General features: G+C 47.4%; 101 protein-coding genes and 3 tRNA genes (2 of these 104 cut by a window edge). 67 read left to right on the forward strand and 37 right to left on the reverse strand.

All coding sequences use genetic code 11. The annotated features are described in order from the left end of the window. From FMS18_RS09130 to FMS18_RS09175, 10 genes are all read left to right on the forward strand, one after another. Positions 1-734, forward strand: partial view of a LysR family transcriptional regulator gene (locus FMS18_RS09130; protein ID WP_163293698.1) — the 3' portion only. Its footprint begins 154 nt before the window's first position; the window shows 734 of its 888 coding nt (coding positions 155-888); its start codon lies off the left edge, out of view; the stop codon is at positions 732-734. 96 nt (positions 735-830) lie between these two features. Next, positions 831-1,355, forward strand: a complete 525-nt coding sequence (locus tag FMS18_RS09135; RefSeq protein ID WP_163293700.1) for an HD domain-containing protein — start codon at positions 831-833, stop codon at positions 1,353-1,355. A 209-nt stretch (positions 1,356-1,564) separates the two neighbouring features. Then, entirely contained in the window at positions 1,565-2,122 is a 558-nt protein-coding gene (locus FMS18_RS09140) for a GAK system XXXCH domain-containing protein (RefSeq protein ID WP_163293702.1), read from the forward strand. 9 nt (positions 2,123-2,131) lie between these two features. Beyond that, the gene (locus tag FMS18_RS09145) at positions 2,132-3,274 is read left to right on the forward strand and encodes a hypothetical protein (protein ID WP_163293704.1); all 1,143 of its coding nucleotides are present in this window, start codon (positions 2,132-2,134) and stop codon (positions 3,272-3,274) included. 40 nt (positions 3,275-3,314) lie between these two features. Next, positions 3,315-4,967 (forward strand): PhoU domain-containing protein, encoded by a 1,653-nt coding sequence (locus tag FMS18_RS09150; RefSeq protein WP_163293706.1) that lies wholly within the window; start codon positions 3,315-3,317, stop codon positions 4,965-4,967. A gap of 21 nt (positions 4,968-4,988) precedes the next feature. Continuing rightward, a complete protein-coding gene (locus tag FMS18_RS09155; protein WP_163293709.1) occupies positions 4,989-5,864 on the forward strand; it encodes a GAK system ATP-grasp enzyme in 876 nt (291 codons plus the stop codon). After that, positions 5,864-6,952 carry an HprK-related kinase B gene (locus FMS18_RS09160; protein WP_163293711.1) on the forward strand — a complete coding sequence of 363 codons (1,089 nt, stop codon included), beginning with the start codon at positions 5,864-5,866 and terminating at the stop codon, positions 6,950-6,952. Before FMS18_RS09155 ends, FMS18_RS09160 begins: the two co-directional genes overlap by 1 nt. A 20-nt stretch (positions 6,953-6,972) precedes the next feature. Then, entirely contained in the window at positions 6,973-8,160 is a 1,188-nt protein-coding gene (locus tag FMS18_RS09165) for a GAK system CofD-like protein (RefSeq protein WP_163293713.1), read from the forward strand. A 104-nt stretch (positions 8,161-8,264) separates the two neighbouring features. Then, a complete protein-coding gene (locus tag FMS18_RS09170) occupies positions 8,265-8,801 on the forward strand; it encodes a hypothetical protein (RefSeq protein ID WP_163293715.1) in 537 nt (178 codons plus the stop codon). Positions 8,802-8,913: 112 nt separating this feature from the next. Continuing rightward, positions 8,914-9,777: a nitroreductase family protein gene (locus tag FMS18_RS09175; RefSeq protein WP_163293717.1), complete on the forward strand. Its 864-nt coding sequence runs from the start codon at positions 8,914-8,916 to the stop codon at positions 9,775-9,777. A 38-nt stretch (positions 9,778-9,815) separates the two neighbouring features. Here FMS18_RS09175 and FMS18_RS09180 read toward each other — a convergent pair whose 3' ends face one another. Together FMS18_RS09180 and FMS18_RS09185 are read right to left on the reverse strand one after the other, a co-directional pair. Next, positions 9,816-10,316 carry a hypothetical protein gene (locus FMS18_RS09180; protein ID WP_163293719.1) on the reverse strand — a complete coding sequence of 167 codons (501 nt, stop codon included), beginning with the start codon at positions 10,314-10,316 and terminating at the stop codon, positions 9,816-9,818. A 173-nt stretch (positions 10,317-10,489) separates the two neighbouring features. After that, positions 10,490-13,606: an ATP-binding protein gene (locus FMS18_RS09185; RefSeq protein ID WP_163293721.1), complete on the reverse strand. Its 3,117-nt coding sequence runs from the start codon at positions 13,604-13,606 to the stop codon at positions 10,490-10,492. 247 nt (positions 13,607-13,853) lie between these two features. Here FMS18_RS09185 and FMS18_RS09190 point away from each other — a divergent pair, with 247 nt between their 5' ends. Next, complete coding sequence (locus FMS18_RS09190) at positions 13,854-14,129, forward strand: DUF2325 domain-containing protein (protein WP_163293723.1); 276 nt, start codon at positions 13,854-13,856, stop codon at positions 14,127-14,129. A gap of 89 nt (positions 14,130-14,218) precedes the next feature. Here FMS18_RS09190 and FMS18_RS09195 read toward each other — a convergent pair whose 3' ends face one another. Both FMS18_RS09195 and FMS18_RS09200 read right to left on the reverse strand, forming a co-directional pair. Next, entirely contained in the window at positions 14,219-15,070 is an 852-nt protein-coding gene (locus FMS18_RS09195) for a deoxyribonuclease IV (RefSeq protein WP_163293725.1), read from the reverse strand. 30 nt (positions 15,071-15,100) lie between these two features. Continuing rightward, positions 15,101-16,237 (reverse strand): GAK system CofD-like protein, encoded by a 1,137-nt coding sequence (locus tag FMS18_RS09200; protein ID WP_163293728.1) that lies wholly within the window; start codon positions 16,235-16,237, stop codon positions 15,101-15,103. Positions 16,238-16,340: 103 nt separating this feature from the next. On the opposite strand from FMS18_RS09200, the gene FMS18_RS09205 reads away from it, so the two are divergent. Continuing rightward, positions 16,341-16,946 carry a YqiA/YcfP family alpha/beta fold hydrolase gene (locus FMS18_RS09205; RefSeq protein ID WP_163293730.1) on the forward strand — a complete coding sequence of 202 codons (606 nt, stop codon included), beginning with the start codon at positions 16,341-16,343 and terminating at the stop codon, positions 16,944-16,946. Here FMS18_RS09205 and FMS18_RS09210 read toward each other — a convergent pair. Beyond that, complete coding sequence (locus FMS18_RS09210) at positions 16,943-18,121, reverse strand: GNAT family N-acetyltransferase (protein WP_163293732.1); 1,179 nt, start codon at positions 18,119-18,121, stop codon at positions 16,943-16,945. The genes FMS18_RS09205 and FMS18_RS09210 overlap by 4 nt on opposite strands. Positions 18,122-18,137: 16 nt before the next feature. Further along, positions 18,138-19,055, reverse strand: coding sequence for a LysR family transcriptional regulator (locus FMS18_RS09215; protein ID WP_163293734.1), 918 nt, complete (start codon positions 19,053-19,055; stop codon positions 18,138-18,140). Between the two features lie 182 nt (positions 19,056-19,237). Between FMS18_RS09215 and FMS18_RS09220 the strand changes: the two genes are divergently transcribed. Further along, positions 19,238-19,663 (forward strand): iron-sulfur cluster assembly scaffold protein, encoded by a 426-nt coding sequence (locus FMS18_RS09220; protein ID WP_163293736.1) that lies wholly within the window; start codon positions 19,238-19,240, stop codon positions 19,661-19,663. A gap of 10 nt (positions 19,664-19,673) precedes the next feature. Here FMS18_RS09220 and FMS18_RS09225 read toward each other — a convergent pair whose 3' ends face one another. The 3 genes from FMS18_RS09225 to FMS18_RS09235 all read right to left on the reverse strand — a co-directional run bounded on the left by FMS18_RS09225 (position 19,674) and on the right by FMS18_RS09235 (position 24,956). Further along, the gene (locus FMS18_RS09225) at positions 19,674-22,694 is read right to left on the reverse strand and encodes a response regulator (protein WP_163293738.1); all 3,021 of its coding nucleotides are present in this window, start codon (positions 22,692-22,694) and stop codon (positions 19,674-19,676) included. Between the two features lie 20 nt (positions 22,695-22,714). Continuing rightward, the gene (locus FMS18_RS09230; protein WP_163293740.1) at positions 22,715-23,776 is read right to left on the reverse strand and encodes an ABC transporter substrate-binding protein; all 1,062 of its coding nucleotides are present in this window, start codon (positions 23,774-23,776) and stop codon (positions 22,715-22,717) included. A gap of 130 nt (positions 23,777-23,906) precedes the next feature. Next, positions 23,907-24,956: an endonuclease/exonuclease/phosphatase family protein gene (locus FMS18_RS09235; RefSeq protein WP_203544584.1), complete on the reverse strand. Its 1,050-nt coding sequence runs from the start codon at positions 24,954-24,956 to the stop codon at positions 23,907-23,909. A 49-nt stretch (positions 24,957-25,005) separates the two neighbouring features. On the opposite strand from FMS18_RS09235, the gene FMS18_RS09240 reads away from it, so the two are divergent. After that, positions 25,006-25,764, forward strand: a complete 759-nt coding sequence (locus FMS18_RS09240; protein WP_163293742.1) for an ABC transporter substrate-binding protein — start codon at positions 25,006-25,008, stop codon at positions 25,762-25,764. 13 nt (positions 25,765-25,777) lie between these two features. On the opposite strand, the gene FMS18_RS20460 is transcribed toward FMS18_RS09240, so the two are convergent. Both FMS18_RS20460 and FMS18_RS09245 read right to left on the reverse strand, forming a co-directional pair. After that, positions 25,778-25,951: a hypothetical protein gene (locus tag FMS18_RS20460; RefSeq protein ID WP_203544585.1), complete on the reverse strand. Its 174-nt coding sequence runs from the start codon at positions 25,949-25,951 to the stop codon at positions 25,778-25,780. 80 nt (positions 25,952-26,031) lie between these two features. Then, positions 26,032-26,493, reverse strand: coding sequence for a hypothetical protein (locus FMS18_RS09245; protein ID WP_163293744.1), 462 nt, complete (start codon positions 26,491-26,493; stop codon positions 26,032-26,034). An 80-nt stretch (positions 26,494-26,573) separates the two neighbouring features. Here FMS18_RS09245 and FMS18_RS09250 point away from each other — a divergent pair, with 80 nt between their 5' ends. Beyond that, a complete protein-coding gene (locus tag FMS18_RS09250) occupies positions 26,574-27,143 on the forward strand; it encodes a hypothetical protein (protein ID WP_163293746.1) in 570 nt (189 codons plus the stop codon). 111 nt (positions 27,144-27,254) lie between these two features. Further along, complete coding sequence (locus FMS18_RS09255) at positions 27,255-27,593, forward strand: hypothetical protein (RefSeq protein WP_163293748.1); 339 nt, start codon at positions 27,255-27,257, stop codon at positions 27,591-27,593. Between the two features lie 75 nt (positions 27,594-27,668). Here FMS18_RS09255 and FMS18_RS09260 read toward each other — a convergent pair whose 3' ends face one another. The 3 genes from FMS18_RS09260 to FMS18_RS09270 all read right to left on the reverse strand — a co-directional run bounded on the left by FMS18_RS09260 (position 27,669) and on the right by FMS18_RS09270 (position 29,773). Then, positions 27,669-28,379, reverse strand: a complete 711-nt coding sequence (locus FMS18_RS09260; protein ID WP_163293750.1) for a UPF0489 family protein — start codon at positions 28,377-28,379, stop codon at positions 27,669-27,671. A gap of 341 nt (positions 28,380-28,720) precedes the next feature. After that, positions 28,721-28,975, reverse strand: a complete 255-nt coding sequence (locus FMS18_RS09265; RefSeq protein WP_163293599.1) for a hypothetical protein — start codon at positions 28,973-28,975, stop codon at positions 28,721-28,723. A 141-nt stretch (positions 28,976-29,116) separates the two neighbouring features. After that, a complete protein-coding gene (locus FMS18_RS09270; protein ID WP_163293752.1) occupies positions 29,117-29,773 on the reverse strand; it encodes a helix-turn-helix transcriptional regulator in 657 nt (218 codons plus the stop codon). A 166-nt stretch (positions 29,774-29,939) separates the two neighbouring features. On the opposite strand from FMS18_RS09270, the gene FMS18_RS09275 reads away from it, so the two are divergent. Continuing rightward, positions 29,940-30,239: a hypothetical protein gene (locus tag FMS18_RS09275; protein WP_163293754.1), complete on the forward strand. Its 300-nt coding sequence runs from the start codon at positions 29,940-29,942 to the stop codon at positions 30,237-30,239. Positions 30,240-30,302: 63 nt separating this feature from the next. On the opposite strand, the gene rnr is transcribed toward FMS18_RS09275, so the two are convergent. From rnr to FMS18_RS09295, 4 genes are all read right to left on the reverse strand, one after another. Beyond that, positions 30,303-32,558: a ribonuclease R gene (rnr, locus tag FMS18_RS09280; RefSeq protein ID WP_163293757.1), complete on the reverse strand. Its 2,256-nt coding sequence runs from the start codon at positions 32,556-32,558 to the stop codon at positions 30,303-30,305. A gap of 188 nt (positions 32,559-32,746) precedes the next feature. After that, positions 32,747-33,826, reverse strand: coding sequence for a tetraacyldisaccharide 4'-kinase (gene lpxK, locus FMS18_RS09285; RefSeq protein ID WP_163293759.1), 1,080 nt, complete (start codon positions 33,824-33,826; stop codon positions 32,747-32,749). 199 nt (positions 33,827-34,025) lie between these two features. Next, positions 34,026-34,757, reverse strand: a complete 732-nt coding sequence (locus tag FMS18_RS09290) for a Bax inhibitor-1/YccA family protein (protein ID WP_163293761.1) — start codon at positions 34,755-34,757, stop codon at positions 34,026-34,028. Between the two features lie 220 nt (positions 34,758-34,977). After that, on the reverse strand, positions 34,978-36,426 hold the full coding sequence (locus tag FMS18_RS09295) for an oligopeptide:H+ symporter (RefSeq protein ID WP_163293763.1): 1,449 nt from the start codon (positions 36,424-36,426) through the stop codon (positions 34,978-34,980). A gap of 224 nt (positions 36,427-36,650) precedes the next feature. Between FMS18_RS09295 and FMS18_RS09300 the strand changes: the two genes are divergently transcribed. Further along, positions 36,651-37,739, forward strand: a complete 1,089-nt coding sequence (locus FMS18_RS09300) for a DUF6765 family protein (RefSeq protein ID WP_163293765.1) — start codon at positions 36,651-36,653, stop codon at positions 37,737-37,739. 65 nt (positions 37,740-37,804) lie between these two features. On the opposite strand, the gene FMS18_RS09305 is transcribed toward FMS18_RS09300, so the two are convergent. Then, on the reverse strand, positions 37,805-38,752 hold the full coding sequence (locus FMS18_RS09305) for a calcium/sodium antiporter (protein WP_163293767.1): 948 nt from the start codon (positions 38,750-38,752) through the stop codon (positions 37,805-37,807). A gap of 80 nt (positions 38,753-38,832) precedes the next feature. Then, positions 38,833-39,885, reverse strand: coding sequence for a tRNA(5-methylaminomethyl-2-thiouridylate) methyltransferase (locus FMS18_RS09310; protein WP_163293769.1), 1,053 nt, complete (start codon positions 39,883-39,885; stop codon positions 38,833-38,835). Between the two features lie 320 nt (positions 39,886-40,205). Between FMS18_RS09310 and recA the strand changes: the two genes are divergently transcribed. From recA to FMS18_RS09365, 11 genes are all read left to right on the forward strand, one after another. Next, positions 40,206-41,273, forward strand: coding sequence for a recombinase RecA (recA, locus tag FMS18_RS09315; protein WP_163293771.1), 1,068 nt, complete (start codon positions 40,206-40,208; stop codon positions 41,271-41,273). Positions 41,274-41,385: 112 nt separating this feature from the next. Continuing rightward, positions 41,386-44,028 (forward strand): alanine--tRNA ligase, encoded by a 2,643-nt coding sequence (gene alaS / locus FMS18_RS09320; protein WP_163293773.1) that lies wholly within the window; start codon positions 41,386-41,388, stop codon positions 44,026-44,028. 89 nt (positions 44,029-44,117) lie between these two features. After that, positions 44,118-44,546, forward strand: a complete 429-nt coding sequence (rplM, locus tag FMS18_RS09325) for a 50S ribosomal protein L13 (protein ID WP_163293775.1) — start codon at positions 44,118-44,120, stop codon at positions 44,544-44,546. A gap of 19 nt (positions 44,547-44,565) precedes the next feature. Continuing rightward, on the forward strand, positions 44,566-44,958 hold the full coding sequence (gene rpsI / locus FMS18_RS09330) for a 30S ribosomal protein S9 (RefSeq protein WP_163293777.1): 393 nt from the start codon (positions 44,566-44,568) through the stop codon (positions 44,956-44,958). Between the two features lie 327 nt (positions 44,959-45,285). Next, positions 45,286-46,536, forward strand: coding sequence for an EAL and HDOD domain-containing protein (locus FMS18_RS09335; protein WP_163293779.1), 1,251 nt, complete (start codon positions 45,286-45,288; stop codon positions 46,534-46,536). A 41-nt stretch (positions 46,537-46,577) separates the two neighbouring features. After that, a complete protein-coding gene (locus FMS18_RS09340; RefSeq protein WP_163293781.1) occupies positions 46,578-47,993 on the forward strand; it encodes a sensor histidine kinase KdpD in 1,416 nt (471 codons plus the stop codon). Between the two features lie 14 nt (positions 47,994-48,007). Then, entirely contained in the window at positions 48,008-49,288 is a 1,281-nt protein-coding gene (locus FMS18_RS09345) for a radical SAM protein (protein ID WP_163293783.1), read from the forward strand. Positions 49,289-49,497: 209 nt separating this feature from the next. Beyond that, positions 49,498-51,600, forward strand: coding sequence for a hypothetical protein (locus tag FMS18_RS09350; protein ID WP_239060999.1), 2,103 nt, complete (start codon positions 49,498-49,500; stop codon positions 51,598-51,600). A gap of 17 nt (positions 51,601-51,617) precedes the next feature. Beyond that, positions 51,618-52,208, forward strand: coding sequence for a DUF1318 domain-containing protein (locus tag FMS18_RS09355; RefSeq protein WP_163293785.1), 591 nt, complete (start codon positions 51,618-51,620; stop codon positions 52,206-52,208). A 14-nt stretch (positions 52,209-52,222) separates the two neighbouring features. Beyond that, positions 52,223-53,677: a YdiU family protein gene (locus FMS18_RS09360; protein ID WP_163293787.1), complete on the forward strand. Its 1,455-nt coding sequence runs from the start codon at positions 52,223-52,225 to the stop codon at positions 53,675-53,677. A 20-nt stretch (positions 53,678-53,697) separates the two neighbouring features. Further along, complete coding sequence (locus FMS18_RS09365) at positions 53,698-54,951, forward strand: SEL1-like repeat protein (protein ID WP_163293789.1); 1,254 nt, start codon at positions 53,698-53,700, stop codon at positions 54,949-54,951. A 78-nt stretch (positions 54,952-55,029) separates the two neighbouring features. Here the strand turns inward: FMS18_RS09365 and purM are convergent, their stop codons facing one another. Beyond that, positions 55,030-56,076, reverse strand: a complete 1,047-nt coding sequence (gene purM / locus FMS18_RS09370; protein ID WP_163293792.1) for a phosphoribosylformylglycinamidine cyclo-ligase — start codon at positions 56,074-56,076, stop codon at positions 55,030-55,032. A gap of 160 nt (positions 56,077-56,236) precedes the next feature. Here purM and FMS18_RS09375 point away from each other — a divergent pair, with 160 nt between their 5' ends. From FMS18_RS09375 to FMS18_RS09385, 3 genes are all read left to right on the forward strand, one after another. After that, positions 56,237-56,506, forward strand: a complete 270-nt coding sequence (locus FMS18_RS09375; RefSeq protein ID WP_163293794.1) for a hypothetical protein — start codon at positions 56,237-56,239, stop codon at positions 56,504-56,506. 20 nt (positions 56,507-56,526) lie between these two features. After that, the gene (gene amrS / locus FMS18_RS09380; RefSeq protein ID WP_163293796.1) at positions 56,527-57,540 is read left to right on the forward strand and encodes an AmmeMemoRadiSam system radical SAM enzyme; all 1,014 of its coding nucleotides are present in this window, start codon (positions 56,527-56,529) and stop codon (positions 57,538-57,540) included. Between the two features lie 110 nt (positions 57,541-57,650). Further along, positions 57,651-57,727, forward strand: a tRNA-Pro gene (locus FMS18_RS09385). 114 nt (positions 57,728-57,841) lie between these two features. Here FMS18_RS09385 and FMS18_RS09390 read toward each other — a convergent pair. Further along, positions 57,842-58,396: a hypothetical protein gene (locus tag FMS18_RS09390; RefSeq protein ID WP_163293798.1), complete on the reverse strand. Its 555-nt coding sequence runs from the start codon at positions 58,394-58,396 to the stop codon at positions 57,842-57,844. A gap of 65 nt (positions 58,397-58,461) precedes the next feature. Next, positions 58,462-60,438, reverse strand: coding sequence for an RHS repeat domain-containing protein (locus tag FMS18_RS09395; protein ID WP_163293800.1), 1,977 nt, complete (start codon positions 60,436-60,438; stop codon positions 58,462-58,464). Positions 60,439-61,036: 598 nt separating this feature from the next. On the opposite strand from FMS18_RS09395, the gene FMS18_RS09400 reads away from it, so the two are divergent. The 6 genes from FMS18_RS09400 (at position 61,037) to FMS18_RS09425 (ending at position 68,291) form a co-directional block, all read left to right on the forward strand. Further along, complete coding sequence (locus tag FMS18_RS09400) at positions 61,037-62,092, forward strand: hypothetical protein (RefSeq protein WP_239061000.1); 1,056 nt, start codon at positions 61,037-61,039, stop codon at positions 62,090-62,092. A gap of 111 nt (positions 62,093-62,203) precedes the next feature. Then, positions 62,204-62,863, forward strand: coding sequence for a (Fe-S)-binding protein (locus FMS18_RS09405; RefSeq protein ID WP_163293802.1), 660 nt, complete (start codon positions 62,204-62,206; stop codon positions 62,861-62,863). Positions 62,864-63,277: 414 nt separating this feature from the next. Then, positions 63,278-65,590, forward strand: coding sequence for a methyl-accepting chemotaxis protein (locus FMS18_RS09410; protein ID WP_163293804.1), 2,313 nt, complete (start codon positions 63,278-63,280; stop codon positions 65,588-65,590). 69 nt (positions 65,591-65,659) lie between these two features. After that, entirely contained in the window at positions 65,660-67,078 is a 1,419-nt protein-coding gene (locus tag FMS18_RS09415) for an ATP-binding protein (RefSeq protein ID WP_163293806.1), read from the forward strand. 29 nt (positions 67,079-67,107) lie between these two features. After that, entirely contained in the window at positions 67,108-67,818 is a 711-nt protein-coding gene (locus tag FMS18_RS09420) for a response regulator (protein ID WP_163293808.1), read from the forward strand. A 215-nt stretch (positions 67,819-68,033) separates the two neighbouring features. Further along, the gene (locus tag FMS18_RS09425; RefSeq protein WP_163293810.1) at positions 68,034-68,291 is read left to right on the forward strand and encodes a hypothetical protein; all 258 of its coding nucleotides are present in this window, start codon (positions 68,034-68,036) and stop codon (positions 68,289-68,291) included. Positions 68,292-68,307: 16 nt separating this feature from the next. Here FMS18_RS09425 and FMS18_RS09430 read toward each other — a convergent pair whose 3' ends face one another. From FMS18_RS09430 to FMS18_RS09445, 4 genes are all read right to left on the reverse strand, one after another. Next, positions 68,308-68,592 carry a hypothetical protein gene (locus FMS18_RS09430; protein ID WP_163293812.1) on the reverse strand — a complete coding sequence of 95 codons (285 nt, stop codon included), beginning with the start codon at positions 68,590-68,592 and terminating at the stop codon, positions 68,308-68,310. Positions 68,593-69,001: 409 nt separating this feature from the next. Then, complete coding sequence (locus tag FMS18_RS09435; RefSeq protein ID WP_163293814.1) at positions 69,002-71,116, reverse strand: PAS domain-containing sensor histidine kinase; 2,115 nt, start codon at positions 71,114-71,116, stop codon at positions 69,002-69,004. Between the two features lie 68 nt (positions 71,117-71,184). Further along, on the reverse strand, positions 71,185-72,333 hold the full coding sequence (locus FMS18_RS09440) for an ABC transporter substrate-binding protein (protein ID WP_163293816.1): 1,149 nt from the start codon (positions 72,331-72,333) through the stop codon (positions 71,185-71,187). Positions 72,334-72,486: 153 nt separating this feature from the next. Beyond that, a complete protein-coding gene (locus tag FMS18_RS09445; protein WP_163293818.1) occupies positions 72,487-73,341 on the reverse strand; it encodes a hypothetical protein in 855 nt (284 codons plus the stop codon). Positions 73,342-73,478: 137 nt separating this feature from the next. Between FMS18_RS09445 and FMS18_RS09450 the strand changes: the two genes are divergently transcribed. Both FMS18_RS09450 and FMS18_RS09455 read left to right on the forward strand, forming a co-directional pair. After that, entirely contained in the window at positions 73,479-75,149 is a 1,671-nt protein-coding gene (locus FMS18_RS09450) for a DUF389 domain-containing protein (RefSeq protein WP_163293820.1), read from the forward strand. A gap of 132 nt (positions 75,150-75,281) precedes the next feature. Then, entirely contained in the window at positions 75,282-77,174 is a 1,893-nt protein-coding gene (locus tag FMS18_RS09455) for an ATP-binding protein (RefSeq protein ID WP_163293822.1), read from the forward strand. 91 nt (positions 77,175-77,265) lie between these two features. On the opposite strand, the gene glpK is transcribed toward FMS18_RS09455, so the two are convergent. The 3 genes from glpK to FMS18_RS09470 all read right to left on the reverse strand — a co-directional run bounded on the left by glpK (position 77,266) and on the right by FMS18_RS09470 (position 81,768). Beyond that, positions 77,266-78,753 carry a glycerol kinase GlpK gene (gene glpK, locus FMS18_RS09460; RefSeq protein WP_163293824.1) on the reverse strand — a complete coding sequence of 496 codons (1,488 nt, stop codon included), beginning with the start codon at positions 78,751-78,753 and terminating at the stop codon, positions 77,266-77,268. An 85-nt stretch (positions 78,754-78,838) separates the two neighbouring features. Further along, positions 78,839-79,546, reverse strand: a complete 708-nt coding sequence (locus tag FMS18_RS09465; protein WP_163293826.1) for an MIP/aquaporin family protein — start codon at positions 79,544-79,546, stop codon at positions 78,839-78,841. 659 nt (positions 79,547-80,205) lie between these two features. Continuing rightward, positions 80,206-81,768, reverse strand: a complete 1,563-nt coding sequence (locus FMS18_RS09470) for a glycerol-3-phosphate dehydrogenase/oxidase (protein WP_163293828.1) — start codon at positions 81,766-81,768, stop codon at positions 80,206-80,208. 614 nt (positions 81,769-82,382) lie between these two features. On the opposite strand from FMS18_RS09470, the gene FMS18_RS09475 reads away from it, so the two are divergent. Beyond that, a complete protein-coding gene (locus FMS18_RS09475) occupies positions 82,383-83,180 on the forward strand; it encodes a DeoR family transcriptional regulator (protein ID WP_203544599.1) in 798 nt (265 codons plus the stop codon). A gap of 59 nt (positions 83,181-83,239) precedes the next feature. On the opposite strand, the gene FMS18_RS09480 is transcribed toward FMS18_RS09475, so the two are convergent. Next, on the reverse strand, positions 83,240-84,589 hold the full coding sequence (locus FMS18_RS09480) for a radical SAM/SPASM family putative metalloenzyme maturase (RefSeq protein WP_163293830.1): 1,350 nt from the start codon (positions 84,587-84,589) through the stop codon (positions 83,240-83,242). 241 nt (positions 84,590-84,830) lie between these two features. On the opposite strand from FMS18_RS09480, the gene FMS18_RS09485 reads away from it, so the two are divergent. Continuing rightward, a complete protein-coding gene (locus FMS18_RS09485; RefSeq protein ID WP_239061001.1) occupies positions 84,831-85,142 on the forward strand; it encodes a TIGR03905 family TSCPD domain-containing protein in 312 nt (103 codons plus the stop codon). Positions 85,143-85,330: 188 nt separating this feature from the next. Here FMS18_RS09485 and FMS18_RS09490 read toward each other — a convergent pair whose 3' ends face one another. Beyond that, positions 85,331-85,489, reverse strand: coding sequence for a hypothetical protein (locus tag FMS18_RS09490; RefSeq protein WP_163293832.1), 159 nt, complete (start codon positions 85,487-85,489; stop codon positions 85,331-85,333). 320 nt (positions 85,490-85,809) lie between these two features. Between FMS18_RS09490 and FMS18_RS09495 the strand changes: the two genes are divergently transcribed. Further along, positions 85,810-86,964 carry an iron-containing alcohol dehydrogenase gene (locus tag FMS18_RS09495; RefSeq protein ID WP_163293834.1) on the forward strand — a complete coding sequence of 385 codons (1,155 nt, stop codon included), beginning with the start codon at positions 85,810-85,812 and terminating at the stop codon, positions 86,962-86,964. Between the two features lie 173 nt (positions 86,965-87,137). Here the strand turns inward: FMS18_RS09495 and FMS18_RS09500 are convergent, their stop codons facing one another. Next, positions 87,138-87,926: an EF-hand domain-containing protein gene (locus FMS18_RS09500; protein WP_163293836.1), complete on the reverse strand. Its 789-nt coding sequence runs from the start codon at positions 87,924-87,926 to the stop codon at positions 87,138-87,140. A 242-nt stretch (positions 87,927-88,168) separates the two neighbouring features. Here FMS18_RS09500 and FMS18_RS09505 point away from each other — a divergent pair, with 242 nt between their 5' ends. The 6 genes from FMS18_RS09505 to FMS18_RS09525 all read left to right on the forward strand — a co-directional run bounded on the left by FMS18_RS09505 (position 88,169) and on the right by FMS18_RS09525 (position 94,485). After that, the gene (locus FMS18_RS09505; RefSeq protein WP_163293838.1) at positions 88,169-89,362 is read left to right on the forward strand and encodes a hypothetical protein; all 1,194 of its coding nucleotides are present in this window, start codon (positions 88,169-88,171) and stop codon (positions 89,360-89,362) included. A 38-nt stretch (positions 89,363-89,400) separates the two neighbouring features. Beyond that, positions 89,401-89,559 (forward strand): hypothetical protein, encoded by a 159-nt coding sequence (locus tag FMS18_RS20465; RefSeq protein WP_203544586.1) that lies wholly within the window; start codon positions 89,401-89,403, stop codon positions 89,557-89,559. A gap of 106 nt (positions 89,560-89,665) precedes the next feature. Beyond that, on the forward strand, positions 89,666-90,976 hold the full coding sequence (locus FMS18_RS09510; RefSeq protein WP_163293840.1) for a BamA/TamA family outer membrane protein: 1,311 nt from the start codon (positions 89,666-89,668) through the stop codon (positions 90,974-90,976). Between the two features lie 205 nt (positions 90,977-91,181). Further along, positions 91,182-92,105 carry a tyrosine-type recombinase/integrase gene (locus tag FMS18_RS09515; protein WP_163293842.1) on the forward strand — a complete coding sequence of 308 codons (924 nt, stop codon included), beginning with the start codon at positions 91,182-91,184 and terminating at the stop codon, positions 92,103-92,105. 44 nt (positions 92,106-92,149) lie between these two features. Next, entirely contained in the window at positions 92,150-93,274 is a 1,125-nt protein-coding gene (locus FMS18_RS09520) for a radical SAM protein (protein ID WP_163293844.1), read from the forward strand. A 5-nt stretch (positions 93,275-93,279) separates the two neighbouring features. Next, positions 93,280-94,485, forward strand: coding sequence for a hypothetical protein (locus tag FMS18_RS09525; protein ID WP_163293846.1), 1,206 nt, complete (start codon positions 93,280-93,282; stop codon positions 94,483-94,485). On the opposite strand, the gene FMS18_RS09530 is transcribed toward FMS18_RS09525, so the two are convergent. Further along, the gene (locus tag FMS18_RS09530; RefSeq protein ID WP_163293848.1) at positions 94,482-96,200 is read right to left on the reverse strand and encodes a pentapeptide repeat-containing protein; all 1,719 of its coding nucleotides are present in this window, start codon (positions 96,198-96,200) and stop codon (positions 94,482-94,484) included. The two genes, FMS18_RS09525 and FMS18_RS09530, sit on opposite strands and share 4 nt — an antisense overlap. A gap of 224 nt (positions 96,201-96,424) precedes the next feature. Here FMS18_RS09530 and FMS18_RS09535 point away from each other — a divergent pair. Both FMS18_RS09535 and FMS18_RS09540 read left to right on the forward strand, forming a co-directional pair. After that, positions 96,425-96,501 (forward strand) — tRNA-Pro (locus FMS18_RS09535). Positions 96,502-96,663: 162 nt separating this feature from the next. After that, positions 96,664-96,739 (forward strand) — tRNA-Thr (locus tag FMS18_RS09540). Positions 96,740-96,807: 68 nt separating this feature from the next. Here FMS18_RS09540 and FMS18_RS09545 read toward each other — a convergent pair. Together FMS18_RS09545 and FMS18_RS09550 are read right to left on the reverse strand one after the other, a co-directional pair. Beyond that, a complete protein-coding gene (locus FMS18_RS09545) occupies positions 96,808-97,254 on the reverse strand; it encodes a nucleoside deaminase (protein ID WP_163293850.1) in 447 nt (148 codons plus the stop codon). A 70-nt stretch (positions 97,255-97,324) separates the two neighbouring features. Further along, on the reverse strand, positions 97,325-98,497 hold the full coding sequence (locus FMS18_RS09550; RefSeq protein WP_163293852.1) for an MFS transporter: 1,173 nt from the start codon (positions 98,495-98,497) through the stop codon (positions 97,325-97,327). Between the two features lie 126 nt (positions 98,498-98,623). Here FMS18_RS09550 and FMS18_RS09555 point away from each other — a divergent pair, with 126 nt between their 5' ends. Continuing rightward, the gene (locus tag FMS18_RS09555; RefSeq protein ID WP_163293854.1) at positions 98,624-99,238 is read left to right on the forward strand and encodes a LysE family translocator; all 615 of its coding nucleotides are present in this window, start codon (positions 98,624-98,626) and stop codon (positions 99,236-99,238) included. A 40-nt stretch (positions 99,239-99,278) separates the two neighbouring features. Here FMS18_RS09555 and FMS18_RS09560 read toward each other — a convergent pair whose 3' ends face one another. Continuing rightward, a complete protein-coding gene (locus FMS18_RS09560) occupies positions 99,279-99,971 on the reverse strand; it encodes an aspartate/glutamate racemase family protein (RefSeq protein ID WP_163293856.1) in 693 nt (230 codons plus the stop codon). Between the two features lie 617 nt (positions 99,972-100,588). Between FMS18_RS09560 and hmcA the strand changes: the two genes are divergently transcribed. From hmcA to FMS18_RS09635, 15 genes are all read left to right on the forward strand, one after another. Then, a complete protein-coding gene (hmcA, locus tag FMS18_RS09565; protein ID WP_163293858.1) occupies positions 100,589-102,226 on the forward strand; it encodes a sulfate respiration complex hexadecaheme cytochrome HmcA in 1,638 nt (545 codons plus the stop codon). A 29-nt stretch (positions 102,227-102,255) separates the two neighbouring features. Next, complete coding sequence (gene hmcB, locus FMS18_RS09570; protein WP_163293860.1) at positions 102,256-103,317, forward strand: sulfate respiration complex iron-sulfur protein HmcB; 1,062 nt, start codon at positions 102,256-102,258, stop codon at positions 103,315-103,317. Then, the gene (gene hmcC, locus FMS18_RS09575; RefSeq protein WP_163293862.1) at positions 103,318-104,490 is read left to right on the forward strand and encodes a sulfate respiration complex protein HmcC; all 1,173 of its coding nucleotides are present in this window, start codon (positions 103,318-103,320) and stop codon (positions 104,488-104,490) included. It begins immediately after the preceding gene. Between the two features lie 26 nt (positions 104,491-104,516). Further along, positions 104,517-104,678 carry a sulfate respiration complex protein HmcD gene (hmcD, locus tag FMS18_RS09580; protein ID WP_136673849.1) on the forward strand — a complete coding sequence of 54 codons (162 nt, stop codon included), beginning with the start codon at positions 104,517-104,519 and terminating at the stop codon, positions 104,676-104,678. A 22-nt stretch (positions 104,679-104,700) separates the two neighbouring features. Next, positions 104,701-105,378, forward strand: a complete 678-nt coding sequence (hmcE, locus tag FMS18_RS09585) for a sulfate respiration complex protein HmcE (protein ID WP_136673848.1) — start codon at positions 104,701-104,703, stop codon at positions 105,376-105,378. Between the two features lie 32 nt (positions 105,379-105,410). Continuing rightward, complete coding sequence (hmcF, locus tag FMS18_RS09590; protein ID WP_163293864.1) at positions 105,411-106,799, forward strand: sulfate respiration complex iron-sulfur protein HmcF; 1,389 nt, start codon at positions 105,411-105,413, stop codon at positions 106,797-106,799. Between the two features lie 57 nt (positions 106,800-106,856). Next, positions 106,857-107,750: a universal stress protein gene (locus tag FMS18_RS09595; protein ID WP_163293866.1), complete on the forward strand. Its 894-nt coding sequence runs from the start codon at positions 106,857-106,859 to the stop codon at positions 107,748-107,750. A gap of 100 nt (positions 107,751-107,850) precedes the next feature. Beyond that, positions 107,851-108,204 (forward strand): DVU0259 family response regulator domain-containing protein, encoded by a 354-nt coding sequence (divK, locus tag FMS18_RS09600; protein ID WP_163293868.1) that lies wholly within the window; start codon positions 107,851-107,853, stop codon positions 108,202-108,204. A gap of 139 nt (positions 108,205-108,343) precedes the next feature. Then, positions 108,344-108,715, forward strand: a complete 372-nt coding sequence (divK, locus tag FMS18_RS09605) for a DVU0259 family response regulator domain-containing protein (RefSeq protein WP_163293870.1) — start codon at positions 108,344-108,346, stop codon at positions 108,713-108,715. Between the two features lie 58 nt (positions 108,716-108,773). After that, a complete protein-coding gene (locus FMS18_RS09610; protein WP_163293872.1) occupies positions 108,774-110,723 on the forward strand; it encodes a response regulator in 1,950 nt (649 codons plus the stop codon). A gap of 102 nt (positions 110,724-110,825) precedes the next feature. Beyond that, on the forward strand, positions 110,826-111,257 hold the full coding sequence (locus FMS18_RS09615; protein WP_163293874.1) for an Rrf2 family transcriptional regulator: 432 nt from the start codon (positions 110,826-110,828) through the stop codon (positions 111,255-111,257). A 29-nt stretch (positions 111,258-111,286) separates the two neighbouring features. Then, positions 111,287-113,554, forward strand: coding sequence for a PAS domain S-box protein (locus FMS18_RS09620; RefSeq protein ID WP_163293876.1), 2,268 nt, complete (start codon positions 111,287-111,289; stop codon positions 113,552-113,554). 154 nt (positions 113,555-113,708) lie between these two features. Beyond that, the gene (gene pnuC, locus FMS18_RS09625) at positions 113,709-114,332 is read left to right on the forward strand and encodes a nicotinamide riboside transporter PnuC (protein ID WP_163293878.1); all 624 of its coding nucleotides are present in this window, start codon (positions 113,709-113,711) and stop codon (positions 114,330-114,332) included. Beyond that, positions 114,317-114,844: an AAA family ATPase gene (locus FMS18_RS09630; protein WP_163293880.1), complete on the forward strand. Its 528-nt coding sequence runs from the start codon at positions 114,317-114,319 to the stop codon at positions 114,842-114,844. Before pnuC ends, FMS18_RS09630 begins: the two co-directional genes overlap by 16 nt. A gap of 304 nt (positions 114,845-115,148) precedes the next feature. Then, on the forward strand, positions 115,149-115,343 hold the 5' end (the start) of the coding sequence (locus tag FMS18_RS09635) for an ABC transporter substrate-binding protein (RefSeq protein ID WP_163293882.1). It continues 1,377 nt past the right edge of the window; only the first 195 of its 1,572 coding nucleotides appear in the window; it begins with the start codon at positions 115,149-115,151; its stop codon lies off the right edge, out of view.

Here is a 115,343-nt window from a genome sequence, read left to right on the forward strand (position 1 = left end):
ACCGCAAGGTGGAACTCACCGAGGAAGGCAGCTACTTCCTTCAGGAAGCCAAGGAAATACTGGCGATCATGGACCGCTCCAAAACAACCCTGCAAGCCATGGGAGACGGCACAGCGGGGAAGCTCAAGATAAGCTTCATCTATCTGGCCTTGTCATCGGCGTTCCCGGAAATAATGAGGGATTTCATCAAGGACTACCCTGATGTGGATGTCAGCCTTCATGATGAGAACACCTACTTTCAGGTTAATGCTGTTAGGGAAGGAACGCGCCACGTGGGCTTCGTAACCATGAAACTGGTCGACTTGCAGGGCCTTGAAAGCATGATCGTGCACAGGTCCACCTCATGCGCGGCAATCCCCGCAAGCCACCCCCTAGCCCAAAAGGACGTTCTAAGCCTCAAAGACCTCGCTCAGCTGCCTTACATATGCAGCACGGACTCATACTGCCGAATGCGCGTAAAAGAGATGCAGAGGATATTTGGCGAGGCAGGACTGGAGCTTAAAATCGGCATGCAATACGAGCGCAAACACACCGGGAACGTATTCGTAGCCGCCGGGCTGGGCTGGACCGTAATCAACAGCGATTCAGCCGGAACCATCCCCGATGGCATCGCCCTCAAACCGCTTGAAATAGAACTGCACCCCTTTGAGATCGGCATGGTCTGGAATCCAGAACGCATGACCCCGCTGGTGCGGAATTTTATTGAGTTTTATAAGGGGCGGGTTGATGAATAGTTTATTCTAATCATATTTTGATTAGAATAAGGCATCGATTCAAATCACAACTTGTTATTTCAGCTAATTATAGAATTAAGAAGATGAGGACCAAGAATGAACATCCCAACCCCAGAACAATGCGAAAACCTCCTCGCTTCCAACAATACCCCGGAAGCGACTATTATCCACTCCCGAATGGTGCGCGATGTTGCACGCCGCATCGGACGCGATTTGAAATGGCTGCGTGACCGGGGGCCGAATCTGGCCCTGATTACCGCTGCTGCCCTGCTGCATGACATTGCCAAGGGTAAGCCGGACCATGCAGCAGCCGGAGCGGCAATTCTGCGCGAGAACGGTTATGATGAAGTTGCCCATATTGTGGCTGCTCATAATGAACTGGAATATTCCGGCAATCTTCCGGTTACGGAAAAAGAGATCGTCTTTATTGCTGATAAACTGGTCAAAGGAGACCAGATGGTCACCGTAATTTATATTTATGACCATAAGATCGAATCATGCTCCGATGAAAATCTGCTGGCAAAATTAAAACAGAGCAAAAAAAATGCCCTGCGCATCAAGACCGCCATCGAACAGGAAACAGGCAAGAACCTTGAAGAACTTGCCATTGCTGAAGAATAAATTTCAATAAATTCAACGAAAAAGACCCGCCGTTATATTCATAGCGGCGGGCCTTTTCTATTTTAGCTCCGCAACAAAATACAATTCAACCTAAAAGTTGCAAACTTTGCATAGTTTCGCGATACTTATTCAGAGAAATTTAAGTAGCTCCTTTAAATTCAACATTTAGCATATCCATTCTATATTTAGCTGCGGATCAGGAGATACGGATGTCCAAAAAAAGCAAAATTGAAAAATATATCCAGCCCGGAGAACTCCCGGCTTTCCTGCGCAAAATCGCGGACGCCCTTGAAGGTGAAGCTTCGGCAGATGATGCCTATCTTGTGATGATTGAAGGCTTCAAAAAACTGAAAATCAACATCCGCAATGAATACGGCCACACAGCCGTAAAAGTCACAGCCAAGCCCATGTCCGTGAGCATGACGGAAAAAGAATGCCCCGAGGCAGAGATAATCGCTCCCGAAGCACAGGACAGCAGTAAGCCAAAATTTAAAAGCCTCAAAAAAAATATGAAGGCGTCCTTTAAGATTATTTTTAAATCCGTGCACGCGGGCACCCTTCCGCCGCCGGAAGTGGTGGAAGAATTCATGGCGGACTCGAAACTTATGGTCAGTTTTGAAGGCTATGGCGATGAATATTACGACGAATACATGGCAGCATGCTACAAGTTCCAGCAGGCCTGCAATGATTCAGATGTAGAATCCGCCCACAAAGCCTGTGACGAAATCAACAGCATCACCGCCCATTGCCATTCTCGGTACAAATAAGAGGACAAAATGAATACAGCAGTTTCCTGCCCTGCGGCAGTAAAAGTTTCTCCTGAAATTTCTGATGAAGACCGTCAAATATTTCATGAAGTCATTTCCACCGACCTTGCCGACTGGCAGATTGAACAGGTGGAAACCCCTTCCAAGGTCCATGCCCGGCAGGAAAACCTGCTTGCCGTGCACTGGCACCCGGAATTCGTGCCCTTTGAGCATATTACCCGGCGTGTGGAAAAGATGTTCCCCAATGTGCATGATAAGCTGATGATCCCCACCCAGCACAATGTGCTCATGAGTTACGGAGATTACACCGGGGTGGAAGTGGACTGCTACGCCAGCGGCTTTAATCAGAAAGTTCAGCTGTTGCTCCACTTTGAAAATGAGAAGGTAAAAGAGGCCCATGTGCTAAAATCCATGCTGGCCCACACCTTCAAGTACCGCTCCTCACAGCTTTTCGAATACATGGACACCATTACCAAACCCATGAGAGAGCGTATTGAAAAGGCTGCAAAGTCCACCGGTGCAGACGAAGACCTAGTGGAAATGGTCCGGGTATACGTAACCAAGATCCAGACCTTGCTCGATGATGAATGGTCCAGCGTGCCCAAGGATTCCATTAAAAACAAATTGCTGAGCAACTACTTCGACGCCATGCGCCCCAAATACGGCGATACCCTGATCAACCGTATTCAGGCCTATCTCAAGGCGGTAAAAAAGCTGGTCAAGAGCGATTTTTCACTCAAATTCTTCTACCGGGCCACCGAGGTCATTGAGGAAGCGCGCTCTCTGGGCGGCTGCGTGGTTATTCCCCACCCGGAAGAGTTCTGGCCCATCCTGCTGGCAAAATACGATGTGGACGGTATTGAGGTCTGGAATCCGCAATCCCAGCGTTACACCGACTTCCTCATTTCCGTGGTCAATGAACAAAACGCATCCCGTCCCGCCGGGAACAATGAACTGCTCATCTTCATGGGCGATGACTGCCACATGAGTGAAAAAACCAAACCGCTGGACACTCAGGACCCGGGCAAGGCAGCCCGCGAAATCGGCCTGCAACCCGCATGGGACGACCTGAACATCAGGAAAAAATTAATCGTGGCCGGAATCGATCGCCACTCAGTAATCAAGGAATACAAAGCCCGCATGAAAGGCTAGCATCCTCTCCACATAAAACCATAACCACAGACACACAAACATGCTCACATTTGAAGGTTTGGACGAAAATTTCAAGTTCCTCATCCTTGAGGTATTGAATCAGCTTAAGGCTACCCGGGAATTCGTAAAGTCGCCTTCCCGTTCCCTATTCCGTAAAATAACTTCGCGCGACGACTACATCGATAACATGAAAACAGTTATCGAAAATAAATCCTATTCACGCATCAACAACTCCATTGATCTTGAGCCCAAACTATTGAACAAAATCAGGGCAATTCAGCTATCCTCGGTCAACCTGGAGCGCATCGGAGATCATTGCGTCAACATCGTCAACCAGATGGCCTACCTTGAGGACAAAGGCTACGTTAACCGCTACGAATGCGCCGAAGCCTTTGATATTATCGAAGGAAGCACCGCAAAAATAGCAGACGGTTTCAGCTCGGAAGATATGCCTCTGGCCCTTGAGATCTGCAAATCCGAAAACAGGCTGGATTCATTATACAAGGACAATTTCAACCGTATCATGGCTGAAATGGGCAGTGGTAAAAACATCCCCGATCTGGTGACCTGCCTTTTTATTTTCCGTTACCTTGAAAGAATCGGCGATTCCCTGCTCAACATCGGGGAGGCAATCATCTTTTCCATTCTCGGCGAACGCATCAAAATCGAACAGTTTGAATCCCTGCAACAAACCTTGAGCGTTTCCGGATATGACGGATCTTTCTCGGACATCGATTTTCAAGGCATCTGGGGCTCCCGTTCAGGCTGCCGTATCGGACATGTTCAATCCAAGGACAAGGATCAGGCTCCCCCGGTGGCACAGGGAAGTATTTATAAAGAAGGGAATCTCGACAAAATCAGACTTGAACGGACCAGCCTTGAACAATGGAATAAGCGTTTTCCGGGCATGGTCCCTGAAATCTTCGGGTTCCACGAAACCAAGGAAGAGAACAAAGGTTCCATGCTGGTTGAATTCCTGCCCGGCTGTACCCTTGATACCATGATCCTGACCTCGGATGATGCCGACCTTGAAAACGCACTGTTCACTCTTGAGCAGACCCTGCGCCATGTCTGGACCACCACCAAGAAAGATGCTCCGGTCCCGACCACCTTTATGGATCAGCTCAAATCCCGCCAGAACGGCGTATTGCAGGTCCATCCTGAATTCCATCGCAATGCCCGTCAGATGGGCGATACTGAAATAATCTCATCCGAAGAGTTGATCGAGGAATGCCTGACTATTGAGCAGTCGCTTCCGGCTCCGTTTACCGTATTCATCCACGGCGATTTCAACTGCAACAACGTGGTTTACAGCAATGATGACGAAAGGGTCAGGTTCATTGACCTGCACCGCTCCCGCGATTTCGACTACATACAGGATCTCTCGGTTTTCCTTGTTTCCGGCTTCCGCATGCCTGTTTTCGAACGGCCCATCAGGAACAAAATCAACGCGGTAATTTCCCGCATGTACAGCTTTACAGAAGAATTCGCCCAGGAAAACAACGATGAAACATGGCAGGCCCGTCTGGCACTGGCACTGGCCCGTTCTTTCTACACATCCACCCGTTTCGAATTCAATTACACCTTTGCCAAGGAAATGTTCAACCGATCCATGTTCCTGCTGGAAAAGGTTCACCGCTACAACGGAAATTGGGACCATTTCATCCTGCCGGAAGATATCCTCCATTACTAAAAAGCAATAAAGGTGCTGACTATGAAAATAGGCGTAATAGGACTCAAGGGCGCGTGGTCGTCCGAACAACTTGCCAGAGCAGTTGCCGAGAAAACAGGCCGGGAAACACAGATTTTTGAAATGCAGGATGTGCGGCTTGATCTGCCTTCCGGGCGGGCTACGGTGGAGGGATACGACCTCTCCACTTTTGATGCGCTGGTCATAAAAAAAATCGGCAAGCAGTACTCACCGGATCTTCTGGACCGTCTGGAAATGCTGCGCCTGCTTGAAGGGCGCGGGGTACAGATTTTCTCCTCCCCCTACTCCATCCTGCGCGTGCTGGACCGGCTCACCTGCACCATCTCCCTGCAACTGGGCGATATCCCCATGCCTCCCACCACCATTACCGAAGATGTGGACCATGCCCTCGCCGCAGTGGAAGAATACGGCGAAGCTGTTTTCAAGCCCCTGTACAGCACCAAGGCCCGAGGCATGTTTGTACTCAAACCCGGCCCGGACGCCCGTAAGACCATTGAGAATTACCATAAGGATTACAGCACCATGTACATCCAAAAGACCATAGACCTCAATGACAGCGACCTCGGCATTGTCTTTCTCGGCGGGAAGTATCTGACCACCTACGCCCGCTGCAAGACGACTGATTCATGGAACACCACCACAGTAAACGGCGGCAAATACGCCCCCATAGACCCCCCGCAGGAAATTATTGACCTCGCCCAGAAAGCGCAGGCCATCTTCAACCTCGATTTCACCTGTGTGGACGTGGCTATCACCCCTGAAGGACCCTATATTTTTGAAGTCTCTGCTTTCGGCGGCTTTCGCGGCCTGCTTGATGCGCGAGGTATTGATGCTGCTGCCCATTACGTAGACTATGTCATTAAGAAGGTGAAAGGATAATGGAGCAAAGCACTATCACCAGATCCGCAATTGTTGAAAAATTCCGCAATAAATTTTCTGCAAACGAGTCCCTGTTCATTAACTTCTGCGGCTGTGTAATTGAAACAAGAGTCAACAATTCCAAGCTACTGTCCAACCTGAAAAACTACTTCAAAGAATTTCTGGTAAACGCCCATAAAGGCGACATCCTGATTACCGCCCACGAGTGTCCCAAGGCGGACCTCGGCCTGAAATATACCGTAAAACAACCGGAACCGGGCAAGAGCAAAATCAAAGAAGAATTTCACAATCTTCCCGATGGTCGCGTGGTTTACAAAAGACTGACCGGAATGATCTTCGTTTTCGGCGGGAAAGATAATATTGCCATCGGCCCCTGCATTGAAAACTCCAATCAGCTCATCAACTTCATCAACAACCGATTCATCGAATACAAAATAAACAAGGGCTGTTTTCTCGGGCACGCCGCAGGTGTTATCCAGAATGGTCGGGGCATCGCTCTGGCTGGTTTTTCCGGCATGGGTAAATCCACCCTCGCCCTGCACCTGATGAGCCGGGGCACAACTTTTGTCAGCAATGACCGGATCATGGCTGAAGACAGCGATGGTTACCTGACGATGTACGGGGTGGCCAAACAGCCACGCATCAACCCCGGAACAGCACTGAACAACCCGGACCTATCCTGCATCGTGGCCCCGGAAGATAAGAAAAAATTCCTTGCCATGCCCAAGGAAGAACTCTGGGAACTTGAGCACAAGTACGATGCCCTCATTGACGAATGTTACGGTAAAAATAAATTTAAACTCAAAGCCTCCATGAACGCGCTGTTCATTCTCAACTGGACCCGCGATAATTCTGATATCGTCATCAAGAAAGTAGATCCCAAAGAGCGCAAGGACCTGCTTCCCGCATTTATGAAAGAGCCGGGGCTTTTTTATCTCCCGGATTCTCCAGAAAAAGAAAGGGCTCCAAGTGTTGACGCCTATGCTGATTTTCTGTCAAAGACAACTCTCGTTGAAATCAGCGGCGGCGTGGATTTTGATAAAGCCGCCGATGCCTGCCTCAAATTTATGAAAAAAGGCAGTATATAAATACAACTTTCAGGAAGATAATGCGCATCAAAATAGAACGTGAAGTCAGGGTACCGGACCCGATTAAACTGGAACGCTACAGAAGAACCCCGGACCTCGGCCCCCGCATACTCTTTTTCAGCGGCGGAACCGCGCTAAAGAAGACTTCCTCAGTGCTCACCCAGTACACTCACAACTCCATACACATCATCACCCCCTTTGATTCCGGGGGCAGTTCTGCGGTTATCCGCAACCAGTTCAAAATGCTGGCAGTGGGTGACATCCGTAACAGGCTCATGGCTCTTGCGGACCAGTCCGTGCTGGGCAACCCTGAGATATACAAACTTTTTGCCTACCGTTTGCCCGACGATGCAGATGAAGGTGAACTGCGCACTGAATTTGAAGAAATGATGGAATGTAAACATCCTCTGGTACGGGATATCCCGGCCCCCATGCGAAAAATAATCCGCAACCATTTCATCAAATTCGCAGACATCATGGATGATTTTAACCTGCGCGGAGCCAGTGTCGGTAATATCATCCTCACTGCCGGTTATATCAGCAACCGCCGCCACATTGACCCGGTACTCTATATTTTTTCCAAGCTGGTTGAGGTGCGTGGCATAGTGCGCCCCACCGTAAATATGGACATTCATCTGGCTGCGGAACTTGAGGACGGAACTTTCGTGGTCGGTCAACACCTGCTTACCGGCAAAGAAGCCTCGCCCATCGGATCAGGCATTAAAAAATTATGGCTGGCCGAAAAACTTGGCGACTCCACCCCATGTTCAGTACCTATCCGCAATAGAATGAAAAAACTGATCAAAAGTGCTGAACTTATTTGTTATCCGCTGGGAAGTTTTTATTCCAGTGTGGTAGCCAACCTGTTACCCGAAGGTATCGGAAATGCCATCAGCGACAGCAGATGCCCTAAAGTTTTCACTCCCAACACCGGAACCGATCCGGAACTGAAAGGACATTCACTGACCGACCAGATTAACAAACTCCTCTATTATCTGCGCAAGGATGACCCGGAAAACATATCCATAAAAGATGTCCTTAACTTTGTCCTTGTGGACTCGGTCAATGGAATCTATCCCGGCGGTGTTGATAAAAATGAGATAAACAAGCTCGGTATTCAGGTCATTGACTGCGAACTCGTCAGCAATGAAAGCACTCCCTATCTGGACCCGCACCTTCTCTCGCAAGCCTTGCTTTCACTGGCCTGATAAGTGGGACACATTGACTTTCGAACATTTCCCCTTACCTATTAAGTAGGAAGGTACGTGTTTTTACTAAGCCCAACTTAATTGCTCAGCCGCAGGAGGGTCAAATGAAGTTCACAACAATAAAGACTTTATTTGTCATTGTTCTGGCGGCTGCAATGCTTATTTTTGCAACCGTCGCCCACGGGTCCAGCTTCAGGTTTGTACTGGAAAATAATGGAGACACATGGAAACTCGGCAATAACAATTATCTAGGCTCAATCGGATTCAAAGATCTGCAAGCAACCGCGACCATCAGCATAGCCGACATTGACTCTCACATAGACGAAGGAACTACTGTACGCTTCTACGCGGGTAAAGGAATGCAGGGATTCAATGAATACACCCCGCTGACTGCTGACTCTGCCTTCGACTACGCCTCACTTGCCGGAAAGCAGACCATTGAAAATGCTTTCTACGTCGAATTCGAACCCAAGAAAATTCGTTTCGCTCACTTCGAATATGAAGGCCATAAGAACCTGCACGGCAATGGGAAAATGGGTTTCCTTGACTCTGTTCCTGCACCAGTACCCATTCCTGCCACATGGATGCTCATAGCAGCCGGACTGCTGCTCACTGCCGGAGCTAAGCGACTCTTCTCATGAGACAACCAAGCCCCGACTGAAAAGCCGGGGCTCTCTCATGCTCTGGTCAAAATACAAACAATGCTTACCTTTTCACGACAACCTGATTCATCCCCCAAACACAGGACACAAAATGTTACCAGTTATAATTGATGCCAAGCTCTGCAAAAAGGATGAGCTTTGTGTACACGAATGTCCCCTCTCAGTGCTGACCGTAGAAGAGAAAGGGCTGATTCCCACGGTCCATCCCAAGAAAACCAATTACTGTATAAACTGCGGTCATTGCATGGCCGTCTGCCCCACAGGGGCCATCACCCTGACCGCATTTGATGGACAACAGGCAACTCCCTTCAGCAAAGAAGAACTGCCTGATTCCGCCGCAGTTGAAACATTGATTAAAACCCGACGCTCTGTGCGTAAATTCAAAAAGAAAAATATCAGCGTGCAGGAAATCGGCGAACTGATCCACATATCAGCCTACTCCCCTTCAGGACACAATGCCCAGCCGGTTTCATGGACTGTTCTTGATACCCCGGAAAAGGTTTATGAGCTGGGCAAAGTTGTGGTCGAATGGATGGAAGAAATGGTGAAGCAGAAGAACCCGCTGGCGGAGAAACTGTTCCTCGCCGGATTGGTCAATGCCTGGAAAAAAGGGAATGATGCTATATGCCGCAACGCTCCTGCAATTGCAGTTGCTTGGGCACCCAAGCTGGGCATCACCCCGCAGGCAGATACGATAATTGCCACCAACACTCTTGAACTTGCAGCCCATGCCAAGGGTTACGGCACCTGCTGGGCCGGGTATGTAATTCTGGCTGCGGCATACAGCACAAAGGTACTGCGCCATCTAGATATCCCGGAAGAACACATGGCTCACGGAGCATTGTTCCTCGGACATCCGGCAGTTAGATACCGCAGCATTCCACCCCGGCATGAAGCTGTTGCAAAAGAGCAGGACGGGAAATTCATATTCCACGCCCGCCCGAATACACATTAAAAATTACCCCCATCTTTCATGAAAGATGGGGGTAATTTTTACTTTTCATCACTGACCCGCTTACCGGGTTTAAAGGCCGTGCGTAAAAACTTGGGAGTAAAAATCCGGAAAGGATTGCGGACCAGCATGTCCGGCATGACGTGGTACCAGCGGTAGCCCAGACGATGATATACCTTTTTAGCCAAGCACCCGTATCCGGCCTGCCGGGCGGCCCAAAGCGCAGCATCGCGCTGGCACCGTGAAGTTGCCACGGCTTTGAAAATTTTATCGCTGTACCCTTTATCAACCAGCATTTTGCGAATGCGCAGATATTCCCGGTAACGGCTGATAATATCCGCCACGGAAAAAAAAGCTCCGGTCACCCAGCTCATGGCAATAGCTGCCGAGGTAATGAACCCCCAGCTGTGCCCGTCTCGATAAAACTCCGCGGCAAGCCACGCAAGAGTCACGACCATACCGATGCAAAGTCCCAGAACAAAATGGGGTAAAGGGGCCACACGTATATAATTATATTTTTTCTGTGCAAGAGCCTTTAACATTACAACTCGCCTGCAAAGCGGATAACTATTTTTTCATACGCCACGACTAGGGAATTACCATTGTAATGAAAACCGTTCAAGAAATATCGGCTCCTTTGGCAACAGTCTCAACCAACTGAATAAATATACTTTTCTTAAATACAAAGGTGCACCCAGATATTTTTATTATCCGGCTAAGCAGTAACAACCCCGGCAAGCTCAGCCAGCAGATCATCCACATTGAAAGGCTTGGTGATCCGGGAATCCATACCGCTCTCAATACATTTTTCCATGAAATCATCACCCACATTAGCAGTAAGGGCCACAATCCTGACTGGGGAATGAGTTTTGCGAATTGCACGAGCGGCTTCAAAACCATCCAGAACCGGCATTTGTATGTCCATGAAAATTATATCAAAATCATCTGAATCAATGAAAGTATCCACAGCATCTTTGCCGTTTTCCACCATCACATAATTTTCAAGACCGTTCTTCTCGAAAACCTTACGAAGAAGGATGCGATTCATTTTACTGTCTTCAGCCACCAGCACTTTTATGCCGGAATAATCTACAGCAACAGACTTTTCTTCCGAACTGCCCTGAACTTCCTGCGCCTGACGATGCTCGGTGCAAACTCCCACAGGCAGAACAAAAGAAAACAAAGCACCGCCCTGCTCATTGTTACGCGCGGACAGTTCCCCGCCCAGATGCTTTACCAATTTATAACAAATAGCCAGACCAAGCCCTGTTCCACCATATTTTCTGGTAATAGTCGGATCAGCCTGCACAAAGGATTCAAAAAGAGATTCTATTGCTTCTTCCGGCAATCCTATTCCTGTATCGACAACTTCAAAAAGAAGATGAATTTTCTCGCTGCCGGAGGACTGGTGCTGCGGTCTGCACCGCAAGGTAACAGCACCTTCATCAGTGAATTTGACTCCGTTTCCCAGCAGGTTAACAAGCACCTGCCGTAACCTGAGACTGTCCACCTGTACACAGTCAGGCACATTCTCCGCCTCAAGCTCAACCTTAAGGGGCTTGTTCATGGCACCGATATCCACAACATCCCTCATTTCCCGCAGAAAAGCCGGAAGATCAATATTTTCTTCATTCAGCTCCATGTGCACGGAATCAAGCTTTGAATAATCAAGGATATCGTTAACAATAACCAGCAGACTATCCACAGAGGACTTGATCAACCGCAGATTCTCCTGCTGTTCCGTGGTCAATTCGGAACGCTGGAGCAATTGAACCATCCCCTTTACCGCATTCATGGGGGTTCTGAATTCGTGAGTCATGTTTGCCAGAAACCTGCCCTTGGCCTCATTGGCTTCCTGCGCTTCTTCCCTGCTGAACCTCAATTCTTTCTCAACCCTTTTCAGCTCGGAAATATCTTCAACCGCAACAAGAACCCGTTCCCAAGAATCCTCACATCCCGGCACAATGATCAGGTTAAGAATAAATGACTGTTCCTTACCATCAAGACGAAGAAAACTGAATTCACTACGATGTCTATCTGCCCCTTGAAGAAAATCGAGGAAAACCGTGCGGTACACCCGCCATGAATGGTGGGTAACATAAGGCAAAAATCCATCCCTGATCAGCTGCTCCCGGGAATCTGCCCCGAAAAATTCAATGGTGCGGTTATTAGTGTCAATTATCCTGATCAATTTGGCGCAACGGCATACAGATTTATAATCAGACAGCCGATCCTCACGGATAACCGGTATCATGTCAGGACCATAAGAGTCGAAAAGATTTTTAAGCGGGCTCATGTCCAGCTCCCAAAGAGCCACCGGGGAATTCTCAAAAAGAGAGCGGAACCGCCACTCACTTTTCTGCTGTTCTGCTTCTGCTTTTTTACGGCCGGTAATGTCTATGACAAATCCCTCCACGTAAGAGGACATCCCCAGCTCGGATTCAACATACCTCAGTTCCCTTGAGGTCCAGACCCTGCCGCCATCCTTACGATGACACTCAACTTCATATGAAGCCACCTGCCCGGAAAGACGCAGCATCTGAACCCCCCGCTCCCAGTCCTCGCTGCATACATAAATCTGGTCACCAATGCTGGAAACCTCTGAAATCAAATCATCTGCGCCCTCATAGCCGTACAACTCGGCCAGAGAGTTATTGGCAGTAATATACCTTCCCTCAGGAGTGGCTTGGAAAATTCCCATAGGGGCATTATCAAAAATATCGCGAAACTTTATCTCCGCTCTTCTGCGCAGGGCATCAGCAAGATGACGGTTTTTGACCTCCTGCTCCACCTTCTCCTTCTGCCTGTTTACTTCCTCTACCCGCCTGTCGGCCTCATACATCCGGGCTTCATAAATTTTACGGCCGAGCACTCCCCGGACCAACCAGAAACAACCGAATGATATCAAAAGGAAAATAAATACCGACAGCAGAAACTGCATTCTGATACTTAGGAAACCGAAGAGTTTTTGCTCTTCCACCAGACTGATTACACTGAGTGAAGTCCCCTGAACCGGGGATGATATTGCCAGATAGTCAACTTTCCGGCCTGACTTGCCTGCTTCAAGCACGGTCAGGCCGTCCCATTCATGAAGAACATCCATCAGCAGAAGCTCGCCGCTCTGATGCGCCGAGACATCCGAAACCGCAACAACAGTACTGCCCACACGCAGAAAATCTGTTCCCACAGAAGGGGATATCGTCATAAACCGCAAACTGCGGTACAAGCTGTCTATTTTTGTCCAGCCGACAACAGAACCCTTCACTCCCAATGAAGCATCCACGGGAACGCTAACAACAATGGACAACTCTCCGCCGTATTCTCCAGCAAAAAAAGCCGGAGAACCGTGCCTGACCCTGAACTGCGCAACCTCATGATTATCCTCAGCAAGAGTACATTCCGTGTCGGAATCCAGCAGCACGTCTCCCTCTTCATCAAGCACAGCAATTCTGGAAAAAACAAGCTCGTCACCAACAGTATGCTGGGCAAGATTACGGTGGAGCAGGGAGCACACATCCCCCACCAGTTCAGATGATTTTGCCACTGCATCAGGCCCGCGCAGCTCCAGTGCGCTGATCAACGAACGGACAGGCACGCTGGCAGCCACACTGCCCAGCTCGGAAACTCTTTTGGAAAAATAAAAACTGACCGCCATCGATCTTTTAGCGGATTCTCCCACGAACAATTCGCGCGCAGTATTCCTGACCTGCAATTGCGAAGTATACCCGGTCCACAAGGTAATACCTACGAATCCGGCAAATATGACAATGGCGCATATCAGCAGGAGACTATAGCCGTACCCAGAATTATGGCTGGTCTCGTGTTTTTTCATCAAATCAGACTTTCCATACGGACAATTAAAAAAGATCTAACCAATCCCAAATATAAACGCGGGCCAAAACATATGTAATGAGAATCAGATCCATGACCGCAACATATATTTAAACTAAAAATATTTTGACTACCTTAGCACGCTTAGCACCTTTTTCTCATAGTTTTATAAAAAAACAAACCCTCGCTTGACAGTGAGAATCAATTTCATTACAAAGAATTTAGCACTTAAAAAAATGGAGGCAATCATGTGTGCAGCTCTCATAGGCGGAATGGACAGACTTAAGCGGGATTATATTGTTTCAGCCAAGCAAAAAGGCGTTAAACTCAAAGTATTCACGGGAAAAGAAAACAAGGTATCCTCAAAACTTGGCAATGCTGATCATGTAATAATCTTTACAAACCAGATTTCTCATGCAGCAAAAAAAGACATCGTAAAATACACCAAATCAAAACAGATACCCCTGCATATGTTCCACTCCTGCGGTGTTTCCACTCTCAAAAATTGTCTTGAAAAACTCTAGAGCAATCCATCTGAAAACAATATCCCGGCGCGAAAGACGGTTTGGAGACAGTCTTCCGGCCAGCCGCAGATATCCGCCCCTCGCCCCTGCTAGCTGTGCAGGGAGCGCAAAAGTTCAATATTCATTTTATCAAATTTAAAATCCGGATCATCTTCTTTCGGAGTTTCAATTACCTTGGGAATAGTCGAGAACCGGGAATCATTAATAATATACCGAAACCCTTCAAGGCCGATATTTCCTTTCCCGATATGCTCGTGGCGGTCTTTATTGGACCCCAACTCCTGCTTGCTGTCATTGAGATGAAAAAAACGGATAAAATCAAGACCGATCAACTTGTCAAAACGCTCAAAAACCTCTGCGCATGATTCAGCGGTGCGCAAATCATATCCGGCTGCAAAAGCATGGCAGGTATCAAAGCAGACCCCCATGCGCGAAGTGTAACCGGAATCTTCCAGAATTGTAGCCAGCTCACCGAACCTGCTGCCGAGATTTGTTCCCTGTCCGGCAGTATTCTCGATAAGTACCTTCACTTCCTCTGTTTCCGAAAGGGCTATGGCCTGATCAAGATTTGCCACATACCGCTCAAGCCCCTCGAGCTTACCTGTTCCCAGATGAGAGCCGGGGTGGGTCACCAGATATTCAATGCCCAGAGCCTCGGTCCGGCGCAATTCCTGAGCAAAAGCCTTTACGGATTTAGCCACGCTCTCAGGTTTGGGAGAAGCAAGATTGATAAGATAAGAGTCATGGACACTGACCGGGTAATTGCCCCATTCTTCCCTCAACTTTTTAAAATTTTCCACCACCTTATCTTCAAGAGGCTTTACCTTCCACTGACGCTGGTTACGGGTAAAGATCTGGAGAGCGGTTCCCTTCACAGACATGATCCTCTCCACAGCCTTGTCCACCCCGCCGGTTATGGGCATATGGGCACCTATATACATAAAAATTCCTTTGCTTATTATTTCCGGATATTAATATTTTGCAGGCGCGAATTCCATGAGAACCGAAGCCAGCAATCGCGGATCAATCAGGCCTTCAGACTCGTCTGAAACCAGCCTGCGGTCAATTACTTTCAAAGGAAGTTTTTCCAAGGCCGCAAGATCAGGATCTTCCTGATAAACACCGTTTTCCGAATCAATAAGAACATAATTGAGCACTGCTTCAGATCCGATATAGGCTGCATTATCCAGACGCAGAACTTCAAGCAGCCTCTCCACCTGCAAATTAATATTGTGCCCGATCAATTCCGGATCAAAGCCCATATTGGGAATAAATATTTTCGGGCAGGGATTCAGGGAAACAGCCTGCCCCAACCCTTGCGGGGAAAGAGCAGCAAGCGTGCTGGAATAAAAGCTGCCCATGGGATAAACAATTAAATCCGCACCACGAACCAGATTTATTGCCAGAGATGAAGCATGTACCGGACGCGGCCATGGATCATCCACCCCGGAACAGATCCACATACCGTCAATGGGTGATGATATCGGATCAACTTCCTTGCCTGTAAAAAAATGCTGCCCGGCCAGAATTTCCCCGTTCAGCAACCGCACTGCCAGATGCCCGTTATCCACAGTTGAAGCACGGACAATTCCCCGCGCCCCGATAAGATGTGAAAGCTGTGAGATAGGCGGGGCCAATATACGTTGATGGGCCATAAACCCGGCTGCGAGCAGGATATTGCCGAGACTGGCGTTAACCGGATCAAAACGGTCCCCGGCCAGCTCTATGAACAGGGCAAAGCGGTCTGAAAGGATCTTGCGGACAATTTCAGAAAAACCGTCCATAAGGGAGTGAGAACCATTGGCAAGATGGGAAAGCTGTCCGTTAAGGGCTGTTCTGTCCGCATAGCGGGGAAGGCGTGTTCCAAGCAGTTCAACTATATTCGCTTTTTCCGGTTTTTCCATATCCGCGAGGGCGAGCAAACGATTGCGCACATCCCCCACCGCCGGCATATCAAAGACTTCACGCAAAGCTGCTGAACTGCCGCCGGAATCAAAAGTGGTTATAATATAAGCGCATTCCGGGTTTACTTTTGCAAGTTCGGAAGCCAACCCGTTAAGGGCCGTTCCCCCGCTGAAAAAAACAAATGCCGGATGCTCTTTCTCCACCTGCAACTCCTTTACCTGAACCGAACATTTGGTTAGTGAATATTATAGTATCGGCAGCCCATTTTATAACAATTAGCAGTCAACATACCTCAATCTTACTGATATGAAAAACATTTTCCTCAATATACACGGATTCGGATCTTCAGGCGCAAACTCAAAAGCAGCAGCACTTTCTGAGAACTTTCCAAAACATGAACTGATCAGCCCGGATCTTCCCCCGGACCCGCTGCAATCACTAGAAATAATAGACTCCATTGTTACAGAAAACAAAAACCGCCCCCTGATCCTACAAGGATCATCCATGGGCGGACTGTATTCGCTGATCATGCACTTCCGGCACTCTGTCCCGGCCCTGCTGATTAATCCGGCATTGACTCCGGCAACACTGGTCCGCAGCCGTCTGGGTGAAATCTATGAATTTTCCAACGGTGAGAGCATCCTCATTTCACAGGAACATGTGGATAGTTTTGCAATGGTGGAAAAAGAATTGGAAAAAGGAATCGCCGAAAAAGGGGTCTGCGCCGGACAGGTACTGGCTCTGATCGGTGAACAGGATGAGCTTCTTGATCAGCAGGTAATGAAGTCAATACTCAGAAAGGCCGGGGCCGAGATAATCTCCTACAATACCGACCACCATTTTGAAGGATTCGATCAGGTCGCCCGCCACGATATAAAAGTAAGGGACTTCCTGCTGACTATGCGGAATTAATCTTCGTCCATACGCCCCACAGGCATAAGTTCATTCATCTCGCTGATGTAACCATTTTCAAGATTGTTCACTTCCTGAATATAAGTCTTGAAGGTCAGATCCATGGACGGATCGGTAAATTTGTGCAGACTGTAAGAAGGAGTGGAAAAAAATCCGCGTCTGGCTTTATGCTCTCCGCCCATACCCGGATCATAGGTATTTATGCCGTTAGCCACCGCCCATTCAATAGGAGCGTAGTAACAAAGCTCAAAATGGAGAAAACGCACTTCCTCAAAACAACCCCAATATCTGCCCCAGAGCCGATCCCCGGAAAAGACAAACATTGAGAGGGCCAGCGGATCAGGATCATCACCCCGAAGGGCTACAGTAAACATCAGATTTTCCCGCATGTTCTGCTTCAGCCCCTCGAAAAAGTCAGGGGTAAGGTATTTGCAGCTCCAGACCCCGAATTTATCGTTGGTAGATTCGTAACAACGATACATAAGATCAAAATAGCGGTCCGGAATTTCATATCCAGTCAAAGTCTGCACCCTTACATCATCACGGCGCAAAGCCTTACGCTCACGACGGACGGTCTTACGCCTGTTGCTGTTCAGAGTACTCAGCCAGTGATCGAAATCCCGGTAATCATTGTTAAGCCAGACATATCCCTGATGTTTCCATGCGGCATAACCGTAGGCTTCCATTTCAATTCCCCAGTCAGGGTCCACAAAATTGAAAGCGCAACTGCCCAGTCCGTTGATAGAACAAAAACGGTCTAGGGTCTGGCAGATCACCCCGGTGACCTTTTTTGCAGAAATATCCGGGGCAACCATAAACCGATAACCGGATGCCGGGGTATAAGGACTCATGCCTACAATTTTAGGATAATAGGCCATGCCACCTTTCTGGGCCACTTCCGCCCAGACCCGATCAAAAATAAACTCCCCTTCGCTCTGGTCGCGCACAAACAATGGAGCTGCTCCCACCAACCGCCCCTCAGACCGGACAAGCAGATGAGCCGTAAGCCAGCCGCTTTCCGGGGTTGCGCTCCGGCTCTTTTCAATAAGGCGCAGCCAATCCCACTCAAGGAAAGGAAAATTCAATTCCCTGGCAAGCCGATCCCACTCATCCCGATCAACCTCGGTGATTGAAGGAATCCATGAAATTTCAAGTCCATCCAATATATCAGTCATTTACCAACCCTAAAAACTACTGACCGCTGACCATCCCGGCAAATGATCTTGATACCGAAAAATAATCCGCAACCCATTCCATAAAAACCCCAGCCGTATTGGAGTAATCCTCCCTGTTCCAGACCATATAGATGTCCATGCTGGGAAATTCGTCACTGACAGGAACCATAGCAATTCCTTTGCGTGAGACCCGGCTGTTCTCCGGGAGAAAAGTTACCCCCATGCCTGAAGAAATCAAGGCGGAAGCACCGGATAGACCGGAAATTTCCTGCTTTACCCTGGGCACCAGCCCCCGTGAGGTAAAGGCATCCATAATAGCATCATAAAGGTCCGGCTGCCCGCTGCGTGGAAACATGAGCAGATTCTCCCGCGCTATTTCAGTCAATGATACGCTTTTTTCAGCGGTAAAGATATGATCTTCCGGCACCGCCAGAACATGTTTTCTGGAAAAAAGCTTTACCGAAGACAACCCTTCCATGGCATGCAGGTAAACAGTTGAAAAGCCCACATCCATTTCACCGGAACTGATTTTCTGCAATTGAATGGAAGCCCCGAACTGACTGAGCCGCACTGACACACCGGGATACCTGTGACTGAACGAACGCACGGCTTCCGGCAAAAGGCTGTCCATGGCAATCTCCATGAAACCGACCTTTATATTGCCGTATTCGCCCTTGGCCATCCGCCCCACAGTAGCTGCGGCATCTTCAGCCTGAGCCACAATATCCATAGCCTGCTTATAAAAATAGCGACCTTCGTTTGTAAGTCGAACTTTACGGCTGTTGCGCTCCAGAAGACGAGCACCTAGTTCTTCCTCAAGCCCTTTAATCTGCTGCGAAAAAGGAGGCTGGGCAATATGCACCCTGCGGGCCGCACGACCGAAGTGCAACTCCTCGGCCACGGCAATAAAATATCTCAGCTGTCTTAATTCCATCAATAAAAATCCATTGCTAAAAAAACAGCGGGGCAAAATCCCCGACTTCTTTTTATTGAACAATAAATCCTGTATAATTACAATATTAATGTCTGAAGATAAAAATCAGCAAAAAGTTTGATTGCATTTTTTCCCGCCTTGAGCCAACCTCTGCTCGCTTTATCTCAACAAGGAGTTTTTATATGACAGATGATCTGGACAGCCTGCTTTCCGATATTCAGCAGCAATGCAATGACGCAGCCCACGATATGTTCGGGGAGGAAACCTCCCGCTGGCATAACCCTACCTACGCCGGAACCATGGAAAACCCGGACTGCATCGGGCAAATGAAGGGAACCTGCGGCGATATCATCAAAATATTTCTCAAGATAGAAAACAATACCATTAAGGAAGCATCGTTCTTTACCACTGGATGCGGACCCAGCATTGTGAGCAGCGACATGGCCTGCGAGCTCAGCATGGGAAAAAATATTGATCAGGCTTCTGAAATAGACGGGGAAGATATCCTCGAAAGACTCGGCGGATTACCCGAAGACAAAGTCCATTGTGCGCATCTGGCTTCTTCGGCACTTCAGGAAGCACTGGGCAACTGGTTGCAAAAAAAGTAACCCCTACAGCTTATATGCTGTGCTTGAGTATACCCTTAATCAAGGAGATCTTTTTGATCGGCTTGGTCAAGAAACCATTGCACCCGGCCTCAAGACAGTCTTTTCTGTCTTCCTCCCGGTCATTAGCCGTAAACGCAACCACCGGTGTGGCCGGGTATCCGTTCTCCCATTCATATGCCCTGATCTCGCGGGTAGCTTCCAGACCGTTCTTGACGGGCATCTGAATATCCATCAGCACCAGATCAAAATTATTTTCACGGTAAATGCGCACAGCTTCATCACCGTCAGTGGCAAAACGCAATCTGAAAGGAGTATCCTTCAGGAAGAATTCAAGCAGCATACGATTGTTTTCCGAGTCATCAACCACAAGAATTCGTAACGGATTAAGGTCAATACTTTCATCCCAGGCTTCTTTTCCAAAAGAAGAGTCGCCATAAATATTGAGCATCGCCTTCTGCAGCCCGCCTCTAGTCACAGGCCAGTGAACACTGCTCTTAACCCCGAAAATCTGGTTTACTTCCGGGCGGTTGCTGCTGACTCCCGGAGAAGAGGAAAGAGTGCACAGCACAGGATTATCATTATTCAAGCGGGCTTTTATGGCTTCGACTTCACTTAAGCCGTCTTCCTCGCCAAGCCGGTCAGAAACAATTACCAGTTCAGCATTGCTGCGGCATGATTCGCTTTGCACACAGGCGAAGTTCAAATCCCCGGCATGCAAACACTTAGCACCCCATTCGTTGAGGCATTTGCATATATACTTCCTGACCAGAATTCGCTCATCTATGACAAGAATTTCACGATCCTGCATTGCCGACCTGATCCTGCCTGTATCCACTTCCATTTCATCGACCCGCCCGAGCTGAATTTCAGCCCTGAATTCGGCTCCGCCCGATGAAACATTGCGTACACTGATCTGCCCGCTCATTAATTCAACAAGATTGCGGGTAATGGACAGTCCAAGTCCTGTGCCGCCGTATTTGCGGGTCGTGGAAGAATCAGCCTGCACAAAATTTTCAAAAATAATTTTGAGTTTCTCTTCTGAGATCCCTATGCCGCTGTCACGCACGGCCATATTCAGAACAACATTTCCTTCAGGGCCGGCAGAGCTTGAAATATCCAGAACCACCGAACCTGAATCAGTAAATTTAATCGCGTTACTAAGCAGGTTAACAAGAATCTGTTTTATTCTGGTCGGGTCGCCCTCGAATAAGGTCGGACAAAGCGGGTCCACATGGCATGCAAAAACCAGTTTTTTCTTCCAAGCACTAACAGACATGATGCCGGACACTTCATCCACAAGCTCATCAATATTAAACTTGGTTTTTTCAAGGGTGAGTTTGCCCGACTCAATCTTTGAAAGATCAAGAATATCATTAATGAGATTCATCAACGCCTTGCCGGAATCTCTGAAAATGGAGACATAACTCCTTTGCTCCATGGTCAGGCTGGTATCGGAAAGCATATCGGCCATGCCCAGAATCGAATTCATGGGAGTACGTATTTCATGGCTCATCTGGGCCAGAAACTCACCTTTAGTACGGTTGGCAACTTCCGCCTTAGCCATGGCTTCTTCAAGCTTCTTAAGAGTATCCGCCATATGGGCTGAATTGCGCTCTTCAACCTCTTTAGCCTTGAGCAGCTGAGCCGTGTAGTGCTGCAATTCTTCCTCGTCCCGCTTGCGGTCTGTCACATCACGGACAACACTGAGCAGCACCTCCTGCCCCTGATAAGTGATCCTGCGGGAGCGCACATCCGCGTAGACAACCTCACCAGATTTAGCCAGAGCAGGGCATTCAAACTGCCGGGAATCATCTCCAGCAAAAAGACTGTGCAAAAGACTGCGCAAGCTTTCCCGCTCATAAGGCGGAACAAGCTCAAAGACGGTTTTCTTTAAAAGCTCATTGCGCCCATATCCGAGAAAATCTGCCCCGCCGCCATTAACCTTCAGGAAACGACCATCCATATCGGTTATGCAGACAAGATCATCCACGTTATCAAAAAAGAATTGGTACTGTTCGAGCCCCCGGGTACGGCGCAAGTTTTCAAGCATTGAGGAGAGAGCACTGCTCAATGCGCTGATTTCAGTAATGAGGCTTTCCCGGCCCGGAATATCCTCTTCCATACCTCTGGAAATATCTTCAGCTGAAGCAGTGATGGTACGCAGCGGACGGGTTAATTTACTGCTCAAGTAAAGTGAAACAACAAGACAAAGACCTATGACTCCCCCGAACAGCGGCAAAAGCAGCCAGAATGTACGCTGCACTGATTCATTGAGCCTTGCATCAGAGACGAAATAGGCCAGTCCCGGCACCAGCGAACTGCGATATAAAACACCTTTTACATCAGCACCGATTCCAACTTCGACAAGCTCATCCCCACCCACAGACTCTCTCAGGGACAAAGAAAGAGACTCTCCTGTGACAAGATCGTACGCCTTGCCTTGTTCAAAAAGAACCATCCTGCTTCCGGAGGAATTCTTAAATGCGGAGACCAATTCCGATCTTGAAAAATCAACCAGACAGGCAGCACTGCCGACAACTTCGGACCTACTGCGGATGGGAAGTGAAAAAACTGTTATGAACCCATCCCTGCCAACCCTGCAAAAAGAGCAGCGGAACGGAGAATTCATAAGCGCATTTTGGACATAAGACTCATCGAACGGCCTTGCCGAAGAGCTGAAAATTCTGGGATCACCTTTACGCGTGACAAAAAAATCGATCCCCAGCGGGGCCTGATCATACTCGGACAATTTCTCGGTCAACGGGTAGTCCACCCCCATCATCATAGCGACCCGGATAGAGTTATCCTTACTCAATTCCCCAAGCCGGGCCATTGCACGATGCAAAAAGCTGTATAGCTCAAGGCTGGACTCCTGCCCTTCAGCCCGCACCCGATCATGAAATTCATTTTTAAGGGTACTGAAATAACTGTAAGAAAAGACACCGCCCATGGCGAGAGCGGTAACAATGGCCATCCCGCAAATTGCGGCAGCAACTAGAGTGGAAAGTCTGTAGGAAGATATTTTTTTCATTTCAGCAACATGAACTTCAGCTATTTGTATACGACATCAGCAGCCATCAAAATATCTGCGGGAATTTCCATTCCCAATTCCTTTGCCCGCGTAAGATTAAAAACCAGAGCATACCGCTCAGCATCTTCAACCGGAATATCTCCGGGAGGTGTCCCCTGTAAAATCATAGCGACCATTTTACCGGCCTGCCTGCCCATAGCGATAAAATCAACTCCGGCCCCGCCCAACATTCCCAGACGGGCATAAACATAGTTAATTGAAACTCCCGGTGTGCGGCAATTGGCAACGGTCCATTTTATAATATCTGAGGTGGAATGACTCTGTCCGCTTTTATCTTTGAGCAGTGTTGCCGCCGGATAAATGGAGCCTATTGATGGATCTGAACAAGCCTGACGGATAATTTTTGTATACTCTTCCCAAGATGTGGCAATACGGGTTTCAAATTCAATCCCCAGACTGTCGCCGGCCTCGACCATTTCCTTGCTGACCTGCTTGAATACAGCCTTACCTGTAGGTGATTCACCTAAAAGGACCAATATTTTTTCAAGTCCGGGGATCAACTGCTTCTGCACCCTGCAAGCATCGATAAAATGAAGTTTCTCGTACACACCGGTAATATTATGTCCCGGCTTCAAGCGGGAAACCATCCATTTCACCTTACGATCATAATCTTCAGGCTGTCCGTTCATCCCGCAGAAAACAATATTAATATCGCTATCCACAAGCTTAAGCCCCACAGCCCTGAAGGCGTTATCATCAAGCAGTACGAGAGCATCCGGCTGGACCTCGCTGATTCTTTCCAGAACCGCAGCAGCCTGCCCTTCAATAAGCTCCGGGGTATTGTTAACCTTCTTGGTTTTCATGGCATATTGATGAACTATCAAATTTGAACCATCAACGAACCCCGCTTTGGCCAGACTCTCCAGTATGCCCTGATGCTGCGGTTGTCCGCAGATATTGTCCAGACTGTAACTGTGAACAATCAATATCTTCTTCGCCTGTGTTTCCTCTGCAACAGCTGCGCAACACGAAAACAAAAAATACAAACAAGCCCAGAAAAACAAAGAAAGTCTTTTTTTCATCACTTCCCCACAGTCCAAAAGGTCCTCTTAGCATCACAAATAAACATACTGTGCCCAAGTTTATATCATTTTTTCTGCGACACAGACAGACAAACATACCCCCTTGCGATGATTCCTTAAATCAAAACAGCTATCTTACAAAAGTGAATTCCCCGAAAACCGGATAATGGTCCGATGCAGAAATAGTATCCACGATTTTTGCAGAATCAGGAAACAATCCTTTTGAATAAAAAAGAAAGTCGTAGCGGTGTTTACGCTCGGCAAAAGTAAAATTTTTATGCAACCTTACAGCTGAATCCCCCGGACTGCTGAGGATTTCACTTACTCCATCCAGATTATCGCGCAACTGATTAATAAAAGGAGGTTTGCTGAGATCGTCTTCAGGAATGGGAGTCCCCCTGATATATGCTTGAAAATTAAAATCACCGCCGATCAGAAAATCCACACCAGAGCTTTCCCTCTTTATCCAATCCGCAAGAAAACTTGCCTGCGCAACACGGGCCGCCCTGTTCCAGACGCAGAGATGGACATTATAAACATCAACCCGCTTACCATCCACGTCAACAGCCACCCGCTGCATGGAAGACTTCCAAAGCAAAGGATAGTAAAAGATATTCAGGAGATTGTTTTCAAAATTAGGTTTACAGGAAGTCTGGACAGACTCATTGGCAACAATGGGGAATTTGGAAATAACAACCGTTGCTTTGGTTATCTTGCGCTCTTTACGCAAGGGAAAAAACATATCCCAATCCACCACCGGAGCGGCATACCCCCAACCAAGCCTGTTCATTATATAATCCAGTTGATTCATATACCATGAACGTTTAGACTCAATATCCACTTCCTGTAGCAACACAATATTAGCATCTTCCGCCCTGACCAGATCAATAAAACTATCCAAATTGGCTGTGAAAAATGATTCGGGATGCTCATCTGCAAGGGTGTGCTGCACCGGACCGGCCGCAAACCCCAGATTGTAATTCAGGACTTTAAGTTTTTCGGCATCAACCGTTTCCGATTGAATTTCTTCGCTGAACTTGAGAACCTGTCCCTTTTCCAGCTCCCCTATCCGGTAAACCGGGTCAGTAAACCATTTAATCAAAAAATAACCGGCAAAAAGAACAAGTCCGAACAAAAAAACAGATGTAAACAACTTAAAAAAAGTATACACATAGCTCATCGGGACTCCTGAAATCACAATATATTTTATCCGTTTACAAATAAAAAAAATGCTAAAAATTTTCTTAAAAACCATCGTACCTATTGTTGTTGTACTATTAATTAGCACCTGGTGCCATGCATATCAGCCAAAGCAACAACAGATTAAAATCATTTGCGGCTACAAATTTCCTCCTTTCTACACTGTAACGAGCAAAAAGGACCCCTCCAAAAACCTGACCGGAACATTTATTGACCTAATGAATGTATTCCAGAAAAACTACCCGCAATACAATATTGAATACAAATGCATGCCCCGGGCAAGAGTAAGTAAACTCTTAATACGCGGAGAGGCCGATGGATATGCCCTGACCGATCCTATGTTTCTTCCGGAGCAAGCGAAATCCAAATACTTGCCTTCACTGCCCATGTGGACCATTTCAGACCACCTGCTCGTCCTGAAGGATTCTCCTATTATTAAGACTGATTTTGAAGACATGATCGGCAGAACCATTGCCGTTCTGCACGGAAATGACCACGGCCCCCTGAATCCTTATTTTGAAAACGAATTGATTAAGCAACACTCCGTATATTCGACTAAACAAATACTGGAACTTCTACTGAAAAAACGAGTAGATGCTGCAATTTGCAACAAAATAACCCTACCCGGATTAGTAAAAGAAACACCGTACTCCATGGCACAATTCAGAATCCTCGATAAAGCGCTCTACTCATTTAAACTTCATCTTGTTGTACACAGGAAGAACTCCGCGTTTCTAAATGATTTCAATGAATACTTAAAAAAATCCTCCCTTACTATGAATCAGTAAGGGAGGATTTTTTCTACTGTCCCTCCGGGTAATAAAGGGGGCAATTTTTACCTTCAATGCGTACAAGCCTGACCGGCAGCGGGTCCATAATTTTATCTGGAACAAAGCAACGGTAGACTTCAAATCCTGAATTCAAAAGCAACATGCCACTGAGCAGAACTAGGCCCAGCGCCAAGGTATTCCTCATACGCAAACCTCCAGCAGGAATAATTTTCACCTTTGTTTCTACAAGCAAAAATCGATCCTGCCGGAAAATACCCTGTTAAATTAAGGACAGCTCAGAACCATCACTTCTGTCTGGGATTTTTTTGCCCGTTTGAGCTTCTGCCCGCAGGTATACTCCACATACAAATATTTCCCCTTGCCCGGATATGGATCACCACAAAATTTATTACCCACGATGAGGCGGCATTTATTTTTACCATCGCATATTTTTACCAATGAATCCTTTGCATTACAGAAATACTGTTTATAACCCAACTCGCCCTCAAGCTCGAAACTGATATTTCCGTACTTTGCACTCATGATCCGGATAGCCTTTTCCGGAAAGACTTTTCCTTCTACACTTTGCTCACCACCATATTCAATTGATTTAACATCCCCTTCGGAAACAGGTACCTCAATGACTTTTCCATCTTTAAGGGTGATCTTCATTTCAGCCTGAAGATGAGGTACAAAAAGAAAGCTCCCTACCGCGAGCAGCGCAAAGACAAAAACAAACCGAAACATAGTATTGTCCTCCAGTTACTTTTTAATCACTTGCAAACATAGCTTAAAAATCCATTCAGCAAAACCTTGGAGCCAAGAATATGAAAATATTAATTACAATAATGACTATGATCTTCCTTTCTGCTCCCTTTGCTGCGGCGCAACAAATTGACAACCTCAGGGATTTGAAGCGCCCGCGCTACGAAGTAGCATTCCCTCCAAAAACAACAGAAATAAAAAAAGAGCAGCCGAGCGCAGCTCCAGAAATCAAAGAAGAAGACAATTCACGTTTTGCCGGGACCTTCAAAGGCAAAGTCACCGTGCATTACAAAGGAAAAATAGTAACAGCAGAAGCCACCTTGCATATTGCGGCAGGAAATCCAGACCGCAAGAGCCACTATGACAGCTACATTCTCCCCCAAAGAAGTGACTATCTTGAATCGACATGGAAACTGGACAAGGAGGATGTACGTAGAACTGTGACCATATCCGGTAAAACCGTTTACGTGACTGACATCATTGAATACAGCAAAGGCGGAAATTCCCAGATTAGGACACTCGTATTCTCGCCTGATTATTCGGCCCTGACTTTTTTAAAAACTGAATTTGATGATTCGTCGGTAAACCCTGCCACCGGGCAGATCATCGGCAGATTTTTGCGGGTTAAATAATTTTAGCATCAACATAATGTTTATTCCAAAGCCCCATGGATAATCTTGAAAAACTATTCTTTTTACTCCATAATCGAATCAACAATCGGAAACTGAAATACGGAGTTTAAAATGTATATTTTGAAAAAAGGTCAGGAGAATAAATTTCAGGACCTCATCCCACTTGGTGAAACCGACTGGCCCGATGAAGTAAAAAAAGAAATCTGCGATTTTTTCAAAACCGCCGGTGTAGATGACCCCATGACCCAGAAACTGGTAGAACCCGGTCTTCAGGGCTTCCGCTCCAAAAGCGGCAAGGATCAAATAGACTGGGATGATGTGGTAGCTTACTTCAAATACGAAGCATTAAGCGTACTGATCATGCATGATGATAAATTCAAAGAAAAAGCTGAGGAGCTTTATACAGACTTTTTTGCCAATCACAAATTCAAGGTCTGGAACAGAGATTAGATCAAGATTCGGACAGAAAACTAAAAGCCCCGGTATTCTATACAGAATTACCGGGGCTTATTTTTTCATAAAATTTTATTCAGGCAGAGCAAAATCCAACTTAAGTCCTTGATTTAAAATCATCAAAGCAGCTTCTGCCCCTTCCCATCCAGCTGCGCACTCAGGGCTCAAGCTGATAGTCAAAGTCTTGATCACGCCGCTATCAAGTGCCTTGCGAAGCTCAGCACCCCAGCCCCTGATATATTCATCAGTAAAAAGGCGGCCCATTTTCCCATCTGCCATACGCCCGAAAAAATAATCCAGATCAAGGTTAAAAATCCAGTTATCTTTTAATTCAGTAAGGGCGGCCGGAAACTCCCACGGTTCATAAGCGGCAAAACCGATTGATTGTGGGGCTGAACCTTTGCCATGGGTGGCAAAAGCCCAGTTTTCAATTCTGTCCCCATACTTTTCAATGAAAAGCCCAAGATAATTATCCCAGCGAAACAGCGGGGTCACCGCGAAAAAATCGTTATCATACCCGCATTCAAGATATTCGCTGATGCTGAAATTTTCAAACCCAGCATGCGGAAAATGAGCATAATCCTGAGCGGAAAACAAAGCGTCATAATGACGGTCCACATGGAAAAGATTCAGACTTTCACTTTTTTTCAAACTTTCCATCCAGCACCACAAGGCTGCGCGATGGTTATCCATGATAAAAATATTATCCTGTTTCCACAGAAAATTCAGTTTGATCGCTGTGGAGTGGTTACGCCCCTGAAAATCGACTATCCATTCACCCATTACTTACCTCCAAGCATTCATGCATAAAGCTGATAAACATGACGTGTGTATCAGGCTGCCGCACTCCGGTCCAGCCTGCACAGAGCTACTCAGCGCAGCATTCTCAAAGAAACTAATTGCTTTTGAGAATCACAATTTTCCGAAAATCTCACACAAAAGGGGCGGCAGACTGTCCCCGACGGACAGTCTGCCATGATGATGAGAGATGGATAAAGTGTGTATATGAGATGGTGCTTTCTTCCAGCAGGCAACAAGGGAGAAACCTGCGGAAATTCATGAAATATGTTCTATAATCCAGCACTAAAAACAATGCACGGAGAACAGTTCAAGGGTACTATGGATTAATTAAGTCTATTTATATCAAGAGGAGAACCGCAGTCAGGACAGACCCGGATGGTCTTGCCGAAGGTATTCCCCATAACCCAGAAACGGGTAAACCATGCTTCATCTTTTTTGCTGTGGTATTGGACCATGACCCTGTTACCGCATTTGCAAAATCTTTCCTGCATGACCGACTCCTGCTTCGTGAATTCATCTGGATTGAAATCCGCCTTTCCGGCGTACCCTTGCCATGTGACGACTTCAATTAACCACAACAAAACACCTGTGTCAATCTAAAATAAACATTCATTAACATAAAAACCAAAACTGTTTACTTGAACTCAATCTCAATAATTCAAAGTGCAAAAAAAAAGACCTCCCAAAAGGAGGCCTTGAAAATTAACTTACTGAAAAGCCTAATGATATTCACGGGAAACCCAGACCACCTGCCCCAGCACCCGCACGTTTTCAAGCTCGTCACCGCCCAGATGAATAGGAGCATAATCTTTATTGTCACTGTGCAGAACCACTTGGCCGGGCCGCTTCTCTACTCTTTTAACCATTACGGTGTCTTCCACACCAACTGCATAAATCCCCCCGGCAAGAATATCCTGACGGGACTGATCCAGCAGCACGATGTCACCTTCTTTTAATTCCGGCTCCATACTATTGCCGTAGACTTCCATTAAAACCATATCGGAGGGATTCCCTTTTCCGCCAATCCAATCCTTGCGAAAAGCGTAGAAACCTTCAATTTCACCACCGGTTTCAAAAGATCCGCCACCAGCGGACAATCGAGCTGCAACCTTGGGAATACGGGAAAATTCGTCAGCAAATTCAACGGCATTAACTTCCGGACGAGGCGACCCCAGACCGGATTCAAGCCACGTCGAATCAAGATTATGGCGAACGGACAGCTCAAGAATCCAGCGCGGGGGGACTGTACCCTTTTTCTTAACAAGGGAAACAGCAGCCCTGCCGACTCCCAACTCGCGCGCCAACTGGGCTTGTGTGGAAATATCGGTCTGGTCCTTCAATCTTTCAAAAAAGGAATCAAAATCTTTAGCTTGCATCGTCACCTCAAAATTAACAATTGTTTAACTCAAAAGTTCATCTATACTTAACACTCATGATTCGATACTGCAACCATTTTTATAAACAGAGAAAGCTTTCAAAAAAAATATGTTTGTAGTAAAGTACGCAAATAGTTAGGGGATATAGTCTTTGGAGTTATAGTAGATGAGTAATGACCTGATTGTTAAAAATCTGGCTACAGAATATGTGGAGCATTTTGAATTTGATTTCGGTGATGCCGGGGTTGAATTATCATTACTTGATGATGCGCCCGTGGAGCTCAAAACATTAATCACCGACCTTTGCGGACGGATCAATCCGGAAACATTGGTTAAAGTATATGAATCCCTTAACGCTATTGCCGAATCTGAAGACATCTACGCCTGTGAAATAGACGAAAAAGTATGTGAACTGACCCTTTTCTGCAAAATTGCCCGCAGGGTTGAAGAGATCGCCACCCGCTAAATTTAATAGCAGTACAAATTTTTAAAACCCGCTAATTCTAAAAAGAATTAACGGGCTTTCTTCTTAAACAAACTTCTTGTAATCTTCAGCACCAGAAACCAAAGCAAGGTTGGCTTCCAGTAATTCAAGGCTGACCGATTCCAACCGGACAGTGATCTTCTGTCCCAGCCGGAAAGCATGCCCGGTGCGTTCACCTACAATCATCTGACGATCCGACCAGAAGGTGTAGTAATCATCGCCAAGCGAGGATAAACGGACCATACCCTCTGCCATTACCTCTTGAAATTCCACCCAGAATCCGAATTCCGCAATGGATGAGATCACTCCGGTGAACTCCTCGCCCACCTTATCCTTAAGAAAGATAATGGTCAGACGTTTAAGGATTTCGCGCTCAGCTTCCATGGCTGTGCGTTCGGTTCCGCTGATGGAGCTACCGATACGCGAAAGCTGCTTCTGACCGGGAATAGCCTGATGACCGTCGCCCAGCGCAACCTTAAGGAGACGATGGACAACGAGGTCAGCATAACGCCTGATGGGTGAAGTAAAATGGCAATAGCATTCCGAAGCCAGCCCGAAATGCCCTTCATTATCCGGCTCGTACTTGGCCTGTTTCATGGAACGCAGCAAAAGCCTGCTGACAATATATTCCTGATCAGTTCCTTCTGAATCCTTAACAACCTTCTGTAGAGACTCCGGGGTTACCGGATCTGGAGCCTGTTTGCTGATACCGATTTTACGCAACACCTTAAACAGATTGGTCAGTTTTTCTTCATCCGGTCCGGGGTGCACGCGGTACAGACAGCCGATTTCCTTCTCGGTCAAAAATTCCGCCACAGCTTCGTTGGCGGCGATCATGAATTCCTCGATAATCTGATGTGCAAAATTTCGGCAACGCGGTCGAATATCCACGGTACGGCCTTGCAGATTAAAAAGTATTTCCGGTTCCGGCAGGTCAAATTCAAGACTACCCCGCCCTTTACGACGCTTATTGATCTTACGGGCCAACTCTTCAGACAATTTGAGCATGGGCAGCAGGTCACCAAAACTTTCCTGCTCCTCTTTCTCACCGAGAATAACTCCCTTGTAGACCTGCTCATAGGTCAGGCGGGCATGGCTCTTAATCACCGCCGGGGCAAAAGAAGACCTGACAGGCACACCCTCTTTATCAAACTCAATGGTCGCAGTCATGGCCAGACGGTTCACATCCGGGTTCAGACTGCACAGCCCGTTACTGAGTGCTTCCGGGAACATGGGTTCCACGGACTTTGGAAAATAGTAGGAATTGCCGCGCTTCAAAGCCTCACGGTCCATCGGGGATTCCATGGCTACATAATGGCTCACATCCGCAATTGCCACCCGCAAACGGTAACCGCTGCCAATCTTTTCAACAAACACGGCATCATCAAAATCTTTCGCAGTTGCGCCGTCGATGGTCACAAAGGGAACATCGCGCATGTCTTCGCGCTCGGCAAAATCCTCTTCGCCCGGTTCATCCGGCAGAGCATCAGCCACCGCCATCACTTTACCCGGAAAAGCCGTGGGGATACCGTGGTTGGCCTTGACTATTGCCTCCTGCACAAGAACATCATCTTCATCACCCAGCACTTTCAGGATGCGCCCTTCCCAGAGTGAAGGATTAATCTGTTCACCGGGAGCCACCAGCAGGATATCCCCCCTTGCAATCCGTGTGAAATCCACCTCAGCTTCAACAGATTCAGCCGGGTAGATTTCCTTACCGTTATCGTCCTCTACCTGTTCATCCGAAACAGCATTATTGGGAACAGCCTCATCTGGTTCGACCACGATTCCGAAATCCAGACGCGGATCAGTAGGATTACAAAGCAGTGCAGTGCCGCCCATGGGCCGGACAACCCTCACAGGAAAGACCTGTTTACCACGTTCAAGAACGCGAACCACGCGCCCTTCTTCACGTTTACCGCCCCAGTGTGAGCCGGTAATTGCCACAGTTACCCGGTCGCCATGCCAGGCGTCACTCAGATTTTTTGTATGTATGTAAATATCTTTGCGCTTTTTATCGTCCGGCAGCAGAAATGCCGCGCCGGAACGCTGGACCTGCAATTTTCCGGTAATCAGATTCATCTTATCGACAACGCCGTAAGCACTGCCGATCTTGATGATTTTCCCTTCGCGGACAAGGTCTTTCAGTATATTTTTAATAAATTTACGATGCCGCTTGGTCAGGCCGAGTCTTTTTTCCAGCTCGCCCACGGATAAAGGCTTGCGGCTTTTCTTGAAAACATTCATGGCCTCAAAAGGCTTGATCATACCGGGATTTTTCGATTTTCTTTTCTTTCCCATTTTAAATTCCTTCGCCGTGCCACTTAGGCCTCCGGCGGGTCTGAGACGCTTTGCCTCGATGCGCTATCGCGCTTTTTATTTTCAAGATTTCGCCTCCGGCGGCTTAAACCCTTTTTGTAAAAAGGGTTTAAGAATCCCAAAAACTTTTAATAGGCTTCGCTTAGTTTAATTCGAATAATTGTTCGTTTTTATTTATTAAATGCGTCTATTAATCTTTGTTTATTCCACCACTTATCGAAGGGAGCTTCTTCTGTATCGTCAAAAAATATGGCTTCTTTAAATTCCACTTCCAGATCAATTACATAAAAATCTTCGCAGCCAAGTTTGGTTAATTTAATTGCGTCTTTAGGAGTGCAAACAATTCGCTTTGCACCTGCTGCCGCCGCTTTTTTACGGATCATTTCCACATCCTGCGTAGTATATGCGTGGTGATCCTTGAAAATTATGAATTCTTCAGGCACACGGCCCATGTATTTCCCGGCGTCATTGCGTAGGATTTCCGGTTTACCGATCCCGGCAAAGAGTAGATATTTTTCGCTGCCGAAACCGAGACGCTCTCCCCCGCCGAGCAACTTAAGTCCCTTGGCGCGCAGCTCAAACTGAAACACGGGTTTCCCGAACTCTGACAACTTATCTCTTATCAGCCAGATCATCTGCTTGAAAGCATCCGGCCCGCTCTTCACAAAAAAAACATCCGCCCGTTGCAATGCCTGCACACTCTCCCGCCATGTCCCACGAGGAATGACCTTATCCCAACCTGTGCTGAAATCATCGGGTGTGAGCAACACAAAATCCAGATCCCGCTCCACCGCCATGTGCTGAAATCCGTCATCAAGGAGCATCAATGCGGGCTGAAATTCATCAGTTGCCCATGCCCCGGAACGTTTACGAACCGGATCGACCACTATCCTGGCCTCTGGATTACCGTTCGCCAGCATGAGCGGCTCGTCCCCGGCCTCATGAACAGGACTAAGCCTATTGACCAGATACGGCAGCTGCGCAGGCTTGGCCCCATAACCACGGGTCAGCAACACTGTCAACAAACCTTCACGCTCCGCCCACCTAAGCAGCCAATCTGCAATGGGAGTCTTACCGCTACCCCCGGAACCGATATTGCCCACAGAAATACACGGGCATTCAGGCCGAAACCGCTCACACTCTCCCCTTGCATACTTTTCTGCACGACGAGACATAACCGCGCCATATCCTTTAGATATGGGCGCGAGAATGGGGCTAAGGATATTTTGTATTTTGCTGAGCTTGGTCATACTAAAATGCGATTTTGTATGGCTAACAGGCGAAGCCTTACTAAAAAGTTTTGAGATTCTAAAACCCTTTTCCCAAAAGGGTTTTAGCCCCCGGAGGGACCGTCGGTAGACTCCCCGAAGGGCCGCCGGAGGCATTAAAAAAGGCACGCCCAAACCCTACGGGGTTTGAGCGTGCCTGTAAATAAACTACTTAGCTCAACTACTCGCGGTTACCCATGAGGCGGAGCAGGAAGATGAACATATTAATAAAGTCGAGATACAGGGTCAGCGCGCCGAGGATAGTGCCGCGTCTTACTGCGGTAGCATCGTCAGCCGGAATGTACTCGCCCATATCTTTGAGCTTCTGGGAATCGTAAGCGGTCAGGCCTGCGAAAATTAATACACCGAGAACGGAGATGGCAAATGTCATGGCAGAGCTCTGCATGAAGAAGTTCACCACCATGGCGATGAGAATACCGAACAGGCCCATCATCATGAATGATCCCATTCCGGTCAGGTCTTTGCGAGTGGTCAGACCATACAAGGACATCGCTCCGAACATTCCTGCGGTAACGAGGAAGGTCTGAAAAATGGACGCTGTGGTGTAAGCAACCAGAATGGTAGACAGAGTCAGACCGTTCAGCGCACTGTAAGCCATGAACAGCCCGGTGGCCGCACTGGCAGAAAGTTTGGAAATACGCATGCTCAGGTAAAAGACCAGACCGATTTCACCGATGGCCGCAACCCAAAAAAGCATAGTAGGAGCGATGGCCCCGGTTTCGGGATTCTGGGCCAGCACAAGGTTCATAACTGCCGGAGTGGAAAGGGTAACCCATGCCACGGCGGCGGTTGCCAAGAGGCCCGCGCTCATCCAGCTGTAAATGCCGCGCATAAATGCATTAAGGACTTCCGGTCTCGCGCTGACGGTACCGGCTGCACCGAATCTACTCATAATTAATCTCCTTGAATTCTTTTTTAATCATAATTCGGACGTTGAACATCCGATTTGTTTACATACTTCAAAAGTATAAATAAACAGCTTAAGCCCTACAGGCAAGGTTTTTCGGTCGATTTCCTACGGGGTAAAGTTTATCGGCTAATCCTCAGCACATCTAATTCATAAAATGAATTCAATCTTAAAATCATTTTTTACTATTTTTTAAAATATGTAACTAATCGCGAATATACTTCTTAAGAACAGGAACGAATCCGGTCATGACCAGACCGATAGCCCCGGTAGCGGTTCCGATTTTGAAGAAAAGATCATCATAAATGCGCAGAGATTCCACTGCGGTAACCCCGTGTTCCGGCACACTTGCCATAGTCGCGATCTCCCCGCCAAGCACCATTGCTACAGACTGGAACATGAACCACGCCCCCATCATAAAACCCATAGAACGCTCCGGGGTCAAACGGGCCACCATTGCCAGCCCCAGACCGCTGACCAGCAGTTCACCCAGACTCTGAAAACCGTAGCTGAGTACCAGCCAGTTACCGGAAACAAAACCGTTGGCATCGGCCTGATACTTGGCGACAAAAGCAAGAGTTAGAAAAGCTGCACAACACATCATCATACCCAGCGCAAATTTTCCGGGCAGGGAAAGATCCTTACCGGCTTTATCAAGCCGGGCATAAACAACCGCCAGCACCGGGCTGATAACCATTACCCAAAATGGATTAAGAGCCTGAAAAGAAGCCGCTTCCACCGGAATGCCAAAGATATGCGGATCAACATTGCGGGCTGCAAAAAGATTAAGTGAAGTAGGCATCTGCTGATAAAGGGCAAAGAAAACAATGGCCTCAGCCATGAGAATCAAACAGATGACCAGATTAGCCTTTTCATGATGCTCAGCACGCATGATCTCACGGACATAAAGAGCCGCCACAACGACAAGGGAAGCATAAAGAAGTTCATGAGCAAGAGTCAGATGAGTCAAAAGCAAAGCCGAAGTCCCGGCAATACCCGCTGTACCGATCAGGGTAAGCAGCAGTTTTTTTAGATTCAACGGTTCAAAATCAGCCTCGGAACCGATGGGATCAAGGACTGAACGGAAAATTATGAAGTTGGCAATGGCAATGAGCATGCCGATGAAACAAGTAAAAAAACCGGCATTCCAGCCGTAATGTTTCTGAATAATCGGGCAGAGCGACATAGCTGCAAAAGAACCGATATTAATCGCCATGTAGTAAAGGGTGAAAGCACCGTCCACGCGGGAATCACCCTTATCATAAAGCTTGGAGACCAATGCCGAGGGGTTGGCCTTGAACAGCCCGTTCCCGGCGATGATTATACCCAGTGCCGGATAAAGAAATTTCTCGCAGTCATAACCCAGCAACGCATACCCGGCAGCAAGAACAACCGCCCCCAGAAACATGGTCCGGCGGTTACCGAGAATCTTATCACCGATATACCCGCCCGCGCAGATAAAAGCGTAAACAAGGGCCGCAAAAGCACTGAAGGTCTGGTCCGCCAACTGATCTGAAAAACCCAGTTTTTTGACCATGAACAAAACCAGAAGGGCCTGCATTCCGTAGTAGCCGAACCGTTCCCACATCTCCACGGAGAAAAGCAGATAGAATGGTTTGGGATGACTGAAAGCACCGCTTGAACTCTGCGACATCATGAACTCCTTATGCTGGGCTAATTATCTGTATTTATTTTATCCATACGCCAGATAAAGAGAGAATGCGAGGAATTATAAGACGGTATGATGAACTGGAGGAGTAGGAAATTCATTACTGCGCCCACAAATAATCATCATACTATATTGCATGATTTTATTTTTAGGCATAATTATAGATTCACCTTTTCAAACACACCGCATAATTTACAGGAGAGTTTATTTTGCAAAAAGACATGCATTACTACGGAACCTATGTCATGGCCCGTGCCGCAGGAATCAAACAAGACAATGCCCAGGTCATCGCCAGTGCCGCCCAGTTTGTTGATGATAATGCAGCCAAGAAATCAGTTGAATTTAAAGATGGAGGCGCACTCCATTCCCGCCCTACAGCGCACCACGCCATTCACATCAAAAACATCGACAAAGAGGACCAGCGTCTGGTCTGGGTCCCTTTCCACTTCCTGCCCGGCAACGAAGGCGAAGGACTGACCGAACGACTTATCTGTCGTAAAAACAGTGCCATATCCATCGCCATGAAAAACAATCATTTAACACGGCATGAAGAAGAATTTTCCGATGAGCTTATGGGGATTGCCGCACACGTATATGCTGACACCTTCTCACACTACGGATTCAGCGGCATAAGCTCTCGCTGGAACAAAATAGACAACGACAGCTTTATATTTGATGAAAGCAAAAACTCAGCAGAAATCATCAAGTATGTGAAGAAACGGCAAAAAGAATTCAAAGCCAAGTACACCGAAGAATCTGGAATCATGGAAAATATCATTTCATGGTTTGCCGAGACATTTTCCGGGGCCTTGGGTCATGGTGCAGCCTGCACTTTTCCGGATCGCCCATATCTGATCTGGAAATTTGACTACGAGGAACCTGAACGGGATAGCGGTTGGCGCGACAATCCTGCAACTTTCATGGAAGCCTGCGAAGCACTGCACGATATGTTCTGTCAATATGCACAAGTAAAATCGGGCATTACTGACCGCGCAGCCACAGACTTCTCAGTCATCCGTGAAAAGGTTGATGAAATTCTGAAATACGAAGGAAGCGAAAAGGAACGTATCGCAAAGTGGGTTGGAGCCGTCAACGAAGAAAACATCCTCGGTCCCGGAGAAACACTTCCTGAATATCTAGGACCTAAATGGCTGGGAGAAAAAGCGGATATGGACGGTGATCCTAATTCTGTGAAGGCTAAAGACATGCCCATCTACCAGTTTTACCAAGCAGCCTCCTACCATCGCCATTACGTCCTGCGTAACCTGCTTCCCGACAACGAACTTGTCGTAGCCTAAAAACAAAAAGCCTCCCGCACACAAAATGCGGGAGGCCTATCAAATCCGTTTACGCAAAACCAAATCTAACCCATAAAATCAAAGGCCCAGCGGCCCATGCTCAGGCAAACCAGAATTGCCCCTTCAAGCCTGCTGACCTTCCAGCCTGTGCGGATAAAGAAAAGCACCAGCGCGACCATGCCGACCAGTACGGTCAGTCCGGGCAGAGCATCCGGGGATACTTCCAACGGACGCATCAGGCAGGTCAGACCGAGCACGCCTGCGAAGTTGAAAAAATCACTGCCGATCAGGTTACCGAGCAGCATTTCATTACGTCCTTTAAGGGATGCAGCAAGGCAGGTGACCAGCTCCGGCAGAGATGTCCCGGCAGCAACGATGGTCATACCGATCACCCAGTTGGAAACACCGAAATGGCGGGCGATGTCTGATGCAGCATCAACCATGAATTCACCCCCCAGCGCGATACCGATAAATCCAGCCAGCAGCTTAAGCCAATCTTTTGCTCTAATCTCGCTACCGCCCTCTTCTTCCACATCGGGTACGATTCCGGCCATGGCACTAGCTGCCCTTTTACTGTGCACCAGCAAATAGCCGATGTAACCACCAAGGATAGCGAGCAACATGACTCCGGCAGAACGGTCCAGCATATCAAAATATGCCAGCCCCAAAATAAGTGCGGTAGTCGCCAGCAAAAGCGGCGCATCGCGCATTGCCAGTGACCTGTTGGTCGGCAAAGGTTTAATCAGAGCCATCAAACCCAGAATAAAACCCAGATTAAAAATATTAGACCCGACCACGTTGGACAGGGAAATATCAGAAAGCCCCTTGAAAGCCGCTGTGGCGGTAACCAGAAATTCCGGCGCGGATGTACCGAAAGCCACAATGGTCAAACCGATAACAAGGTCAGATACTTTATATTTCTTCGCAATCTTCGAAGCAGACTCAACAATCCAGTCCGCACCGAACCATAATAGGAAGATACTCAGTACAAAGAAAAATATATTTGAAAGCATTTAGAACCCTTTAGTTTTGGTTTTTGAAACCTGATTAGAATAGCAGGTCACTATTAAATGCAAAAGTATTTCCGGGACTATTAACTATCTTTTGCTTCACCGCGTTCTTTCTTCCATTCTTTCAATCCATCAAGAGTAGGACGGACGAAAGATGTTTCGCGATTGGGCATGACTTTTACGATCATCTCACCTTCAGGGCCGATGATGGCTACGTGTATTTCTTCGCCGGACTTAACGGCCTTGGGCGAAAACGAGGCGGTCATAGCTGCTGCATCAAGCACTTCCTGCTGTGTCCATTCTTCGCCACAAAAACCGCGTCCGATGCTTAGGGGACCGGGAAAACCGCGTACTTCAAATAAATAATCTTCGGCTTCGTAAAGATCTTCGATGCGCTCATTATCATTTTGATTGCGCCCGACGACCAGCATTTTGTTCCCAAACCAGAATTGACGTCCGGTGGTTGCCAACTGAAAAGAATTCACATCCGGCTCGGTAAGACGTTGCAAAAGCGGGAAATAGCGGGCCGCATTCTCCTGTTCGGTGAGCTTGCAGCCACCAGCTGGAGTAGGGATTTCGGATAACCCGAAATCTTTTGCCATCTGAAGCTGGATCTTACGTCCGCGCCCGAAAATATTGGGCAGCTTCTCTCGATCAACCAGACCGGATTTCTCCACAGCGGTCTCAGGCTGCGACTGGGCGCAAAGGGGCCTAAGCAAGATATCGCCGGTTTCCGAGCTGTTGCGGATGGCGTTAAGAGTCGGCGGACGCTGGGACATAGGTCGCTGCCCGGTAACTTCACCGGAAATGATAAATTTGGCCCCGTACTCTTCCATGAGAGTTTTGGCGTGACTGATCATCATTATTTTGCAATCCACACAGGGATTAACCAGCTTGCCCATGCCGTGATCAGGCACATCGAGCATCATCTGAATATATTTTTCACTGATATCTACGGTCAGAATTTCCACCCCGTAAACTTCCTGCCAGTGATCTATCTTCTCGGGATTACCGAAAAAAGGAGTGACAAAATGCAGGCCGAGGACCTTGAGTCCCTGATCCTGAATTACCTTACAGGCTAATATACTATCGAGGCCCCCGGAAAACAGGGCCAAAGCGTCATATTGTTTGTTCATGGGGCGGCTGTACCTTCATTTTTTATAAACCGCAACAAAATCCGGTCACCCGACAAACGACTGGGAAAGGGCTGGATGCAAACCTTTTTGGTAGCGACATCACTGACAGCGCTCTATCAATCGCCTATTTTGTTCGTTGCTTTATGAATTGGTGTTTGATATGGAAAGCACTTGTCCGTTGTGCCGAAAATTCGGGCACACCGACAGCAGGACGAGAAAACGCATTCCGGCTTAGTGCTGCATAAAATTGCAGCCTCTTGCGCATGTGACAATAAACAAGAACAGGAAACGTTGAACGTCCAATTATTAATGGAGAAAAAATGAGCAAGAAAAACGCAAATCCCGAAGAACTCCGCAAGGCAGCCTTAACCACAGCCCTGACTACCATCGAACGCAAGTTCGGTAAGGGTTCCATAATGCGCCTTGATTCCGATGCCTCACACAATATTCCGGTGATTCCCACCGGGTCCATCAGCCTTGATATGGCTCTGGGTATCGGCGGTATCCCCAAGGGCAGAATCACTGAAGTATACGGCCCTGAATCTTCCGGTAAAACAACTCTGGCCTTGCATGTAATCGCAGAATGCCAGAAAGCGGGCGGAACAGCCGCATTCGTAGATGCTGAACACGCGCTCGACGTGAAATACGCTAAACGCCTCGGCGTAAACACCGACGAACTGCTCATTTCCCAGCCGGATTACGGCGAACAGGCCCTTGAAATTACCGACCTGCTGGTCCGCTCCGGCGCAGTTGATATTGTTATTATCGACTCCGTAGCAGCACTGACCCCGCAGGCCGAACTCGAAGGAAACATGGGTGAAACCCAGGTTGGCGGACAGGCAAGACTTATGTCCCATGCCCTGAGAAAGCTTACCGGTACTATCCATAAATCCAAAGCTGTAGTCCTGTTCATCAACCAGATCCGAATGAAGATCGGTATGACCGGATACGGCAGCCCCGAAACAACCTCCGGTGGTAATGCCCTGAAATTCTACTCTTCTGTGCGTCTCGATATCCGTAGGATTCAAACACTTAAAGATAAAGATGAAGTTTTCGGCTCCCGCACCAGAATCAAGGTCGTGAAAAACAAAGTGGCACCGCCCTTCCGCGAAGCACTTGTCGATATCCTTTATGGAACAGGCATGTCCCGCGAAGGCGAATTGCTTGACCTCGGAGTTGACCACAACATCGTGGACAAATCCGGCGCATGGTACGCATTTGGTTCCGAACGCCTTGGGCAGGGTAAAGAAAACGTACGTCAATTCCTTGCAGAAACCCCGGAACTGCGCCAGCAGATTGAAGAGAAACTACTCATCCACCTCGGCATCAAAGAGGACCCAGACGCGAACGTTGACGAGAAGGTTGACGAAGCAGGTCCGAAAGAGTAAAGCCTGTTGGCCCGGATAAGATATTAAGGAATCCCGCTTAGGCGGGGTTCCAAAGAATAAAACCGACAGGAAATACCTCTTTTCGGTGTTATAGCTATTACGGAGACAGCCCATGAAGGCCAGTGAAATCAGAGAAAGATTCCTCAAGTTTTTCGAAAAGAACGCTCACACAATCGTAGACAGCTCTTCCCTCGTTCCCAAGGACGACCCGACCCTGCTCTTTACCAACGCAGGTATGGTTCAGTTCAAGAACACTTTCCTCGGTCAGGAAAAACGGGATTATGTAAGAGCGACCACTTCTCAGAAGTGTCTGCGCGTCGGCGGCAAGCATAACGACCTTGAAAACGTAGGCCGTACCGCACGCCACCACACCTTCTTCGAAATGCTCGGAAACTTCTCCTTTGGCGACTACTTTAAAGAAGACGCCATTAAATTTTGCTGGAAATTCCTCACTGAGGAACTGGGACTGCCCAAAGAAAAACTTTACGTAACCATCTTCACTGATGACGATGAAGCAGACGAACTCTGGCAGAAAGTTGTAAACTTCCCGGCAGAGCGCATTTACCGCCTAGGCGAGAAGGAAAACTTCTGGTCCATGGGTGACACAGGTCCCTGCGGTCCCTGCTCTGAAGTCCACATTGATCAGGGCGAAGACATGAGCTGCGGCCCCAACTGCGGCATCGGCAAATGTGACTGCGACCGCTATCTTGAAATCTGGAACCTCGTTTTCATGCAGTATGATCAGGACGAGGAAGGCAACCGCGTGCCTCTGCCCCGCCCCTCAATTGATACCGGAATGGGCCTTGAGCGCATTACCGCAGTATGTCAGGGCGTGCAGTCCAACTTTGAGACTGATATTTTCCAGCCCATGATTCAGGCTGTAGCCAAGAAAGCCGGCGTTAAATATAAGGAAGACAAAGAGATCGACACTGCTTTGCAGGTTATCGCCGACCATTCCCGCTCCATTGCCTTCCTGATCACCGACCAGATCCTGCCTTCCAACGAAGGCCGTGGATACGTACTGCGCCGTCTTATCCGCCGCGCATTCCGTTTTGGTCGTCTGCTCGGCCTAACCGATCCTTTTCTCCACGAAACAACCGGAATGGTTGTAGAAGAAATGAGCGGACAGTTCCCCGAACTGCTCAGCAACAAAGATTTCATGGCCCGCATGGTCAAGGAAGAGGAAGAACGTTTCAGTCAGACTCTCGACAAGGGACTGATTATCCTTGAAGAGGAAATGGAAGAGCTGAAAGAAGACGGTAAAAATCTCATCTCCGGTGAGACCGCCTTCAAACTCTACGACACCTACGGCTTCCCGCTGGACATTATTAATGATGTTGCGGAAAAGCAGGGTTTCGAAGTTGATGAAATCGGCTTCAACGCAGCCATGAAAGAGCAGAAGGACCGCGCCAAGGCGGCATGGAAAGGTTCCGGTGAAAAGAACTCCGGTGCTATTTTCCGTCAGGTGCTGGAAGCAGGTCTCAAGAACAGCTTCACCGGATACTCCGAACTGACCACTGAATCCCGCATCGTCAATCTGCTTTCTGAAGAAGGCGAACATCTGAAGCGCATCACTCAGGGCAACGGCGGCTGGATAATCACTGCCGCGACTCCCTTTTACGGTGAATCCGGCGGACAGATGGGCGATACCGGTGCTGTAGGCACCATGACCGGTAACGCGGAAGTACTGGAAACAGTAAAAGCTTCCGCAGGTCTTACCGCATCTAAAATTTTCGTAAGCGAAGGCGAACTGCTCATCGATCAGGAAGCCAAGCTTGAAGTTGCACCGGAAACAAGGACAGCCACAGAGCGTAACCACACAGTTACGCACCTGCTGCACGCTGCTCTGAAAAATATTCTGGGCGACCATGTAAAGCAGTCCGGGTCACTGGTGGGGCCTGATCGTCTGCGCTTTGACTTCACCCACATTGCAGCCATGACTCCTGAAGAAATCAGTCAGGTTGAAAATGAGGTAAACCGTGCTATACTGGGCGACACTCCCGTAGTTGTGCAGGAGATGAGCAATGACGAAGCGGCTGAAAAAGGCGCGACAGCATTGTTCGGTGAAAAGTACGGCGATGTAGTCAGAGTTGTTGAAATTCCGGGCGAATCCATGGAACTTTGCGGTGGTACTCACCTCAAGGCGACCGGTGAAGCAGGAACATTTTTAATCCAGTCCGAGTCCGGTGTAGCTGCGGGTATCCGCCGCATCGAAGCCGCAACCGGATGGAATTCACTCAAATTTCTGCAAGAGCAGCGCGCTGAAGTCGTTACATCTTCCGCAATGCTCAAAGCAGCACCGGGACAGCTGGCCGATAAAATTGCGGCTATGCAGTCACAGGTGAAAGAACTGACCCGGGCCAATGACAAGCTTCAGTCGAAATTGGCATCCGGTGCAGGTGCGGACCTCATGAGTTCCGTGGAAGAGATTGGCGGTGTAAAAGTTATTGCTGCCAAGCTCGAAGTTACCAATGTCAAAGCCCTTCGTGATCAGGCCGATGACCTGAAATCCAAAATGGATTCCGGCATTTTCTGTCTGGTCGCACAGGTTGATGACAAAAAAGTTTCCCTGATTATTGCCGTTACCAAGGACTTGCACGATAGATTCCAGGCCGGCGCATTAATCAAACCCGTTGCGGCTGAGGTAGGCGGTGGTGGTGGCGGCAGGCCCGATATGGCGCAGGCCGGTGGAACCAACCCCGCTGGAATTGAAAAAGCATTCGCAACCCTTAAGAAACTGGTTGCAGATTCCTGATCTGAGAAAAAAGGGATTTTAAGCTTGACATCCAACAGTCAAAGTTTGTATACATCCCCTTCCCAGATTTTACGTAAGGAGCATTTCTAATGAAGACATATATCCCTAAAGAAGAAGACATCAGCCGCGAGTGGTTCGTAGTTGATGCTAAAGATATGGTTCTCGGTCGCCTTGCTACCCAGATCGCCAACAAACTGAGAGGCAAAGATAAAGCTATCTTTACTCCTCACATGGACACCGGCGATTTCGTTGTCGTGCTGAACGCAGACAAAATCAAAGTTACCGGTAACAAAATGGAAAAGAAGACCTACTACAAGCACACAAACCACCCCGGTGGTCTGAAAGAAAGAACTCTCAAGGTTATGCTTGAGAAGAAGCCTGAAGTAGTCATCGAAACCGCAGTCCGCGGCATGCTCCCCAAGAGCCGCCTCGGCAGACAGATGATCAAAAAGCTGAAAGTATACGCTGGTACCGATCATCCTCACACTGCACAGCAGCCCAAAGCGCTGGAATTCTAATTAAGGGTGGAGCAATAAAATGAGTAAAGATTTCAATTACGCTACTGGCAGAAGAAAAAACGCTGTTGCCCGTACCCGCCTTTATGAGGGAACTGGTGCAATCACCGTGAACGGCAAACCTTACGAAGATTACTTTCCTCGTAAAACTTTGCAGATGATCGTTCAGCAGCCCCTGAAACTCACCAAAAACCTCGGCAAGTATGACATCAAAGTCAACGCTGACGGTGGCGGAGTTGCAGGTCAGGCTCAGGCTGTAAGACACGGTATTTCCCGTGCTCTTATTGAGATCGATCCCGAACTTCGTGCTGTCCTCAAACGCGCAGGCCTCCTGACTCGTGACGCTCGTAAGAAAGAGCGTAAAAAATACGGTCAGCCCGGCGCACGTGCAAAATTCCAGTACTCCAAACGTTAAGAAGTACTGCGGATTTATTCGCCAGACCATTCAGGCGGGACTGCTTTTGCAGTTCCGCCTTTTCTTATATGCACAGAGAAGTTCAATCTCCACACTCCTGCCCTTCTGTATATCAAGACCGTTCACGTACTAAATCCTGCTGGGGCAAACTGGAAGCCCATAAGAATAATTGACACAAATTGAACTACAGACGATCATTAAAAGTTGCGAAAACGTGCAGCCTTCAAAAGGCTACAGTTATAAACATTCTCAAAATGCTGTAGTTCTGGATATTCAACTAAAAAAAATATATTCCTTAAGAAACAGTTAGCAGGAACCGTTTAACTTATGTCCCCTAAAAAACCGCTTTACGATAAAACTTTCTTCGCCCGGCAACCCATTCTCATGCCGGACCAGTCCCTTTGGGGATATGAGTTGCTATTCCGTAACAGCAGCGAAGCCACAAGTGCCAACATTTCAGACAGCTACAAGGCCACCTTGCGAGTTGCTGCAAACCTGTGCGCTTCCCCCGGTGAAAATCTGCCGGATAACGTAAAGCTGGTGGTTAATTTTTCACATAAAGCCATCATGGACAAAGTTCCTTACTCCCTGCCTGCGGGAAAAACAGTTGTCCAGATCCCGGAAACAACTCCGCCCACCCCAAATCTGATCAAGGCTTTGAAAGAACTTTCCCAAGACGGATTTTACATTGCCATTGATGATTTTGAGGCACGCCCCCAGGGAGAGTTTCTCATTGCCTATGCCGATGCCATCATTGTTGATTTTCTCTCTACAGATGAGAATAAACTAAAGCGCATCTGTGACATGTGCCGGGAGTATGAAACCAAACTTATAGCTAAACGGGTTGAAAACACTGACCAGTTCAACATGGCCCAGAAACTTGGGTTCAATTTTTTTCAGGGTTTTTATTTCAAACGCCCGGAAAATATCAAAGGCCGTAAACTGCGCTCAGGCGAAATTGTAAAACTCAAGCTGCTTAAGTTGATAGAAGATCCTGCCCCGGACTTTCAAGCTCTGGCCGAAGCCCTGCAAAATGACGTTTCCATCAGTTTTCGTTTGTTGACCCTGCTCAACTCACCGACTTTCGGCTTTACGCAGAAAATCACTTCCATCAAGCAGGCCCTTGTTCTGGCCGGATGGAAAATGCTGAAAAACTGGCTGCGGGTTATCCTGCTCACCGACCTGACTCCAAAAGAAAAGAGCCGCGAACTTCCGCAACTGGCCACCCAAAGGGCAAAATTTCTGCAATTGCTCGCCCAGAATTCTGATAAAGGGCTGCCTGTTGACTCTATGTTCCTGCTTGGACTATTTTCCCTGCTCGGTGCTATGTTCGACCTGCCCATGAAAGAACTGACCAGCTACCTGCCTCTTGATACTGAAATCAACAAGGCTCTGTGCGGAGAAGAAAATATTTACAGTAAGTATCTTGATCTCATCAACTTCTTCGAATCAGGAGACTGGGATAATCTTGATTTTCTGCTGGGTGAAATGAATCTTGACCCGGTTATGGTTTCCAAAAGCTATTATGATTCCACTCGCTGGGCCAACGGCTTTTTCCAGATTCCCGGTTCTTCCTGATACAAACTCTTTCAGCGCAAGCACCCTAAACAGGAGCCAACATGCCGCACTCATGCCATAGTGATGAAAATGCGAAGCTGAACATCCTGATTACCGGCAAAAGCCCGGTGATCCATACCCTCATGCCCATATTGCACGATTTTGGCCATGCGGTATCCATAACCCGCTCACCAAGGGAAACCCTTTTCACCTATGCCAGCCAGCAGCCGGATCTGGTTATCATGGCAGAGCAGGATGATACCTGTCAGACATTCACCAGCATTCGTGAGGTAAATGAGGAAGCAGAAGCACTTTTCATCATCGACACTGCAAAACCGGAATCTTTTGAACCGCTCTTTGACTTCAGCAATATTTCATTCCTCCCTTCCTCTGCCCCCAAAGAGAAACTGTTAACTTTCATTAAAAACTTTCAGGCTCAACATGTCCGCAAGAAGAAGCATGAGGATGATGCCAAGCTTTTCGGCCTTATCATGCAGAGCCTGCCTTTTCCCGCACTCTTAATCAGCACCAAGACCGAAAAAACTATTCTTGCCAACAAGGCTGCCCATGATCAGCTCCCGGCATTTGAATATGAACAGGCTCCGCCTTTCATGTCCGCACTTTCCGATGAAGTTCGCCAGAATCTTTTTTCAGACCTTGAATCATACCATCTCCACTACCTGAAATCCGTCAATGCCTATGAAAGGTTCTGGGATCTGACAATAGATCAGGTGGCCCCTTCCATTTTTATGCTGCTTGCTGTGGATGTCACCGAACAACGCCAGCAACTGCAATTACGTGAGGAAATGGAACGCATAGCGCGGCACGACCTGCGCTCCCCCACAGCAAATATTGTGGGCATGTCCCGCATTCTTGAAACCGAAGCAGGTCTCACAAAGGAATTTCAGCAACTGGCAGAAATAGTACGCAAAACCAGTGAACGCATGATCCGTCAGATCGACACTTCACTGACCCTGATCCGTCTGGAAACCGGATCACTCAAGGCAGACGCCCACCCCTTCAATCTCTACAATGCCATAACCGCTGCCATCGGCGATTTAAGCCAACTGGCCGAAGACAAACATTTAACGATAGTCAGCCAGCTTGACGGTGAGCCGCTTACCGAAGAATGCTCAATTGTCTGCTACGGCGAAGCTTCACTGATTATCACCATGTTTTCCAATCTACTGAAAAACGCGGCAGAAGCGGCCCCTGAAAATTCAACTATCACCATCAACATCACTGAAGACAGCCGCTTCATCACCACCAAGATACATAATTTCGGTGAAATTCCGGTCAGTATCCGGGATACATTTTTCGACCGCTACGCCACCTATGGCAAGAAAAAAGGCACCGGACTTGGAACCTACAGCGCAAGACTTATCGCCAGCGGTTCCGGTGGAGATATTTCATTCACAACTTCCGAAGAAAAGGGTACGACCCTGATCACAACAATCCCGAAACCACCAATTAAATAATACAGGATCAAATAATGGCCGCTAAAAAAAAACCACGTCCGCTGCTTGTCTTTGCAGATGAGGACGGACAGATATACGACCATCCCGAACTTGAAATGATGTGCCGCCGGGGCGATGAACTCTTCCAGCCCAAGCCCGAAGAATACATTCCCCTGCCCCCGGACAGTGAATTTTTCCTGCTACCGGGCAGATTCCCCATCGGCCTTGATCCGGAAACCGGAGAAGTGGTTGAAATCGAAGGGACTGCGGTCACCGCCTTTCCCTGTCCCGGTCACACACTCACCGGGCTCGCCGCCTATGGAAACACCGAAGATGCCCCGGTGCTGCCCATGTTCTCATACGGCGCGGTAGGCTACGCAAACGGCAGATTCTGGGTTACCGCAAAGCAGGTGGACGAAGACAAACGTCAGGTTTTCACCAAAATTCCCAACAAAAAAATCGACGCCGGCGCACACCGCATGATGAAAGAATTTCCTGAAAACAGGCTGGTCAGCCACCTGTGCGGATGCGCTCTCACCTACGGTTGTCCTGCGGCGAAAAACCTTGCTCTTGGACGTTTCGAGGCCCCCCTGCCCACTTCCCGGACCTGCAATGCCCGCTGCATCGGCTGTATTTCCGAACAGCCCGAAGATTCCGGTTTCCCATCCCCGCAGGAGCGTATCAAGTTCACCCCCACTGCTCAGGAAATAACCGAGGTCATGCACTACCACCTCAAGCGCGAACGCAAGCCGGTCTTTTCCTTCGGGCAGGGCTGTGAAGGCGAACCGCTCACCGAGCATGTGCTGCTCACCGAGGCCATCAAAAAATTTCGCGACGAAGGCGGCACCGGGACCGTAAACATAAACACCAACGGCTCCATAACCGAATCCATGGAACCGCTGGCTGAAGCGGGACTCAACTCCATCAGGGTCAGCCTGAACAGTCTGCGCGAGCCTGTTTACAATGCCTATTACCGTCCCAAGGGCTACCAATTCGATGATGTGGTCGCTACCATTAGTAAAGCCAAGGAACTGGGGCTGCATGTATCCCTTAACTACCTTTATTTTCCCGGTATCAGCGACACTGAATTTGAAGTTGGCGCACTCATTGAAGTTGCCAAGCAGACCAAGTTCGATTTCATCCAGTTGCGTAACCTGAACATCGACCCAGACCTGTACATGAAGCTTATGGAGCCATACGAATTCGGTCCGGGCATGGGTTTTGTGAATTTCCGCAAGCGCATTAAGACCGAATGTCCATGGGTTGGTTTCGGGTATTTCAACCCCTATCTAGGGGATGGAATAAAAAAGGATTAGATGCGCTTCGCGCTTTTAATTAAAAGATTTCGCCTCCGGCGGCTTAAACCCTTTTTGAAAAAAGGGTTCAAGAATCCCAAAAACTTTTAATTGTTTGACTCATTCATAATGCTTATCCAAAGGGAGATTTGATCAATTGGATCAGATCTCCCTTTTTCTTTTGAGTGTGCTAACTTCCCAGCCGCCTTTCCACCGTGTATAAGTAAGGAATGAACAGACGGTCCCTTTTCTTCAACACATGCATGATCCTGCTGCTGATCTTCAGCATCCCGCAATCCGTACCTGCAAAAAGCAGCTTCGGTCTGAACTGGCAGTTCTCAGTAGACCTGCCACAGGCGGGTATAGCGGGAATTATTAAGGGATATATCGAACATCTTCAGGGGACGAAATTCAAGTTCAGCGGCGAATACCTGAACCAAAAAGGACCACTCAAATCCGGCCCCATAAATATTGCGACCACTTTCGATCTTAATTCAGGCTTGCTGCAACTGCATGATTTCGCCCTAAAAATTGAACGGCTGGATGTAAATGTTCCACAGCTCGGCCTAAGCAATCCAGACCTGACTCTCACCGGAAACGGAATTATTGATCCTGCTTCCGGTGCGGCAGACCTCACAAATTTACACATCAAAGCCGGAAACCTGCCCGAACTCCATACCCGGCTAACCTACTCCCCAGAGAGTAACGGCAACTGCCTGCTGACAATTGATAACCCCATGCCCCTGCTTGGAAGAATTGTAGAACTGAATTTCCCGGAATTTAAAAAATGGGACAAAGAAGGACAGTTTAAGCTGAGCCTCGGGCTACATCAAATTAAAACCGCACCCGAAGCACATATGCGGCTGGAGTTCACAGCCCTATCTGCCACATCAGCTGACGGCATGGCACTTGTTGACAGCATGGCAGGAGAGATTACTGCCCACAGCCCGATAAATAATCCACACCCTATCCTGAAAATTAATTTGAATTCCGGGGAAGCTCTTTATGATACATTTTACGTGAATCTTACTGACCATCCGCTGCAAGCAAAAATTAAATCCACCCTGCCTGACAAAGCAGGTAATCTTGAGCTTAAGACCCTCGTGAACTGGCAAGGTATGGGAAATTTGAAAGCGGGAGCGCGGATGAAAGAAATTTTCCATTATCCGTCTTTTTCCGGCAAAGCGGAGTACAAAACTACCGAACTATCCGTTCCGTTCAGGACATTTGCCATTGATCCTTTTTCTCTGGAAGGACTGGATGGCAGCGGCAAATTCGGACTGCATTGCGCCTTTAACGGTACAAAGCAGAAAACCCACCTGCTTGGGGAAATGAGCTTTGAGAATTGCACAGTAAGCAAAGATGAAGCTGTATTCAGCGGAATCAAAGCAGATCTGCCCTTTGTGTTTTCACTTGGTAAAAATTTTATGCCTCAAGCAGACAAAACTTTACGCTATTCTCCGTCCGGCATGGTCAGCTTTAAGAATATTACCGCCGGAAATCTAAAGATAGAGGACTTCACATTTCCCATCAGCGTGTCCTCAAATTCAATTGAATTCGGAACACTTCCGAGCATTGCTATTGAAGGAGGAACGCTTCAATTCTCTGATTTGAAAATGCGCCATCCCTTTGATGATGACTTTGTGCTCAATGGGAAAATAGTAGCAGAAAACATCAACCTGCTAGCCCTTTCCCCGAAATCACTACCCATCGACGGACAACTCAGCGGGGATTTAAAATTCTGGCTGCTCAAAGAACATTTTTCCACCAGCGGCAAGCTTTTCGGCAATGTCTATGATGGAGAAATAGTTATAGATGAAATTTTCGCGGAGACCCCCTTCGAAGACTCCCGGCAGTACGGGGCGGATTTCAGGGTCAAACATCTCGATCTTGAACCACTCAGTCAGGCACTTGATATCGGGCGCATTACCGGGCGCATGGACCTCGACCTAAGTGGTCTGGTCATCGCCTACGATCAACCTGCGGCCTTCCATCTACTGGCCCGGACAACGCCCGGTTCCGATAAATCAGGGGACATCAGTCTCAAGGCAGTTAACACTCTCTCGGTAATTGGTACCGGGTCCGGCCTGACCGGAGCGGGCGTAGGCGTATTTTCCCAATTTTTCAAGGAATTCGGATATGCAGGACTGGGCCTTGAATGCACCCTTGATGACGATATCTTTACCATTCGAGGCTTGATCAGAGATGACGGAATCGAGTACATTATAAAAAGGCCGCCACTCTTCGGCATCAACGTAATCAACAGCAACCCCGAAAACCTGATCAGCTTTTCAGACATGCTCAAAAGGCTGAAACGGGTCATCGGCAACTAAAATAACAGGAGTTTACCATGTTCAAAAAAACCGCGCAGGTTTTAACCTTTCTCAGCCTTCTTTCCTTTGTTGCCTGTGTAACGGTGAACATATATTTTCCGGCAGCCAAAGTAGAGCGGGCCGCCGAAGATATTGTGGAAGACATTTACGGAACCGATGCCAAACAGCAGGAAAACAAAGACGACCAATCCGCCCTTGAAACCTTTCTCGTCCTGATCTCACCGCAGGCCGCGCAGGCCCAGGTAAGCAAAGCGGAAATAGACAAAAGCTCCAACTCCGCCATCCGGGGTTTAAAGAACACCATCGCCAATAATCACAAAAAGCTGATCCCCTACTACAATTCAGGCAACATCGGCATTAACAACGAAGGTTATGTGCAAATCATCAACAAAAAAGGTCTGAATATCAAACAGACCGCCGGGCTACGACGTCTTGTTTCACAGGATAACGATACCCGCGACCAGCTTTATACCGAAGTGGCCGCTTCCATGAATATTCCCGGCAGCGAGATCGGAAAAGTTAAGGCTATCTTTGCCGAAAAATGGCAGGAAGGCGCGCCCTCCGGCTGGTTTATTCAGACCCAAAGCGGAAAGTGGCAAAAGAAATAGAGGTATAGAACCCCATGCCCTTTGACAACAGCTACGGACGGCTGGATGAAAAATTCTACCAGCGCATAAATCCCACCCCGGTAAAGGCCCCCCGGCTCATACTAGTGAATCGGGAACTTGCCGGGAAAATGGAATTCCCCTTGCCAAAAACGGACCCTGAACTTGCACAGCTGTTCTCAGGAAACAAACCGCCGCAGGGTTCAGATCCGCTGGCCCAAGTTTATGCCGGACACCAATTCGGCAATTTCGTGCCCCGTTTGGGAGATGGTCGGGCGGTTCTCCTTGGTGAGTTTCTAAACAGTCACGGACAACGCTTCGACATCCAACTCAAAGGGGCCGGGCAAACCATGTATTCGCGTAATGGTGATGGTCGCTCACCCCTTGGCCCGGTTATCCGCGAATACATTGTCAGTGAAGCTATGTTTCGGCTGGGTATTCCAACCACCCGCGCCCTTGCCATGGTCAGCAGCGGGGAAGACGTTTTCCGTGAAGAGAAACTTCCCGGCGCGATCTTCACCCGTGTCGCCTCCAGTCACCTCAGAATCGGCAACTTTGAGTATTTTGCCGCCCGTAACGATCACGAAGGCGTAAAAACACTGGCCGATTACGCCATAGACCGCCATTACCCGGAACTAAAAGAAACGAGCAATCCCTATACGGCATTCCTCAGCAGGGTCTGCTCTGTTCAAGCACGGCTGGTAGCAAAATGGATGCGAGTCGGATTTATTCACGGGGTCATGAATACTGATAACACCACAATTTCCGGTGAGACCATTGATTACGGGCCCTGCGCTTTCATGGACGGTTATGATCCGGCAACAGTATTCAGTTCCATCGACCATTACGGCAGGTATGCTTACGCACGCCAACCGTCCATTGCCCAGTGGAATCTGGCCGGGCTGGGCGGATGTCTGCTCCCCCTGATCCATAAGGACCCGGAGACAGCCAGAACCCGTGCAGAGGAAATCGTGCAGGGATTCGGAGCGAAATTCAGAAACCACTACTTTTCTGAAATGTGCAACAAGATAGGTCTTTCCCCGGAAGAGCGCAGCCAAGAACTGCTTGATAATTTTTTGCAGATTATACAGGAGTCCAAAGCAGACTTTACCCTCAGCTTTCGGATGCTGAGCAAAGCAATTTTGGGTGAAACAAATCCGCTGCTTGAACTTTTTAGCGATCAAGCGAAGATCGCGAACTGGCTCGAAAAATGGAAAGAAGAGCTGGCACGGCAAAATATAAACACTGACGATGCGTCCCGAACTATGGACCGCAACAATCCGGCCTTTATACCCCGCAATCACCGCGTGGAGCAGGCTATCACTGCCGCTGTTAAAGAGGATGATTTCGAGCCGACCAAAAAACTGATCAAGATTCTGCATCATCCTTATAAGGAGCAAACGAAATACGCAGAATACATGAATCCTCCGGAATCTACAGAGCGGGTTTACCAAACATTTTGTGGCACTTAAGCAAAAAAACCGGAGTAGACATGAGAGTCCTCACACATATAATCTTTTGTGCAACCCTGTTATTTATGGGGATATCCGCAGCTTTAACCACCCCCTCATACGCTGACAGCTTTGAAGACGGCTTAGCAGCCTACCAGCAAGGGGACTACGAACTTGCTGGCAGAAAATTCCGCAAAGCTGCCGATCAAGGTCACGCTGAAGCCATGTATAATCTGGGAGTTATGTATACTCGCGGAATCGGCACTGAACAGGACTTTTATCAAGCGGCAATGTGGTTCAGCAAAGCAGCAGGTCAAGGCTCAACCGGAGCACAGTACAATCTGGCAATGATGTATGCCAAGGGCATGGGAGTTAAGCAGGATTTTGCCCGCGCCGTGCAATTGTACCGCCCTATTGCCGACCATGGATTAGCTGAAGCCCAGAACAACCTCGGTTCAATGTATGAAAACGGGCAAGGAGTTCCGCAGGATTATAAAATGGCCCTGTCATGGTATCGCAAAGCTGCGCAGCAGGGACTCGCCATGGCCCAATATAATCTGGCTATAATGTACGCCCACGGCGTGGGAACTCCACAGGACTTAAAGCAGGCAGCATCATGGTATCTTAAGGCTGCGGAACAAGGTAATGCTATGGCCCAGAACAACCTTGGACTTATGTACGACAGTGGAAATAGCGTTGAACAGAATTACTCCATTGCAGCCCAATGGTACCGCCGGGCCGCTGAACAAAATTTTGCAGGGGCGCAGCTCAATCTAGGTCGGCTTTACGAAAAAGGTCTGGGCGTGCCGCAGAATTACTCGCAGGCTGCTCAATTATATATGAAGGCAGCTGAGCAGGGATTGGTTAAAGCCCAACATGACATGGCCCTTATGTACGCAAAGGGATTGGGAGTACCACAGAACGACTCGCATGCGGTGCTCTGGTACTTAACCGCCGCAGAGCAGGGCTATGCTCTATCCCAGTACAATCTGGGGCTCATGTTTGACAACGGACAAGGAGTAAAGCAGGACCACGCCAGAGCAGCACACTGGTACTTAAAGGCTGCGAAGCAGGGAATTCCTGAAGCTCAGTACAACATCGGCGCAATGTATGAAAACGGTCAGGGAGTTCCACAGGATGACATTCAGGCATACATGTGGTTCACCCTGTCTGCTGCGCGAGGGATCAAACAGGCCATAAAAAGTCGCTCCAGACTCAAAAATAGAATGACCCAATCAGAAATAAATGAGGCATTGGAACTGGCTGATAAATGGCAACCACCCCGCGATCAATAATTATACGTTGAAAAAGATGAAATAAAAAAGCCCTCGAACCAAATGGTTCGAGGGCCTTAAACATATCAACAATAAAAACTAGAAATTAACTTTAACCTGCTCGGAATCTCCGTCACGGCGAGTAATTTCACCGATCTTCCATGAGTTGATCTTCATTCCGGCCAGTCTGTTAAGCACATCTTCTTCACGGTCTTTAGCTACAACGAGAATGTAACCGATACCGGTGTTAAAAATTTGCAGCATTTCAGGCCAGCTCAAATCACCCTGTTCCTTGAGCCAATTAAACACGGGAGAAACTTCCCATGAATTAAAGTTGATTTCAGCGGTAACCTGCTTAGGCAGGATGCGGGGTACGTTGTCGTAAAAACCGCCGCCGGTCACATGAACCATGCCCTTGATTTCAATATCACGGGAAAGGTTGTGAACCGCATCAACGTAAATTCTGGTGGGAGCCAGCAGGGCTTCGCCGATTTTACGATCAGTTCCGGGCAGCAGATCATCTGCTTTAAGACCGGACTCATCAAAAATCTTGCGCACCAGAGAATAACCGTTGGAATGGATACCGGAAGATTCCAGACCGATGATGGAATCCCCAATGGTGATGGAGGAACCGTCTACGATCTTGGTGTTATCCACCATACCCACACAGAAACCGGAAAGGTCATACTCGCCGTCAGCATAAAAGCCGGGCATTTCAGCGGTCTCACCGCCGAGCAGCGCACAGCCGGACTGCTTACAGCCTTCCACAACACCCGCGATAACTTCTTCAGCCACACCGGACTCAAGCTTACCTGTTGCGAAGTAGTCGAGGAAGAACAGGGGTTTTGCGCCCTGCACGAGAATGTCGTTTACGCTCATAGCCACAAGGTCGATACCGATGGTATCGTGCTTGTCCACGGCAAAAGCGAGTTTAAGCTTGGTTCCCACGCCGTCGGCACCTGCCACCAGCACGGGCTCTTCCATCTGAGTAAGGTCAAGCTTGAACAGCCCGCCGAACCCGCCAATATCAGTGACCACACCCTTGGTAAAGGTGGAACCCACCATACCTTTAATGCGACCGATAAAATCATTAGCCGCGTCGATATCAACACCGGCGGCTTTATATGCATCAGAACGACTTGCCATATTAATTTCTCCTAACAGTCTCTAAGAACGGACTGTATATGCTGAATCCCGCATAAGTTCAAGGAACAACATCACCCATTTCCCGCTGCCGGGAAAAGAAAAAGGTCCATTGTTTGCACAGGACCAAATAAGAGTTTATACTATGCCACGGAGAAATGCCATGTACAAGAAAACTTTGCTCACCGCTTTTATTATTTTAGGAGTATTCCTGTGCGGCAACGCCATAGCAGGAACCAAGTTCATCAACAAAGATACCGCCAAGGATCGCAAGCCTATCCGTATGGGAACCGGGAACGGTAACAAGAGCCAGATCACAATACAATCAGATAATGATTCCAGCACTATACGTGTGTCACCCAAAAAGAAAAACAAGGACAAGGAAGATCAGCAGGTCGGCCCCATTTTCGTGGTCCCCGAGATCAAACCCTGAGCCAAGCAACAAGGAAAAACATGCTTCATCCCGCCAGACTCTGGAAATCCCTCAAGGATGGCAAGGTCCAATGCCGTCTGTGCAGCCACTTTTGCATAATTGACGAAAACGAACACGGTAATTGCGGGGTCCGGCAAAATGTTGACGGCCAGCTCATGACCCGCACCTATGAACTGGTAGCTGCACTCAACGTGGACCCGGTGGAGAAAAAACCGCTCTACCATTTCCTGCCCGGCACCAGCACATTCTCACTGGGCACGCAGGGCTGTAATTTCGGCTGCACCTTCTGCCAGAATGCTTCCCTTTCCCAGCATCCCAAAACCGGACGGGAAATAACCGGACAAAAGGTAACCCCGGAAATTCTGGTAGAAGCGGCTATGGGGCACAAGTGTAATTCCATCTCCTACACCTATTCCGAACCGACAGTATTTTTCGAACTGATGCAGGATACCGCGCGAATCGCCCACGCCAAGGGCCTCAAGAACATAATGGTCTCCAACGGTTTCCAAAGCCCGGAGTGCATCGAAGAACTCACCGGGCTGATTGATGCCGCCAACATTGATCTTAAAGCCTTCAATGATGACTTCTACCGGGAAATCTGCTCAGGCCGCTTGAATCCGGTACTGGAAAATATCAAGCACATGAAAAAAAACGGCTGGTGGGTTGAGGTAACCACCCTGCTCATTCCCGGTAAAAACGATGCCCCGGACGAACTGAAGCAGCTGGCCGCTTTCATAGCCGATGAACTGGGCAAGGAAGTTCCATGGCATATTTCCCGTTTCCACCCGGATTACAAAATGCAGGATTGCCCGGTAACATCCATGGAAGCCCTGCAACTGGCGAGAAAAGCCGGAACCAACGCGGGCCTTGAGTACGTCTATATCGGCAATGTTCCGGGCAATGACAACTCATCCACCTTCTGCCCGGACTGCCACAAGGAGCTGCTCAAGCGTTACGGCTTTGAAATGACCAATGCAGGCCTTGCCGACGGCATGTGCAAGTATTGCGGCTGTGAAATTGACGGGGTATTTTAAGTAGTTAAAAAATAACGCGAAGCTGAAAATGAATATATTTAAAAAAAATACATTTAGTTCTTGCCAAGCATACCCAATCCACGTAAACACCTTTTCTGCACACAGCAAATCGGGGCATGGCGCAGTCTGGTAGCGCGCTTGCTTTGGGAGCAAGATGCCGGGTGTTCAAATCATCCTGCCCCGACCAGTAAATTCAAAGGCTTACAGCATTAATTGTTGTAAGCCTTTTTTCGTTGGGGAACCGGGTGGGGAACCTTGAAAAAGAAAAATCCAGACTCCGGGGAGGCTGGCCTTGAAATTGTTACTCTTCAACCAAAGTGGATATAATTTCATTAAGTCCGGGAGACAAATTTCTCCTGCGGATGAGACCTAGCCCCGAAGCCAACACATACGATTGCACATAATGAAGCCCATCAAAGTCATGCGTGTATTTGACATGCACAACTTTCCTCAGCTTTCCAAGAATCACTTCTTCTCCTTCCTTAACAATGGCGTAGTTTGTTTTCACTTTGCCCTCTGGAGATTTTGAAAACTGTGTCCACCTTCTATCTACAAAATCGGCAAGAATATTTTCTTCACCCCTAAAAGAAATGCTCTTAACGACTAGCTTGCCGCCTTTTGCCTGCAACTTATAATTATTAACTAAGTCAGCCTCTCCTTTAATAATTTTTACTATTTCAGGAGGAAAACCTTTGGGCGCAGTATCACTCTTGGGAAGCCTTGTCCTTTCTTCAATATAATATGTTCCAGACTCGGAAATAAAAGTGCACGTCCTCTTAGTTATTCCTCCCCCGCCTGAATGTTTTATTACTACCGTTTCGCCAAGGCTGGGACCAAGAAAAACATCCGCACTCATATTCTCCGCGTGCAATTCACCACATGAGAACAATAAAATAACAATCACGAACAATTGTCTGCTAATCACCGATTACCTCCCACTGATTCCCCTGTCCATGGGTTGGTTGCCCACCAGACATCTCCTGTCTCCACACCATATTCAGTATTTACTGTATATGCCCATCCGGCAGCCTCTTCGGTTTTCACATCGGTTCTTATCTCTGTCTTCTTATATAAAACTTCACGTTTTGACTCCATCTCCCTGTAATGAGTGACTAACCGACTTTCCTTTACTTTAATCCTTCTACTCCACCTAATCCTCACTTGCGTTGTTCCTTTAGGAAAAATTGGGGCTGTATGCCTAGATGGACCATTTGCCAGCCTTTTTACCTCTTCCCAGTCTGTATACTCGTCCCATACTACACATTTAATTTGTTGACATTTACAATTAGGATGTGGACGTTCCATTGTTGGAGTCTCAGAGACATCGTTATTCTTTGCTTTACAGACATCGCAAGCTCCTTCATTGGCCCTCCAGATATACCAGATTTGTTCATTATACCTACGAGGAGGACGTTCTATCGGTCCGATTCCACCTGTCATCAACCCCAAAGGATCATGAAAGTTAATCGGATCGTCCAGACAATACCCGTAAACATCCACATCACCGCCGCCATAGCCAAGCGGGTCTTGGACAGTGAATCGACCGATTTCAGGATCATATTCCCGAAAACTGAAATGAACCAACCCGGTATCTTTGTCAGTAAGCCCGGAAGCAAAGCCTAGCGGCAGATGAAATTGTTCATTTGTATCAACAAGCGCATTTCCAAACGAATCATAGATAATTCTCTTTAGCTCATTTCCCTGATCATCAGCAACCATAAAAATTGATCCAACTTGATCACTCGCCAGATAGAACTTCTTACCTTCAAAAACCGCAACGATCTTGCTAGATTCTTCATCACGTGTGAAGGTCCATTTATTCATACCCTTACTGTCAGTGATTGCTTCAAGGGTGCTGAAATCTTTCCACTTATATTTTTCGACGACCTTACCGTTTATTTTCTTAGCCGTGCGTACACCTCGCTTATCACATACGTATTCAATGATCAGGCCATCAGGCATAACAACTTTGCAAAGTTGACCATTGGACAAGTACTCGTATTTTGTAATCCGATTATTGACTTTTTTCTCGGCCAGACTTCCATAAGCATTGTAGGTGTAGGTTGTATCACCAGCTTTAAGAAGTCTGAGTTTATCGTCATACACATAATGACTCTTGCCGGAATGCAATGTCTCTGAAGTCAAACGCTCGCCCTGCTTGCCGTACTCATAGTACTCAATCAGACGGTCATCCTGCCAAACCCTGTTCAATCTACCTCCTTCATCGTATCGATATTGAAGATGGAGATCATCAGGCTCAAACGCGAGCAACCTTTCAACTATGCGGTATTTATCGTCACGTGCGATTGCCAGCATTGTGTATGGCTTATCAACACCGGGAACGTTAAAAATGACGGTGCGAACTTTTTCATCAGGATCGATTTCAATACCATCCTTGGCAAGTTCGTCATGGATGCTCTCTCCGGTTCCTGTTTGAGCATAGGGAGGTAGGGGCTGCTGTTTTTTTTGCATTTGATCACAATGCTCTACAAAATCGGCACGAACAGAATCTATTTCAGCGAGAACATCTCTGCCATAATTAGTCTTTGCCAAATCCTGCGCCAATGCTAAGTTGCAATTCTCCCGAATAAAACATGCATGGCACATGCGCTTGATAAGGTTATATTGCTCCTTGGCGGATTCATACTCACGCTGTTTTTGATCCCATCTGGCTTGAACTTCCGGTGAACGCATAGTCGGGTACATTATGTCACCAATTTCGAACTCTGATAAATCAGGTCTTGGTTCCGCTAGTTCTTCACCTGTTCTGCGATCAACAATTTTCCAAAGATTCTCGACCTGCATTTCTGCCGGTTCATTCTCACCATATAAAACTAATCCGGTTGTCAGCTCACTGCGGGGTCTACGCTCCATCCGGTAATCAGTGAAAGATTTCATTCTTTGCTCCAGTCTTTAAAACTTTAGGGAGAAGCCCTGAACCGGCATGACTCAAGGCACTTACCTACCCATATAATTTCAAATTAACTGGCAAGGCGGACCTGAAACAGGTAATTCAGGTCCGCCTTGATAAAAAAATACATCTTTTAAAAACAACAACCGGCGAGCCAAAGAAGCACCCCAAAATTTTCCTTCCCCAAATTCTAGCAAGGACTGGCAAAACCACGGGGAACCATTCACCCCCGACAATTCCTAAAAATCTCGAAAGCATGTTCCCAGCAGCAAAAATTATTCAATCAATTCAACGGCTGCCACATCCAAGAAAGACGTTGGGAGCAAGACTCCGGTTGTTCAAATCATCCTGCCCCCAGCCGCAAATTCAAGGACTTACATTAATATGACGTAAGTTTTTTTTCTTACACCTCCCGGTTATCCCCTTTTATCCTGATGCGTTTACTTGGGAAAACATTGTGTCAGTTTGGACATATATTACGCCAACTATACTTAGAATCGTTCTTCAACTTACCATTAGCGATAGCAATTAACTGGCGGAAACAAAGCAAGACAGATTTTTCCCACTTGGTATACGGAGTGAGAGATGGATATGACAATTGGCGATTTAGTAAGATTTAATGAATTCCTTGATTCGACAATAGATCAAAAAAATTTAGATGAGGAATTTATTACTTTAAGACAAGCCGAACTAGAGGGCATATCAAAAAACTCCGATGTTAAATATTTTCCTTTTGTTGCCTTAAGCTATGCTAAATTAATGGAATTGACCGTTTTATTAGCTGGAAAGTATGCTGACAATTGCCAGATCACGGATTTTGGTGATCTTGTGATAAATCCTAGGCACATCGATGTCTGCATCTTAAATGCTAGATCAATAAAAGAAGATTACGGCATTACAGGCAGCATTCCACTTTGGTTCAAGAAACAAGTGCAAGAATGCACTGGTAGCCAATACTCTGAAGATCTGGGAAAAATGGCTGTTGACCCAACTTTGTTATTTCATTTTGTTGAACAAGGCCTACTGCTGAGAATAGTAAAAAAAGAAAGGCATGGGAGATTAAGCGATCAGTTCCGAGATTGCATTCCATATGATGCTCAGTCAGCTTTTTCAAAAGAGATTGAGGAATTTAATCCAATCGCACACAATCCAGTAAAAGATCTTGGCTGCGGAGGCGGAAAGGTCGCATGTCTCGATGTTGCATCATGGCTTGCCAGCAACACAGTATTGAATGTTGTAAAAGGTAGCTTAAAAGCTGATCTGATAGATGTATTGCGAGATGTCATGTCAGATGATTATCTGAAATCAATTAATACAAAATTTGAGAAGGCACAGGATTCTCTAGCCTATATAAATATGGGAAGGAAAAATTTCGGCAATTTCCCATATAATGAGGAAGTGCCCATATCTGAGTGGGCTGAAATCAATCAGACCTTATGTCACTTCACGTTAGATGGTTATGGTATGATTCAGTCTGAATTAGATAAGAGTTTTTCCAATCCATGTTACAAAAGCCCTTTTCTGAACGGCTTACTTTACAACGCTCCTAAAACACAGGACACAAATGTGACGCTATGTCCAACTCCGGCAAGGATAAGTTTGCCCATAGCACCCCCTGTTTGTATGACATTCACCCAATAACTTTTACATCCTTTTTAGGCTCACACAAACCAGCATCCAATGTAAATTCCGAAAATCTCTATATACATGAATAAACAGGTCGTTTACATTCTACTTTAAAGGAAAAACAAAATGACCCCAAAAATATATTTCAATCCCGGATGCGCACTGAGTATTTATAAGCCTGAAATGGAAGTAGCTATTTTAGACTTCCTGAACCGTAATTATAAGCAAACTTTGTTACATAAAATATGTTGCCGCCATGAGCCGCAGCTTGATGGCGGCTCTGTCATAATCAATGTTTGCGCCGGATGCGATAAACGTTTCAGCAGCCTGTACGAGGGCATCTCGACAATCTCGTTATGGGAAGTGCTTGATAGTCTGGATTCATTTGACTTTCCGGATTACCAAGGGCTTAAAATGTCCGTCCACGATGCCTGCCCTGTTCGTGGTAATGCTGGTGTCCATCAGGCTGTCCGTAACCTGCTCGGAAAAATGAATATTGAAATTGTTGAAACAAAATTTCACGGTTCAAAATCGGTATGCTGCGGTGATGATTTCTATCCGAAACTTCCGGTTGAAAAAGTTCATACACTCATGAAGAAAAGGGCAGATTCCATGCCCTGCGATGATGTCTGTGTTTACTGCGTATCATGTATCAAATCATTGTACATTGGCGGAAAAACACCCCGGCATTTAGTTGATCTTTTGATGAATGAACTTACTGATCCGCAAGAATATGACCTTGTAAAATGGCATGAACAATTACAGGACTATATTGATCGGCATTAATTTCATGTTACCAATTAAACTCTTTGGGAAACGGGGAACCATTTACCCCCGTAAATCCCTGAAAATCTCGAAAAAATGTCCCCAAGAAAATTTATTCAATAAATTCAATGGTTGCAACATTTGCAAAAGGCTTTGGGAGCAAGATACCGGGTGTTTAAATCATCCTGCCCCGAACAGTAAATTCAAAGGCTTACAGCATTCGTTGTTGGGTAACCCTCCCGTATATTAGGCCCAGCGAAGAATAAATATTTTTCTGACAAAACAGACTTTCACTGTTTCACCTGAAATATTAATCCTCACATTTTCCACATATTTTACTCCTTCTCATCTCACAATTGTATCTTAGTACTCCACCATACGAGACATAAAACTTTGAGGGGCTTACTGCACCATCTCAATCATATCGGGGAGACTATGAAAATTAAAAGCATAAACACGGTTATTATTTTGGTCATTTCCATTTCAATTATTATTGCTATGACAACGGGGATAACCTGGATAGACAGCGACACCTACTCAACCGTTGTCAGCAGCCAACGGGAAGGAATGGACAATCTGGTAAAAAACTCGATTTCGTCCATGCGCACCTATATCAAGGAGGTTAAGCTTTCCAGCCGTATGCTGGCAGAAGATGAAAGAATCATCAGGGCTCTTGAAGGTGGTGGAAAGGAAGACGCAAACCAGATTCTCAAGCTGTTTCTCAGACGAGCCGATGATTGCTGGGCGGCTTTTGTTTTTGATACGAAAGGGGAAATTGTCTCTGGATACACTGCAAATGGCAAGGACCTTAAAGGGGCCGACCGCTCTTCCCGCGATTATGTGCAGGCTATTATATCCGGACAGGACAATTCTTTAACCGGTAAGATTTTGAAATCAAAAACACAATCCCGGCTTGTCTTTGCTTCAGCCGTTGCAGTACGTGACAATAACGGTAAAGTAATAGGGGGTGTAGGAATTTTCCCTCTCTGGGATAAATTCAGTGCCACCTTTATCGATCCAATTCGTATAGGCCAGAACGGTTACGCTGCAATGCTTGACAGCAGCGGCAGAACCATTGCCCATGGAACAAACAAAAAACTTCTGCTCAAAGATGTTTCAGGCCACGGATTCGTTCAAGATATCCTCAACAAAAAGAGTGGCGATATCGACTACGAATGGGAAGGTATCGCTAAAACCGTTTCATTTGCCACTCTGCCGGATACCGGTTGGACAATGCTCATAACTGCGAACCATGCAGATATGGCTTCAGCCGCAATCCAGCAACGCAATATTCTTACCATTGGCGGCATTGTAGTCACGCTGATATTAATTGGCGGCATATTCATGATCATCCGCTCGATTGTTGTGGCTCCGATTCGCAACCTGCTGAACTACTCCGAAACTGTATCCGGCGGTGATTTTTCCGCAATCCTTGATGGAAATTTCCGCTATGAAATGAAAGGACTGTCGGACAATATTCTTAGCATGGTCGGAAACCTGAAAAATAAGCTCGCATTTTCTGAAGGCGTACTTAACGGATTACCCCTGCCCTGTGCAATCGTCGGACCTGACTTCAGGATAATGTGGGTCAATGACCACATGCGCGAAATGATTGAAACGCCCTTAACACGCGAAGAATGCGTGGGCATGCTTTCCGGGAAACTTTTTTTTAACGATCCCCATAGAGAAACCCTTGCCAATAAATCCATAAAGCAAAACACACCCATGACTGCGGAAGTCCCGCTGACCACGAAAAGCGGCATTAGTAAAAAGGTGCAGGCCAGCATAACTCCGATTTTTGACATGGAAAATGAAATGATCGGTGCCATGGTCATCTGGGTCGATCTCACTGACATCCGTGAGCAACAGATGGTCATTGAAGAACAGAACAAGCTCATTAACGTTGCTGTGGAAGAGGCTTCTGACATATCTCAGCATCTTTCCAGTGCTGCGACCCAGCTTTCCTGTCAGTTGAGCGAAGCCAAGCAAGGGTCGGACGTCCAGCTCGAAAGAGCCACTGAAACCGCAACCGCCATGGAAGAAATGAACGCCACAGTGGTTGAAGTTTCCCGAAATGCCCTCAAGTCTGCCGATGAAGTGGACGAAGCCATGAACGATGCCCGTACTGGCGAGGATATTGTTTCTGAAGTTGTAAATGCCGTGGGTGGAGTTGAATCTCAAGCCCAGAATCTGAAAGCATCCATGCTGGAACTGGGAAAACAGGCCGAAGGGATCGGAGATGTCATGTCGGTCATTACCGATATTGCAGACCAGACCAACCTGCTGGCTCTCAACGCTGCAATTGAAGCGGCCCGTGCCGGAGAGGCCGGACGCGGCTTTGCAGTAGTAGCCGATGAAGTACGTAAACTGGCCGAAAAAACCATGACAGCGACCGGTGAAGTAGGAATCACCATCAACACAATTCAAACCATGACCGAAGAAAGCATTCAAGCCACTGAAGATGCAGCTGATTCAGTCGGCAGAAGTGCGGAACTCGCCAAGGAATCCGGTGAAGCACTACGCAGGATTGTGAGCCGTATCGAAAATGCTTCCGATCAGGTGCAGGCTATTGCCGCCTCTACTGAGCAGCAAACAGCAACCAGTGAAGAAATCAACCGGGCAACAGATGAGATCAACCGGATATCAAATGACAATTCGCAAGTTATGACCGAGGCGGAACAGGCTATCTGTGAAGTGACCGATATGGCTAAAAGACTTAACGATGTTATTGCCCGGATGGGGGCTTAACGCCAGCAAAGCAAATACAGACAAGGGAAAGTTATGGACAAGACTGGACACGTTTGGTGGGATATACGCATGAAACTGAAACACAAAATTTTTATCTCCATGCTCACCACTACGTGTCTAGTACTTCTCTTTTCTATTACAGTAATGCGAATCAGCATAAGCCACAATTTCATCGAATTTGTAAATGAAGTGGAATTCAATAAATTAAAAGGTATAAGGGAGCAACTGGCAAAAAATTATCAAAAACACTCAGGGTGGGATACTTACCGTGGCAACATAAGGGCCTGGCATGAATTTCTATTTTCATCCGGCCCCACCGCAACCTTGGGCACTCCCCATAAACTGCCTCCCCTTTACCCTGAAAACCACCCCGACATGGGACCTCCATTGCCCATGGACCCCAATTCCCTGCATCGCAGGTTGTCTCTTTTTGATGCGGACAAGCAGCATATTGTAGGTGAACGTGGTCCATCAGAGAAGTTCGATTACTACCCTATTGTCCTTTCAGGCCTGACCATCGGCTGGCTGGGGCTTGAACACAACTCAGGAGTAATCCGGCCATTGGAGCTTGAATTCATGAAAAAGCAAACCCATGCGTTTTACATTGTCGGGGCAGGTGCCTTTTTACTGGCACTGCTTATTTCCCACGTTGTGGCTAACCACCTGTTATCTCCTATTCACGCACTAGCAAAAGGAACCCGGGCCATGCGAGAAATTGATTTTGATACCCGAATTGAAGTGAAGACAAAAGATGAGCTGGGAGACCTTGCACATGAGTTCAACCTTATGGCCCAGACTTTGAAACAATATGAAGAATTGCGAAAAAACTGGATTTCTGACATTTCGCATGAACTGCGTACACCTGTCACTGTAATCCTCAGCAAAGTCGAAGCCTTACAGGACGGAGTGCGCCAGCCAACACCCGATATACTGAATTCATTGCATAATGATATAATGAGACTTGGAAAGACAATTAACGAACTGCATCTGATCTCCATGATGGATTCAGAAAGTCTGGCAGTCAAACTGGAACCTGTTGATATTCTGAAAACCGTAAAGCAATCATTGGATACCTTCCTGATCCGTTTTGAGCATAATCAAATCCAAATCCAAAGAGAATGGTCGGAGAATTGTCATACAAAAATCAAAGGAGATGCAGAATTGCTGCACCGCGTTTTCGTGAACCTGTTTGAAAACACCCTTAAATATACCGATTCTCCCGGAACTGCGCTTATATCGTGTTCCACCAGCAAAACAAAAGTCATACTTATGTTCGCAGACTCTGCCCCCGGCATTCCGGAAGGCAGCATGGAAGCTATTTTCGACCGACTTTATCGAGTCGATCAATCAAGAAACAGGGCACTGGGCGGCAGTGGGCTTGGCCTCAGTATTTGCCGCCAGATCATAGGCATGCATCACGGAACAATCACAGCTGAAAATTCCCCGCTTGGCGGGTTGATGATAAAAGTAGAACTGCCCCTCGCGTGAGGAGCATAAACGGACGAGATAACTCTATTATGACTCAAGAACATTTACTGATTGTTGAAGATGAACAGGATATTGCCGAAATTCTGCATGACTACCTTGTCCGGGAAGGATATCGGGTTACTGTAAAACATCAGGGCGATGGAGTTGTTGATTTTGTGAAGAACAACAGACTATCCGTGATCCTGCTCGATATCATGATCCCCGGAATGGATGGGAAAACCATTTGCCGGGAAGTCAGGACTTTTTCCGACATACCGATCCTGATGATAACGGCAAAAGTTGAGGAGATTGACCGACTCATCGGTTTCGAACTGGGAGCGGATGATTATATATGCAAGCCGTTCAGCCCAAGGGAAATTGTCGCCAGAGTTAAAGCCATTTTGCGCAGAATCCCAGACACATCTTCCAGTGCAGGGTTTGAATCAAAGAAAGAAAAGCACCTGTCCGCCGGACCGTTCGAACTTGATAAAGCGTGCCGAGTTGCATCGATCAAGGGCGTGGAACTGCAACTGACTCCCAGTGAATTTGGAATCCTTGCCGTCCTCATGAAACGTCCGGGAAGAGTTTTCAGCAGAGAACAATTGATTGAAATCACCCAAGGCTACACTCACGAAGGCTATTCCCGGACCATAGATTTTCACATCAAGAATCTGCGCAAAAAAATTGCGGAACAATTGCCGAAACAAAAAATAATTCAGGCCTCATACGGTGCCGGCTACAAGCTGGTTCTCCCAAAGTAGGGACTGAAAATTGTACCGCTCATCGACCGCCGCAAAACCATAAGAAAAAGGAAGATTCCATGCCCTGCGATGTTATTTATATTTACTGCGTATCATGCATTAAATCATTACACATTGGCGAAAAACACCCCGGCATTAATTTCAAATCCCACTCATGGACATCATAGCGCACACTTGCTAGTTTAAACGAATAATAATCACCCGGAGAGTAAACCATGACCAGATGTTTCAGAATCTTTTTTATTGTTGTATTGATGGCTTTTTCGTTTGCGGCAGGGACAGTGTTTGACTCCGACAATGAGAGTAAAGCCGGAGGTTTGGTTTCCAATCAATACTTCTCAATGTATGAACTAGGAGCTCCAAAAGGGCACCAGATCTGCTTTGGCGTCTCATTTAAGAATGGGATTTCAAAAAAGGACGTTATCATCGATTGGAAAAGCAATACTAATTTCGTTGGATATATAAAGGAATAAGACCGCCCTCTCGCGATCATATACTCAAATCTCTTTCACTAATATCATAAACACGAATCTTGTTGCTGCGCGGGAATTCCCGTTTCAATAATTTTTTGAGCAATTTTTTCAGACCCTTGAAGTCTTCCTCAAACTGCTCATTATCAAATCCGTTCTCGACCACGGAAAAAGAATCGACACCTGTACGCATAATTGCCACGGAGCGGTCCCTTTTATATGTGCGCAAGTCCAGTCCCTGCCCGGCAGGGATTTTTTTGAGCTTGCGCATGATGTTTTCTATTGCTGAAGCCTTATCAATCATGAATGGAATGATATGTGGTCCGGTTACTGCGTGTCAATAATCACAATATCCTTGCTGCTTATTTTTCTATCTCAATCCGCTTTTACAGGTGATAAAGTTACCTCATTTTCACGGGTGTAAACCAGAACTACCCATGCCCCTCCCGGACATGCTGATCAAATCCCGCAAAGAAGGCAGAGGCAATAAGGGTAGCAAACAGGCTATGCTCCATACCGGAAAACCTGATTCCGTCCCCTGTTTTTGGCCTGAGACAAGGCGGAGTCAGCATTCTTAAGCAGAGAATGGACTTTGGCTACATCTTCCAATTCCGCGAGCCGATACTTATGGTCACTTTCAAATCTATTTCAGGGGTCTGCAACAATGCAAAACACATATATTTTAATAAAGTTAACTCCACTTTAAAAACAAATCACGACCTGCCTTTTTGCACGGGCAGGGTAATGGTAAACCGCGCCCCACGCCCCGGAGCAGAGCTTACGGTAAATGTTCCGCCATGATTCTGGGTAATTATAAAATATGAGACAGAAAGTCCCAACCCGGTCCCCACTCCCACATCCTTAGTGGTGAAGAAAGGCTCAAAAATCCTTTTACGCACTTCGGTTCTCATACCGGGACCGTTATCCTCAATCTCAATAACGACCGCCTCACCCTTACTGCGTGTGCGGATATAAATATGAGGATTTCCGTTAGGAATACCGTGCTCACTCATAGCCTGCGCTGCATTCTTGAACAGATTAAAAAAAACCTGCTCAATCTCTGTGGGCGAACATATTATTTTAGGCACATCTGCTGAAAACTCACGCACAATATTGATGTGCATGAAATCATATTTACGTTTCAGATCGTAATCCTTGGCAGACAATTCAAGCGAATCTTCAATTAAATCATGAATATTGACAGTTGTTACCACATCCTTTCCGGGCTTGCTGAATTCCAGCATATTGGAAACGATTCTGGCAGCACGCATTCCGGAATTCCTGATACCCTCAATTATGCCGCTGACCTTGCGGGACTCGAGATATTTCTGCATGGCTTCAAGCGAGCATCCCGCCTCATCAGCGGCAGTGACATTGGCTTTTATTTCCGGGGAAAACTTACGCTCAAGATTCTGAGCACCCTGCATAATCCCGCCAAGAGGATTGTTAATCTCATGGGCCATCCCTGCGGCAAGACCGCCAACAGACATCATTTTCTCAGTCTCGACCATAATCTCTTCCATACGCACCCGGGAAGTTACATCGTCAATCCTGACCACTACGCCCTTGATCTCAAAACCGCGCAAAGGAAAAGCAGTGACATCAAATATCTCTACTGAATTATCCCTGACATTTGTCCGCTCAAGAATTTTTGGAACTCTAAACTCTCTTGCTTCTGCAATTACATTCACAATATCCTTACGCCCGGAAAAAAAGACTTCCACATTTTCAGGTTCTATTTCTGTTGAGTCCAGATTGAAAAGTTCCAAAGCGCGGTTATTGCACTGGCAGACATCCATATCCTCGTTCACCCAGATAAGGGCGGAAGGCATGGAATCAATAACACTCTGAAAATATCTTTTAGAAACCCTAAGCTCATGTTCACGCTCGCGAACCTGCTCAGCCATGGAGTCAAACACCCTGCCCAGCTCAGCAAGTTCTGCAAACTCACTTTCCTGTGAGCCGGAAGTAGGATACTTGCCCTCAGCCACAGCTGATAATTTCCTGACATAACCGACCAGAGGGGTTACCACTCCTTCCCGAAATTCTTTTTTTAACGCGAACAACAAAATCAAGAAAAAAAACACCACCAACAGACTGACCAACAATCCGAGTGCCATGGCAGGTTGAAAAAGAGAATAGGCCGAACACCCGACCAGAAGTTTCCAGCCGATTCCAGGCATATTTACTACCCGCCCGAAACAAAGTCTTCCTTCAGACCGATAAAATTTTCCTTCTCCAGGTTTCAGGCTTTTATTAAAAATACCCAGAGCCCCTACGTTTGCCTGTATATTCACCAGTTCCCGGTCAGGATGAACTATCAGATTACCATATGAATCAGTGAGGATTATGATTCTATTGGATGACAGAAACCCATAAATAAATTTTTGCAGGGCAGCGAGGCTTAGTTCAGCCACCAGTCTCCCCTCGCCCTGAACAGGTATACTGATATATACAACAAGCTTACCTGAATGAGCCGAGATTATAGGGGAGGTTAACACCCGTTTAAGCTTATCCTCATCGCTGAAGCGGATAGGAAAATCCACCCCTTTGATCCCCCGGGGAGCGACAGCAATAATATTTTCATTTTTATCCAGAAGCAAAAGACGCTCAAACTGTCCAAAACGATCATGAAGTCCTTCAAAGTAGGTTCGAAGACTCTCAACCTTACCGTCTCCACTCATTATGGCGACAGAACGCAGAACATCCTCCGCACCGTCAATATAAAACTCAACATTTCGGGACAGGGACCTTGAAAGCTGTACAATTTCCCGCTCCATTGTATAAATCTGGCTCAAGCCCACAATAGAGACCAGAACGACGGTCATAATTAACCCCGGTACAAGGATCCATTGGACCAACTTGCCCTGAAAAATCTCAACAACCGAAGCCCTGCTCATCTTTCTCCCTTTGAAACAGTTACAAAATTACCGTCTTTGACTGTCACAATATGCCCATTGCGGACCACATCACCGAATTCATCAATTTCAAACGGCCCTATCAACCCCTCTTCAAAAGCAATGCCTGGAATAATTTGCGCCAATCCTTCAGTGCTCCCGCCATTCCTTTTCACCGCTTCCTCAAAAACCAGTACTGCCTGATAGCCGAAGGCGGCTGCAAAATTGGGAGGCCATCCGAAACGCTTAATAAACCTGTTTTTGAAATCAACATACCCTTCCTCTGGATCATCTTCGGCAAAATGAACCACAAAAATTATCCCTTCCACGCTCTTGCCGCCCGTCTGAATCAATTCCTTGGTATATCCCCACATGCTGCTCATTATTGCCCAATCAGCTTTGTTTAAAGCGCAGAACTGAGCAAAGCCGGCCAGATCACGCGCAGCAGTGACCACGATCACGGCATCAGGCTTCATTCCCTTTAATTCATCTACTATTTTCTGCCAATCCAGAGAACCTTCCCGCCTTCCGATACTGACTTCACCAACGAGCTTTCCGCCTTTCTGCACAAATGTTTCAGTAAAAAAACTTTTATAAGATTCAGCAAAAGCCTTGTTGGACATATCCCATACAACTGCGAGCCTTCTTCTGCCTAGCTTATCCACTGAATATTCTGCAAGTCTCTTTGACAAATCAGTAAGAGTCGGGATCACCCTGAAAAAATTATCCTTTCTCCCCTGCAACAAAGGTGTCGATGTGGTGGGAGCAATATACACAATCCCGCTATCTTTCATCTCCCGCACAGCGACAATGGATTGCGAGCTGGTCATATGGCCGATAATAGCGGAAACACCTTCGGCAACGAGTTCTTTATCAGCCTTAACAGCTCCTTCCGGGGTGTTATGGTCATCACGTACCAAAAATTCAATCCTGCGACCATCAATACCGCCAGCCGCATTAATTTCCTCAACAGCCAACAAGGCCCCGTTACGGCCCTGCACGCCGAGATCGGAATACTTTCCTTTAAGGGTCCCGGAAAAACCTAAACGGACAGGCTCCTCAGAACAGGCACCCAAAGGCAGGCAAACAAGTAACAGCAACAACATCAAGACGCCCTTTTTAGCGGACGGGAAACACATTTCCGACATTCACTCCTCCTGCATTAAAGCCATTAGACCTTACCCGCAGTATAACCTCAAACCGCAATGAACGCCAAGAATGATTAACGAAAAAAGCCTGCCCCCTGAAAAACAGAAACAGGCTTTGGTAAAAACTATCATTTAAATACCTTACATCACAATCTATCTTACACTCTCAACAGAAAGAGGTTTCACAAAATACTCGCCCAGATCTTCTGTATTTACCATCTTTTCAATAATAATATTTGAGCCGCCAAGCACTATAAATTCCGAAAGCCCCACATGGTTATTATTGAATTTGTCGTCAGCCCAATCATAAGTGTAGCCTAGCTGGGTCCAAGGGTAGGGAGTATCATCGGAATAGATGGTTGCGTTAAGATTTTCAAACCATTGCTTATAGTTGTAAACAACATCCGGATTCGCGGCGTCCACATAGCTATGAATTTTCATGCTTGGGTCAAAACTCTGAAATGGACTCCTTTTCCAAGGATAGTCCAGCTGCGCTTCATGATCAGAAGGGTCTGAATCCGGGCTGGGCCGGAAAAGATCAGCAGGCCTTACCCAGAACTCAATCAGCACAGTCATGCGGTCGCTTGCAGGAAGTCCCAGCAATTGCTTAATACGCAAAACCAATCCGTCATGACTGGACGGCCAGAATCCGCGCTGCAAAAAGAAATCTTTTAATTCCGGAACAGCCGTAACCCACAAGTTGTCAGTTTTTGCCAACGAATACTCTTTGCCAACCTGCCATCCCTTGCCTTGCAGATACTTACCAGCCCAAGTGCAGACCAGCACATGCTGCTTCCCGGAAATTATTTTCCACGATAAAATTTTCGGATTATTCCTTTCCTGCGGTGAAGAGATACCCAGCAACTTACGCGAAATCTCACCATGCTCCACCATCCGGGCATCGTTCACAGCCTTCAGGTATATTTCATCAAGATTTGACGCCTGTGCGACACCTGCCAGCAGCAAGCCAAAAACCGCAAACTTTAAATAAAGCAGACCTAAACGCATATCATCCTCCAATATTAAACAACTTCATAACATCAACTTTCATAGAGCAATAAATTTTAAACCCGGTTGACCCATCTTCATCTTAGTCGTATTTTCCATATTATATCCAATATTCAAAAGGGACAACCGGAGGACGCATGGGGTTGATATTCAGACGGAAAAACAAAGTAAAAACACCCTTGCTATTTGTCAGCGATGTACGCCGTGAATTTCTGATCACGGAAATCACCCGCAATTCAATCCCACGCGGAATGTATTACCTGCTCATGGGCGTGGCTGTTTTTATCGCCTCCATCGGCCTCACTGCGGACAGCCCTGCCGTGGTTATCGGGGCCATGCTTGTTTCACCGTTGATGACCCCTATTTTCGGGCTTTCCCTTGGATTAGTGCGTGGGGAAGTTGATTTGATCCGGGACTCCATCCTTTCGGTAGCAGCCGGAATTTTCATCGGAATACTCGGCGGCATGCTTATCGGCAGCCTGCCCATTTTTTTTGAACTCACCCATGAAATAATTTCCCGTACCAAGCCCAACCTGCTGGACCTAGGCGTAGCAGCCTTTGCCGGAATCGCCGGAACAGTGGCCCTTATTGATGAACGGGTCAGCCCGGTAATGCCGGGGATTGCCATTGCCACGGCTCTTGTCCCCCCCCTTTGCGCCAGTGGACTCTGTATCGCCTTGGGGCAATATACTGACGGTTGGGGAGCCTTTCTGCTCTTTTTTGCCAACTTTCTGGTCATCCTCTCCGTTGCCAGCGCACTGTTCGTTATCACCGGTTTTATCCCTCACTCCGAAGATGAACCCTTGCCGCGACTGATAAAACATTTCTCCATCAGTACTGTAGGCCTGATAATTGTAGCAGCTCTTTTGACCAAATCCCTCGTGGAAGTGGCTCTTTCACGCCAGATAGATAACAGCCTGCGCACGGTGGCAAGCCAAGCCATTACATCCATTCCAAACACCACCATTGAAAAAATCAGCCATGAAATTAACGAAGGAACAGTAAACGGCTTTGTTACCCTGAAAGGACCTTTTTCCCTTAAGGCCAATGCTATACAAAAAATGGAAAAAACCGCAGCCCAAACCCTGCACAAACCGGTAAAAATCATCGTCCGCACCAGCATAACCCAAAGCATTTCATCATCACCGCAATCAACTAGCGAACTGCTTAACGCCCATGCTAAAAAACAACACATCAAGCTGGAAAAAAGTGCTCTTATCCTTGAACAGGCGGAACTTCTGCTGCGCAGTGTAATGTCAGAATACCCGTGGTATACCCTTTCTGGAATAAACTACACTAAGCTTAAGAGCGGACCGGGCCTGATCATCGAGATCAGCGGTCCCGAACGCCCCATGCCGGAATCAGTAGAAAAGCTTGAAGGCATGTTGCGCAAAAATACGGAAGTGGACAACCTGTCCCTGATCATTCGTTACTATAAAAGTTACGATATAACCCGTAATGGAAGAAATCTTTTCGGCATACATTATTCAGGAACAGAATCTCCGCAGGCCAAAAAAATTGAAAAGGAAACAGCAAAATTGATCGGCGGGATCAGAAATATATTCCCCATCCATGTTGAAGCCCAACAGATAAAAAAGAGCTGGAAGATCATGGCTGACGTAACCGGAGCAAGGCTTGTACAGAGCAAGGAAATCAAAAAAATAGAGAAAAAACTCGCCGCTAAGTTCTCAGCCCCGGTCAAGCTTTACGTATATTCAAAAACAGAAGGCATTGTTGAAGGAGAAGGCATTAAACCCCTAGAATTCTTCAGTACTACGCAGCAGATAAAACGGCTGGATGTAAAATAAAACATCTATCACAACCTACTGCAATCAGGATGAAACAACACCTTTGGAATATATTTAAATAATCTGGCTGCCTTCCACTCTATTTGCTATGGTGATTCATAATTAATAAACATATAGCAGTGGAAAAAACGTTTGAAACATTATCATAAACTACTCCTTTTCGGTCTCCTTCTGGCTGTGATATGGACCATGTCCATATATTTCTTTCACAACAGAATAGTTGAGGCTGAAAAAAACAATATATACAGGACAGCCTTAAAAGAAGCTGAAGTGGCCTTTGAAAAAGACCTGACCTATCGCCGCTGGGTGGCCGGGCTGGGAGGCCTTTATGCTGAGATATCCACCAAGCTCCCACCCAATGAACACCTTTATGTTCCTAATCGCGATGTAACAACAACCGGCGGCAAAAAGATGACCATGATCAACCCCGCCTACATGATGCGCATGGTCTACGGCATGATGGACAAAGAGGCAGGACTCCACGGACACATCACCAGCCTTAATCCTATCCGCCCCGCCAACATCCCCACTGAATGGGAAGCAGAGGTATTAAAATCATTCCCATCCAACCCTTCAATATTTCATGAACTTGCAATGGAAAACGGAAAAACCGTTCTTCATTTTATGCGCCCGCTGATAACTGAAAAGGCCTGCCTCAAATGCCATGCCCAACAGGGCTACAAAGAGGGAGAAATAAGGGGTGGAATCAGCGTGACCGTGCCCATGTCAGGATATCAACAGACTCTGGATGCATTCATTATTAAAACAAACATCTCATTTCTAACCATATGGATTGCTGGGATAATATTCATTACCGGAGGTTTCCTCATGCTCAGCCGGTATGAACAGGCACGCAGCCAAGCTGAAGAAGAACTGGGCAAAACCAAGAACTATCTGGCAAACATCATCAATTCAATGCCTTCCATCCTTGTTGGAGTTGACCCGGACGGCAATGTCACCCATTGGAACATGGAGGCCGAGAAATTCAGCAATCTCAGTTCTCGGGAGGCTGTAGGTCGCCCATTGGCAGAAGCTTTGCCTAAAATGCAGGATGAATTGGAAAAGATCCTTGCAGCCATGAAGAAACGGTCCATTGCAACCGACTCCATGCAGACCAGAATAAACGGCGGCATAACCCGCTACGACGACATCACCATTTATCCGTTGATCGCCAACGGCGTTCAAGGCGCGGTTATTCGCATTGATGACGTAACAGAACGGATCTATCTTGAACAAATGATGATTCAATCTGAAAAAATGATGTCTGTGGGAGGACTTGCAGCAGGCATGGCTCATGAGATCAACAATCCTCTGGCCGGAATTATGGGGCATGCCCAGAATATGCAGAAACGGCTTTTAAGCGATATGGAAAAAAATAAATCTGTTGCTGCCGAGTGTGATATTTCACTGGAACAACTACACCAATATCTTGAAAAACGGCAGATTCCCAAAATGATGGAAGGAATTCTTGAATCCGGGAAACGTGCGGCTAAAATTGTTTCCAATATGCTTAATTTCAGCCGCAAAAGCGAAAGCGATTGCAGGCATCATCATCTTCCCGAACTCCTAGATAACACAATTGAGCTGGCAGCAAATGACTATAATTTAAAGAAACACTACGATTTCAGAAAAATAGATATCGTCCGTCAATACGCCCCGGATATCCCACCTGTTTTTTGCGCCGGTACCGAAATACAACAGGTTTTCCTGAATCTGCTCAAAAACGGTGCTGAAGCCATGACTGAAAAAGAATACGAGCAGGACAGCCCAAAATTCATCTGCCGTATAAAAATTGAAAACGATATGGTTGTCATTGAAATAGAAGATAACGGCTCGGGAATAACCATTGAACCCAAGAGTAGGATCTTCGACCCCTTCTACACCAGTAAAGCTGTAGGCAAAGGAACCGGACTCGGCCTTTCCGTCTCTTATTTCATCATCGCCGACCAGCATAATGGGGTAATGGAAGTTGAATCGGTTCCGGGTGAATGGACCCGCTTCACCATTAAGCTTCCTCTCAAATAGACCGGAACTCCATAAAAAAGCAGGGAGGCCCCGTGAACGGGACCTCCCTTATATACAGTGAGATACAGCGGTTTAAGCTGCGTATGTTCTACTATTTGAAAGCCATGGTAGCTTCAACAGCTTTCTGCCAGCCTTCGTACAGCTTTGCAGATTCTGCTTCTTCCATTTTAGGATCGAACTCACGGTCAACACCGAAGTTCTTTTTGATGTCGTTCTTGTCTGCCCAGAAACCAACAGCCAGACCAGCGAGGTATGCTGCGCCGAGAGCGGTGGTTTCAATGCACATGGGACGCTCAACAGGAACGCCGAGGAAGTCGGACTGGATCTGGAGGAGCAGGTCGTTAGCTACTGCGCCGCCGTCAACACGGAGTTTAGCCAGCTCGATACCGGAGTCAGCTTCCATAGCGGAGAGAACGTCTTTAGTCTGGTAGCAGAGGGACTCAAGAGTAGCACGAACAAAATGTTCTTTGGTGGTACCACGAGTCAGACCGAAGACCGCGCCGCGAACATCGGAGTTCCAGTAAGGAGCACCGAGACCTACGAATGCGGGAACCATGTATACGCCTTCAGAGCTCTGTACGCGAGTTGCGTAGAGTTCGGATTCTTTAGCGTCACGGAACATTCTCATACCGTCGCGCAGCCACTGAACAGCGGAACCTGCTACGAAGATGGAACCTTCAAGAGCGTATTCGACCTTACCGTCAACACCCCATGCGATAGTGGTCAGCAGGCCGTTCTTGGAAGGAACTGCTTTTTCACCGGTGTTCATGAGCATGAAGCAACCGGTACCGTAAGTGTTCTTAGCCATACCTTCTTCGAAGCATGCCTGACCGAACAGAGCTGCCTGCTGGTCACCGGCCATACCGGAGATGGGGATTTCGAGGCCCTGGAACTTATCTTTGTGGGTGTTACCGTATACTTCGGAAGAAGGTTTAACTTCGGGAAGCATGGAAGCGGGAACGGTGAGAGCTTCGAGAATTTCTTCGTCCCACTTGAGGTCATGGATGTTGTACATGAGAGTACGGGAAGCGTTAGTGTAGTCAGTTACGTGAACTGCGCCGCCGGTAAGCTTCCAGACCAGCCATGTGTCGATGGTACCGAAAAGGAGATCGCCGGCTTCAGCTTTTTCGCGAGCACCTTCAACGTTGTCGAGGATCCATTTAACTTTGGTACCGGAGAAGTATGCGTCAATGAGCAGACCGGTTTTTTCACGAACAACAGGATCAAGACCTTTAGCTTTAAGGTCGTTGCAGATGTCCATGGTCTGGCGGGACTGCCATACGATTGCGTTGTAAACGGGCTTACCGGTGTTCTTGTCCCAAACAACGGTGGTTTCACGCTGGTTGGTGATACCGATAGCTGCGATTTCTTCAGCAGAAATGTCGGAGAGGGCTTCAGCAACTACGGACTGGACAGAAGACCAGATTTCCATAGCGTCGTGTTCAACCCAACCCGGATTAGGAAAAATCTGGGTAAATTCTTTCTGGGTAACCTTTGCGATCTGGCCAGCTTTGTCGAAAATGATAGCACGAGAGCTGGTGGTACCCTGGTCAATTGAAAGTACGTATTTCTTTTCCATTTTAAATTTCCCCTTTTGGTAATTAGGGGTGAAGCAAACCTCCACCCCGTATTATCATTTAATTTCTATCTATCAATCGTGATACTTAGCCAACGAGAGCTTTGTAAGCCAGAGCACCTGCAACACCACCGCAAATAGGTGCTACAACAGGAATCCAGGAGTATCCCCAGTCGCTGTCGCCTTTGCCGGGAATCGGCAGGATGGCGTGAGCAATACGGGGACCGAGGTCACGAGCAGGGTTGATAGCGTAGCCGGTGGGGCCACCAAGAGAAAGGCCGATAGCCATGATGAAGAAACCTACAACGAGGGGGTTAAGACCCTGGGTGAATTCGTTGGCACCGATACCGAGGATGATGAATACCAGAAAGAAGGTACCGATAAATTCGCAAAGGAAGTTTTCGCCGGTGCAGCGAATAGCGGGACCAGTGGAGAATACAGCCAGTTTCAGGCCTGCATCCGCAGTGGGTTCCCAGTGGCATTTGTAAGTGAAGTAGCAGATTACAGCACCGAGGAATGCGCCGAGCATCTGGCCGGCAATGTAAACAGGAACGCTGGCCCAGGGGAAATATCCGCCAGCAGCAAGGCCGATGGTTACAGCAGGGTTGATGTGTGCACCGGAGTATTTACCGGCTACGTAGATTGCAAATGCAACTGCGAAACCCCAACCCATGGTGATGACAATCCAACCACCGTTTTGACCTTTGGATTTTTCAAGAAGGACGTTGGCAACTACGCCGCAACCGAAAAGGGTAAGAATCAATGTACCAATTACTTCGCCTAAGAAAGGACTCATAATCACTCCCACATCTCTTAAAGCAGTTAAAAACAAAATTCGTTTCTTTTCGGAAACGAATACCACCTCGCGCTCGATTAATTCTCACGCTTTTCCATTTCCTATGGGGAGACACTATTTTGTAACAAATAAAAAATCAACCCCATAATGTTCAAAATCGAAAAGAAATTTTCACTTTAAGCTTTCGGTTTAGTAAAAATAGTTTGATATTAAACAGTTGCAGCATTCAATTCAAAAATATTCTTTCTCTTCAAATCCCTCCCTGCCCGCATGCAGCATGGCTTTTATGACACACAGCACCATCCACACCCAATTTACCTTAAACGAAAATGACACCTCTCTGTAAACACAGAAGGCTTCATATAGGTGTATATACATGCCAAGTGAACATCCGTGTATAGAAATTGAAATCGAATATACTCGATTTCCAACATGGGCACACTATTTTTTTTGCATCAAATGAAAAAAAAGAAGCCGTCGGCCCAGGCGACCGACGGCAAAGGGAAGTGGTGACGGGAGTAGGGAAGCCCCCCGTCGTTCTTTGGAGAATATGGTGCACTGAAAACAGTGCGAAGTATGTTCACACAATAGACCGGGAGAGTATTGATGCAGTAGGGATACATCAATACCACTCCGGATAAATCGCGCTATATTATATGTTAGTCTACAATGTAGTTCTTAGCCAGTTCCTGGAACTGCTCAGTCTGCTCTTTGATCCATGCTTCATCTTTACCAAGCTCTTTGGCCATGATTTCAGCTGCTTTGGGTGCAACTTCATTGGCAGCCTTGGCGTCAATGATCAGTGCTCTGGTTCTGCGGGAAAGAGCATCCCCGACAGTCTGTGCCCATTCGTTGCGGGCAGCCCAGACAACTTCAAGCCAGGAGTAAGGGAGTCTTTCGTGCATACGGGTATCAAGCTCAGGATATTCTTCAGCAAGAGCTTTGATCTCAGCAGCTTCGCTACCGTAAACATGCATGTGATCGTTGTGGTCGAATTCTTCGGTGTAACCGTGCAGCTTAACGTTCTTGGTCACGCAGGGACGGAAAGGAATACCTCCCATCTGGATTGCGTTATCAATGCAGTCTTCTGCCATGTGCCTGTAAGTAGTCCACTTACCACCGGCAATTGTCAGCAGTTTGTTGGGAGACACGGTCAGGTAATGGTCTCTGGAAAGTGCGGAAGTGGATTCGGAATCACCAGCCGCGATAAGAGGACGGATACCGGTAAAAACACTGCGTACGTCAGCACGGGTGGGCGGCTTGGAAAGATACCTTGCAGAGTGCTCAACGAGGAAATTGATCTCTTCTTCCAGAGGCTTAGGCTCCATACATACGGAATCAAGGGCGGTGTCAGTAGTACCGACAACAACCTTGCCATGCCAGGGCACGAAGAAAATTACGCGGCCGTCATCAGTCTTGGGAACCATAATACCGGTATCGCCGCCAAGGAATTCGCGGTCGATAACAATGTGAATACCCTGACTGGGAGCGATGAGATTCTTGTGTTCGCCGTTATCCATATTCATGATGTCATCGGTGAAAATACCGGTGGCATTGATAACAGCCTTTGCTTTCAGTTCGTAGCTCTTGCCGGAAAGTTTATCTTCAGCCTGAACACCGCAGACATAACCGGTGGAACTTTTGACAAGCCCGGTCACTTTGGTGTGGTTCATGGGGCTACCGCCCATGTCAGCCATTGTGCGGGCAAGAGTCAGAGCCAGACGGGCATCGTCAAACTGACCGTCATGGTAGGTTACGCCGCCTTTAAGTTTCTTGGCGAGAACACCGGGAACTTCCTTCATCACAGATTTCTTGGAGTAAATCTGGGAAGGACCGAAACTGTATTTTCTGGCCAGCATGTCATAGCATTTCAGACCGATACCGTAGTAGGGAATTCCGAACCATTTATAGTCGGGAACGATGAACTTCTGGTTGTAGCACATGTGCGGAGCGTTCTGCTTGAGAATTCCACGCTCGTACAAAGCTTCCATAACCAGAGAAATATTACCCTGAGCAAGATATCTTACGCCACCATGAACCATCTTGGTACTACGGCTGGAAGTAGCCTCGGCAAAATCACCCTGCTCCAAAAGAAGAACTGAATAACCGCGGGCAGCAGCATCAAGACCGGAACCAAGCCCGGTAGCACCACCACCTATAATAATGAAGTCCCAGACTTTTGAGCTGTCTTCCATCTGCTGGATATAATCTGAACGTTTCATGCAACACCCACTTTATAAACCGACCGCGAACGCCGGATAAAAATTGTAACGAACATATGAACCCGTACCCTTGTACAACACCACCGGGACCGGGTTCCTCCCACGCATCATATTTCAGAGCGAAACGCTGAAAATTTCTAAATCGCCTCTTTCCGTTTCGCTTTTGAACAAAATGTGACATATTGAAAACAATATGACAAGAATTTATTTTCATTTTGAAAGACTTTTACATAAAAAGAAAATAAAACCCAGACCTTACGTTCGAAAATACATTTTCGATCAGCGAATCAAAACAATCATCAATACATAGTGATTTGCAGAGCAAACCTTTTATAATCTTTCAATTTATTCATTTTTATGTTTAAAATGAACCAAAATGATCACTTTTTCATTTTCACCTTATTTATAAGGAAAGGGTTTACCTTGCTTGTGGACGCGAGTGCTGCTAATGAGAACAAATTAGCAACCAATTTTCATTTTACATGAAATGAATACCTTTGTGTAGAAAAACAACCATAAATACCGAAGCCTCTCATTATATAGACAAAATTGTTCGGTGGCGAAAGGAAGGAGCGGCCGTTTTGACTGAAAGGCAAAAACGAAGACAGAAAGGCATGAAACTGAACCTTGAATCATTATCCAAAAGACAGCGGGAAATCTTTAATATTGTAAATGAAAGAGGCTTCACCCCCATTGAGTCCCTTGCACAACATTTTGAAGTAACCCCTCAGACCATCAGAAGAGACATCAACAAACTCTGTAAGAACAACCTCCTGCAACGCTTTCATGGCGGAGCAGGCAGGGCTTCCAGTGTTGAAAATGTTGATTACAGTGCGCGCAGAAACATCCTGCATCAGGAAAAGCGACTCATTGCAGAGATGGTCGCAAAGCACATTCCTGAACACGCTTCCATGTTTATAAATATTGGGACAACTACCGAGGAAGTGGCCAAGGCCCTTTCCAGCCACAAGTCCCTGCGGGTTATCACCAACAACCTCAATGTTGCCCTGACCATGAGCAACAACGACTGTGAAGTTATCGTAGCCGGAGGTATGGTCCGCCAGCGCGACAAGGGGATTACCGGGGAAGCCACTGTTGAATTCATCAAACAGTTCAAGGTGGATTACGGCATCATCGGTGTTTCCGGTATTGATGAAGACGGCACCCTGCTCGACTATGATTACCATGAAGTGCGCGTGGCCCGCGAGATAATCAACAATGCCCGCAACATTTTTCTGGTCACAGACCACACCAAATTCAACCGCAACGCCATGGTCCGCATTGCCGACCTCGGTGAAATCGATGCGATATTCACTGACAAGCGTCCGCCGCAGGTCTTCTGTGACCTGATGAAAAGCAAGGAAGTGGATCTATTCGTAACTGAAAGAGATTCCGAAGAAGACGAAGAATAAAAAATGGCGGCTCATTCGGGCCGCCATTTTCATTTAAATGTTCATTTCCAAAGCAGTGATCACATCAGACATTGCAACCCGCCCATGGCCCATGGGCAATGTCCGCAGGGAACTTCCACTCCCAGACAATCGTATTCAAATTCATTGTCCCGCCCGATAATATCATCACAGGGAACCATGGGACAGTTGGAACAATAAGGATATTCGTATTCAAGCACTTCAGTGCGAAATCCTGCATAGGGTGCGCCTTTCCAAATCTCCCCCAAACCAGTCTCAGCAATATTTCCAAATTTCTTCTGCCGGAGCAGTTTTTCGCTGCCGTCCAGATAACAGGTGCAGCTGTGCCAGAGAAACTGACAGGGTGAAACTTCACCTTTTGAAGTGATAAACGCGGCACCATCTTCCATAAATGAACAACGCAGTTCATTTTCAGCCATAAGCGAAGGCAAACGCAAATCCACCCCCAACTCAGCGGCAAGCTTGCGCGAACGGTCACATACATCCCGCAATTGCTGATATTCTTTTGTCTGACTCTTGCGGTCCCAATCTGCAAGGCTGCGCAGGTTTATCCAGACATCCTGCTTTTCCGCATCTGCCCGCATTTCGCGGATAAGATCAAACAACTTCTCCCGCTTCATGCTCCGGCCCGGATTCCAGACATAGCTGAAATATTGTTGCAGGTCGTACCCTCTTTCGCGGGCTGTTTTCTTCCATTTTTCAAACAGCTCAACAGCCGCGGAACTGTTGGGGTTGAACAATGATTGATCCTGCATGGACTGGTGGTAAGCCAGCACATGGGAACAAAGTATGAACTCCGCCCCCTGCCCGGCCGCCCAGCGGATGACTTCCGGCAATTGCTTATATGTATCGGCCATGAGCACAAATTCCGCACCAAGCTTTATCTTTTTCCCGCTTTTCCGCCCGGCTTCGTTCAAAAATGAAAATGTGCGGACCAGCCTGTCAGTGCTGGACTGCCCATGCAACTCCCCTTTAGCGTCTGAAGAGTCAAGTGAGTCAACCGAAACACAAAAGGTATCCACCCCGGCATCAACCAGTTCCCGCGCCCGCTGCTCTGTAAAAAGCAAACCATTGGTCTGAAAACCGATGGAGCCGTGCTCCGGCATACGCTCGCGGGCAAAGGAAGCCATTGCCGCCAGATCAGGATGCAGCAGCGGTTCGCCGATTCCGTTCAGAACCAGCTTTTCACAATGATTTAACGCCGGACCGAGCCGTTTAAAATCATCAAGACTCAGATCACGGTCATGAATTTCACTTTCCGGCGCGTATTTCACGCACATGGAACAATTCATGTTGCATCGTGTAGTCACTTCCACCTGAAGCCTTGCAGGATAATCCTGAAAAGATTTGGGAAACCTTTGAGCATGACTTTTGCCCGCTTTTTTCAACATTTAAACCTTCCTTCTCTGTCCATCCGCTTATCGGCAATATAAATTTTCTCTTTTTGCCAAACAGCAAAACAATGAAATTCCATAATAAGTCCCAAAAGTCAAAATGCAACCTGCCGGAGCAGGCCAGAACGGCCTTGACCTGAACTGCATTTTCATGGTGAAAAACTCTCAGCACAATCAATTCACTATTACCCGCAGCATCCCGCAGCGGATATGACTTTAATCAAATACAGAGGACGAAATGGAAAACATCTCCCTTCAACCGACCATGCTCTCTCCCCTAGGCGGAGTTGAGGCACCCGCGGACACCCATGTTTTCACCCCCAAAGGCGTCTGTGCTAAACTGATCCGCTTTAAAGTGGAAGGCGACAAGCTGACCTTTGTAAACTTCACCGGCGGCTGCGACGGCAACCTCAAAGCCATCTCCGCCCTTGTAGAAGGAATGGAACTCCCCAAGATCATCGAAACTCTCGAAGGAATCACCTGCGGCAAAAAATCCACTTCCTGTGCGGACCAGCTCTGCAAGGCCCTGCATGAGTACATGGAAAGCTAAGACGATTTTCATTGTCACGTAAAAACGGGGGTTGCCGATTATCGGCAACCCCCGTTTTTTTATATGCGTATTGCGTGATATTTTTGAAAAGAGATTACGACAAGATCCCGTTTGAATTACATCCTTGTGTCAGGCCGAAATACGGCAAGGTAACCCCGCTATCAGGAATGTTTACAGGAAAAATGACTTTATCCCATAACCTCGGGAATAGAAGACTTGGGCAGATCCCCGTATGGATTCTCCGGTTCAAAATCAGAGTAAGCAATAGCGGAGCATCCAATATTCAAAAACAGCATCCCGACCAGACAGGAAACAGCAAAAAAAGCAAGAAAAGCTCTGAAAAACATATTTAACTCCAAGACTGAGATATAAATCAGCTTCGACCATAAAACGGGGAGGAGCTTGGTTCAATTAAGCCCAGCTAACAAAAAGTAAAAAATACGATCTATAAATTCACACTATTAATATATCTTAACAATACAACGAAAAGTGCCACCTTTCGGAGCGGCCCCGGACACGTCGAGAAAGGTCGATTCATAAAAAAAACAGCCAGATCTGCGCGTCCCGCAATTTACTAAAATTATCCCGGAAGGTAATCAGCACATTGGATGAATCACAGCCCAACAAACAAATTGCCGGAACAAAGGCTCTAAGATATCCTCGCCCCATGAACTTTCAATTTTCCACCGCACCCAAAATCGTCTTCGGCCCGCAAACCGCCCGCACCATTCCCGAACATGCAGCAAACATGGGTAGTAATATCTGCCTTGTCACTGGAAAATCCCCGCAACGGATTCAATGGCTCATTGAGGAATTGCAGGAAAAAGGCTTGGCCCTGCATATAATATCCATCTCAGGAGAGCCGGACACGGAACTGATTGCCGAACATGCAACCAAAGCTCGCACCATGGGCTGCGATGTTGTTATTGCCATGGGCGGAGGAAGTGTACTGGACGCAGGCAAAGCCGTTGCAGCACTTATTCCCAACACACGGGATGTGCTCGATTATCTGGAAGTTGTCGGCAAAGGCATGCCACTGGACAACACCCCCCTGCCGCTCATAGCAGCCCCAACCACATCCGGCACAGGTTCGGAAGTGACCAGCAACGCGGTCCTGCTCTGCGCCGAGCACAAGGTCAAAGTCAGCCTGCGCTCGACAGATATGATCCCGGATATTGCCGTGGTCGATCCGCTACTGACCATCTCCGCCCCTCCGGCAGTAACTGCCGCCACCGGATTGGACGCCCTGACCCAGCTTATGGAGTCGTTTGTTTCAAAATTCGCCTCGCCCATTACCGACAGCCTCTGTCGCGAAGGCCTAAAACATGGCGCAAATTCCATGCTCAAAGCCTACAAAGACGGGCAGGACATAGAAGCCCGCACAGGCATGGCCTTAGCGAGCCTCTTTTCGGGCATCACCCTCGCCAATGCAGGACTGGGAGCTGTGCACGGATTCGCCGCCCCGCTGGGAGGAGAATTCAAGGCCCCGCACGGAGCGGTCTGCGCAGCACTGTTACCTTATGTAATGGAAATAAATATCCGCGCCCTTAAGGAGCGTGATCCGCAAAACCCGGCACTCACCGCTTATGAGGAAATTGCGCAAATCCTGACAGCAAGCGACGCAGCCCAAGCAGTGGACGGTATTGAATGGGTAAAAAATATCTGCTCAAAAATGAAAATCCCCGGACTAAGAGAAATCGGAGTACAGAAAAAAGATTTTAAATCCCTAGCCGCCAAAGCCGCACGGGCCAGCAGCATGAAGGGAAATCCCATTGAATTGACTGAAGCAGAACTGTTGGAAATTTTAAATAAGGCTCTTTAAAAAATACAATCGGAAGCGATATCCATTCATTAAAATAGAGCAACTAAACAAAACAGAAAAGGCTCACCCGACTTAGGGTAAGCCTTTTTCTACATCCATGTTCACGACATATTTCCTTGTGTTGAATTAATACGCCGGACCGTGAATCCTTTCACAGCCATCATGATGCTGAATTACACGCTGGAACCGAGCAGGCTGCCGGCGGAAGCATTTGCTGTCTGCTCAGAATAAGCACGCATGGCCATGCGTTGCAGGACGGACTGCCCGGACTGTCCTTCTTCACCGGACTGCTGCTGATTCATATCACCCCGGCGACCGACGATGTCCTCGAGGGAAGTATCGCCGCTGGCAAAAGCCTGCTGCAATTCATCAAGGGTTACTACGCCGTCCTGATTGTAATCATATTCATCATACTCTTCCTCCGCCTCTTCACTGGAAGAGCTTTCCGAACTGCCGGAAACAGCATTACCCATACCTTCAGGCGGACGCATATTCTCCGCAATTTCCTCACTGGAAAGACTGCCGTCACCGTCAGAATCAAGAATACTGAAAAGCTCGTCTTCAAGCCCTGATTCTTTCTGACTGATAGCGCTGTCGCCGTCACTGTCCAGCTCTTCCATCAGGGAATCAATAAGATTCTGACCGCTGCCGCCGCCCATGGCAATGGACATACTACCCATGGAAGCCTTCATCTGCTGCATCTTTTCCACATCAGCAAGAAGCTCTTCCTGCGAAAGAGAACCATCGCCATCAGAATCGATCATATTAAAATGATCTTCACTGAACTTGGATTCAGACGCGCTCAGCAGCCCATCACCATCGCTATCCTGATCACTAAGCACGGAATCGACAAAATCTTCCGTGGAATCAAAATCTTCAGGACGCTTCATTTGATTCATCTGCTGCATCTGACTTGAAAACAGACTGCTGACCGACGAATCACCTATGCCGGAAACACTCATGGTTGTCCTCCTGATCAATTATTTACGAGAGGCAATATTTGCCTGTTCCTCTGTCTGACCGGGAATGAAGCAACAATGAAACCGGAATGTATTAAGAAATATTAATCTTACATTTATTTTTATTTAAGCAATAACCAGCCGTTATCCAATTGGTACCATCTGCACATTAATCTCCCTCTCTCCACGACCATATGTTATGATCTGCTAAGGTCTAAAATCCACTTTTCAACCGGAGGTAAAACATGCATCCCCACAAACGCTCCGTTTTGTTTATTTTGCTGACAGCTATATTTGTAATTTCCAGCGCACTGTCCGCTGCGGCATACGATGACTACGATTTCTGGATACAGACACCCACCGGCTGGACACACAACACTCAAGGGTTATCCGCAGACCTGAAAAAACAGGTTATCTCCCCGGACCGCAACGCTTTCATTGAAGTATACGCAGCAGCGGGCAACAACCCCGGCCTGCAAGCCATTGCCGATGGTATGGAGCAGGGAATCCTTCAACGGGGCGGCGCATATTTCCAAAACAGGATCGCCAGCCGGAATATTATGCAGGACAACCACGCGGCCATCTACCGGGAATACAGCTCACACTACAACGGCAACAGACTGCACGCCTACGCCATTTTTACCTACGCTAACGGCGGGGCTATTGTGGCTATCGGGGTCTTTGCAGAATCATTTGCATCCCAATACCAGAACCTTGTCCGGCAAAGCATCAACAGTCTGCGCTTCAGCCCGCCCCACACTGCGGGCACCGGCACTCCCTATGGATCATCGTCAGGGACGCCATATGGCAAAACCAACGCATGTGAAAAAATGGTAGGAAAATGGAGATGGTTCACCGGATCACAGGCAGAATTTTACGCAGATGGACGTATGCCCGGAAACGGCAACCATTGGGAATGCGTTAATCCGGCGCAGGGAAAGGTCAAAGTTATCTGGAGCAACGGAAAATGGATAGACAACCTGACCATCTCAGCCGACGGCAGCAGGGTCGACGGCCAGAATCAGATCGGAAACCGGGTCTGGGGGACAAGAATTTCAGGTCCGGCACAACCGTCATCTCCCCAAATACAACAGGTTGAAACTCCCCAGCAGCCAAGGCCGAAAATGAACTACGCCCGAAAGATAAGAGGAAATCTGGCCGCTGACTGGCGGCTGGCCCACGGAAGCCTTAAGGCCGGGACTTCGGACCACCGGGGAGAATGGGAACTGAGCACAGTTTCCGGCACAACCCTTCGTTTCACTGATCCTTATAAAAAGGGCCAGCAACGTTATCGCGTAAAAATCTTGACCAAGGACGGACAAGTAGTGGAAGAAAGAGTTGTCGGCATGTCCGAGCACATCACTGTCAGCCCCGGTATTTATAAAATTCGCCTTTTCTCTGAGGGCGGCTACGCGGGCTGGAGGTGCGAATGGCATTAATCAGGGACACCTTTAACCGGCAATAATGCAGGAACAACATGTGGGGCATATACTCAAGTCTTCTGGCGGCCTTAAACCGCAAGCGTAAATGTTCGCAATGCGGCAAAGTCAACATCATCCGACTCAAAGATAAGGATAAGGCCGTAAAATGCAGCCAGTGCGGAAAAAACCTGCCGCCGCAGGGACCATCTGCGTAACAAAATATTCCTTACTTAAATATATAATGGCGGAGCACAGGCTCCGCCGTTTTTGTTTTTAAAAAAGGAGTTATTATTGTAAATAAGCATTTAAGGAATAAAAGGCATGCAACACTTTCAAAAAATCTACACCAATCCGGCTACCCTACTGCTCTGGGCAATACTTATCAGCATACTCGTATTTGCAAGCCCTGCCACAGCCCAGAAACCAACCTTTGGGCCGGCCTTATTGAATGATGTGGATGAACCGGAAGAGAAGAAAAAGGAAAAAGAAAAGCGATCATTGATCATGCCTTACGCTTTCCGTTCGGACCAGATCGGCCTTGCGGGCGGTATTGCTGCGGGCATGAGCGGATTTCAGGACGGACAGATGAGCATCTCCGGAACCGCCTATGCATCAGGCAAGGAAGCACTTTCAGGCATCGCCACTATCAACAATGCCCGCATGCCCTTTACGAACAGGCTTTTCCTCGACTTTGTCACCCTTGACGGCACCTACCCCGACCTCTGGGTCTATGATGCCCCGATTGAAGATCCCCGCGGCGGCTCTAATGATTCCAAAAAGAGCGACCGCTACAGGGGCCGAGGCATAGACAACATGTTCGAGGCCACCTTCAAGTACGTATTGCCATGGGGACAAGCTGAAAAAAATCCGATCATCACTTACAATCTAAAAGACGGACTACCCGTTGAAACCGCCAGCTCAGCTTGGAATGAAGGCTGGAACCCCTATGAGAATGGGCTGACCTATCTTGAATTTACCCCCTTCTACCGCCATCAGGACGTTGATGACGGTGATGGACGCGGCAAACATCACTACAAGGGAATCGGAGCACGGCTTGGAATCCGCTACGACAACACCGACTTTCCCTTGACCCCGTCCAGCGGCAGCAAACAAAGATTGCAGATTTCGCAGAGTTTTGACGCGCTGACCCACGCGGACGCATGGACCTCCCTCGAGTTTGAATACGGAAAATTCTTTTCACTGGGCGAAAGCGACATGGCCCGGCAAAGGGTAATCGCTTTGGGCTTTTGGACCAGTGCAGTGGCCTCGGACCATAAACCGCCACCATGGGAAGGAGCCAGCCTTGGCGGACGTTACCGCATGCGCGGATTCGACGACAACCGCTTCTGGGACAAGGCCGCCATCTACTACAGTGCAGAATATCGCTACATTCCCAAATGGAATCCTTTAAAAGATCTAAAAATCGTCAAAGTAGACTGGCTGCAATTCATCCTCTTCGGCGAAATGGGGAGAGTCGCCCCGCAGTGGTCCATCAGCGAACTGCACACGGACATGAAATACGATGCCGGCTTCGGACTTGCCGCCTTTGTAAACAAATACCTCGGACGCATGGACTGGGCTTTTTCCAAAGAATCATGGCACATCCGGGTCGGAGTTTCACAATCGTTTTAGCTGTCAATTCGGCAAAACAGCAAAATTACATCCTTCTATAACAAGCACAGCGCATTAATACTGCAAAACCTCACATATTCACATCTATTGCCTGTAATTCAAACTCCAAGACTCTATACATGTTTAAAATGTAGTGACTTTTTTACAGCGCGTAGTATGCAGATTTCCTTTGGATTTACACTCTAAAGCTATAAAGGAATCTGCAATGAAATTAGATAAATCAATCCACACCTTTCTTACTCACTGTGTGATAGAACGCAATCTCTCCGAATTGACACTCAAAGCATACAAAAAAGACCTTGCACAATTTACAAATTTCATACCGGACAATATTTATACCATTCATGAGATAAATAAATTTACGCTTAGAGAGTACATTAAATATATTTCCGGAAAGTATAAGCCTAAAAGTATAAAACGAAAAGTAGCTACTCTTAAATCATTTTTCAATTTTATGGAACGAGATGACATTATCGAAACATCGCCATTTAGGAAAATTCATCTCAAAATTGACCGCTCTAAGACATTACCAAAAACAATTTCAAAGTCATCAATAAAAACCCTTCTCAAATACACCTATATTGAACGTTCAAAATACAATCATAACAGCAGAGGTTACAGAGAAGCGACCCGTGACATCGCAATCATAGAAACCCTGTTCATGACCGGAGTCAGGGTGTCCGAACTCTGCCAGATTACTGTTTCCGCCATGGATCTGATTAATGAGCAGATTAAAATTACCGGAAAAGGTAAAAAAGAAAGAGTCGTGCCCATATGCGCAAACAGCGCACTGCTGATCCTTAAAGAATATGAAGAACTCTACCGCGACAATTTCGTGCCGGATTCATCATTCTTCCTGAACAGAGACAACCGCCCCATCTCCGACCAGTCCGTACGGCGCATAATCCGCAAATACTGCGCCATATGCGGAATCCCGGAACATGTAACCCCGCATATGTTCCGCCACACCATAGCCACCATGCTCCTGGAAAACGGAGTAGACATAAGAAACATCCAGACCCTGCTCGGCCACAGCTCACTTTCAGTCACGGAAATCTACACCCACGTAAGCCTCTCATCACAAAGGGAAATCCTGAGCATGCGCCATCCACGTAAGGATATTAATTGATGGAGGAGAGTTTGTTGGGAGGTATCGATAACTAGGAATTATTGATGTCGAGAGAAGGAAGAAAAGGCTCTGAATTAAAATTCTCACCGGATGAAATTGCAAAAGACAAGTTTTATCTTCTGACGAAGGGTCTGAAAATAACTGAAGAGGCAACGAAAATAGTAGAGAGAAGTACTCTTGAATTCGCATTTTCAAAAGGTATTGCTGGGGGAATAGACTTAATTCTTCCATATAATATTCATGTGAGTGCCCCAATACTAGAAAAGTACACTCATGAAAGCGGCTACAAGTTAACTGCGATTAATTCTACGTTATATTTGTCACATCACGGGATAGAATTATATCCGGTGGAATTTATAAGTTCCCCTCAATTTCCCAAAAATGAAAAAGGTATAATTCTCAGTAAATATGGTAAAATTTATACTGATAGACTCGGTATATCGATCGTTAAAGGATGTAAATTTGCCATGTTGGATGAAGGATGTAGATTTTGTGAGATAGGAAAAGCAAACAGCATTTCATTCAATTCAATCCAAGATGTAAAACAGCTTATAGATTACTGCGAAGCGAATGAATTAATCAATTTTAAGCATATACTGCTGACAGGCGGATGTGCATTTGATGAAATGTGGAGCAAACTAATATCCTTCATTAAAGAAATTTCAGCCCACACGAATCGACCAATATATTATATGACTCCTCCCGTTTCCGAAGCACGTTTGGAAGAAGTAAAAGAATGTGGAGTCTCAGAGATCGGCATGAATATCGAGTTATGGGATAGAAATATTGCTAAAGAGGTAATGCCAGGCAAGGGGAAATTTACACGAGAAGAATATATTCAGTCATTGCGTCAGGCTGTCTCTTTGTTTGGTTCATCAGGAGAGGTTCGAAGCCTTTTAATCGTTGGTGTTGAGCCTGTCGAGAACACATACGCGGCTGTGGATTATTTAAGTAAGATGAAAGTAATGCCAATCCTGTCTCCCTTGCGGCTGCTCAAAAATACAGAAATGAAAAATTATGTAGAGCCAGAGGCAGCGACACTATTTGAAGTTTGGAAAGAATGTCAAAAAATTTGCGAAAAGAACGAAATGACTCTCGGTCCCACTTGCAAAGCATGCCAAAACAACACAATTACTGTTCCCGTTAACTCTTTATATAAATACTACTAATTATTATGCTTGAACTACTAGAGAATATTGTTTTTTTTCCAAAAAGTCTGGACGATCTTGATGGGCTTTTTCTTCCAAACAAAAAATACCATGTTTATGCATGTAGGGCTTCATCGGAAGTTTATGAAAAGTACCCTTTTGCTTATGTCTATGAAGCTGTCACAGGTAAAAGGTTTTTTTCTACAACTAAGTTTTTTAGGAAAATTCTTTCAACTCTTGATCTTTCTCAAGTTATCGAAAAATCAAAAGGGGTAATGGCTTATCAAGCCTATCCTTGGTGCGATGATTTGCGCAATTTAGGGTATAATGTTTGTACCATTAACTGCCTACTGCATTCTGCCCTTCACAATAAGTTTAAGCAAAGAGATCTGCTAACAAATACAGCGGACAAATCTGCCAATAAATATCTCGAAAATCACTTTAAGAATAGGGCTAAAGACTTTAATACTGAAGTTACTTTCTATGATCCTAAAAAATATTCACACCATTCAGGGAGCAATCCTAAAGGTTTTGTTGTCTCTAACTCGAGTTCGGATGGAGGATCTAACGTATTTAGGGTATTGAACAAAGATATTTTTAATAAAATTTCAACCTACCTTTCTTCTCCAGTCATTAGGATAGAAAAATATATCCATGATGCTCTCCCAATAAATCAGGTCGGAATTGTATTGAGTAACGGCTGGATTATGAAATTTCAACCATCTGTACAACTTATCAGTATCAACGAAGAAACAGGGCAGTTTGAATATGTAGGATCAATGTATAACTTGAAAGACTATGATTCACACCTCAACGATAAAAGCATACTAGAGGCTACAAAATTGACTCATTTTGTGGGAAAATCTCTTTATACATTAGGATATAGAGGTATTTTTGGATGCGATTATTTATCCAAAAGAGATTCTGTATATTTCACAGAATTAAATCCAAGATATCAAGCTTCAACTAGGATTTTATCCATGGCTGCCAGCAAAGAACGAAAACTTTCGCCACACATGTTACATATCTGTGCTTATCAGCAGCCAGAAGATATAGACTTAAAAACACTAGAACCATTCAAAGCAGCCGAGGCAATAATCACAATAATTGAGAACAATGACGCGCAAGGGTACGTACGGGTCTGGAATTCTCAAGAAAAGTGCGACCGTTTGATGGTTGGTCACACTCTCGTCGAATCTACGGCACACAGAGGATACAACCTTTTATATTAATCCTCTTCAGCGTCAGCTATGGCTTTGGGTGCATCATTTCCCTCAGTTATGCGTGTTATCTCTTTGCGGGCAACCTCTTCGACATATACTCGTTTAACATCTCCTGAGATGTTATTTTCCAAGAAATAAGATGTTCCATCATATTCTTTGGATCTTTCCAATGCAGATTTAGCTAATTCTTCAGCATCTTTCTTGCCACCCTTAAGGCCTGTCTCTTTAAGAAGAGCATTGCTGGCAGATACAAGCTGAGCCACCGCTTTGATCCCCCGAGCTGGATCAAATTTGAATGAAAAATCGGTAATTTTACCCTTCCATTTGAATTTAACTTTTATTCCAGCTGCTAGCAAAAAACAAAAAAGATCTCGATAATCAAGTGTGCTAATTACGAGGTCTAATGACCCATGTTCAACTCTTTCAAAACGATAATTACCATCAGGCAAAGCGCATTCGAGCAGTTTATCAACATTCGACAAATAATCCTTGCGAGGGGTGATGTCTGAGTAATTTATCCCTTTGTGGGTAAATCTGATTTGTATCCATCCGGTAGGTATTCTTTTTGACATTTCAATCAAATAGTACTGTACCAAGGCTACCGTTGGGTTATCCATGTACTCTCTATCTTGCGTTTGAAATAGGTGTTGAGCAAGGTCGAACATGGCTTGATAAAGCTGCGGGCTGTCTATTTCATATTCCAAAATCAATCGTAATGAGTATAGTAAAGAGTCGAGAGAAACCCCAACACCGTCACTCATAAAACGTTTAATTAATTGAGAAATTTTAACATAAACTTGATTGCCTTCATCTTGTGCTGAAAAGATACGGTGAGCACTAATGTCAGCAGGCAATTTTCCAGAATAATCTAACTGCTCAAGTTGAGAATTCGGTACAATCTTTTCCAAACCATGTTGCCCGGCAAATGAAAGTACAAAGTTTAATACCTCAAACAGTTTGCCATGAGTCGTCAGTCGATCCATACGTTCTCGAATAAGAACGCATACCTCGTTAATATCAGAGACTATCTCTTTATTGCTATTGTTGTAATTTACTATCTCAAACTTATTGCGGCTTAAAAGATCGTAAATTCCTATTGTTGACATTAGTTTGTCTAAATTTGTCCTGAATAAAGAAATATCGCATTTTTTAAATCTCACAGCCCGGCATGAACATGTAGTTAAGTCCAGATGATCAATTTGACAGTGGTCTAATAACGTGTCTTCAAAAGAGGCATATTCAAAAGAACAATCTTTTATAACACATCGTACAAACATCCCATTTCTGAATCCCATCTGTTTAAAACTTAGATTCACTAATGAAGTACGAACTAATCTTGTCTTTAACGGGATAAACTTAACATGTCCCATACCAGCACCAACAAAAGGGGAGTCTTTGCCGGGAAAAGTAGACTCAATAGTGCATCCTTTGAATGTAACTTTATATAAATTAGCTCGAATAAAAGAACAATCCGTAAAAACACACTCTGTAAAAACAGACTCTGCTAAGTCTGCTTCATCAAATATACAATTGATAAACTGGGCATTACTGATATTGCAGCTTCTCAAAGCTTCGTCTGAAAAATCACAACCAACATATTTCGCAGTTTCATCACGTTGCACCCAACTGTATAGAATAGGATCTTCTTTAGCGATGTCATTTGAATATTCTTTTATATTTGTGGTCAAAGCAGGGACTAAAGGACTGTAACTTTCTCTCGACATCAATAATTCCTAGTTATCGTTGGTTGTTCAAAATGCTCGACTCAAATACCTTATCCCCACACCAATCTCAACCCCTATATTGCCAACCCTAATAACAAAACGCCCTTTCTATTTTATTACATCACTAACCCCTCAATTTTCCACGATTCTCACTTTTTTTAAATTTTCTAAAAAAAGGTGTTGACTTGTCCGTCACATTTCCATAGAACCTCTCTTCGTGACGTCGGGATGTAGCGCAGCCTGGGAGCGCACTTGAATGGGGTTCAAGGGGTCGGAGGTTCAAATCCTCTCATCCCGACCACGTCAAAAAGATACCCCCGGGGTCGTAGATAACTACGACCCCTTCTTTTGACACTACGATCTTTTAAAATTGGTTCTCTAAGGCTTTCGACGAAGCTCCTGCAATAGCGGTTGAGCGTGCCGGTTAAGGCATTATCGCCAAAGAAGGCCACCATATAAAGGTGCTCCCATGGCTCAGTAGGTAGAGCGCGTCCTTGGTAAGGACGAGGTCAGCAGTTCAAATCTGCTTGGGAGCTCCACAGCATTTAAAAAGCCCTGCTTTAGAAATAAAGCAGGGCTTTTTGCGTTTCTATAAAAATTCCCAGACTTAATCTTCCCCAATATCCTCCGCCCAGAGTGCGGGCTTTTCTGCTTTCAGTCTTTCCATAAGTTCTATGCACTTGGGATGATCAAGAATATCAACCTGCACTCCTCTGGACTTAAGAAACTCCTCATTGCCGCCAAAATTCCTGTTTTCCCCAATTACCACACGGGAAATACCGAACTGCACAATTGTCCCCGAACACATCATACATGGGGATAAGGTCGTATAAATTGTCGTATCCTTATAGGTCTTCTGCCGCCCGGCATTGCGGATGCAATCCATTTCACCATGAGCGATAGGGTCACCCTTCTGGACCCGCTGGTTGTGCCCGCCGCCGATAATTTCACCATCGCGAACCAGTACTGAACCGATGGGCAAACCGCCTTCATCAAAGCTTTTCTTTGCCAGCCTGTAAGCCTCTTCCATAAATTTATTATCCATTTCCGACATATATTCCTCCTGCTTAACTTGCTATTATCTTACAAAGTATCCATCTTTCCAAATTTCAGCCAGTGCTAAATCATTTCGCTCTGCCCAACAGCATAAAGACCATAGCCGTGCCCAAGGTTCCGGAAGCCGCAATCCATAAAAAACCGCTATAGCCGATTGAATCCACAGCTATTCCGCCAAGAAAAGGACCTAGAAACGACCCCATATGTACGGTAAACATCATCATATTTACATTGAAGCTTCGAAAACAAGGCTCACTTACCACAAACATCAACGAATTGAGAGCAGGAGCACTTAAGCCCATACCTATGCCGAAGACAACGGCTATAGGCAGAAGCATGGATTCATCGTGCAAGCCATTAAGCAGCACAAACCCTGTAGCGGTAAAGATGAAAGCTGTCACAATCAACCCACGCTTGGAAAAACGGTCAAAGACCGCTCCGCCTAATAAACGGATGGTAATCATCACTCCCATCTGCAAAGAAAAGAAATACCCGGCCCGGACAACTCCCCGTGAATGGGCAAAATCCTGAAACAAAAAAAACAGCCCACTGAAAATCATAAAATAAATACCATTAACTGCCATCACGGAAAGAATCTTCAAGCGCAGAAGATTGGCGTACGATTCACGGGCAGAGACACCCCTTCTGTTCCCCCGCCCGTGCTTTTTCATTCGGGAAGTACGAAACCTGAGAAACAGGGTCAGTAGAAAAGCTAACGGAATAAGACCGGCAGTCCCGGCATAAATCCACTCAGGACCGTCCACCATGGGCCCAAACTGCTCAGAAACATGAGGCATAACCGCATAAGGCAGCAGCAAGGCAGTAGAATAAAGACTAAATGCCGAGCCTACATTTTCCTGACTGACCATGGACACAAGAATTGCCACACACGGGGCAAGAACCATGAATATCCCCACTCCCTGTGCGATGCGTAGAAGCATGAGGGGCACAAAATCGTAAATGAAAAGATATCCGCAGCCACTGACAGCCACCAGCAACATTCCTGCAAACATAAATCTGTAAGCATTAACCGCGCTGATACGACTGCTGACCGTGACATACATGAACATGCCGGACAAAGAATAAACACTGACCAACAACCCTGAAAGACTCTTGGTAAAACCAAGCCCCTGAAGATAAACATTTAAGCTGTAATAAACGGAAAGGTTGCAGACAGCCATAAAGACTACGCAGCAGAGGGTAATAAATTCAACAAAGGGAAGGGACTGTTTTTGAGGCATGCATTTTTCCGGTTAGGGTTTTGATCATCCATTGATAGACAACTACGCCCGCACTGCCAACGTATAAATTGCTGGACCGTGCAAAATATGAAGAGTAATCAGTAACCAGAATAATGGAGTAAAATAATGACCATCGCATCCACAATTGCACTTATATTTGCTGTTTTGATTTTTGCGCTGATCCCCGGACCTGGCGTAATGTCCATCATTGCCCAGTCTGTTGCCCGCGGATTCAAATCCACTGCCCTTTATTGTGTAGGCGTCGTCATGGGCGATTTCACCTACCTGATCATGGTCATTTTCGGCATGGGGTTCGCGGCCCAGAAGCTGGGAGCGGGATTTGTTTTCCTGAAGTGGGCCGGAGCGGCTTACCTGATCTATCTTGGCATAAAGTGCTGGCTGGCCCCGCCGCCTCTTGCAGAAGACGCAGCCCTTCCTGAAGAAAAAGGAATGGGCAAAACCTTTCTTGCCGGACTGTGCATATCGCTGGGCAACCCTAAAGTAATCGCCTTTTACTGCGGATTCCTGCCCGGCTTCATGGATTTGCAGACCCTGACTTCAACGGATGTGCTCATTGTAGTCAGCTCAATCATCCCAACCGTACTGGCAGTACTGCTGGTTTACGCATGGCTTGGAGACCGCAGCAGAACCGCCATCCGCAGCCCGAAAATCTGGAAGATTGCCAACCGTTGCGCCGGTTCAGTTTTGATCGGTTCCGGGATTGCGGTAGCAAGTGAGTAGTCAATAATAAAACCGGGGTGTGAACACACCCCGGTTTTATTTATTTCAAAACATAATCAAGCGCCAATTCAACATGCGCCTCTACCGTATCAATCAACGGTACGGACACATCCTCCGGCTTGACCAAGAGCCCGATCTCAGTGCAGCCGAGTACGATTGATTCGGCCCCCAGCGCAGTCATTTCTTCTATTATTTCAATATATGCATCGCGAGTCTTATCGGTAAGTTTCCCACAGCAAAGCTCATCAAAAATTGTGCGATGGACCATGGACCTACCATCACAGTCAGGCACTATCACATCCAGCCCGTATTTTTCCTTAAGCGGACGGGACAAAAAATCCTGCTCCATAGTGAAAGCAGTCCCCAACAAACCAAGCTTTGAAGCCCCTGTTTTTTTTGCTCCGGCAGCAATGGCATCAGCCATGTGTAACAGCGGGATATTAACCGCCGCCTGAACTTCATCCGCAGCTTTATGCATTGTGTTGGTGGCAATTATCAGTGCCTCAGCTCCTCCGGCCTCAACGCTTTTCGCGCCCTTAACCAATCCGGCTGTGATGCTCTCCCAATCATTCTTACCCATCTGCTCTGCAAAAGGAGCAAAATCCACGCTGTGCATGACCATACGACATGAGTGTAGCCCGCCTATTTTATCGCGTACTCCTTTATTAAGTAGCTTGTAATAAGAAAGAGTCGATTCCCAGCTCATACCCCCGAGTATTCCCAGAGTTTTCATTTAAACACCTCTCTTGATAAATCTAAATATTGAACAGAGTCCTAGCACAACAATCTGTACTGCAAAACATACACATCACAGATATACTGTCGGCACAGTTTAAAAACATACGAGTACAAACATTTTAGACATTGCTGAAATGGCAATGATCCTTTCAGCATACCCCAAAACCAAACATGCACTATCGAAAATAATACCACTCTATTCATTCATTAGATCACAAAGCACTCTAAAAAACATCTCAGCTATTTAAAGTCGTAATATCAGGCCATTAGAAAAATAAAAAGTCACCATAGAACAAGCCAAAATCTAGACTAAAACACTATGAAAAAGACTTATATTTTTAACCACACTTTTTACAAAACACCTCTTGACGTACCCTTGATTAATAACATACCTATCGAGCAGGTATAAAAACCTATCGACCTAGGAGGTATTAATACCAACTCAGTCGATGGGGAATGAGGCGCACCGGAACGGTTCGAAACGTATTTCCATTAGACGGCTTTCCATGGGGGAAGTAACAGCCGGGAATAACGATAAAAAAACCGACCGGAGCAACAAAGGTCTGGAGTATGAGGCTTCATGACCAATTGCATTGAGAGGGGATCCATAAAATGGCAAACGGAAAGAAACTATTGCGATTGTCCGGTATCCTGATCGTCCTGGCCGGGGTGCTCGGCTTCCATATGGAAGCGATGAGCATGGTCGGAACCCCGCAGGAAAACGGCAACAAGCGTCCTGATCTGATTATGATCGACACTATTGCCGCTCAGGAAGAACTGGAACTGCCTGCTGTTGTGTTTCTCCATGATACACACACCAAGGCAGCGGCCGAGCAGGGCAAAGACTGTACTGCCTGCCACCAAAAAAACGAGGGAACCGTATCTTACAAGTTCAAAAGACTTGAAAACGGTACTCCTAAACAGCTCAAAGAAATTTACCACAACGGTTGTATCAGCTGTCATGCTGCCGACGCCAAGGCCGGAAAGAAAACCGGACCTCAAGTTGGTGAATGCCGCAGCTGTCACGTTGCCGAACCTGAAATCAAGGCTGAGCGTGCTCCCGCAGGTATGGAAAATATTCTCCACTACCGCCACTGGGATTCCAAGCTCATCGCCAAGGATGCAGGCCAGGACACCAACTGTGGAAGCTGTCACCACGTATACAACAATCTCGACAAGAAGCTTGAATACGTGAAAGGACAGGAAGAAAACTGTAGCGTATGCCACACTGTCAAGCCTACAGGCGCGGTAAAACTGGCTACCACTGAAGCCTACCACGGCCAGTGTGTGAGCTGTCACCTTGAAATGAAGACTGCAAAAGCGGAAAAAACCGGCCCTGTCGACTGTGCCGGCTGCCACGGCGAAACGCAGGCTGCTAAAATCAAGACTGACGACGCTGCTGTTTTGAAAAAAATGGGTGGAAAACTGCCCCGCCTCCCCAGAAGTCAACCCGACGCTGTACTGCTCACCGCCCCGGTGCAGGATAACGTTGCTGTAAAAGCAACCATGGCTGCTGTAGCTTTCAACCATAAGGCCCACGAAGGTTACACTGAATCTTGCAGCTCCTGCCACCACGAAACCATGAACAAGTCATGCTCCTCTTGTCACACTGTTCGCGGTTCCGAAGACGGCGGTTTTGTCACTCTCGACAAGGCTATGCACAAGGCTGACAGCACCAGATCCTGTATGGGTTGTCATGCTGTAAAGCAGAAAGATCCTAAATGTGCAGGCTGTCACGAACTCATGCCCAAGAATGTAATCAAGTCCGAGGAGACCTGTGCGGTCTGCCATAACGGACCCGCTTCCACCTCCAGCGAACCTGTCAAGATGGAAACCTCCGCCAAGGCTGCCATTGCATCAAAGCTGATCATGAAGCGTCCCGAGTCTCCGACTCTGATTACGGAAAAGGATATTCCTGAATTCGTGACCATCAACGTCCTTGAAAATGAATACAAAGCCAGCAAACTGCCCCACCGCAAAATCATCATGAGCATGGTTGACGGCATGAAAGGCGACGCAATGGCTAACGCTTTCCACAGCACACCCCTTAGCGTGTGCGGAAGCTGCCACCACAACAGCCCCGCAAGCGCGACTCCTCCGAGCTGCGCAAGCTGTCACGGCGGTAAAATTCAGGACGAACGTCCGGCCCTCAAGGCTGCTTACCACGTTCAGTGCATGACCTGTCATGACGCCATGAACATCAAGAAGCCTGCTTCCACTGACTGCACCGCATGTCACGCGAAGAAATAGTAACGGATAGCCTGAAGGAGAACAGATAAATGTTACGCAGAACATTCCTCGGAATGCTGGGCGCAACCTGCGTGGGAGCTTCCCTCCCCGCAGGAGCTGAGGCCGCAGGCAAGGAGTTCAAAGGTTATCCCGGAAGCAAGGGTGTACTCTTTGACGCTACCCGCTGCATCGGCTGCCGCAAATGTGAAGCCGCCTGCAACAAGGTCAACAAACTTCCCGCACCGGAGAAGAGCTTTGATGACCTCGCCGTGCTGGACACTAAACGCAGAACTGATGCCAAGACCCACACCGTGGTCAACAAGTACGGTACTCCGGAACATCCCGTATTCCGCAAGTCCCAGTGCAACCACTGTCTTGAGCCGGCCTGTGCGTCCGCATGCTTCGTAAAAGCATTCAAAAAACTGCCCAATGGCGCAGTTGTTTATGATGAGTCGGTCTGTGTGGGCTGCCGCTACTGCATGGTAGCCTGCCCCTTTGAAATTCCGACTTACGAATATGATGAACCCCTGACCCCGCGGGTTATGAAGTGCGACATGTGCGCCCCCCGTCAGGCCAAGGGCCAGCTCCCCGGCTGTGTTGCCGAGTGCCCCAAAGAAGCACTCGTCTTCGGCACAAGGGATGAGCTGATCAAAATCGCCCGTGAGCGCATCCGCCGCAATCCTGACCGTTACGTTGACCATCTTTACGGTGAAGACGAAATGGGCGGAACCAGCTGGTTGTACCTCTCCGGTGTGCCCTTCAATGAAATCGGCATGCGCGAAGACCTCGGCACCAAATCCGCTCCTGAACTCACTGCCGGCGCGCTGGCGGCGGTTCCCATGGTTGCGGGTCTCTGGCCTGTACTTCTCGGCGGCATCTACGCAGTAAGCAAACGCAACAGCAAGGTTGCGGATGAAGAACGCAAAGAAGCTGTTGAAAATGCAATTGCCAAGGCAAGCGCAGAAGCAGAAAAGACCCTCTCCGAAGCTCTTGAAAAGGCCGATGTTGCCAACAAGCGCCAGATCGAAGTTGAGGTCAAAAAAGCCGTGGAAGAAGCCCTGAAGCCTGCAGAGGAAGAAGAGGCTGAAAACAGCGAGAAGGAGGAATCATAAATGTCCACTCCCGCGAACAACGGCCCTAAATCGGCCTTCAATACCTTCAATCTGGTGGCAGGTGCCATCCTCCTCGTAGGTCTGGTACTCACCGTACTCAGATTTACTCAGGGGATCGGTCCCGTGACCAACCTTGATGACAACAACCCGTGGGGAATCTGGATCGGATTCGACCTGCTCTGCGGTGTTGCTCTTGCAGCCGGCGGATACACAACCTCCGCAGCCTGCTATATCTTCGGGCTCAAGCGTTTTCACTCCGCTGTACGTCCGGCAATCCTGACCGCCTTCCTCGGCTACGCGCTGGTTGTATTCGCATTGCAGTACGACCTCGGCCGCCCCTGGAGGCTCCCGTACCCCATCTTCGTTTCTCAGGGAACAACCTCCCTGCTCTTCGAAGTTGGTCTGTGCGTTATGCTCTACCTGACAGTGCTCTTCGTTGAGTTCACTCCGGCCATGTTCGAATGGCTGGGCTGGAAGAAAATCCGCAAAGTGGTCATGAAACTGACCCTCGTGCTGACCATCTTCGGCGTAGTGCTCTCCACCCTGCACCAGTCCTCTCTGGGCGCGTTGTACACCATCGCACCGTCGAAACTGCATCCGCTCTGGTATTCACCCTACATGCCGCTCTACTTCTTTGTTTCAAGTATTGCCGCAGGTATGTCCATGGTCATCTTCGAGGGCTCCATGTCCCACAAGAAGCTGCACCGCATGATGGACGAAGAATACCTCAAGCACCACGACGGCGTGGTCTTCGGATTCGGTAAGGCTGCAGCTCTTGTTCTCTTCGGCTACTTCTTCATCAAAGTGATGGGTGTGGCTTACGATAACAACTGGCACTACCTGACTTCAGGATACGGCCTGCTGTTCCTGACCGAGATCCTCGGTTTCGTGGCCCTGCCCTGCTTCCTCTATGGTGTGGGTGTTCGTGACAGAAACCTCGGCCTGATCAAGAAAGCATCGATCATCACCGTGCTCGGTATTGTCTTCAACAGGTTCAACGTTTCCATGGTGGCGTTCAACTACCACCTGCCCGCGTCTGAAAGGTACTTCCCCAGCATGATTGAAATCGGAATCTCCGTATTCATCGTCACCCTCGGTGTTGTGATCTTCCGTTTCATCACTACCCGGATGCCCATCTTTTTCGAGCATCCCGACTACAAGGGCGACCACTAGGTCTGCCCCGCATAGGAGAAAGTAAAATGGAAGCACATAACCTTCAGGAATATTACACATTCACCAAAGGTATCATGTACCTCTTGATGGGTGGAGCACTGGTTGGAGTGACCCTGTTCTGGCAGTTCCTCATGGGTGGAAAAGCCTACCGTGATGAAAACAAAAAGAACTACGGCGACCACCATTAAGCGCTAGACGAGGAGAAACAAAATGTACGAACTTCTGACCGGGCCTTTGCTCTGGCTGGTTTTTGCAATCAGCTTCGGCGGCCTGCTGGTACGCGTAGTGCTCTACTTCAAGGGCCTGAGCCAACAGCTCGACCGCGTGGCATATAAAGCCCATCTGTCCTACGGACTTAAAGGTGCGTTCAATTCAATAATCAGCTGGCTCAACCCTGTGGGCGCACGCGCATGGAGAAAAAAGCCCGGCTATACCTTTATATTCTTTGCATTCCACATCGGACTGCTCGCAACCCCCATCTTCCTTGCAGCACACAACATTATGTTGCAGGAAAATCTGGGTTTCAGCCTGCCGCAGATGCCCGCGTTCTTCGCGGATCTGCTCTCATGGACTGTAATTGTGGCCTGTGTTGCAATCATCCTGCGCCGCATTGCACTCCCGGAAGTAAGAATCCTCACCACAGCATATGACTATCTGCTGCTGGTGATCACCGTAGCTCCCTTTGTAACCGGCCTCATCGCCCGTTACCAGATGGGTGACTACCAGTTCTGGCTGCTGGCCCACATCATAACTGGAGAAATCTGGTTGCTGTGCCTGCCTTTCACCAAACTCAGCCACTGCGTGCTCTTCTTCTGTTCCCGTGCTCAGCTCGGAATGGATTACGGCATCAAACGCGGCGGCCTGAAAGGCTCCACCTTCTCCTGGTAACAGGAAACAACACAGCCAACAGGAGAAAGAAAATGCCTCAAGGTGAACTTTGTAACAGACAGCCGATTGTAACTGATGAGCAGCTCAAGCTGACTCTCTCAGATAAGAGCGGCAAGAAATATTACGCTGAAATGCTAGAGCTGGATGTGGATACCAATGCTTTGTGGGCCACTATCCAGAAAACCATGAAGGCCAGACTCAAAACCTGGCTCGAAATCTGTGCCCATTGCGGCATGTGTGCGGACAGCTGTTTCCTCTATCAGGTTAACGACTGTGTGCCCGAGCAGGTTCCTTCATATAAGATCCAGTCCACCCTCGGACATATCGTCAAGAAGAAAGGACAGGTGGACAACGAGTTCATGCGTCATTGCATGAAAGTCGCTTGGTCCCAGTGCACCTGCTGTAACCGCTGCGGCATGTACTGCCCGCACGGCATCGACATGGGTGTAATGTTCTCCTACCTGCGCGGACTCCTTTACTCTCAGGGCTTTGTACCCTGGGAACTGAAGATCGGTTCCGGTATGCACCGCGTATACCGCGCTCAGATGGACGTAACCACCGAGGACTGGGTTGAAACATGTGAATGGATGGCTGAAGAGACCGAGGAAGAATGGCCAGGTCTGACCATCCCGGTTGATAAGCAAGATGCTGAAATCATGTACACTTGTAACGCCCGTGAACCCAAGCACTACCCGGAAGATCTCGCTGAAGCAGCGGTACTCTTTCATGTGGCAGGAACAAACTGGACCGTGCCTTCCGAAGGCTGGGAACAGACCTCTCTGTCCATGTTCGCCGGTGACTGGGAATGCTGCAAGGACAATGTTAACCACGTATACGACGCCATTGAGCGACTCAACCCGGCCCGGGTAACCGGAACCGAGTGTGGTCACGCCCACCGCGCCACCGTCATCGAAGGCCCCTACTGGGCCGGACGTGAAGACGGACTGCCGCCCAAGCCTTACATTCACTACGTTGAATGGCTGGCTGAAGCACTGCGCGAAGGCAAGCTCAAAATTGACCCCGCAAAACGCATCAAAGAGCCTGTAACTCTTCAGGACTCTTGCAACTACGTGCGTAACCAGGGTCTCAAGGATGTAACCCGCGAAATCATCAGCTATATTGTTGAGCCGGGCTACTTCGTTGAAATGGCACCCAACAAGGAACACAACTACTGCTGCGGCGGCGGTGGCGGATTCAACGGAATCGGCATGTACCGTGAGCAGCGTAACGTGGCCCTGCGCAAGAAGATGGACCAGATCCTCGATACCGGTTGTAAACTGGTCATCGCGCCCTGCCATAACTGCTGGGACGCCATCCGTGACCTTGAAGAGGAATACGAAATCGGCATCCGCTGGTCTTTCCTCAAGCCTCTGATTATCGGTATGCTCGATATTCCTGAAGGCATGCGTGTCGAATGGTAGTAACGCCCGTCTCCTTGACTGGTGATCTGATATTGTCCGCAACGAACGAGGTGTCACATGTTTAAGAAAATCCTTTTGGCGACCACCGGCTCCCCCGCGAGCTTCGGTGCCGCCCGCGTAGCCTTCGACATGGCGAAACGCTACGGTTCCGAAGTAACCATCTTCCATGTTGTGGGAGTGCCTACCAAGGCATTCTCCCACGTTGTCAACGACGTGCGTACCGGCGAAGAGGTTGAGATTGACGAAGAATATCTCGCCTGGGTCGAAGAAGAACTCAAGACCACCTTTGCCAAACAGTTCGAAGGAGCTGACAACGCCAAGATCGTACTGACAACCGGTGTACCCGCCCGCGAAATCCTTCGCGAAGCCCGCAAGGCCGACAGCGACCTCGTGGTTATGGCTGCAAGCTCCGGCGAGAATGCATCCTTCCACAAGGGTTACCCCGGCTCCACCTTGCAGAAAGTGGCTAAAGCCGCACGCTGCCCGGTCCTTTCAGTACACCGTGAATCCGCATCCTACTGGGGCGGGTTCTCCAACATCCTTTTTGGTACCGACTTCTCCAAGCAGGCTGAGAGCGCATTTAAATTCGCTCTGTCCACAGCCCGCGAACTCGACTGCGACCTGACTATCTTCCATGCCCTGGATATCAGCGGCAAGGTTCTGGACCAGAATGAAATCGAGGAAAACCTGATCATTGCCCGCAAGCGGATCAGAGAAGCCTACGTCCCGCTCATGGGCGATTTCAAGAACTATGATATCGAAGTATGGGAAGGAACTCCCTACGTCGAGATCGTCAAGCTCGCCCGTGAAAAAAGCGTGGACCTTGTATGCCTCGCCCATCACACCAACGAACTTGATCCGGAAAGAGCACGTATCGGTTCTACTGTCGAACAGGTCATCTTAAGGGCAAACTGCCCGGTGGTCAGCGTCAGCAAGCCCGATAAAGTTTAGGCGTAAGCATAACTGAATCGAATTGATCGGCATTCCGGCAGCCGGACACCTTCAGGCTGCCGGAATAACGAAGGGGAAAGATTCAACAGGAGGAGTTATTATGTCCAAGAAGATTTTAATTATAGATGACGATCAGGATATCCGCTCATATTTGGGCGATCTTTTCGGCGATAACGGTTATGAAACTGTTATGGCTGAAGATGGAGCAGTTGCAATGGAAGTTGCTGAAAACGAAAAGCCTGATCTGATTACCCTTGATCTTGAAATGCCGGGCGAGTGGGGGCCAAGATTTTACCGCAAGCTTTCTCAGAGTGAAGAGCTCAAGAGAACTCCGGTAATTGTTATCAGCGGCCTTCAGGCTAACAAGTACGCAATTCCCAAGGCAATAGCCACACTGACAAAGCCCTTCGATGCCGAAGAGCTGCTCAGGATTGTGAAAGACACAATCGGCTAAAGGGAATCCATATCGGGGCCGGTCAGCGGGTAATCGCTGGCCGGCCGATTTTTTAACTTGAAAGAGTGCGGAAGTACGGTGTAGGCTTTTCTCCATGGGAACTTCATAACTCCCTAAAATAGCTACATAGGTGACAAGCATGCCCAAAAAAATAATGGTAGTGGATGATGACCCGTACATTGTGGACTACCTCGTAAACGTATTCGAGGATCACGGATACCTTACCTGCCGCGCTTCAGACGGACTTTCTGCCTATGATGTTGCCATAGCGGAAAATCCCGACCTGATCACGCTTGATCTGGAAATGCCCAATGAATGGGGGCCGCGATTTTACCGCAGGTTGACTCTGGAAGAGCAGTTTTCTGAAATTCCGGTAATTGTTATCAGCGGACTTCCCGGTATTCATATGGCTATCAAGCGTGCGGTCGCCACGATCAAAAAGCCTTTTGACCCTACTGAAGTCATTGAAATTGTGCGAAAAGCACTTGGTGAAACCGACGGAGACGACTAGGTCCCCGCGACATGACTCTGATCCGGTCAGAGCTGCCCTGCGCTTCCTGAGGTGTGCGATGAGTAAAAATAAGTTGCTGCTGGTTGATGATGAGGAAGGTATCCGCCGTTTTCTGGGACTTACCCTCATGGATCTGGGTTATGAAGTGGAGACCGCCGAAAACGGTGAGACCGCATTAAAACTTATCGAAAAAACTGCTCCGGCTGTTATCCTTACTGATATCAAAATGCCGCGCATGGACGGAATAGAACTGCTCAAAGCCGTAAAATCCGATTATCCGCACATTGAAGTGATCATGCTCACCGGACACGGCGACCTTGATCTCGCCATTGAATCCCTCAAATCCGATGCTGCTGATTTCATCACCAAGCCCATTGATGATGAAGTGCTTGAAATTTCCCTGAGCAGGGTCATGGAAAAAATCCAGCTCAAAGATCAGGTCCGCGAGTACACCGAGAACCTTGAGCGTCTGGTGGAAGAGAAGACCCAGCGAATCATTGCACTCGAACGCCAGAACGCTGCCTGTCAGGTTGTGGAAGGATTGAGTGAAGCACTTTCCAGCGCGGCCCACGAGGTTGAGACCGGAAGCGGACTCTTCAACGAACTGCCCTGCCTTGTTTCCATCCACAATCGCTATCTGGAAATTGTCGCTGCCAACGAACTGCTTAAAGACCGCCTAGGTGAAGTGGTCGGCATGAACAGTTTTGATATTTACTCTGACCGTGAATCCGCAGGCAATGCCTGCCCGGTTCAGCTTACTTTCAAAACCGGCAAAGGGCAGCGCAGCAAGGAAACGTTCATCGGCAAAGAGGGCGAAGAAATACCGGTGACTGTTTACACCGCCCCCATTCCCAACAAAGACGGCGACATTGAACTGGTCCTCGACATCTCCGTGGATATGACCGAACTCAAACGCCTCAATGATGAACTGCTTGAAACCCAGTATAAATTTCAACGTCTCTTCGACGAAGCTCCCTGTTATATTTCCGTCCAGAACCCGGACTACACCATTGCCGAGGTCAACCGCCGTTTCAAGGAAGATTTTGCCGAACCTTTAGGTGCCACCTGCTACTCTTCATACAAACATCGCGATAATCCTTGCGATGAATGCCCCGTACAACGCACTTTCAAAGACGGGGAAACCCACCAGACCGAAACTGTGGTCACCACCAGAAACGGTGAGCAGAAAAACATGCTGGTCTGGTCCGCCCCCATCCGCAATGCCTACGGCGAGATCAAACAAGTAATGGAGATGTCCACTGACATTACAGAAATCCGCCGCTTACAGGACCACCTGACCTCGCTGGGATTCATGCTCGGCTCCATGTCTCATGGGGTTAAAGGAATGCTAACCGCTCTTGACGGGGGTATCTACCGCCTTGAGTCCGGCCTGCGTAAAAATGATCAGGAACGGGTAACCGAGGCCGCAGCAGTGCTGAAGAATGTTGTGGGCCGGGTCAAAAAAATGGTGCTGGACATCCTTTACTATGCCAAATCCCGTGAAATAGAAGTAGAATCCGTACCGGCAGGACATTTTTTACAGGACACAGCCGCGCTGATAGTTCCCAAAGCTGTCGCAGCCGATGTGGAGTATGAAATCGACATTCCTGAAGAAATGGGAGATATAGAAATCGACCCCAGCTCCATGTCTGCTGCCATAGTCAATTTTCTTGAAAACGGAGTGGATGCCTGCGAACCGAAACTTCCGGGCAAAGACTACCGGATCAGCATCAACGGGCGCGATCTCGGTGACAAAATAGAATTGACCATCAGCGACAACGGTGCCGGAATGGACCGGGAGACAAAGGAAAAAATATTTACCCTCTTTTTCTCCTCAAAAGGAAAACGGGGAACAGGAATAGGTCTCTTCATTTCCAACCAGACCATAGAACAGCACGGCGGCAGCATTACAGTTGAATCCGAACCAAAACAAGGCACAACCTTCACTATCCATTTGCCACGCAAAGCCGAGCGCAAGAAACAACCTCCGGCCTGCCCCTGTGCATAGCACGCAGCAGACCCCGGCTTTCAATCTTGTCTGCATCCTGTTATAAGAACGGAATAACCTATAGGATATTCTAATAATTTTAACTAAATACGATTAAAATTCATGAAACTTACCACCCGTTCAAGATACGGAGCACGACTGCTGCTCGACATAGCCCTGCATTCAGAACACGGCCCGGTCCCTAGTAAAGACTCAGCCCGCAGGGAAGATATTTCCCTAAAATATCTGGAAAAAATACTCAAAATACTCAAAGAAGCAGGGTACATTAAAGGGAAACGCGGTCCCAATGGCGGCAACGTGCTGACCATGACCCCCGAAGAAATTTCTCTGGGCAAACTAACCGAAGCTCTGGAAGGCGAAGACAAAATCCTTGATTGCGAAGGCGATGTGACCACCTGCCCCCGTGCTGCGGTCTGTCTGCGTCGCTCCATCTGGGATGATGCCAATCAGGCCATGTACAAAATGCTCGATTCTTACACTCTTGCCGACCTGATCAAAGACGCCCGCCTATGTCCCATGGATAGGCCGGAATAGCCCAAAACCATTACACGGCAGGATGTTGAGTGTTCAATAAATACCGCCACACCCTGATCATGAAAATGATCCTTTCCGGAGGAATCACCCTGCTTTTAAGCGTGATCCTCTGGACAAGCTTCAATGTGGTTTTCTTTAAGAAAAATGTCACCGGCAATATCCAATCCGATATTGCCATGCTTTCCGACACGGTACTGCTGAGCCTGCATCACGCCATGATGCTCGACTCCAAAGAGTTCATTCAAAATGACATCAACAACATCAGCAGGCAGGGAGAAATCAAATCCATCCGGGTTATCAACAAAAAAGGACGGATCATATATTCCAATGACCCGGATGAAATCAATAATGTCATAGACATTGAAAGCCCGCCCTGCTGGAACTGCCACCGGCACGATACTCCCCCTGCTACCATGAGCCTTGAACAGCGCAGCCGTTTTAAGACTATGAACGGGAAAGAATTCATGGGGATTATGACGCCTATCCCCAACTCTAAAGGATGCGCCCCCGGTCCCTGTCATGTTCATTCCGTTGACGAAAAACTTCTCGGCCTGCTGGACCTTGAGATTTCCACGGAAAAGAAAAACTCCATGCTGGCTACCTTTGAAAAAGCCAACTTCGGCATCGCCATGGTGGTCTTTATCGCCACCTTCGGGGCATTGTTCGTATTTGCTTACAATTTCATTTTCAAACCAATCAGGAAGTTGATCAAAGCCACGCGTGAGCTTGGTTCGGCACAAGATTTCATAGAAATCCAACTGGCCCAGACCGATGAAATAGGAACCCTCGCTGACGCCTTCAACATGATGGGCAGGCAGGTGCAGGAAAAACACCGCGCCCTGCTGGAACAAAAAGAAGAATACCGAGACCTTTTCGACAATGTCCCCTGTCTCGTAAGCGTGGTGGATCTCAATTTCAAGGTTATCCGCCACAACAAGGCTTACGAAAAACATTTCGGCAAGCCGCGCGGCCGGCAGTGTTACCAGATCAACAAAGACCGGGACAGCAAATGCGAAGAGTGCCCCGTAGAAAGGACTTTTTTCGACCTGACTCCGCACATGAGTGAGGAATCCGGCCTCTCAAAAGACGGAAACCCCATCCACTGGATAGTCTACACCTCCCCCATCAAGGACCGGGAGGGCAAGATTGTAGCTGCCATGGAAATGATGCTCGACATTACCCGGCGTAAAGAACTTGAGGAAAGCCTTGCCGCTTCGGAACAGCGCTACCACGCAATTTTCGACTCTATCCCCGAAGCTGTATTTGTGCTTAATGCCGATGATCTGACCATCCTCAACTGCAACGATCCGGTGGAAGAAATATACGGCTATTCCCGTGATATGATTCAGGGCAGTTCGTTCCTGCGCCTGTTTCGTGATGAGGAGCATACCGACTACGATCATCTGCTTAAAGCTAAGCAGGAAATCGGCCCTTGCTCACAGCTAACCAGATCAGGCAAGACTATCTACGCCTTACTCAGGATTTCCCCGGCGGAATTTGACGGCAACCGGACCCTGATTGTTACTTGCAGTGATGTTACCCAGAAGCTTGAAGCAGAACAGCAACTGATTCAGGCCAGTAAGATGAGCACTCTTGGTGAAATGGCCTCCGGTGTTGCCCACGAACTGAACCAGCCCCTCGCCATCCTCAAGACCATCAGCAACCTGCTTATGCGTAAGGTTTCGCGGGACCAGCAGATTGAGCCCAAAATCCTGCGCGAAATGGCTGAAGGTGTGGACACCCACGTTAACCGGGCCAGCAAGATCATTGAGCACATGCGCGAATTCGGGCGTAAGTCAGACATGAAGACTATGCCCGTGCAGATGAACGATGTCCTGCGTCGCGGCTTTGATTTCTTCAGCAGGCAGTTGACCCTGCGCAACATCCATGTGGAATGGAACCTGAACAGTCACCTTCCGATAATCATGGCTGATTCCAACCGTCTTGAACAGGTAGTTATCAACCTGCTCATCAATGCCCGCGATGCCATAGAAGAACGCTGGAAGGATGCCGTGCCTCTTGCCGACAACAAAAAAATATACATTTCCACTCATTTCACGGATGAGCATATCAGCGTTGAAATTTGCGATACCGGCCCGGGCATACCCGACCCCATTCAAGCCCGCCTTTTTGAACCCTTCTTCACCACCAAGGATGTGGGCAAGGGAACAGGGCTTGGCCTTTCGATATCTTATGGTATAATCAAGGACTACAACGGCACCATCAGCGCATCGACCAAGCAGGATCTAGGTGCCTGCTTCACCATCACTTTTCCGCTCGGAGACATTGAGAGTTGATGCGCTACGGGAAGAATTTAGTTGCGCTACGCGCTTTTGGATTAAAATAATTTCGCCTCCGGCGGCCAGAAGGGCTAAGTCCCTCTGGACTCCCTATTGGTTTTAAGCTCATTAATCTTAAGCAACCAGCCATTTTTATAAAAAGGTCATACACATGGAAATCATAAACTTCGTCATCAATTTCATCACCGCCATGAGCCTCGGCGAACAGCTCTCTATTGCTACCGGGCTTATATACATTTTTTTGAGTGTGCGTCAGAATCCGCTTTGCTGGCCTTTCGGCATTGTAAGTGTAGGGATCTGGATGTTCATTGTCTTTCAGGGCAAACTTTATTCTGACGCTTTCCTGCAATTCGTCTATGTCGTGCTCGGCTTTTACGGCTGGTACCAATGGCTGCGCGGCGGCAAAGACAGCACCCCGCTTAAAGTCCAGCGCGTAGACCGCAAACTGGCCATTCGACTTGGTGCTATCGGCCTTATCGCCTTTATCCCCACCGGCTACCTCATGGAAAATTATCTTGAGGCTTCCTTTCCGTGGTGGGACGCCCTGACCACTATTCTCTCCCTTATCGCCCAGTATCTGCTGGCCAAAAAATATATGGAAAACTGGCTGCTCTGGATTACCGCCGATATCATGTATATTGGAATTTACTATGCTAAAGGCTGGGTCGGCTACAGCGGACTCATGGGTGTTTACACCGCCATGGCTGTACTCGGATTCATAAGCTGGCTGAAATCCTACCGCGCCGACCGGGAGCGTGAATGTTTCTCCGTGTAGTACTCAGCGGGTCTGAGTGCACCGGTAAAAGCTCTCTCGCCGCCAGACTGGCAGAACATTACAAAGTGGAATTCGTACCCGAATACCTGCGTGAATATTTTGAAATGAAAAACGGTCATCTGACCGTGGATGATGTAATCCCCATTGCCCGAGGACAACTGCGTTTAGAATCTGGAGCGGCGGCAAAAGGATACAACCCGCTAATCTGCGATACGGACATCATTTCATCCATTGTCTATGCCAAACATTATTTTAACGAATGTCCCGGATGGCTTGATAATAAGCTGAAAGAACTTGGGCCGAGCTTCTACCTGCTCTGCGACATTGATATCCAGTGGCAGGCAGACGGACAGCGGGACATGCCCCAACAACGCGAATACATGCAGGGCCTATTCGTAAAAGAGTTGAACAACCGCAACATTCCCTATCACATCATAAACGGTTCGCTGCCTCAAAGAACAGTAGAATCGATACGGCTGATTGATGAAGCCCTTGCTGCATCAGCAAAATAAAGTTGTTTTGCATACTCTACAGTTACAGGGATATTAATATCGACTGCATCTGACAAATCCTGAAGCATCACCAAAGAAACAAACATTCAATCGCAAAAACAATCACAACGCCCCTATTATGCTACACAAAACACTCAGCATTGATTGAATGATCAAATCCAATCCCAACACATAGCAAAACCACCAATTTTCAGCACCCATATTTGCGCATTCGTTAATTCTGCAATAACCAAATCCTTGATCTTGGACGAGATTTATGTAAGGTAAGTCAGGTTTTATAAGAATGAGAAAAAAGGAGTATTGAATGCGCCAAAAACTATTGATTGTTCTTGCTATTGTGGCTTGCTTTGCCTTCGGAGCAACCATGGCCCATGCAGAAAAACTGACCCTCGGCCTGAAAGGTGAACCCACCTCTCTCGACCCTCATTTCCATAACGTATCAGCCAACAACATGCAGTCCCTGTATGTTTTTGATAAACTGGTCCGTCAGGATAACAGA

Source organism: Desulfovibrio sp. JC022 (assembly GCF_010470665.1).
In the GTDB taxonomy this organism is placed as follows: domain Bacteria; phylum Desulfobacterota; class Desulfovibrionia; order Desulfovibrionales; family Desulfovibrionaceae; genus Maridesulfovibrio.

What these genes read in the sequence shown, in the direction of transcription:
- FMS18_RS09610 (WP_163293872.1), top strand. Translation starts at nt 108,774, where the DNA reads ATGAGTAAAAATAAGTTGCTGCTGGTTGATGATGAGGAAGGTATCCGC.
- hmcA (WP_163293858.1), top strand. Translation starts at nt 100,589, where the DNA reads ATGGCAAACGGAAAGAAACTATTGCGATTGTCCGGTATCCTGATCGTC.
- FMS18_RS09180 (WP_163293719.1), bottom strand. Translation starts at nt 10,316, where the DNA reads ATGTTAAAGGCTCTTGCACAGAAAAAATATAATTATATACGTGTGGCC.
- FMS18_RS09390 (WP_163293798.1), bottom strand. Translation starts at nt 58,396, where the DNA reads ATGAGTGCGGATGTTTTTCTTGGTCCCAGCCTTGGCGAAACGGTAGTA.
- divK (WP_163293870.1), top strand. Translation starts at nt 108,344, where the DNA reads ATGCCCAAAAAAATAATGGTAGTGGATGATGACCCGTACATTGTGGAC.
- FMS18_RS09190 (WP_163293723.1), top strand. Translation starts at nt 13,854, where the DNA reads ATGTGTGCAGCTCTCATAGGCGGAATGGACAGACTTAAGCGGGATTAT.
- FMS18_RS09205 (WP_163293730.1), top strand. Translation starts at nt 16,341, where the DNA reads ATGAAAAACATTTTCCTCAATATACACGGATTCGGATCTTCAGGCGCA.
- FMS18_RS09400 (WP_239061000.1), top strand. Translation starts at nt 61,037, where the DNA reads ATGGATATGACAATTGGCGATTTAGTAAGATTTAATGAATTCCTTGAT.
- FMS18_RS09175 (WP_163293717.1), top strand. Translation starts at nt 8,914, where the DNA reads ATGTTACCAGTTATAATTGATGCCAAGCTCTGCAAAAAGGATGAGCTT.
- FMS18_RS09420 (WP_163293808.1), top strand. Translation starts at nt 67,108, where the DNA reads ATGACTCAAGAACATTTACTGATTGTTGAAGATGAACAGGATATTGCC.
- FMS18_RS09335 (WP_163293779.1), top strand. Translation starts at nt 45,286, where the DNA reads ATGTCCCCTAAAAAACCGCTTTACGATAAAACTTTCTTCGCCCGGCAA.
- FMS18_RS09290 (WP_163293761.1), bottom strand. Translation starts at nt 34,757, where the DNA reads ATGAGTAGATTCGGTGCAGCCGGTACCGTCAGCGCGAGACCGGAAGTC.
- FMS18_RS20465 (WP_203544586.1), top strand. Translation starts at nt 89,401, where the DNA reads ATGTGGGGCATATACTCAAGTCTTCTGGCGGCCTTAAACCGCAAGCGT.
- FMS18_RS09520 (WP_163293844.1), top strand. Translation starts at nt 92,150, where the DNA reads ATGTCGAGAGAAGGAAGAAAAGGCTCTGAATTAAAATTCTCACCGGAT.
- FMS18_RS09135 (WP_163293700.1), top strand. Translation starts at nt 831, where the DNA reads ATGAACATCCCAACCCCAGAACAATGCGAAAACCTCCTCGCTTCCAAC.
- lpxK (WP_163293759.1), bottom strand. Translation starts at nt 33,826, where the DNA reads ATGACCAAGCTCAGCAAAATACAAAATATCCTTAGCCCCATTCTCGCG.
- FMS18_RS09160 (WP_163293711.1), top strand. Translation starts at nt 5,864, where the DNA reads ATGGAGCAAAGCACTATCACCAGATCCGCAATTGTTGAAAAATTCCGC.
- FMS18_RS09545 (WP_163293850.1), bottom strand. Translation starts at nt 97,254, where the DNA reads ATGTCGGAAATGGATAATAAATTTATGGAAGAGGCTTACAGGCTGGCA.
- FMS18_RS09480 (WP_163293830.1), bottom strand. Translation starts at nt 84,589, where the DNA reads ATGTTGAAAAAAGCGGGCAAAAGTCATGCTCAAAGGTTTCCCAAATCT.
- FMS18_RS09345 (WP_163293783.1), top strand. Translation starts at nt 48,008, where the DNA reads ATGGCCGCTAAAAAAAAACCACGTCCGCTGCTTGTCTTTGCAGATGAG.
- FMS18_RS09310 (WP_163293769.1), bottom strand. Translation starts at nt 39,885, where the DNA reads ATGAACAAACAATATGACGCTTTGGCCCTGTTTTCCGGGGGCCTCGAT.
- FMS18_RS09215 (WP_163293734.1), bottom strand. Translation starts at nt 19,055, where the DNA reads ATGGAATTAAGACAGCTGAGATATTTTATTGCCGTGGCCGAGGAGTTG.
- FMS18_RS09510 (WP_163293840.1), top strand. Translation starts at nt 89,666, where the DNA reads ATGCAACACTTTCAAAAAATCTACACCAATCCGGCTACCCTACTGCTC.
- FMS18_RS09475 (WP_203544599.1), top strand. Translation starts at nt 82,383, where the DNA reads ATGAAACTGAACCTTGAATCATTATCCAAAAGACAGCGGGAAATCTTT.
- FMS18_RS09195 (WP_163293725.1), bottom strand. Translation starts at nt 15,070, where the DNA reads ATGTATATAGGTGCCCATATGCCCATAACCGGCGGGGTGGACAAGGCT.
- FMS18_RS09150 (WP_163293706.1), top strand. Translation starts at nt 3,315, where the DNA reads ATGCTCACATTTGAAGGTTTGGACGAAAATTTCAAGTTCCTCATCCTT.
- FMS18_RS09220 (WP_163293736.1), top strand. Translation starts at nt 19,238, where the DNA reads ATGACAGATGATCTGGACAGCCTGCTTTCCGATATTCAGCAGCAATGC.
- FMS18_RS09525 (WP_163293846.1), top strand. Translation starts at nt 93,280, where the DNA reads ATGCTTGAACTACTAGAGAATATTGTTTTTTTTCCAAAAAGTCTGGAC.
- FMS18_RS09405 (WP_163293802.1), top strand. Translation starts at nt 62,204, where the DNA reads ATGACCCCAAAAATATATTTCAATCCCGGATGCGCACTGAGTATTTAT.
- FMS18_RS09245 (WP_163293744.1), bottom strand. Translation starts at nt 26,493, where the DNA reads ATGTTTCGGTTTGTTTTTGTCTTTGCGCTGCTCGCGGTAGGGAGCTTT.
- FMS18_RS09495 (WP_163293834.1), top strand. Translation starts at nt 85,810, where the DNA reads ATGAACTTTCAATTTTCCACCGCACCCAAAATCGTCTTCGGCCCGCAA.
- FMS18_RS09255 (WP_163293748.1), top strand. Translation starts at nt 27,255, where the DNA reads ATGTATATTTTGAAAAAAGGTCAGGAGAATAAATTTCAGGACCTCATC.
- FMS18_RS09465 (WP_163293826.1), bottom strand. Translation starts at nt 79,546, where the DNA reads ATGAGTCCTTTCTTAGGCGAAGTAATTGGTACATTGATTCTTACCCTT.
- amrS (WP_163293796.1), top strand. Translation starts at nt 56,527, where the DNA reads ATGCTTCATCCCGCCAGACTCTGGAAATCCCTCAAGGATGGCAAGGTC.
- rpsI (WP_163293777.1), top strand. Translation starts at nt 44,566, where the DNA reads ATGAGTAAAGATTTCAATTACGCTACTGGCAGAAGAAAAAACGCTGTT.
- FMS18_RS09630 (WP_163293880.1), top strand. Translation starts at nt 114,317, where the DNA reads ATGTTTCTCCGTGTAGTACTCAGCGGGTCTGAGTGCACCGGTAAAAGC.
- FMS18_RS09500 (WP_163293836.1), bottom strand. Translation starts at nt 87,926, where the DNA reads ATGAGTGTTTCCGGCATAGGTGATTCGTCGGTCAGCAGTCTGTTTTCA.
- FMS18_RS09515 (WP_163293842.1), top strand. Translation starts at nt 91,182, where the DNA reads ATGAAATTAGATAAATCAATCCACACCTTTCTTACTCACTGTGTGATA.
- rnr (WP_163293757.1), bottom strand. Translation starts at nt 32,558, where the DNA reads ATGGGAAAGAAAAGAAAATCGAAAAATCCCGGTATGATCAAGCCTTTT.
- FMS18_RS09165 (WP_163293713.1), top strand. Translation starts at nt 6,973, where the DNA reads ATGCGCATCAAAATAGAACGTGAAGTCAGGGTACCGGACCCGATTAAA.
- FMS18_RS09155 (WP_163293709.1), top strand. Translation starts at nt 4,989, where the DNA reads ATGAAAATAGGCGTAATAGGACTCAAGGGCGCGTGGTCGTCCGAACAA.
- FMS18_RS09185 (WP_163293721.1), bottom strand. Translation starts at nt 13,606, where the DNA reads ATGAAAAAACACGAGACCAGCCATAATTCTGGGTACGGCTATAGTCTC.
- glpK (WP_163293824.1), bottom strand. Translation starts at nt 78,753, where the DNA reads ATGGAAAAGAAATACGTACTTTCAATTGACCAGGGTACCACCAGCTCT.
- FMS18_RS09555 (WP_163293854.1), top strand. Translation starts at nt 98,624, where the DNA reads ATGACCATCGCATCCACAATTGCACTTATATTTGCTGTTTTGATTTTT.
- hmcF (WP_163293864.1), top strand. Translation starts at nt 105,411, where the DNA reads ATGCCTCAAGGTGAACTTTGTAACAGACAGCCGATTGTAACTGATGAG.
- FMS18_RS09360 (WP_163293787.1), top strand. Translation starts at nt 52,223, where the DNA reads ATGCCCTTTGACAACAGCTACGGACGGCTGGATGAAAAATTCTACCAG.
- FMS18_RS20460 (WP_203544585.1), bottom strand. Translation starts at nt 25,951, where the DNA reads ATGAGGAATACCTTGGCGCTGGGCCTAGTTCTGCTCAGTGGCATGTTG.
- purM (WP_163293792.1), bottom strand. Translation starts at nt 56,076, where the DNA reads ATGGCAAGTCGTTCTGATGCATATAAAGCCGCCGGTGTTGATATCGAC.
- FMS18_RS09365 (WP_163293789.1), top strand. Translation starts at nt 53,698, where the DNA reads ATGAGAGTCCTCACACATATAATCTTTTGTGCAACCCTGTTATTTATG.
- FMS18_RS09485 (WP_239061001.1), top strand. Translation starts at nt 84,831, where the DNA reads ATGGAAAACATCTCCCTTCAACCGACCATGCTCTCTCCCCTAGGCGGA.
- FMS18_RS09235 (WP_203544584.1), bottom strand. Translation starts at nt 24,956, where the DNA reads ATGAGCTATGTGTATACTTTTTTTAAGTTGTTTACATCTGTTTTTTTG.
- FMS18_RS09210 (WP_163293732.1), bottom strand. Translation starts at nt 18,121, where the DNA reads ATGACTGATATATTGGATGGACTTGAAATTTCATGGATTCCTTCAATC.
- FMS18_RS09470 (WP_163293828.1), bottom strand. Translation starts at nt 81,768, where the DNA reads ATGAAACGTTCAGATTATATCCAGCAGATGGAAGACAGCTCAAAAGTC.
- FMS18_RS09415 (WP_163293806.1), top strand. Translation starts at nt 65,660, where the DNA reads ATGAAACTGAAACACAAAATTTTTATCTCCATGCTCACCACTACGTGT.
- FMS18_RS09140 (WP_163293702.1), top strand. Translation starts at nt 1,565, where the DNA reads ATGTCCAAAAAAAGCAAAATTGAAAAATATATCCAGCCCGGAGAACTC.
- hmcD (WP_136673849.1), top strand. Translation starts at nt 104,517, where the DNA reads ATGGAAGCACATAACCTTCAGGAATATTACACATTCACCAAAGGTATC.
- FMS18_RS09225 (WP_163293738.1), bottom strand. Translation starts at nt 22,694, where the DNA reads ATGAAAAAAATATCTTCCTACAGACTTTCCACTCTAGTTGCTGCCGCA.
- FMS18_RS09550 (WP_163293852.1), bottom strand. Translation starts at nt 98,497, where the DNA reads ATGCCTCAAAAACAGTCCCTTCCCTTTGTTGAATTTATTACCCTCTGC.
- FMS18_RS09530 (WP_163293848.1), bottom strand. Translation starts at nt 96,200, where the DNA reads ATGTCGAGAGAAAGTTACAGTCCTTTAGTCCCTGCTTTGACCACAAAT.
- FMS18_RS09615 (WP_163293874.1), top strand. Translation starts at nt 110,826, where the DNA reads ATGAAACTTACCACCCGTTCAAGATACGGAGCACGACTGCTGCTCGAC.
- FMS18_RS09450 (WP_163293820.1), top strand. Translation starts at nt 73,479, where the DNA reads ATGGGGTTGATATTCAGACGGAAAAACAAAGTAAAAACACCCTTGCTA.
- FMS18_RS09425 (WP_163293810.1), top strand. Translation starts at nt 68,034, where the DNA reads ATGACCAGATGTTTCAGAATCTTTTTTATTGTTGTATTGATGGCTTTT.
- FMS18_RS09230 (WP_163293740.1), bottom strand. Translation starts at nt 23,776, where the DNA reads ATGAAAAAAAGACTTTCTTTGTTTTTCTGGGCTTGTTTGTATTTTTTG.
- FMS18_RS09395 (WP_163293800.1), bottom strand. Translation starts at nt 60,438, where the DNA reads ATGAAATCTTTCACTGATTACCGGATGGAGCGTAGACCCCGCAGTGAG.
- FMS18_RS09375 (WP_163293794.1), top strand. Translation starts at nt 56,237, where the DNA reads ATGTACAAGAAAACTTTGCTCACCGCTTTTATTATTTTAGGAGTATTC.
- FMS18_RS09490 (WP_163293832.1), bottom strand. Translation starts at nt 85,489, where the DNA reads ATGTTTTTCAGAGCTTTTCTTGCTTTTTTTGCTGTTTCCTGTCTGGTC.
- FMS18_RS09170 (WP_163293715.1), top strand. Translation starts at nt 8,265, where the DNA reads ATGAAGTTCACAACAATAAAGACTTTATTTGTCATTGTTCTGGCGGCT.
- recA (WP_163293771.1), top strand. Translation starts at nt 40,206, where the DNA reads ATGAGCAAGAAAAACGCAAATCCCGAAGAACTCCGCAAGGCAGCCTTA.
- FMS18_RS09145 (WP_163293704.1), top strand. Translation starts at nt 2,132, where the DNA reads ATGAATACAGCAGTTTCCTGCCCTGCGGCAGTAAAAGTTTCTCCTGAA.
- FMS18_RS09430 (WP_163293812.1), bottom strand. Translation starts at nt 68,592, where the DNA reads ATGATTGATAAGGCTTCAGCAATAGAAAACATCATGCGCAAGCTCAAA.
- pnuC (WP_163293878.1), top strand. Translation starts at nt 113,709, where the DNA reads ATGGAAATCATAAACTTCGTCATCAATTTCATCACCGCCATGAGCCTC.
- hmcC (WP_163293862.1), top strand. Translation starts at nt 103,318, where the DNA reads ATGTCCACTCCCGCGAACAACGGCCCTAAATCGGCCTTCAATACCTTC.
- FMS18_RS09305 (WP_163293767.1), bottom strand. Translation starts at nt 38,752, where the DNA reads ATGCTTTCAAATATATTTTTCTTTGTACTGAGTATCTTCCTATTATGG.
- FMS18_RS09270 (WP_163293752.1), bottom strand. Translation starts at nt 29,773, where the DNA reads ATGCAAGCTAAAGATTTTGATTCCTTTTTTGAAAGATTGAAGGACCAG.
- hmcB (WP_163293860.1), top strand. Translation starts at nt 102,256, where the DNA reads ATGTTACGCAGAACATTCCTCGGAATGCTGGGCGCAACCTGCGTGGGA.
- divK (WP_163293868.1), top strand. Translation starts at nt 107,851, where the DNA reads ATGTCCAAGAAGATTTTAATTATAGATGACGATCAGGATATCCGCTCA.
- rplM (WP_163293775.1), top strand. Translation starts at nt 44,118, where the DNA reads ATGAAGACATATATCCCTAAAGAAGAAGACATCAGCCGCGAGTGGTTC.
- FMS18_RS09355 (WP_163293785.1), top strand. Translation starts at nt 51,618, where the DNA reads ATGTTCAAAAAAACCGCGCAGGTTTTAACCTTTCTCAGCCTTCTTTCC.
- hmcE (WP_136673848.1), top strand. Translation starts at nt 104,701, where the DNA reads ATGTACGAACTTCTGACCGGGCCTTTGCTCTGGCTGGTTTTTGCAATC.
- FMS18_RS09560 (WP_163293856.1), bottom strand. Translation starts at nt 99,971, where the DNA reads ATGAAAACTCTGGGAATACTCGGGGGTATGAGCTGGGAATCGACTCTT.
- FMS18_RS09295 (WP_163293763.1), bottom strand. Translation starts at nt 36,426, where the DNA reads ATGTCGCAGAGTTCAAGCGGTGCTTTCAGTCATCCCAAACCATTCTAT.
- FMS18_RS09240 (WP_163293742.1), top strand. Translation starts at nt 25,006, where the DNA reads ATGCTAAAAATTTTCTTAAAAACCATCGTACCTATTGTTGTTGTACTA.
- FMS18_RS09505 (WP_163293838.1), top strand. Translation starts at nt 88,169, where the DNA reads ATGCATCCCCACAAACGCTCCGTTTTGTTTATTTTGCTGACAGCTATA.
- FMS18_RS09410 (WP_163293804.1), top strand. Translation starts at nt 63,278, where the DNA reads ATGAAAATTAAAAGCATAAACACGGTTATTATTTTGGTCATTTCCATT.
- FMS18_RS09440 (WP_163293816.1), bottom strand. Translation starts at nt 72,333, where the DNA reads ATGTCGGAAATGTGTTTCCCGTCCGCTAAAAAGGGCGTCTTGATGTTG.
- FMS18_RS09260 (WP_163293750.1), bottom strand. Translation starts at nt 28,379, where the DNA reads ATGGGTGAATGGATAGTCGATTTTCAGGGGCGTAACCACTCCACAGCG.
- FMS18_RS09275 (WP_163293754.1), top strand. Translation starts at nt 29,940, where the DNA reads ATGAGTAATGACCTGATTGTTAAAAATCTGGCTACAGAATATGTGGAG.
- FMS18_RS09340 (WP_163293781.1), top strand. Translation starts at nt 46,578, where the DNA reads ATGCCGCACTCATGCCATAGTGATGAAAATGCGAAGCTGAACATCCTG.
- FMS18_RS09350 (WP_239060999.1), top strand. Translation starts at nt 49,498, where the DNA reads ATGAACAGACGGTCCCTTTTCTTCAACACATGCATGATCCTGCTGCTG.
- FMS18_RS09250 (WP_163293746.1), top strand. Translation starts at nt 26,574, where the DNA reads ATGAAAATATTAATTACAATAATGACTATGATCTTCCTTTCTGCTCCC.
- FMS18_RS09595 (WP_163293866.1), top strand. Translation starts at nt 106,857, where the DNA reads ATGTTTAAGAAAATCCTTTTGGCGACCACCGGCTCCCCCGCGAGCTTC.
- FMS18_RS09435 (WP_163293814.1), bottom strand. Translation starts at nt 71,116, where the DNA reads ATGACCGTCGTTCTGGTCTCTATTGTGGGCTTGAGCCAGATTTATACA.
- FMS18_RS09445 (WP_163293818.1), bottom strand. Translation starts at nt 73,341, where the DNA reads ATGCGTTTAGGTCTGCTTTATTTAAAGTTTGCGGTTTTTGGCTTGCTG.
- alaS (WP_163293773.1), top strand. Translation starts at nt 41,386, where the DNA reads ATGAAGGCCAGTGAAATCAGAGAAAGATTCCTCAAGTTTTTCGAAAAG.